Here is a 115343-nt window from a genome sequence, read left to right as displayed (position 1 = left end):
CCTTATCCTGCTCTTCGTTCCGCTCCTCATGCTCTCGGCGTGCGCAGACGAAAAGCCGACACCGCCCCCGGATGCAAGGATGGTCGACGAGGCGCCTCCGGTTGATGCGGAGACGCTCGCATGGCGGGCGTCGCGTGACACCTCGGACATTGTGTGGACCATCGAAGGGCTGTCCGGTCCCGAATCCGTGCGGTACGATCCGGATCAGGACGTCTTCTTCATCTCGAACTTCAACGGCGCCGGGGATGCTCGCGACGGCAACGGGTTCATCTCCCGGGTTGCGCCCGACGGGCAGATCCTCGCGCTTCGCTTCATGACCGGGACCGAACGCTATCCCCTCCACGCACCGCGCGGCATGTTCTTGCTCGGAGACACCCTCTTCGTCGCAGACGCCGACGGGGTGCACGGTTTCCATCGCCTCACCGGAAAGCACCTCGTCTTCATCGACTTCACTGAGTTCGAACCGGGCTTCCTGAACGACCTCGCCGCCGGGCCGGACGGCTCGCTCTACGTCACCGATACGGGCGCGTCCAGGATTTATCGCATCCGGAACCGACGGGTGAGGGTCGTGGAGGAAGACATGCTCCTGGGGCCGCCGAACGGCATCGCGTGGGATCCGGCGCACGAACGGATGCTCCTCGCGCCGTGGGGCGGCGGGCAGACGCTCCGGGCCTGGCGTCCCGAGGACCGATCGATCGCAATCTATGCCATGTCCCCCGGCGGCTATTTCGACGGCGTCGAACTGGTCGGGGGGCGCATCCTCGTCTCGAGTCAGGCGGATTCGAGTCTCTACGTCATCGAGAACGGGCACGGGCGCGTCTTCGTCAAAACCGCCGGACGTCCCGCCGATATCGGCGTCGACACGAAGCGCATGCGCGTGGCCGTGCCGTACGTGGCGCTCGACCGTGTGGACGTGTGGCAACTTCCCGAAGTCGGCGGCGCGCGGAATTAGCGCTTCGGCTTGTTCCGAAGACGCGGCGTCTGTATTCTTGGGTCGTCACCGAACCGTGGCGGGAGGGCGCCGGGTTGGATCCGTGTACGTTTCACTTCGCTTCTCAGGATTATGAAAGCCGCCTGCTTGCTCGCCGCCTTCCTCCTTTGCTCCTCTACGTTCACCCGGGCGCAAGAGGCGCCGCCGCCTCCACGACTCGAAGCGCTCAAGGCCGAGGTCCGTTCTTCGGTGGCCGCGCAAAGCCGGCAGACGGCGCAGATGGTGGACATGATGTTCAGCTTCGCCGAACTGGGGTTTCAGGAATACGAGACGTCCCGGTATCTCACCGGCATCCTCAGAGAGAACGGGTTCACGGTGGAAGAAGGCGTCTCGGGGATGCCCACGGCGTGGGTTGCGCGGTGGGGCTCGGGGCGGCCCGTCATCGCGCTCGGGAGCGACCTCGACTGTATCCCGAAGGCCTCGCAGAAGCCCGGTGTGGCCTATCACGATCCCATCGTTCCGGGCGCGCCGGGACATGGCGAAGGTCACAATTCCGGGCAGGCGGTCAATGTGACGGCGGCGCTCGCCGTCAAGGAGATCATGGAACGGGAGGGGCTCTCCGGAACGCTCATGCTGTGGCCCGGCGTGGCCGAAGAACAACTGGGCAGCAAAGCCTACTTCGTCCGTGACGGCGTCTTCGAGGATGTGGATCTGGTCATCTTTACCCACGTCAGCAGCAACCTGAGCGTCTCGTGGGGGCAGGCGAACGGCAGCGGTCTGGTCTCCGTGGAGTATGCGTTCGAAGGGGAGGCGGCCCATGGCGCGGGCGCGCCGTGGCGCGGGCGAAGCGCCCTCGACGCGGTCGAACTGATGGACGTGGGGTGGAACTTCCGGCGGGAGCACCTCCGCCCCGACCAGCGCTCGCACTACGTGATCAACGACGGGGGCGATCAGCCGAACGTGGTCCCGTCGCGGGCTTCCGTGTGGTATTATTTCCGAGAACTCGACTACGACCACATCCGGCGGATGTACGAGATCGGCACGCGCATCGCCGAGGGCGCGGCGCTCATGACCGACACCGAGATGTCCCACCGGATCCTCGGCTCGGCCTGGCCCCGGCACTTCAACAAGGTGATCGCCGAAACGATGTACGAGAATATCCGCTCGGTGGGGCTCCCGGAATGGAGTGAGGCCGATCAGACGCTCGCGCGGGCGGTGCAGCGGCAGGTCGGCGCCGAGGAGAAGGGGCTCGCGACGGAGACGGCCGACCTCGGCACACCGCCCGAACGCCCCCGCAGCGGCGGCTCCGACGACATCGGAGACGTGTCCTGGACCGTCCCGACGGTGACGATGCGCTTCCCCTCGAACATCCCCGGACTGCCGGGGCATCACTGGGCGAATGCGGTGGCCATGGCGACTCCCATCGCGCACAAGGGCGCCACCGCAGGCGCGCAGGCCGTCGCCATGACGGCGCTCGATTTCATCATGCGCCCGGAGCTCGTGGAGGCGGCGTGGCAGTACTTCAACGAGGTGCAATCAAAGGACACGAAGTATACGCCGTTCATCTCGGCGGAAGATGCTCCCGCCACGCATCTCAACCGGGAGATCATGGAAACGTACCGCCCGCTCCTCAAACCCTTTTATTTCGACCCCGCCCGGTACGATTCGTACCTCGAACAACTCGGCATCACGTATCCGACGCTTCCGCCCGAGGAAGCTGCCCCGGACGGCGACCGATAATCTCGCCAAGCGGGGAGATCCGTCGCGTCCGGGCGAGTCCTTGCGCCGGATGCGAGGACGGACGCTTTCGCGCCTCATCGCCTCGCCCGCGGCCTTTCTTCACCGGTTCTTTCACGGATCCATGCGCCCTGCTTTCACGCGTCTTTCCCCCTAACCAACCTGTCTCATGCAACCGCTCCGTTCGCTCCTCATTGCCTCGTTCATCCTCACCTTCGGCCTCTTTGCTTCCGGCATTCGGAATCCCGTCTTTGCACAGGAGACCCCTGCGGATTCCACCGAAACAGCCGCAAAAGACAAGGATCTCCCACTCGTTCCGGAGCGAAAGCTTGAATACACGGCCACCGAGGGCTCGTGGCTTTCGCTCGACGTCAGCCCCGACGGGAAGACCATCGTTTTCGACTTCCTCGGCGATCTGTATACGATGCCCGTCACCGGCGGCGAGGCGGTCCCGCTCACCGAGGGGATGGCCTTCGACAGTCAGCCCCGCTTCAGCCCGGACGGGACGCGCGTGCTCTTCATCTCCGACCGGAGCGGAAGCGACAACCTCTGGCTCATCGACGTGGCCACGAAGGAGGCGAAAGCTTTCACGAAAGGAAAGGCGAACCGGTACGAGTCGCCGACATGGACGCCGGACGGGAAGTACGTCATCGCCGCGCGGGGGGAGGGCCGCTTCGGCGTGGTGAAACTGTGGATGGCCCACATCGACGGGGGCTCCGGCGCACAACTCATCAAGGAGCCGAAGAACCTCCGGACGACCGGTCCGGCCGTCAGCCCCGACGGGCGGTATGTGTGGCACGCCCGGCGCACCGGCACGTGGCAGTACAACGCCATCTTCCCCCAGTATCAGCTGGCCATCTATGATCGTGAGACCGGAAAGACGTACACGCGCTCGTCCCGGTACGGCTCGGCGTTCCGTCCGACGCTCTCGCCCGACGGGAAATGGCTCGTCTATGGCACGCGGTACGAGGATCAGACGGGGTTGCGGCTTCGGGACCTCGCCACGGGAGAGGAGCGATGGCTCGCCTACCCCGTTCAGCGCGACGATCAGGAGTCCGTCGCTTCGCGCGACGTGTTGCCCGGCATGGCCTTCACACCCGACGCGCAGGCGGTCGTGGCCTCGTACGGGGGCAAGATCTGGCGCATCCCCCTCGACGGGAGCGCGGCCGTCGAGATCCCGTTCACCATCGAGGTGAAGCGCGACCTCGGGCCGAAGCTCGCCTTCGAGTATCCCATCGAGGACACACCCGCGTTCACGGTCCGGCAGATCCGCGATGCCGTCCCCTCGCCCGACGGGACAAAGCTGGCCTTCACGGCCCTCGACCGGCTGTACGTGATGGATTACCCGGACGGGACGCCTCGTCGAGTGACGACGATGGAATGGACCGAGGCCGAGCCGACGTGGTCGCCCGACGGCGCATGGATCGCGTGGGTGACGTGGTCGGGGACGGAAGGGCACGTCTATAAGACCCGCTCCGACGGGAGGGGGGCTCCGGTCCGCCTGACCGACACGGGGGCGATTTATCAGCAGCCCGCGTGGTCGCCCGACGGCAGGCGCATCGTCGCCGTGCGGGGGCCCGCGCGCGTGTATCAGGCCTCCACCGGGCCGTTGGCCTCCGGGGCTTCGAGCGATCTGGTGTGGGTCGGCGCCGAAGGCGGGTCGGTCACGTTCATCGCGCCGACCGAAGGCCGGAGCCTGCCCCACTTCACGAAAGACCCGGAGCGCATCTATCTCTTCCACGGGCAAAAAGGCCTCGTCTCCATCCGATGGGACGGCACGGACGAGAAAGAGCACGTCAAGGTCGTGGGCAACAAACGGCCCGGCGCCGAGCAACCCAACCGCGCTTCGGCCATCCTCATGGCCCCCGTCGGGGATCAGGCCCTCGCGATGGTGAACAACGACCTTTACCTCGTGACCGTCCCCTACGTGGGCGGCGAGACGCCGACGATCTCCGTGGCAAACCCGGAGAACGCCGCCTTCCCCGCGAAAAAGCTCACCGACATCGGCGGGCAGTTCCCGGTGTGGCGCGCGGATGGGCGGCAGGCGCACTGGTCCATCGGAAACGCGCACTTCGTATACGACCTCGACGAGGCGAAGGCCTTTGCCGACAGCCTCGAAGCGGCGAAGAAAGCCGAAGCGGAAGCGGAAACCGAAGGTCCGGAGGACGAGGGCACAAAAGAGGAAAAAGAGGAGGCGGAAGACAAAGAGAAAGAAAAGTACCACCCGGACGAGCGACGCATCCGCATCGAGGCGGCGCGGGACATCCCCGAAGGCGTGATGGCGCTCCGGGGCGCGCGCGTGATCACGATGAACGGCGATGAGGTGATTGAGAACGGCGACGTGCTCGTGCGAAACAACCGCATCGTCGCCGTCGGGGCGCGCGGCGCGGTGGAGATCCCGGCCGACGCTCACGTGATGGATGTGACGGGGAAGACGATCACGCCCGGCTTCGTGGACACCCATGCGCACATGTGGCCCGCCTGGGGCATCCACAAGCCGCAGGTCTGGATGTACCTCGCTAACCTCGCCTATGGCGTCACCACCACGCGGGACCCGCAGACTTCGAGCACCGACGTGCTTACGTACGGCGACCTCGTCGAGGCCGGGCGCATGGTCGGCCCGCGCATCTATTCTACCGGCCCCGGTGTCTTCGGCGACTACGTTGAGGATCCCATTCGAGACCTTGACCATGCCCGAGACATTCTCAAACGGTACAGCGATTATTACGACACGAAAACCATCAAAATGTATATGGCGGGCAACCGCCGGCAGCGGCAATGGATCATCATGGCGGCCAGAGAACAGGGACTCATGCCTACCACCGAAGGCGGCCTTGATCTGAAGTACAACCTCACGATGATGATCGACGGCTACCCCGGTCAGGAGCATTCTTTCCCGATCTATCCGCTCTATGAAGACGTGATCCGGCTCACGGCGGAGACCGGCATCACGTATACGCCGACGCTCATCGTGTCCTACGGCGGGCCTTTCGGTGAGAACTACTTCTTCACCCGGGAGAACCCTCACGACGACGCCAGGCTACGCCGCTTCACCCCCCACGAGGAGATCGACCGGAAGACGCGGCGGCGCGGTCAGGGCGTGGACCCGGGGCCGGGCGGGTGGTTTCGCCCGGAGGAGTTCGTTTTTCCCGAACACGCCTCCGTGCTCAAGAAGATCATCGAGCGCGGTGGGCGCGCGGGCGTGGGCAGCCACGGGCAACTGCAGGGGCTCGGGTATCACTGGGAGATGTGGATGATCGCCTCGGGCGGGCTTTCGCCGCATGACGTGCTCCGCATCGCGACGATCCATGGGGCGGAAGGGCTCGGCCTGGCCTCGGACCTCGGCTCGCTCGAACCGGGCAAGCTCGCCGACCTGGTGATCCTCGACGCCAACCCGCTCGAGGACATTCGGAATACGAACACGGTTCGGTACGTCATGAAGAACGGACGGCTCTATGACGGCGAGACCCTCGACGAACGCTGGCCGGAGACGCGCCCCTCGGTGCTGCCGCATCAGGACGACCCGCCGCCGGGTCTGAACGCCGGTATCCGGGAATGAGGCGTATGCTCACGCGGGGTCGGGCTGTTCCTTCGCGCCGACGAACGGCGCGCGGGCCTCGGCCTGCGCCTGCGCCTCGAGGTCGAGTACGTTTTTTGTCTCTTCGAAGAGTTCCCGAGAGCGCTCGCGCGAGCACGCGATGCACAGCACCCCGAGCTTGCCGTATTGCGAGAGCGCGCCGATGAGGTGGAAGAACACCCCCTGCTGGGTGGCCGCGTTGTAGTGGAGGTTGTGATCGACCGCGATGTCGATGAGATCCTCGGGCGTGAGCCCCCGGTAATCCGGCGCACACAGGTTGTCCGACGCCTGATAATAGCAGGGCTGCCCCGTCGGAGAGTAGTACATTCCCGTCTCGGTGTCGTAGTGACCGTCGGTGAGAAACTCGAGCATGAGGTACGGGTGCGTGGTTCCGCCTTTCCGTATGTTGATCTCGATGGCGTAGTGATCCCACGCGCCGTCGGAGCGGGGGACGGAGACGAAGTCGACGCCGTATCGACCGAGCACTCCATGGGCGCGAAGCACCTCTCCGACGCGCCGCCCGGCTTCCTGTACGTCGAGGCGATAGGCGTCGTCGGCGGGGAACGAGCAGCCGAGGAAGATCTGCCCCGTGGGCCCTCCGAGGACCTGATCGTGTGTGGAAACGCAACGCACCTGTGCCAGCGGGTTGATGCGACCCTGCATGGACGGGGAACGCTTTTCTTTTCCCTCGATGAATTCCTCGACGATCCCGCCCATCTCGGTAAACTTCTCGATGTACGTCGCCCACGTCTCTCCCCTGGCTTCGAAGCGAAGGCGTGAGGGCAATGCGTTCCGGATCCATTCGTTCAGGCGATGACCCCGGGGTGCGCCGTCATATCGAAAGACGGCATTGCCTTCGCCCGAGGCTCCTTCTTCGAGCTTGACGACGGCGCGCCGGAGTTCGGGCTTGCGCTCCCGTAGCGCGGTGAGCGCATACGCGAGATCGTCAGGCCCCCGCAGGTTTTCGAAACCGTCGGGAAGGAGGATGCCGGCTTCCTTGAACACCTCGCGACTGCCCGATTTCGTGCCGAAATACGAGAGCGACGGGTCGCTGGCATAGAGCGGGATGCCCAGACGCACGGCCAGCGTCCGCTCATAGTCCGTGGCGTTGAAGCAGGTCATGTGCGCCGATGTCGGGTAGGAGATGGCCGAGCGGATGCGGCGGAGCAGACGCGGACGCTCGAGGATTTTCCGTGAGAGCGGACGGATGGAGGTGTCGTAGCACGTGAAGAGGTGGAGCCGCTTCCGCGCGTGGCTGACCGGGATGCCGGGCAAGAGGTGGAGGAAGTAGTCGATGGTGGCCGGGGCGATCGGCTCGCTCGTGACGTAGATGACCTCGGTGCGGGGCAGGCGCAAAAGCATGAGGAGGCAGAGCATCCGCTCCTCATAGTGCGAAACCCCCTCGATCTTCTCGAGCACGACCTCATCCATGCTCAGACTCGGAATGACCACCACGGTCCTTGGCGCGATCGGGTTCGGAAAGATCTCCTCATACATCGTGCGCAACTGCGCCTGCAACCGCGCAAACCGGGACAATTCCTCCGGCGACCCGGGAAACGGCGCCTCGAGGCTCAGTCGATACGGTTCAGCGGCCTTGAGTTCGCGAAGGCTCTGGATGTGAAGCCTGGATTCCATTGCGCTCGGGAGGCTATGCGTTCCACAACGACGAGGGGAAGACACGGTCGCCCGTCACTGCGACAGTTGTCCGGTGGGATCGGCCCGCCACGACTGCAGGACCTTCATGTAGTTGGCCCGCTCGAAGGCCGCCGACTCCGGAACGTGCATCTGGCTCATGCTGCCGCGCATCTGCTCGACCGACTCGTACTCGTGCTCTTCCATCCAGAAGCGCAACGCTTCGAGGATGTCCTTGATGCGTCCGATGCCGTTCTTGAGAAGCTCGGAGGCCATCATGGTGACGTTCGCGCCCGCCATGAGGCCTTTGAGCACGTCTTCATACGTGTGCACCCCACTCGTGATCGCGTAATCGAGAGGAACCTTGCCGTACAGAATGGCGACCCACCGCAGGGGCAGGCGCATCTCAAAGGGCGTACTCAAGACGAGGTGCGGGACGACTTCGAGCTTCTCGAGGTCGAAGTCGGGCTGATAGAAGCGGTTGAAGAGGACAAGGCCGTCCGCACCCGCGTGATGCAAGAGAAGCGCCATGTTCGCCATCGAACTGAAATACGGCCCCAGTTTGACCGCGACGGGAATGTCGACGCTCCGCTTCACGTCTTTCACCACTTCGGTGTACATGTGTTCGACGGCGCGGCCCGTCATGCTCGGGTCGGTGGGGATGTAGTAGATGTTCAGTTCGATGGCGTCCGCCCCCGCCCGCTCGATCTCCTCCGCGAAAGCCGTCCATCCCCCGGACGAGACCCCGTTCAGACTGCCGATCACCGGGATGTCGACGGCCTCTTTGGCCTGCCGGATGAGGTTCAGGTATTCGTCGGGGCCGACCCGGAAGTCGTCCACCTCGGGGAAAAAGTTGAGCGCCTCCGAAAAGCTCTCGATGCCGTAGCTCAGGTAGTGGTCGAGCTGCCGGCTCTCGTGCGTGAGCTGCTCCTCGAAGAGGGAGGGCAACACGACCGCCGCCGCGCCGACGTCTTCCATCCAACGGATGTTGTGGATCTTTTCGGTCAGGGGAGAAGCCGAAGGCACCACCGGGTTCTTGAGCTTCATCCCGAGGTAGGTCGTGGTCAGGTCCATGGCGCGTTCCGTGCTTGGGTTGGACGTCTTCGTGGAGGTTCTTGCGCGCGGGTCAGGATTGCTCCGGCGGGTCTTCTTCGTGCGGGAGCACGGCAGGTTTGACGCCGGCAGGTTTGACGCCGGCAGGTTTGACGCCGCCCGGAGGGGCAGGGCGGGGAGGGAAGCCGGGAGGAGGCGCGCCGGGCTTCGGCTTCTGCTCCTCTCCGTCGAGGCGGGAGAGCTCCTCGTACTTGTGCCAGTGCTTGCGGACGTACTCCTGTGCTTCCTTAAGGAATTTCTCGGCGGCTTCAGGGTTGGTCTGCCGCAGCACCCGGTATCGGTTCTCGTTGTAGATATACTCCTTCAATGGGATCGAGGGCGCTTTCGAGTCGAGTTGCAGCGGAGGCAGACCCTGCTCGGAACGCCTCGGGTCGAAGCGGTAGAGCGGCCAGTAGCCCGACTGCGAGGCCCGTTTCTGCTGGTCGAGGCCCTTCGACATATCGATGCCGTGCGCGATGCAGTGGCTGTAGGCGATGATGAGCGAGGGGCCGTCGTACGACTCGGCTTCGAGGAAGGCCTTGATGGTGTGATTGTCGTTCGCGCCCATCGCCACCTGCGCCACATAAACATACCCGTAGCTCATCGCCAGCATGCCGAGGTCCTTCTTCGGCGTGGGTTTGCCTCCGGCGGCGAACTTGGCCACCGCGCCGAGACCGGTCGCTTTCGAAGCCTGGCCGCCGGTGTTCGAATACACCTCGGTGTCGAGCACGAGCACATTCACGTTTCGCCCGCTCGCCAGCACGTGGTCGAGGCCGCCGAAGCCGATGTCGTAGGCCCATCCGTCGCCGCCGACGATCCATACGTTCTTGCGGACGAGCACGTCGGCGAGGCCGAGGAGGTCGCGCGCGGCCGGTTCGTGGTTGCCCTCGAGCCGGGCCTTGAGTTCGGTCACACGCTCGCGCTGCGCGGCGATGCCGGCTTCATCCGATTGATCGGCGTGGAGCAGAGCGTCGGCAAGCTCCGGTCCGATGACGTCGCGGAGGCGGGTGAGGAGCTCCTTCGCATACTCGAGCTGTTTGTCGAGCGCGAGCCGCATGCCGAGGCCGAACTCGGCGTTGTCCTCGAAGAGGGAGTTGCTCCATGCGGGGCCGCGCCCTTCGCGGTTCACCGACCACGGCGTGGTGGGAAGGTTCCCCCCATAGATCGAGGAACACCCGGTGGCGTTGGCGATCAGGGCGCGGTCGCCGAAGAGCTGACTCAGGAGGCGGAGGTAAGGCGTCTCACCGCAGCCGGCGCACGCCCCGGAGAACTCGAAGAGGGGCTCTAGCAACTGCACGTCCTTCACCTTTTGAAACTTCAGCCCCGGCGCGCCGTCGCCCCCGCCGAACCGGGAGACCTCGGGCAGGTCGAGGAAGAAGTCCCAGTTTTTGCGTTCCTGTTCGCGGATCGGGAGCTGAGGCGCCATGTTGAGCGCTTTTCGCCCCACGCGGCTCTTGTCCTTGGCCGGGCAGACCTCCACACACAACTTGCACCCCGTGCAGTCTTCCACGGACACCTGAAGCGTGTATTTCTGTCCCTTGAGCTCCCGCCACGACGCATCCCGGAATTTGAACACCTCGGGTGCGTCGGCGAGCAGGTCTTCGGGCACGACCTTCGCGCGAATGACGGCGTGCGGGCACACCATCACACATTTGCCGCACTCGATGCACAGGTCGGGTTCCCACACCGGCACTTCGAGCGCGAGGTTGCGTTTCTCCCATCGTGTGGTGCCGCTCGGGTACGTGCCGTCGGCCGGGAGCATGCTCACCGGAAGGTCGTCTCCGTGCCCGGCGATCATGGCCGCCGTTACGTTGCGGACGAACTCGGGCGCGTCCTCCGGGACGACGGGCGGCCGGTCGAACGTGCTCGTCACCGCAGCGGGCACGTTCATCTCGTGGAGGTGCAGCAGCGCGGCGTCGACGGCGGCGTAGTTCATCCGGACGATCACCTCGCCGCGCTTCCCGTACGTCTTTCGGATGGCCTCTTTGATCTTTTCGATGGCCTCTTCTTTCGGGAGCACCCCGCTGAGCGCGAAAAAGCACGTCTGCATGATCGTGTTGATCCGCACGCCGAGGTTGTTCTCCCGCGCCACCGAATACGCGTCGATCACGTAAAACTTGAGCTTCTTGTCGATGATTTGCTTTTGCACCGAGCGCGGGAGATGATCCCAGACTTCTTCCGGGGGATAGGGGCTGTTGAGCAGAAACGTCGCGCCTTCCTCGGCCATTTCGAGCGTGTCGTACCGTTCGAGGAAGCCGAACTGATGCACGGCGACGAAGTTGGCTTTTCGGATGAGGTACGTGCTGTGGATGGGCTTCGGGCCGAAGCGAAGATGCGAGATCGTGCGCGCGCCTGCCTTTTTCGAGTCATAGACGAAATAGCCCTGCGCCCAGAGGTCCGTTTCCTCACCGATGATCTTGATCGTGTTCTTGTTCGCGCCCACGGTGCCGTCGGAGCCGAGCCCCCAGAAGACGGCGCGGGTCACGTCGCCGGATTCGAGGTCGAACGAGGGGTCGAAGTCGATGCTCGTGTTTGTGACGTCGTCGCGGATGCCGAGCGTGAAGTGGTTCTTCGGACGCTCGGTCTTCATCTCGTCGAAGAGGCCTTTCACCATGGCGGGAGTGAATTCTTTCGAGGAGAGTCCGTAGCGCCCGCCGATGATTTTCGGAAAAACCCGGAAGGGGGCGTCTCCGGCGGCCATGCCTTCGGCCACAGCCGTCACGACGTCCTGATACAGGGGCTCACCCGCCGCGCCCGGCTCCTTCGTGCGGTCGAGGGTGGCGATCACGCGCACGGTCTCGGGCAGGGCCTGGAGGAAGTGCCGCATCGAGAAGGGGCGGAACAGACGCACCTTCAGCACCCCGACCTTCTCGCCCTTCGCCGCGAGGTGTTCGACGGTTTCCTGCGCCGCCTCCGCGCCCGAGCCCATGAGCACGATCACCCGTTCCGCATCCGGGGCGCCCACATAGTCGAAGAGCCGATACCGGCGCCCGGTGAGGTGGGCGAAGCGGTCCATCGTTTGCTCGACGATGTCGGGGGTGGCGAGGTAGTAGGGGTTGACCGTCTCTCGGGCCTGGAAATAGACGTCCGGATTCTGGGCCGTTCCGCGGATGAAGGGCCGGTCCGGGCTGAGGGCGCGGCCCCGGTGGTCGCGCACGCGCTCGTCGTCGAGCATGGCGCGGATCTCTTCGTCGGAGAGCGGCACGATCTTCTGGATCTCGTGCGAAGTCCGGAAGCCGTCCATGACATGGAGGAAGGGCACGCGCGAGGCGAGTGTGGCGGTCTGCGCGATGAGGGCGAAGTCCATGACCTCCTGCACCGAGTTGGCGAAGAGCATGCCCCATCCCGCCGCGCGCGCGGCCATCACGTCCGAGTGGTCGCCGAAGATGGAAAGCGCCTGCGCGGCCAGAGACCGCGCGGCGATGTGGAAGACGGTGCTGGTCAACTCCCCGGCGATCTTGTACATGTTCGGGATCATCAGGAGCAGGCCCTGGCTCGCCGTGAACGTGGTGGTGATCGATCCGGCCTGGAGCGCTCCGTGGACGGCGCCGGCCGCGCCGCCTTCAGCCTGCATCTCGACGACGCGCGGCGTCGTGCCCCAGATGTTCTTCTTCCCCTGCGCGCTCCACAGGTCGGCGAGTTCGCCCATCGGAGAGGCGGGGGTGATGGGATAAATGGCGATGACCTCGTTCGTGCGAAAGGCCACATGGGCGGCGGCTTCGTTGCCGTCCATCGTCGCGTGACGCTGTGTCATGGGCTTTCCTCTCGTTAAAAGCGTGCGTCCAGAGCTTCGATGTGTGGGGCGGGGCCCCTGCTCGACCGGTCGTGCGGCGCGCGAGCGGTTCCAAGAAATGCGCTCTCTCTTCTCTACAACAGGGGTAGATTCCTAAATCGTTTGTAGGTCAATGACCCTCAACCGTGTGGGGGATCCCCTTACGTTCGTCGAAGGGAAATCGGTTGACCGGCTGCGATGATGCATTGCGTCAGGGATGAGGCCGATAAATGACGCGATGCATTATGAAAATAATGCGAATGAGTGCAATATCAAGAAAGGTTTGAAACAAAATGACGCGATGTGTCATAACCTGGAGCAGCACACCAGAAAGAGTGATCGTCATGAAACGGATCATCAAGCGGTATGAGAACCGCAAGCTCTACGACACCGGCGACAAGGCGTACGTCTCGCTCGCCGACATTGCGGCGCACGTGCGCCGGGGCGAGACGGTGCAGGTCCTCGACAAAAAAACGGGTGATGATCTGACGGCGCAGACGTTGATTCAGATCATCCTCGAAGAAGGCAAACAGGGCAGGAGCCTCATTCCGACGGACCTGCTCCATGACCTGCTCCGCCGGAGCGAGAGTATGCTCGATGCGGGTGTCGAACAGATTCGCCATGGCGTGGACGACCTGTTGCAGGCTTCGATGGACCGGCTGAACCAGTTTTTTGCGAAGCCGCGCGCCTCGGAGTTGGAGCAGCTTCGTGCCCAGCTCGGCCATCTGGAGCGGATGCTGGGCCGCATCCTCGAACAGAAGGACACGCATCCGACGGATGCAGATAAAACGTCAACCACATAAAATTCAGGGAGGATACCATGAGCAAGCAGAAAGAAACCTTCAGCCTGAGCAATCTGCCGGGCGAACTGATCGGACGGGGACGCGACCTCTGGCTGGCCGGCCTCGGCGCGGTCGCCACGGTGGAGCAAGAAGGCGCCGAACTGATCGAGACGCTCGAAAAACAGGGCGATAAGATCCTGAGCGATCTCCAGAAAGAAGCGAACCGGCTCTTTAAGGACCTCGTCAAGCGGGGGGAGCAGACGGAGAAGCAAGGCCGGAAGCGCCTCACGAACGTCGTTGGCGAGGTGGAAGAGCGGCAGAAAGAGGTGACCGGCAAGCTCGAAGCGCTCGTCTCGGAGACCGTCGAAACGGCGCTCGGACGCCTCGACATTCCCACCCGGCGCGAGGTGCAGACCCTCACGAAGAAGGTGGACGCGCTCATGAAGCAGGTCGATGCGCTCACGGCGCTGATGCAGGGCCGGGGCGAAACCGAAACGGAGATCGCGTGGACGGTCTATCTCGTGAAAGCGCTCGACGAAGGCTGGGCCGTGCTCAAGGAAGGCGAGGAGCAACCGCTGAGCGTGCATGAGACCAAGGTCGATGCCGTGGATGCGGCGCGTGAGCTGGCGAAGGCGAACGAGCCGAGCAAGCTCGTGATCTACCGGAAGGACGGCTCCGTGCAGGATACGAACACCTACGGCGGCTGATCGCGCCGAGCGCCGCATTCCCTCGCGGCGTCAGGTCTCTGGAAATAAATACTTGTGGAGGTGTGAAGATGGCAAAAGCAAAAAAAGAACCCGTAGCCGCGAAGAAGCTCCCCGACGAACTCGTCGAGCGCGGGCGTGAAGTCTGGCTGGCCGGTCTCGGCGCGCTGGACATGGTCGAAGAGAAGGGCAGCCACTTTTTCCGGACGCTCGTCGAGCGGGGGAAAGAGATGGAGACGAAGGGTAAGAAACAGCTGACCCGGGTCGTCGATGACGTGGAAGCGCGTCAGAAGGCGGTGACGGGGCAGGTCGGGGAAAACCTCTCGAAGCTTGGCAGTGCGTTCTCCGGGCTGGACGAGAAGGTGTCCGGCCTTGTCGAGAAGGCCCTGACGCGTCTGGATCTGCCGACGCGGAAAGAGATGCGCGACCTTTCGAGGAAAGTGAACACGCTCTCGCGCAAGGTGGAAGAGCTGGCCTCTTTGCTTGAAAAAGAGGAAGCCTCTGCCTGAGGCGTCGGCGAGTGAGCCCTGCGGCGGGAGGAGGCGTTACCGGTAAAACCGGGGGGCCTCCTCCCGTGTCCGCTTTCGGGCACGCCCGTGCGGGGGAATGTTTTTTGCCTTAGTTTCGGAAGCGCTTTCTTCGGGACGTGCGTGCCGGGGATACGCAGCGAATCACCTTAACCCGAAACGAACAGCGATGGAGCAGGGAACGGACAAGCGGATGGGCCTGGCCTGTGCAGGCGGCGTCGTCGAAGGCGCCATCTACGAGATCGGCGCGCTCTGTGCGCTCGAAGAAGCCATCGAGGGCCTCGATTTCACGAAAATGGACGTCTACGTCGGCGTGAGTTCGGGCTCGATCATCACGGCCTGTCTGGCCAACAACGTCAGCGCGCGCACGCTCAGCCGGGCCATCATCTCGGAAGCCGACCCCGAACTGAACATTCGGCCGGAGATGTTCTTCGAACCGGCTCTCGGGGAGTACGGTCGCCGACTCGCCCGGCTCCCGAAGACCCTCTGGCGAGCGCTCAACCGCTACCTCACCAATCCACGCGACCTCTCGCTCTTCAGCATTTTTGCCAGCCTGGGACCCATCATTCCCGCCGGCTTTTTCGATAACCGGCACATCCGGGGCTATCTCGCGCGCGCCTTTTCGATGGGCGGTCGCACGGACGATTTTCGCGACCTCCGCGCCGAACTTCGCGTGATCGCCGTGGATCTCGACTCCGCCGACATCGTCTGTTTCGGCGACGAAGCGCATGGCGACGTGCCTATCTCGAAGGCCGTTCAGGCAAGCACCGCGCTGCCCGGCCTCTACAGCCCCGTCCGGATCGATGACACGTATTATATCGACGGGGTTGCGCGCCGCACGGTGCACGCGAGCACCGCGCTCGAAGCCGGCGTCAAACTGCTCTTCTGCATCAACCCCATCGTGCCGGTGAACATTCATCTCAACGAAGAAGAACTGGCGGAAAAGGTGGGATTCTCGGAAGATCACCTCGTCGACCACGGGCTCGCGACCGTGCTCTCGCAGACCTTCCGGACGCTCGTCTTTTCGCGAATGCGGGCCGGGTTCCGCGTCTATGAGCACCGCTATCCGGACGCCGAGGTGATCCTCGTCGAGCCCAAGTTCGACGACTACGATATGTTCTTCTCGAACCTCTTCAGTTTCTCCAACCGGCAGGCCGTGTGCGAGCATGCGTATGAGCGCACGCGGGCCTTTTTGCTCGAAAACGCGGAGGAACTCGCGCCCCGGCTCGAACGACACGGGCTGCGGCTGCGCAGGAACGTGCTCGAAGACGCCTCCCGGCGGCTTTATGCCGAACCTCCGGCAGCCCTGATGGCCGGCAGCCCCACCCTCCGCGAGGCCGACCGGGTGCTCACGCGCCTGGACGAGGTGCTGGAACGGCTCCGCGCTCGCGCCGCCTGATTGGTGTCAGGCTTCCGGGTCCGGCTCGTCGCCGGCACGGAGGATTTCCCGGGCGATGTGGAAGGATGCCTTCGAGGCGAGTGAGGCAATGCGCAGGGCATTTTGTGCCGTCTCCCCGGCGAGGTCCGTGAGGGGGGAATGGAGGCGCTTCACGGAAGAGCCACCGGAGCCGGGCCCGTCCGATCCAGCCGGTGTGTGGGAGGGGGCAGGCTCGTCGGAGGGCGCGGGAGGGGGGCTCGTCTCCGGGGAGGGCGCATCTTTCGGCGCGTCGGAAGGCTCGGGAAAATGCGCCTCGAGCCGTTCCTCGATCTGAGTGCGCAGCCATCGCTCGGAGACCGGAAGCAGTGGACTGCGCACCACCTCCACCCGGACGGCGTCGTCGTCCACCTCGATCGCGCCTCGCACGCCCCGCCCGCGAAACGCCAGCCGGTCGCCTTCCCAGTGGTATTTCGCTTTGATCAGGGGCGCAATCTCTTCTACCACCTCCGCGACTTGTTCGCGGGCGGCTTCCCTGTCGAGATGGTGTGGGCGTTCGAGATGGATCGCCATGGTTGCGGGCCTCAGGGTTGGGTGGTCCGGGAGGGTCCGGGGAGGGGATGCGTTTCGAGGGACCATAGATAACTCCCTTCCCGTTCGAGGCGTTCCTTTTTCGAGAGGCCCCGGTAGCCACAGGGCGGTTTTCGGAGGCGGCGAAGCAGGGCTATCGGAAGCCATCCGAGCGGGAGATAGAACGCAAGGATGTCGAGGTCGCGGACGAAGGCGTGAAGCCGGTTCCGGGCCGGTGCACGCTTCCGGTCACGCTCGTGCTGGAGGAACGTGAACGGCCATCCGAGCGGCGTCGCGCGAAAGATGCGGCCTCGAATGGAACGCATGGCGCGAACGAAGCTCTTCGGATCGTACGGCTTCTTCCCGTACCGGGCCACGGCGGCGTCGAGATTGCGCTGGGCCCGGCTGCGGATCTCCTCGGCGATGCGGCGAAAGGCTTCTCGCGAGGGGGTGTCCGGGTCTTCGCCGGCCTCCCGGAGCAACTCCCGCACGTCGATCGGGTCGCCGATGCATACGAATATCCGCGCCGGGAAGGCGAGGTAGAAGATGAACGGGAAGAGCAAGGCGAGGAAGACGATAGGCACGGGGAAAAAGGGAAGGCCGAAGAGCCGGGCGACGAGCCTGTTGAGTGCGGGGAAGGTGATGCTCGTCGGGTTGATCCACTCGGCATTGACGATGCTCACCGGGAAAATCGGAGCGTGATGCCTTGCCGCGAGGACGGTGAAGCTCGAATGGAAATGCTGGAGCCGATATCGCCGGAGAAACCCCTTGCCGATGCCGGCGACGCCCTCGGGATAATAGATGACTTTCTTTTTGCCTTCGAGGAGCCGGTCGAAGTTGGCGAAGGTCATGTCCACACCTCCCATGCGCCGCCACCAGTTGTCGAGGCCGTACGGGCGCATCCACCACACGGCGGTCAACTTCGGCGTATAGACGGAGCGGAACTTGGCCGCTTTCGTGTAGCCCTGATGCCGCCAGAGGAGCGCGTCGAGCACCATCGCGTCGTGGGGGAAGGCGTTGCCGCTGTGATTCGGAGCGACGATGATCGGCCCTTCTTTCGGAAGCTTTTCCGCACCGATGAGCTCCGCCCGAAAATATTTGAACACGAAATCGTCGAGGAAAGCGTCGCGCAGGCTTTCGAGGTACGGCCAGTCGATCGGATCGGAGGGTTCGCGATAGCCGTCGCGTTCGGGCAAGTGCGGGTCGGGGGCGTCCGGACCGGGCGGGTCGCAGGGGGAGAACTGCGTTTCGAGGTCGACCACGTCCTCGTGCAGGTCGAGGTGAAGGGGGGGAGCCGGTTTTTTTTCCATGGCGGAGTGGATGGACGGGATGGGGGAGCGCCCGGGCATCACCGCCGGGCGACCGGATCGAAGCACGCGCTCATTTCCCGAAAAAAATCAAAATCAGGGCGAGCGCGAACAGGCCGGACCAGAGGAACCACGGGCCGCCGAGCACCGAAGCCATCACCCCGGCGATGATGCACGCGCCGGCGAGGATGCTTCCCCGAAGCCCGGCGAGCGGGTCTCTCTCCGGGGTTCCGTCGAGGCGCTGTTCCGCATGCCGGAAGCTCGCCGAGAGGAGTTGCGGCAACTGCACGGCAAGATCGATCATCTCCGGCGAGCTACGGATGAGCGCCTGTGCGAGCGCTCGCGGGCCGAACTGCTCACGAAAGATGTGGGAGACGTGTTTCCGGGAGGCCTCGGCCACGTCGAGGTTCGGGTCGAGCAGCCGCCCGACGCCTTCGAACGTCACGAGCGCTTTCACCATGAGCGTCATCTCCACGGGGAAATACACCCGGTACTTCACGCCGAAGTTGATCGATTCGAGGATCATCTGAGCGATGCTGAAATCACCGGAGGTGCTGTGGATGATGAACCGCCGGGACATATCCGCCACGGCGCGCCGGAAGCCCTGCGGGTCGCCGCCGGGACCGACACGCGCCATCTCGGCGAGGTGCCGCGTGGCCGTGCTCACGTCTCCGGTGACGAGGGCGTGGAAATAGTAGAGCATCCGCCGCCGCGTAGCCTCTTCGAAGCGCCCCACCATGCCGAGGTCGATGAAACCGAGGCGGATGGGGCTGCCGGGGAGGATCATCAGGTTGCCCGCGTGGAGGTCGGCGTGGAAGAAGCCGTCTTTGTAGAGCATTCGGATGATGGCCAGCGAGCCGAGGTCGATAATGCGTGCGCGTTCCTCGTTCGAGAGTGCGAAGGTGGGCGGAGAACCGGGCTTGAAGCCTTCGAGGAACGACATCGTGAGCACGTCCTCCGTGCTCAGGCTCCGGTAGACCTCGGGGAAGACGATGTCCGGAGTCTCGTGGAAGTTGGCGGCAAACATCTCGGCGTGGTCCGCCTCGTACGTGAAGTCGATCTCTTTGATGGTGTATGCGGCAAATTCCTCGACGATCTGGCGGATCTGATACCTCGGGAAGATCCACTGGAGAAAGCGCCCGACGAGCCGGAGGAGCGTCAGGTCGGATCGGATCATTTCGCGGATGCCGGGCTTGATCACCTTGATGACCACCTTCTCGCCGGTGCGGAGGCGCGCCCGATGCACCTGCGCGATGGATGCCGAGCCGAGCGGGTCCTCCGACACCTCGGCATAGAGCGTTTCGAGCGGGCGCTGGAGGCTTTCCTCGATGATCCCGCGCACCTGTTCGAAGGGAACGCTCGGGAGCCGATCGAACAGGTTCTGGAGTTCGTCCGTGATCGGGCGCGGGAGCAGGTCCTCGCGGATGGCCATGATCTGCCCGAACTTGACGAAGGTGGGGCCGAGCATTTCGAGCCGTCGCCGAAGCTGTTTCGGGAACGGCAAGTCGACGACGTCGCGGCGGACGAAGGGGCGGAGGAGGAAGGCGCTCACCCTCGGCAGGAGGGACCGGAGCCCCCGCCTCCGATGGGGCGGCAGCGCGCGCACGTACGCGACGTTCGCGCCGATGAGCAGCCCGAAGGTGTGGCGGTACACCTGAAAGAAGCGGCGCACGACTCCCCGGTACGGCGCGAGGGGATTGAACGTGAACGCGCGCGGGGCGCCGGTCCGGCGTTCGGGCGCGCTCGCCGCTCCGTTCCTGCCGGGCTGAGACCGCTCGTCGGCCTCCGACGCTTCCGAAGCCCCGGCGGACGCATCGGCTACGGGAGGAGCGGGCGTATGGGAGAGCGGACGCTCCGGCATGGGCGTGGACCTCGGGGACGAACGCGAATCGGGCATCGGGGAAAGGAGTCTCGGGCGAGCGCTAATATACGCCTTCCGCGCGTTAGCGTTTTCCGCGACCGTGAAAGGCATGCCGGCAGGCGCTTGACTGGCGGGAGGGCGGACGCTACTTTTCCTCCTCCCCGAAACGAACCCATACGCCCTCATGCCTGCTCCGCCCCGATTCTGGACGCCCGCCTTCATCGAGCGCTTCGTCGATGCGATGAATCATGACCGCGCCTTTCAAAAAATCGTCAGCGATTTTTCGGACACCATCGTTTTTCGATGCCTCGACGACCCCGACGGGAAAGACATCGCCGCCGCGTATACGTTCGACGAAGGATACGTGAGCGTGAAGATCGACCTCGGCGACGCGCCTGCCCCGGAGATCCGCGACGCGCCCTTCGACCGGGACACGATGTTCGCACGCGCCACCGCGCCCTATCACGTGTGGGTGAAGCTCGACAAAGGGGAGATGACGGCCCTCGGCGCGCTCTCTTCGCCCGACTATAAGATCGAAGGACCCCGGCTGAAGATCATGCTCAGGATGAATATTTTCAACGCCATGAGTGAGATCTCGGCCTCGATCGAGAAGACGTATTGAGCGTGGGCGGATACGGAAGGTCCACGCCGGTCGTGGCGGGCGCCAGGGCGCTCGTTGCCTCCAACCCTCTGCGGGGTTGTGGTCACGACCCCACTTCGTCGAAGCGGGCGGTCAGGGCGTCGAACTCTTCGTGGAAAGCGGCCGTGAGCAGGTTCGGGTCGGGAACGACGCGGGTGTCCGTGGCGAAGCCGAGGAGCACCTCGCCGTTGTAGCTCAGGATGCTTACGCCGAGGGCCACCGAGCCGGCGCGGGGGACCCAGAACATAATGTGCGTGAGCGGTGAACCGGCAAAGTAGAGCTGGTTGCGGGGGCCGGGCACGTTCGTCATCACCGCGGAGCCCATCTTGCTGAAGAGCTTGATGACCAGCTTTTCGATCTCTTTCGGCGCCATGCCGATGCCGTGGAGCACCCCGAGCGCCACGACCGCCTCCATCGATCCCTTGATTGCCTCCATGCGCCGGTGCACTTCCCGGAGTCGTTCCAGCGGATCCTCGAGGAACACCGGGAGCGTCAGGAAGACGAGGCCGAACTTGTTTCCGAGCGTGATCGGTTCGTCGAGCGGGCGAAGGTTGACCGGTACGATAGCGCGGATCTCCACGTCGTCTACGGGCTGAGCGTGGGCTTCGAGGTAGCGGCGAAGCGCGCCCGCCACGGCGGTCAGGAGCACGTCGTTGATGGTGCCTCCCATCTTCTTGCCGATGTGTTTGACGACCGGAAGCGGGATGGGCTGCGACCATGCGGCGCGCTTGCGTACGCCCAGTTCTCCCTTCAAGATCGTGTCGGAATCCGATCCCTGCAGCAGAAGTTTCGCGACGACGGAGGCGAGGTCGAGGCCCTGACGCGCGCGCGTCAGGAGGTGGGAAGGACGGAAGACCAGGTTCATGCCTTCGTGGAGCACGGCCTCCGTGGCTCTGAGCGTCGTGCGGAAGAGTTTCTCGGCGGGTTTGAGCAATTTCGTGACCGGTCCCGGATGCTCGTCTTCTCTCCGGGGGCTCCGCCTCCGGCCCTTGCGCGACTCGTCGGTCATCTCGAGGAGCACCCGGACGAGGGCCATCCCGTCGGCGATGCAATGGTGGATGCGCGTGATGACGGCGCATCCCTCCCCGTAATTCTCGACGAGGTGCATGTCCCACAGCGGCTTCGAAAAATCGAGCGACTGTCCCATCAGGTCGCTGACGTATTCCTGAAGGGCGCGCTGATCGCCGGGGGCCGGGAGGGCGACGCGGTGCACGTGGTTTTCGATGTCGAAGTAAGGGTCGTCTTCCCAGTACGGCGTGCCCGACCGGTCGCGGACGCACTGACGGAAGCGGTCGAAGCGGAGGAAACGCTCTTCGAGGGTCGTCTTGAATCGCTCGTAGGGGATCGGCTCGGCAAACATCATGACGCCGGTGATCATCATGAGGTTCGTCGGATGATCCATCCGCAGCCAGGCGGTGTCGATATTCGAGAGCGGCTCCTTTTTCGACATGGGTCTTGCGTTTTTCGGTCAGACGCGTGCGCGTGCGGCTTCTTGGTACAGAGCCTCGATGGTTTCGCGATGGTTTTCGAGGATGACCCGGCGCTTGAGCTTGAGCGTCGGTGTGATCTCGCCCGAGTCGATGGTGAAGGGCCGGTCGAGCACGGCAAACTTCTTCACCTGCTCCCACGGCGGCAGTTCCCGGTTGACGCGCTCGACTTCCTTCCGGATCAGGTCGTGGATGAACTCCTCGGTCGCCTCTTCCCCGTATTGCCTCCGGATGGCCTCATAGTCGGGCACGATGAGGGCCGAGCAAAACTTCCGATCGTTCCCGATGACCATCGCCTGTTCGATAAACGTCCGGGACCCGAGGCGCATCTCCACGTTCTGCGGGGCAACGTATTTGCCCGTGGAGAGCTTCATGAGCGCTTTCTTCCGGTCGGTGATATAGAGGAAGCCGTCCTCGTCGAAGCGTCCGATGTCGCCCGTGCGGAACCATCCGTCTTCAGTGAAAACCTCACGGGTGGCCTCGGGGAGCTTGAAGTAGCCCTTCATCACGTTGGGGCCGCGCACGAGGATCTCGCCGTCTTCGTCGAGCCGCACCTCGACGCCGGCGATCGGCTTTCCGACGGAGCCGGCGCGGAGATCGTTCGGATCGTATACGGCGATGACGGGCGAGGTCTCCGTCAGCCCGTAGCCCTGCCCGCACACGATGCCGATGGCGTTCATGAAGTTCATGATCTCGGGTGCGAGGGCCGCGCCTCCGCTCGTGATCGCGACGAGACGGCCGCCGAAGATCATCCGGAGGCGCGAGTAGACGGCGCGGTCGGCCAGGCGAAAGGCCCAGGATTGGCGGCGTTCGGCGCCTTCGCGCACATCGTACGCATCGGCGAGGCGGACGGCCCACCGCATGAGCGCGCCGGTGAGCCCTTTGGCGGACGCCGCGCGCTCGTGTATGCCCGAGTACACCTTTTCGAGCAGGCGCGGCACGGTCGTGAAGTGCACGGGCTTGACGGTTTTGCAGTCGTCAAGGATCTCCCGGTGGTTCTCGATGAACCAGATCGGGTAGCCGATGTAGAGATACAGGTACGAGACCATGCGCTCGAACGAGTGCGAGAGCGGGAGGTACGAGAGCACGTTCGCCCCGCGCAGCCCTTCGATGTCGAAGGGGGCGCGCTCGATGCTCGCGAGCACGTTCGAGGCGAAGTTCCGGTGTGTGAGCATGACCCCTTTGGGGACGCCGGTGGTGCCCGAGGTGTACACGAACGAGGCGAGGTCGTCCGGCGTGACGGCGGCGCGGAGGTTCTCGAAGCGCTCCGGCTCGCGGGCGTCGAGGGCCGCGCCGCGCTCGAGGACGGCCTCGAAGGCGAGCATCTCCGGGTGGAAGACGCCCCGGATGCCGATGGTGTGGAGGAGCGACGTCACCTCGTCGAGATGCGGAGCGATCCCCGAGAAGAGCGCTTCCGTCGAGACGATGTAGATGCGGGCTTCGGCGTTCTCGAGGATGTACCGGATCTGGTCGGGCGGCTGCGTCGTGTAGATCGGAACGTTGACCGCGCCGAGCGAGAGGATGGCCTGATCTGCGATGATCCACTCGGCGCTGTTCTCCGAATGGATCGCCACGCGATCGCCTTTCCGGATGCCGAGGTCATACAGGCCGAGGGCGAACCGGCGCACGTTTTCCCTGAAGGCTTCCGTGGCAGTCGTGCGCCATTCCCCTTCGCGTTTGGTGGCCAGGGAGACGCCGGTCGTGTTCTTTTGCAGACCCGCATCCACGAGGTCGAGCACCGTCTTGTCGCCGAACATTTTTCGTTCTCGAGGTTGGTTCATACAAACAACACAATGGAAAACGCTTCGGCGGTGGCGGGGCAAAGCGCACGGGGGAGGTCAGCGGTTGCGCCCGTAGGCCTCGTGGCTGGAGACCCAGTCGAGCGCCGAGATGGCTGCGCCGAGGGAGACTTCGCCTGCGAGCGCCACCCCGGCTACGATCTCGGCAAACTTCCGGACCTTGCCCTTGCCGTAGCAGTCCATGAGCTCGAGGCATTCCCGTTGCGTCGGCAGGCCCGTGCCGCCGCCGTACGTGGCGACGATGAGGGAGGGGATCGTGAGCGAGATGTAGAGGTCGCCCTCCGGCGTCATCTCGGTGTACATGATGCCCGCCGAGGACTCCGCCACGTTCGCCACGTCCTGCCCGGTGGCGATGAAGATGGCGGTGATGGCGTTCGGGGAATGCGCGCCGTTGTTGTTCGCCCCCGAGAGGAACGCCCCGATGGTCGAGACGTGGTTGTGGTAAAACAGGCTCTCCGGCTCCACGCGCATGTGCTGAATGAGCACTTCCCGCTTGAGCACCGCCTCGGCCGTGACGCGCTTGCCGCGCGTGCGCATGATGTTGATCTGTGAGCCTTTCTTGTCCGTGGCGAAGTTGGACTCGAGGTAGAACTTGACGATGCCGGGATACCGGTCGAGGATCCAGCTGCAGGCGGCGAACGTGGCGCGCCCGACCATGTTTTGTCCCGCCGCATCGCCCGTCGAGTAGTTGAATCGGAGAAAGACGAAGCGGTTCGAGAGGTACGTGTCGATGTACTGCAACTTGGCGACGCTCGACGTGGCTTCGGCCTCCTCGCGGATCTTGTCGATGTTCTCCTGCACCCACGCGGCGAAGTCGCGGCCTTCTCGGGCGTTGTCGAAAATGAAGACCGGCGCGCGTTGCATGGCGTCCCCGACGACCGTCGTGCGCACGCCGCCGCTCAGGTTGAGCACCTTGATGCCCCGGTTGTACGAGGCGACCAGCGTGCCCTCGGTCGTCGCCATCGGGACGATGAATTCGCCCTGCGCGTGCTCGCCGTTGAGGACGATCGGTCCTGCGATACCGAGTGGGACCTGCGCCACGCCGACGAAGTTCTCGATGTTGCCCTTCGTGACGTGCGGGTCGAAGGAATAGTGGTTGATGTGCTGAAGGCGATGCCCGCTGAACGATTCGATGAATGCCTGCCGTTTCCGGATGATCTCGTCCGAATAGTCGTCGCGTTCGTCGCGGGGGATCTTCGGGCGCTTGTTCGTTTCCCGGGCGATGGAGTCCTCCACCTTCAGCGTCATTTTTCCGAAGGGCTTGCTCGTGAAGGTCAGCTCCAAAGAATGCTTCCCGAGCTCGAGCGGGGGAATCTCGGCCACCACCCGGACGATCTTTCGAAGCGGGAAGGGGACGGGCGTCTTCTTCGAGATCTGCCCGGGGTCGAGCGTCGTGCCGTCGTCGAGTTCGAGGTGGACGCGGTCGAGCGGGACCTCTTTGCCGTCGATGCGAAGCCCGAGCACACCGGTCAGTTGCGCGTCACTCAGACGGTTCTTGAGAGCGAAAACGACGCCGTGATCAGTGTTTTCGAGGCTGGATACGGTGTATAATTGTTTGAGAAGCAGGCTCGGTATCAGCATGTCGGTCGGAGGAATCGCGAGGTTAGTGGGCGGGGGTGCGCGAAAATAAGTACGTCGCATCACTTATGCGGAGACCTTTCGAGAATACTTCTTTTTCATGATAAATGCTCACGTTCCACGCGGTCATCCTTCCGACCGGAACCCGGGGGCGGAGTCGAAGAATCTATGCTGTCCGAAAGGCGCGCCGGCGGGTATCGAGCGTCGGGGATGCATCACCGTCCGGCGGCAACCCGTCCGGCAACTGTACCGTGGGGCCCTCGACGAAGCGTAGGCTTGCCCTTCGGTTTGCGTCAATGGCCACGAGGGCATGGTTCGGCAGGGCGTTCTCACCCAAACCCCCGAACAATCCGCCCTCGGGCATCGCGTGCAGAGACGCGCGTCCGAGCGACCTCAGGACTCTTCTTCGGGCACGAAGCGGGCGTGGAGCCAGCCTTCTTCGATGCGTGAGCCGGCGAGGCGGTAATACGAGAGGAACTTCGGCAAGAGATAGTTTCTTCGCTGATTGCCTACCTGCACGACCAGTTGATCGCCGAACCGCCGGGTGGCGACGTCCTTTTCTTCGAGAAAGGGGAGGCGAATTTCCAGAAGATAGGCGCCGTCCTCGGAGGTCATCCTGAAGGTTGGTTCCTCATAGAAAATCGCGGCGGGGTCGCGGTCGCCGTAGAGCGTGGCGCCGATGCGTTCGAGCAGTTCGAAGCCGAAGACCTCCTGTCGGAGATGCGGCACGCGAAACACCGGCAAGGGTGAGAAGCTGCCTTCGATCTCTTCGAGGTACGCGCGCTGGGCTTCGAGGTACTTTTCCCACCCGCCGTCCTGCCCGGCTTCTTCGGGGAGGATCCGGTTGACGATAACGGCGTCGACGCCGTAGCCGTACAACTGGAGGTAGGTGTAGGCGCGCCGCGCTTCACGGATCACCATCTTCTCGGGGTTCATCACCAGGCGCACGGAGCTGATGTTCTGGTCGCTCAGCACCTCATGCATGACCTTCAGCCGCTCGAAGAGTGCCCGGAGTTCCTCGTAGCCTTTGTCGAGCGGGATGCCGGTGGTTTTTCGCACGGCAAAGCCGACGGTATGAAAGGCGAGTTTCTGGAACGGGAAGGCGCGGGTGAGCCACCACTCGGTCGCCTGCGGCAGGGTGAGGAACGTGAGCGTCTCGCCGGTGGGCGCGCTGTCGACGATGATCAGGTCGTAGTCGCCGCTGTGGTAGAAGAGGTCGAGCCAGAGCATGGCGGAGGCCTCGCCCATGCCGGGGAGGGCGGCCATCTCTTCGGCGGCGATCTCATTGATGCCCTGCCACTTGAAGACGAGAAGCATCAGCTCGCGCATATTGCCCCAGTACTTTTTCATCGAATAGTACATGTCCACCTCCTGTGCGTAGAGGCGGGGCCGTATCCGCTTCGGCTCGGGGCCGAGCGCATGGTCGAAGGCGTCGGCGAGGCTGTGCGCGGGGTCGGTGGAGAGGATGAGCGTCTTGTACCCTTTCTCCGCGGCGAGCACCGCCGTGGCGGCGGCGCACGTGGTCTTGCCGACGCCGCCCTTACCGGTGAAGAGCAGGATGCGGGTAGATCGGGACTGGTCGGGCATGGGAGGGAGGCGCGGGTGGGATGAGGGACGAAGGCTTAAGGAATTACGAATAGAGCCGTAACATAAGTTAGGCGTGCGGGTCTAATCCATCATCATTTCGACAACGGAGACGGGAATGCCCCTTCCAACCTGGTTGCACCTCGATCGAGAAGAGATCGCCAACAGCCTGACGCACGGCGTCGGAGCCCTTTTGAGCCTGACGGGTCTCGTCGTGCTCGTGGCGCTTGCCGTTCACTATGGCGACGCGCTGCACATCCTCAGCGCCGTCCTCTTCGGCGGATCGCTCGTATTTTTGTACACGGCCTCGACGCTCTATCACGGCATCCGTATTCCGCGCATCAAGCAATTTTTTCGTCTGCTCGATCATGTCGGCATCTATCTCTTGATCGCGGGCTCGTATACGCCCTTTACCCTCGTCACGCTCCACGGCGGGCTGGGATGGACGCTCTTCGGCCTGGTCTGGGCTATGGCGCTCTCGGGCATCGCGTACAAGATTTTCTCGCGCCGTCGATACCCGTGGTTCTCGACGGTTTATTACCTGCTCATGGGCTGGCTCGCGGTCTTTTTTCTCAAACCCATCGCGGCATCGCTTCCGGCGACGGGCCTTCATCTGCTTATCGCCGGGGGGCTGTCGTATACCGTCGGGGTGATCTTCTACGCCTGGAACCGTCTCCCGTACAATCATGCCGTCTGGCACCTCTTCGTTCTAGCCGGAAGCGCGTTTCACTTCCTCTCCGTGGCGCTCTACGTGTTGCCGCAATGAGCGACGGCCCGCGCTCGCGCGCCGGCAGCCTTCCCTTCAAGAGACGCCTGTAAGTCACTCCCTTACAACAGAATACGTGGGTTCGCCGTCAAATATGGCGTGAGGATCGATCATCTTGGGAGCAGTGGTCCAAACAAGATGATCTGGAGGTGTCCCCATGTTTAATCGAGAATATCCCGAGGTCCTCGTCGTCGGGGCGGGGCCGGTGGGACAGATGGCGGCGCTCACGCTGGCCCGCCGCGGCATCCGCGTCTCGATCGTGGATCGGGAGTGGCGAACCGGCGCGCACAGCTATGCCCTCGCGCTTCATCCGCGTTCCCTCGAACTGCTCGATCGTCTCGGTCTGCTTCCCCGCGTTCTGGAGCAGGCGTACCGGGTGCGCGCGGTAGGGCTCTATGAAGGCGGCGAACGCCGGGGCAAACTGCAAATCTCCGAACTCAGAGACGATTTTTCCTTTATCGCCGTCATGCGGCAGGATGCGCTGGAGAACCTCTTCGAGCAAGCCCTGAATGAGCTGGGCGTGAACGTGCGATGGAACCATCAGGTGGTCACGCTCACGCCGGAGGAAAAAAAGGTCGCGGCAACGATCGATCATCTCGAAAAGTCGTCTTTCGGGTATGCCATCGACCATACGGAGTGGATCGTGCTGAAATCCCGGACCCTTGACGTGCCGTTCGTCATCGGGGCCGACGGGCATCAGTCACTCGTTCGGAGGACGCTCGGCATTGACTTTCCGGAGGTGGCCGAACCGGAGTATTTCGCCGTCTTCGAGTTCAAGTCGGACGCCGACCTCGGCGATGAGATGCGGCTCGTGCTCGATCCGGAAACGATGAGCGTGCTCTGGCCGCTCCCGGACGGACATTGTCGGTGGAGCTTTCAGCTCAAGGAGTGGAAGGAGCCGCTCCCGCCGCGTGAGAAAGACCGGGTGGAAGTGCAGATCGGTGCGGCGCGCTATCCCGTGCTCTCGGAGGACCGGCTCCGGTCGTTCCTTCGCGAGCGGGCCCCCTGGTTCGACGGCAGCATCGACGAGATCCGGTGGCGCATGGTCGTGCGTTTCGATCGGCGGCTGGCCGGGGCCTTTGGAAAAGACAGGATGTGGCTGGCCGGGGATGCGGCGCACATGACCGGGCCCGTCGGCATTCAGAGCATGAACGTGGGCCTGCGCGAGGCGTGGGAGCTCGGAAATTCGCTCGCGGACGTCCTCGAAGGCAAGGCGTCGTCCGAGAAGCTGGCGGAATACGACGAAGGGCGGCTCGCCGAGTGGCGGTTCCTGCTCGGCCTCGAAGGAGGGCTCGAACCGGGACCGAGCGCCGAGGCCTGGATCCGTCCGTATGCGGGGCGGCTCCTCTCGGCACTCCCGGCATCGGGCGCGGACCTTGCCGCGCTGGCCCGGCAGGTGGGGCTCGAGGTCCGGTCCGGCGTGGCGGTTCCCTGACCTGCCCCGGGGAGACGCAAACGCCTCGCCTGTGAGCGCGCGGGTTCGTACCTTCCGGCGGGCATGATCCGGATAGCCCCGTCCGGATGCGCCCGGCCCCGAAGCACCAACCGGAGCGCGCATGGCCTCCTCGAATCACGGCCTCGACGAAGGCACGGCGACGATGCCTGCCGACCTCGAAGCATGGCGGCGGCGGATACCGATCCTTCGCTCGCACATCCCGCTGAATCATTGCTCGCAGGCCCCGCAGACCGAACGCTCGCGTGCGGCGGCGGAAAACTATCTCGAATCGTGGCGTCGCGACGGGATGGACTGGGATCGGTGGATGGCGGAAGTGGAACGCGCGCGGGCCGCCTTCGCCCGTCTCATCCACGCCGATCCGGATGAGGTCGCCGTCACCACGTCCGTCTCGGCGGCCACGGCGAGCCTGGCGAGCGCGCTCGACTTCACCGGCCCGCGGCGGAAGGTCGTCGTCACGGAGGCGGAGTTCCCGACCGTGGGGCACGTGTGGCTGGCGCATCGGAAGTACGGCGCGGAGGTCGCGTGGACACCGGTGCGCGAAGGAGCGGTGAGGCTCGAAGATTACGACGCCGTGCTCGACGACCGCACGCTCCTCGTCTCGGCCACGCACGCCTATTATCGGAACGGCTTCAAACAGGACCTTGCCGCCCTCGCCGAGCGGGCCCACGCCCACGGCGCGCTTCTGTATGTGGATGCCTATCAGTCGCTCGGCGTGTGCCCCATCGACGTGAAGGCGCTCGGCGTCGACGCGCTCGCGTGCGGGGCGCTCAAGTTTCTCATGGGCACGGCGGGCATCGCCTTCCTCTACGTCCGTCGCGGGCTCCTCGAACGCCTCCAACCGGCGGTGACGGGCTGGTTCGGGCGCGCCGACCCCTTCGCTTTCCGCGTGAACGCACTCGACTGGGCGGAGACGGCCCGGCGGTTCGACACCGGCACGCCTCCCGTGATCAATGCCTATATCGCGCGCGCCGGGATCGAGACGATCCTCGACGTGGGGCCGGAGCGCATCGAGGCGTGGACGCGCGGGCTCGGGCGGCGGCTCGTCGAGGGCGGGCGGGCAAGGGGGCTGACCCTCGACGGACCGACGGACCCCCGGCAGAAAACGCCGACCACGGCGTTCGTGTGTGGCGCGGCGTCGCACGAGGTGGAGGCCCGCCTCCGGGCGCGGGGCATCCTGGCCTCGGCGCGCGGCTCGGTCATCCGCCTCGCCCCGCATTTTTACAACACCTCGGAGGAGATCGACGCCGCCCTCGACGCCCTCGCCGAGATCCTCACGACGCTTTCCTCACCGCCCGGCGCATGACCCGTTTGCGCGCGCCGGAAAAGAACGCCGCTTTGGAGCCTGCACGTCACCATGCCGCCCCGGAGGGCCGGGAGACCTTCTCGTCCCGTTTCGGACTGCTCATGACCATGATCGGCGTGGCCATTGGTCTGGGCAACGTGTGGCGCTTCCCGTACATGGTCGGTCGGTACGGCGGCGCGCCGTTCGTCCTCTTCTACGTGCTCGTCATCGTGCTCGTGGGCATCCCGGCCCTCATGGCCGAGTGGACGCTCGGGCGCGCGACGCGGCGGGGACCGGTGGGCGCGTTCGAGAAGGCGGGGCTCCCGTTCGGGCGCGCCGTGGGGTGGTTCTTCTTCTTCGTCGTCACGGCGGCGACGGCGTACTATACGAACGCCCTCGGATGGGTGCTTTTCTATGCCGCCGGCGAGGCGGCGGCCCTCTTCGGGGCGGGCCTCGACGCCCCGGCGATCCTCCCGCCGGATGCGGGGTTCGATCTCCGCTCCTTTCTCCTTCAGACGGCGTGCACCGGCGTGGTCCTTCTCGCGTGCGCGTTCGTGCTCGTGCGCGGGCTTCGCACGGGCATCGAGAAGGCAAGCAAATTCATCGTCCCCGCGCTCCTCGGCATCCTCGTCGTGCTCATCATCCGGTCGGTCACGCTGCCGGGCGCGGAGGCGGGCGTGGCGTGGTACCTCGGTGCGTTCGAACCGGAGGCGCTCACCGGCGCGGTGATGCTCGCCGCCCTCGGGCAAGCCATCTTCACCCTCTCGCTCGGCGGGACGTACATGGTCGTCTACGGCTCGTACCTCAACAGGAGCGATCACCTGCCCTTCAACGCGGCGTGGACTGCCGGGGGCGACCTCGCGGCGGGCCTCATGGCGGGGCTGGCCATCATGCCCGCCGTCTTCGCCTTCGGCCTCGAACCATCCGGCGGGCCGGGGCTGCTCTTCTTCACCCTCCCGAAAATCTTCGCTCAGATCCCCGCCGGCGGCTTCTTCGGGCTGCTCTTCTTCGCCGGGCTCTTCGGCGCGGCCTTTCTCTCCGACGTCGCCGCCTTCGAGGTGCTCGTGGCCGGGCTGACGGACAACACGCGCCTCGGACGTGCGAAGGCGGTGTGGCTCATGGCGGGCGTCGTCTTCCTCTTCGCCCTGCCGGCGATGGTCAATATGAAGGTGTTCGTCCTGTGGGATCTGACCTTCGGATCGGGGATGCAGACGCTGGGGGCGTTGCTCTCGGTCGTGACCGTGGCGTGGGTGATGCGCCGCGCCGACGCGCTCCGGGAACTGACGGCGGGCGGCCGCACGCCCTTGCACACGGCGCTCTATTTCTGGCTCCGCTTCATCGTGCCGGTGATGGTCACGCTCGTCGGCGTGTGGTGGCTGATGACGGAGGTGCTCGGCGTTGCAGGTGGGGGATGAGGGGGCTACGGCGCAAAGAGGAGGTCGAAGTGCACCACGACGTCCCGCCCCACGTGATAGCCGAGCGTGCGGATCGACGGCGGCTTGATGTCAAAGTCGGGCATCGAAAGGGCATACGTTCCGGTGAGATGAAGCCCGCCGTCCTCGGTGCGTTCGCCCGTGAGCGTCATCTCGATGGGGCGCGAGACGCCCGCGAGAGTGAGCGTGCCCGTCGTGCGAAGCCGGAAAGGCGTTCCCTCCTCGACGACCTCGGCGCGCTCGAGCGTGTAGGTGATCTCCGGGTGTTCCTTCACCTTGAGCGCCTCGCGGATGAGCCGGTTCATGATGAACTTGCCCGTCGCCACGTCGCCCGTGATCTCCTCGGCCGCGATCGCGAGGCTCCCGCCCTCGAGTTGCGGAGCCGTCCCGGAATCCTCCCCGACGGTGGCCGACCCCGTCATTGCCCCGGCGTTCGCCCGCCAGGCCTTCTTTTTGTTCGACGTGCCTTCGACCCATAGCCGGCTCTCGGGCTGAAGGGTCAGCGTGCGGACGTCCTGCGCGTGAGCCGGAGTCGTCAGCAGAAGCGCGAGGAGCATGGGGAGGCCGAGTGCGGAAAGAAGCAGCTTCATCGGTCGTTGGGGAGAGGATACCGTGCGTGAAAAGGGCGGAAGGGACGGAGGAAGGTCCCCGGGCGGGGCGTCCCGGTCGGATGGCACAAAGGACGCGAAAAAATCCCGCGCCGTGCCTGACATTTTGATGAATATACACGAACTTCGAAAAACAACCGGCATCGGACGTCCGACGGTCCGGTGCACCTCGCCACCGGGTCTTCTTGAACGCATCTGATCGCACCGGAAACCTCCTCTTCTCCCCGCCTCCCGGTCACATTCCTGCGGGCGTGAAGAAGAAGATCGTCGTCCCCTTTCAGGCGCAAGGCTCGATCGAGAGGCGATACACCGAACGCGCCCGGTCGTGGATCGGCGCGCTTTATCTCTAGCCCCACACAACGCAGACGCATCATGAAAAAAGCGAAGAAACGCCCCCGCGCGGTCAAGGAGTCCCGCCGCGAATTCATCAAGAAGAGCGCCCTCGCGGCCACGGCGGTGATGGCCGGGTGCTCGCCGAAGGTGTCGGAGGTGGTCGAGAAGCCGTCCGCGCCGCCGCCGCCGGGCGTGCTGGGCGCCAACGACCGGATCGTCGTCGGCTTCGTCGGTGTGGGGGGGCAGGGCTTTTATGCGCATCTTCAGAGTGTGATCAACCGGAACGACGACGGCGAGAAACGACACGACTACCAGTACAACGCCATCGGGGCAGCCGCATGCGACCTCTTCTCGAAGCGGCGCGACCGTGCTTTTCAGGCGCTCGACGCCGCCCGCGCCGCCGAGGGACGCACCGGGGAGATCCAGGTCTACGAGGATTACCGCGCGCTTCTCGACCGCCAGGACATCGACGCCATCTTCATCGGAACGGTCGATCACTGGCACGCGCAGGTGGCCATCGATGCGCTCGATTCGGGCAAGCACGTCTATTGCGAGAAGCCGATGACGCGCTATCTCGGCGAGGCGTTCAAGGTCTACGATACGGTCAAACGGACCGGGATGAAGTTTCAGATCGGTTCGCAATATTGCACCGAGGGGAAATGGCACAAAGCCGCCGAACTGATTCGCGACGGCCGGATCGGACGGCTCGTGCTTGCGCAGGACTCCTACATGCGGAACACCCCCGAAGGCGAGTGGAATTATTATGAACTGGAACCGGAACTGGAGCCCGGCAAGACCATCGACTGGAAGAAGTGGCTTGGACCGGTGTCCGAACGCCCCTTCGATCCGCAGTACTATCATCGCTGGCGGAAGTACTACCCGTTCTGTGTGGGCATCCTCGGCGACCTCCTCGCGCACCGCATCCACCCGCTGCTCCTTGCCACCGGCGACCCCGAATTCCCGTACCGCGTCACGTGCCTGGGCAACCGGAAGATCACGCTCGAGACGCTCGGTCCCGACGACCGCGACGTGAACGACAACACGCAGGTGCTCGCCGAATTCCCGAGCGGCATGGGCATGATGGTCATCGGATGCACGGTCAATGAGCAGGGGCTCCCGCAGATGATCCGGGGCAACGAGGCGACGCTGTACTTCTCCGGAAACACGCTCGAACTGCGTCCCGAGCGCCCGTACGCCGACCTCATCGACCCCGAGCGCTTCGAGAACATCGAGCCGGGGGTGGAGGTGCCGGCCCATATCGCCAACTTCTTCGACGCCATCCGGAACGACAAAACGCCCAACGGCAACATCGACGTGGCGATTCGGGCACAGACGATCATCTCGCTCGCGGAGATGTCCGACCGGCTCGGGCAGATGATGTACTTTGACTGGAAGACCCGGAAAATCACGAACGGGAGCGGGCAGGAGTTCACCCCGATCACGTACGGCACGCTTGATCCCTCCTGACGCGCGCCGCGACGGAGACGCCCGGGACGTGACGCTTCGCCTGGCGCTCGACGCGATGGCGACGCGCTTCGAACTCGTGCTTCGGGGCGACGACGCCGTGCGTCTGCGCGCCGCCGGGGAGGAAGCGCTCGCCGAGATCCGAAGGCTGGAGGCGCAACTCAGCTTTTACCGGCCCGAGAGTGAGATCAGCCGCATCAACGCGCGGGCGGCGGCGAGTCCGGTGCGCGTCGAGCCACGGCTCTTTCGCCTGCTCGAACGCGCCGCCCGGCTGCACGCGCTCACCGAAGGCGCGTTCGATCCGACCGTGGCGCCGCTCATGCGGTGCTGGGGCTTCACCGGCGAGGGGGGCCGCGTGCCCGACGCGGAGGCGCTCGCCGAGGCCCGGCGGCGGACCGGCATGCAGCACGTGCGCCTCGACCCCGAGGCGTACACCGTCACTTTCACACGACCCGGCATGAGCCTCGACCTCGGCGGCATCGGGAAAGGATATGCCATCGACGAGGCGGCGCTGTTGCTGAAAGAGGCGGGCGTGGCGCATGCGCTCGTGCACGGGGGGACGAGTACGGCGTTTGCCTTCGGACGGCCGCGCGCGCACGAGGCGTGGAAGGTGGGCATCCCCGCTCCCGGCGACGACGCGGGCGACGCGCTCCTGGCCGTCACCCCGCTCCGGGAAGAGGCGCTCTCCGTCTCCGCGGTGTGGGGCAAAACGTTTGAGGCGGAAGGGGAGGCGTTCGGGCACGTGCTCGACCCGCGCTCGGGCCGTCCGGTCGTGGGCGCGCTCCTGGCAGCCGTCGCAACGGCCGCCGCCACCGACGCCGACGCCCTCTCCACGGCGCTCCTCGTCCTCGGACCGCCCGCCGTGGACCGCCTCTGCCGCGCCATAGAAGGGCTTCGCGCGCTCGTCGTCTCACCGTCGCCGAAAGGCTTCGACGTGACGCGCTCGGGCTTCTGAGCATGAATCCACCGATCCCATCGAGGTCGGAACCTGATGAGAAACGTCCATGAAAAGAAAGCATATGAGTCGCGACGAACGGAAGTTGACCCGCCGGAATTTCCTCAAAAAAAGCTCGATGGCGACGTTGTTCGGCGTCACGGGCGGCGTCGAGATCGTGGCGGAGCAGCCGGCTCGGCGCGGCTCGGAGCGGCGGGCCGACGCGATGAACGTGGGCCTCATCGGCTTCGGGGCCTGGGGGCGTGAGATCGCCGCGACGCTCGCGCGCATCCCCGAGGTGCGGCTCGCCGCCGTGTGCGACGTGTACGACGTCATGCTCCGCCGCGCCGAACGCTCGGCTCCGGAGGCCGCGCGGGTGACGGACTATCGCGCCGTGCTCGACGATCCGGACATCCACGCCGTGGTGGTGGCCACCCCCACGCACACCCACCGCGCCATCGCCGGAGCGGCCCTCGATGCGGGCAAGCACGTCTATTGCGAAGCCCCGATGGCCGCCTCGCTCGACGACGCCCGCGCCCTCGCGCGCGCCGCCCGAGACGCGCCCGACCTCATCTTCCACGTCGGTCAACAGTTCCGCGCCGATCCCCAGTACCTCTCCGTCTCGAAGTTCATCCGTGGCGGGGCGCTCGGCAAGGCCGTCATGGCGCGCGCGCAGTGGCACACCAAACAGAGCTGGCGGCGCACCTCGCCGAACCGCGCGCGCGAACAGGCGCTGAACTGGCGACTCGACCCCGAAGTGTCCCTCGGACTCGTCGGGGAAGCCGGCATTCATCAGATCGACACCGCCCTGTGGTTCCTCGGCGGTCGCCCGACCGCCGCCACCGGCTTCGGACAGCTCATGCTCTGGGACGACGGGCGCGCCGTGCCGGACACCGTGCAAAGCCTGCTCGCCTTTCCCAACGGCGTGCACATGATCTTCGACGCCACCCTCGCAAGCTCGTTCGACGGACGGCACGACCTCTTCTACGGAAGCGAGAGCACGATCATGATGCGGGAGAGCAAGGCGTGGATGTTCAAAGAGGTCGACGCCCCGATGCTCGGCTGGGAGGTGTACGCGCGAAGGGACAAGTTCTATAAAGAGGAAGGCATCGCGCTGCTGGCCAACGCCACCAAGCTCGACGCGCAGGACCTCGGCCCGACCGACCCCATCCCCGGCGCGGAGACGCCGCTCTTTCACGCGCTCAAGGAATTCGTGGACAACTTCTTCTTCGGCCCCTTCGAGCCGAGCGCGGGCTATCGCGAAGGCTTCGACGCGGCGGTCACGGTCATCCGTGCGAACGAGGCGATCATGGCGAATACGAAGCTCGACCTCGACCCCGCCCTGTTCGAGCTCGGATGAACGGACGGTCGCGGGGGAACAAGGGACCCCGCCGGTCCTTTCATGGCTGATTCACCCAACGGGCCGCGCCTCCCTCCATGATCCGCACAGAGAACCTCAAAAAAGTCTTTCCATCGAAAAAGGAAGGCCCTGTCGTCGCGCTCGAAAACCTGAACCTCCACTGCGCCGACGGGACCGTGTACGCGCTTCTCGGGCCGAACGGTGCAGGCAAGACCACGGCCCTCCGCATCCTCGCCACCCTGATGGACCCCACCTCCGGCGAGGCGTACGTCAACGAGCTTTCGGTGCGGGCGGACAAGCGGGCCATCCGAAGACTCCTCGGGGTGGTCTCGTACGAGATGGGCGTCTACGAGCGCATGACGCCCCGCGAGATCGGCTTCTATTTCGGACGCCTCAACGACCTCGACGACCGCGACATCGCGCGCAACCTCGAATACATCTTCCTGCTCCTTCGCATGGAAGACTTCGTGGACAAGCGCACCGAGACGTTCTCGACCGGCATGAAGCAAAAGACGGTCATCATGCGGGCGCTCGTCACCAACCCCGAGATCCTCCTTTTCGATGAGCCGACGGCCGGGCTCGACCTGATCACGGCCAAGAGCGTTATGGATTACATTCGCCTGCTCAAACAGGAAGGGAAGACGATCCTCTTCTCCACGCATATTCTCTGGGAAGCCGAAAAGCTCGCCGACACGGTCGGGATCATCCACCGGGGACGGCTCATCGCCGAGGGCAGCCTCGACGAGCTCCGTGCGCAGACCGGACACACCGACATCGAGGACGTCTTTTTCTCGCTCATCGAACAGGTCGAAGCCCCCTAGCCGCACGGCCGACACGACCTCACAACCCTTCCCGTCATGAAGAACAAGGCCTGGCTCGTCTTCCGAAAGGAGATAACGACGATGGTTCGAGATCGTCGCCTCACGATCAGTGTGGTCGTCATCTCGCTCTTCGTGATGCCGCTTTTGATGGGTTTCATCGGAAACATCGACCGCCTCACCGGCGCTCCGGATCGGCCCGTGGCGGTGATCGTTCAGACCGACGACGAGGTGATCCTCGATGCGCTCGCGGCGATGCCGCAGGTGCTGATCCTCCGGACCGGGCCGCGTTTCGAGATGGTGGACGGGCCTTCTCTTCGCGTGGTGAAGGAAGGCGCGCTCTATCGCATCTACGGCGACGGCACGAATGCGCAGGTGTGGCGGACCGTCGCCGAGTTGAAAGCGCACATCGAGGCCGAACGGGACCGACGCGTGGCGCAGGCGCTCGCCGCCCGGGGCATCTCCCGAAGCGATCTTCGGCCCTTCGAGGTGCAGGTGGTCGACACCGCCGGACCCGACCGCCGCGCCGGGATCCTGCTGAGCGTGCTCATCCCGTACCTCGCCATCATCCTGCTCGTGAGCAATGCCAACCGGGCCATGTACGTGGCCGTCGGAGAGAAGGAAAAGAACACGCTCGCGACGTTGCTCGTCTCGAACGTGCCGCGTCGGGACATCGTGGTCGGTAAGATCCTGGCCATCATGGTTTTCTCCGTCGTCTCCTCCCTTTTGCTGGTCGTCGGGATGATCTTGTTCGCCAATTTCGGGTTCTCGCTCGAAGGACTCCCGGACGGCATCAATTATTCCCTGACCTTCACGCAGGTGGCGCAGCTCATCGTCAACCTCTCCGCGTTGGCCTTCCTGATCGCGGCGATCATCATGTTGCTCGGCACCTACGCCCGGAGCGCGCGCGAAGCGGGCATCTATACGACGCCCCTCCTTTTCATCGCCATCTTCCTGGCCGTCTTCTCGTTTTCGAGCACGGATTTCGGCCCTGCGGCCTACGCGGTTCCGATCCTCGGCAATGCCCTCGCGATGCGGGATACGTTCCTGGGCAACCTCGTTCCGGGACGGCTTCTCCTGGCGGTCGGGGGCAACCTCCTCGTCTTCCTCGTGCTCGTCGCCGCAACCGTTCGGATGTATCATCGAGAGCGCATTCTGTTTCGGGAATAGCCTGCATCTATCCGGCGTTTTCCCGTACAAGGCGGGGATCGGCGCGCCGTGAAAAGTTTCCGTCGCGCGGGCGTAAAGCCGCCGTCCCACCCTCCTCATGCAGAGACCCTATGTGGAAAAAAGTCGCTCCCCTTATCCTGTTTATGACGTTCCTGCCGATCCGCGAGAGTTTCGCCCAACCGGCCCCTGAAATCGAAGGCGTCTGGGAAGGCAAGTTGAACGTCGGGCAGACGACGCTCCGGCTCGTGTTTCATTTCGAGAAGGGGGCCGAGGGCTATTCCGGATCGCTCGACAGCCCCGATCAGGGAGCCTTCGGCGTGCCGCTCGGTTCGGTCGTGCTGGAGGGCAACCGGGTGGAAGCGACCGTGCCCTCCTTACAGGGCGTTTATTCCGGGACGTTGCGCGCGGACGGATCGGGCATCGCGGGGACGTGGCGGCAGGGCGCTCTGGAACTGCCGCTGCTGCTCGCGCGCAGCTCGGGCGAAGCGCCGCCCTCGCCTCCGGCTCCGACCCCGGACATCGACGTGTCGGGCGACTGGCTGGGCACGCTCTCCGTGGGCGGCCTCGAGCTCCGGCTCGTTTTTCACCTCGCGAAGGACGACGGCGGCTACTCCGGCACGATGGACAGCCCCGATCAGGGCGCGCAGGGGATCCCGCTCGGGAGGATCGAAGGGGAGGGGCTGAAGCTGCGCATCGAAGTTCCGGCGGTGGCGGGCGTGTATGAAGGCGTCATCGACGCAGGCGGGCAACGCATCGAAGGGTCGTGGTCGCAGGGCGGACGCTCGTTTGCGCTCACGCTCGTGTCCGTGCCGGAAGGTGAAGCGATCGAAAAGCCGAAACGGCCGCAGGAGCCCGAACGGCCGCTCCCGTACCGGGAAGAGGAGGTGCGTTTTCGAAACGAGGACGCCGGGATCACGCTTGCGGGCACGCTCACCCTGCCGGAGGGCGAAGGGCCGTTCCCGGCGGCGGTGCTCATCTCCGGCTCGGGTCCACAGAACCGCGATGAAGCCCTCCTTGGACACCGCCCCTTCCTCGTCCTCTCCGACTACCTGACCCGCCACGGCATCGCCGTGCTTCGCTTCGATGACCGGGGGGTGGGAGGCTCGGAAGGCGACTTCGCAAGCGCCACGAGCGCCGATTTCGCCACCGACGTGGCTGCCGCGCTCGATTTCCTCGAAGCCCGTGAAGACCTCGACGCAGGAGCCATCGGGCTGATCGGGCACAGTGAGGGCGGACTCATCGCGCCGATGGTCGCCGCCGAACGCCCGGACGTGGCGTTCATCGTCCTCATGGCAGGACCCGGCCTCACGGGAGAAAAGATCCTCGAGCTTCAATCGGCGCTCATCAACCGGGCCGAAGGGGCCGACGAGGACGTGGTCGCATGGAACGCCCGCGTTCAGAAGATCATCTTCGACATCGTGAAAACCACACCCGACGACACGGAAGCAAAGGCCCGGATACGGAAAGTGTTGACCGAGGAAATCAGTCGTCTGAGCGAGGCGGAGAAGGAAAAATTCAAGGTCGGAGCGCTCGATCTCGACGGTGAGCTCGGACAGGTGCTCTCCCCGTGGTTCCGCTTCTTCCTCGTGCATGATCCCGCGCCGGTGCTTCGGAAGGTGGCCTGCCCGGTGCTCGCGATCAACGGCGAGAAAGACCTTCAGGTGCCGCCGAAAGAAAACCTCTCGGCCATCGAGGACGCGTTGAAAGCAGGCGGGAACACCAGGTACGAGATCGTCGAGATGCCCGGACTCAATCACCTCTTCCAGCCGGCCGAGACCGGCGCGCCGTCGGAATATGCGAAGATCGAAGTGACCCTTGCGCCGGAAGCGCTGGACCTCATCACGCGTTGGGTCCTCGCTCAGACGGGGCGGTAGAGGGATCGTTCGGGCCCGTTTGCGGGGATGGAAAGCGCCTCACAGCCACTCCGGTTCGGGGACGGTTCTTGCGTCCTCGACGTTGCCTGTATTGCGCGTCCCGGCGGGCTCGAAAAGCATCACGAGGGCTTCCGCCTCGGCGACGGGCCGATGCTCGACGCCGCGCGGGACGATGAGGAATTCGCCCGCTTCGAGGTCCACGACGCCGTCCCGAAACTCTATCTTGAGTCGACCTTCGACGACGAGAAAAAGTTCATCTTCGTGGGCATGGAGATGCCAGACGAACGGTCCCTGGAGGCGCGCGAGTTTGACGTGTTGGCCGTTGAGTTCACCCACGATCTTCGGCGACCAGGGTTCGGTGAACCGGCTGAATTTCTCGGCGAGGTTGACTTTCTTCACGGGGGTGGCGGTCTGGATTGCGAGGGAAGGGCAGCGGGCGCATCGGCGACGGTGATGAAGACGGGGCGGCTGCGCAACGCGCGGCCCTCCGGCGTCACGGCGCGGAGCGCGAGGCGGTGTCGTCCGGGACGAAGCGGCCACGAGGCCGTCCGGTAATCCTCCGAGAGGCGCACCCCGTCGATCCACCATGCGACGTCGAGAAGGTTCGCTTCGGCGGAGCCCAGGAGACGGATACGCTGAAAATTTTTGCGGAGCACGGGGTCGATCTGAAAGACCATTCCACTTTCGGGATACTGAATGACGAGTCGATCCGAGTATCGGGGCGGGGCGGATGCCGAGGGGAGGCGGGCGCGGGTGACGGTCGGTGGAAAGGGGAGCCGGTTTTCGCGCATCCACGGGTGGAAAAGGGGAGGATAGACGGTGTACAGCTTCGTCTCGACGGCTTCGGGGGGTGTTTCGGCGTCCGCGAGCAGCCCCGAACGCCGGTCGATGACGACGAAGCGGTGGACGTCGCACGTGTCCGCCGGAGCGGTCTCGGCGAGGAAAAGCTCTCTCCTGCGCGCCGGGCACGCGCGGGCGGGGCGCTTCCCGCTGTGGGGACAGACCTCGACCTCGACGAGGCCGGGTGGTCGCTCGAAATCGCCGCCGGGACCGAGCGCGAGGAAGATCGACTTGAGGAGCGCCCCCGCCCCGGTGACGCCGCTGACCCATCGCATCGGCGCGCCGTCGAAGTTGCCCGCCCACACGGCGACGGTGTGGCGCGGTGTGTAGCCGACCGCCCAGTTGTCCCGGTAGTCTTTCGAGGTGCCGGTCTTGACGGCGCACGGGAACGGCAATTCGAGCGGTCCCCCGCGACCGAAGGCGGGCGCGCGCGCCGCGGGATCGCTGAGGATGTCCGTGATGAGATAGAGGACGCGCGGGTCGAGGGAAAGGCGGGTGGGCGGCGGGGACGGCGGGCGGAGCGTGTCCCCGGTGGCCGTGCGCCGCCATGCGAGGAAGCGGAGCGCCGGGAGCGAGCCGCCGCGCGCGAGGGCGGCGTACGCGCGGGCCAGGTCGAGCAGGCGCACTTCACCGTTGCCCAGCGTCAGTCCGACGCCGTAGTGCTCGGGCGGCCGGTCGAGGGTGGAGAAGCCGACCTCGTGAAGCACCGCGAGCACCTTCGGCGGTCCCATCTCGCGGGCGAGGCGCACGGCGGGGACGTTATAACTGCACGCGAGCGCCTGTCGGAGCGGCACGGGGCCATGGTATGTTTCGTCGTAGTTCTCCGGGGTGAACGCGCCTCCCGCTTCGAGCACGGGCGTCTCGACGTCGGGGAGGATGGAGGCGGGCGTGTACCGGCCCGTGGCCAGCGCGGCGGCATACGTGAAGGGTTTGAGCGCACTCCCCGGCTGCCGGAGCATCCGCGCGCCGTCGTTCTGACCTCCGGCGGCGGCATCCCAGAAGTCCACACTGCCCACGTAGGCGAGCACGGCGCCGGTGCGGTTGTCGAGCACCACCGCGGCCGCGTTCCCGACGCCGAGCGCGCCGAGCCGCTGAAGATGTCCCCGCGCCAGGGCCTCGACGGTGCGTTGAAGGGTGGGGTCGAGCGTGGTGCGAAGTTCGGCGATCCGGCCGGCGTCGGCACGTTCCTCTCGGAGGAGAGCCCGCACGAGGTGGGGGGCGGCAAAAGATCGGCGAGGTGCGACGAGGGCGAGCGGTGTGGCTTCGAGGCGCTCACGCTCCGCCGGCGTGAGCGCGCCCGCCGCCTCCATCGCCGCGAGCACCCGCCTCTGCCGCGCTCGGGCGCGCTCCGGATGTCGGAACGGGTTGTGCCGGCTCGGACTCTGCGGCAGGCCGATGAGATACGTGGCTTCCGCCGCCGTGAGGTCGCGGGCGGGCTTGCCGAAATACAGGCGCGCCGCCGCCTCGATGCCGTGTGTGCGGTTGCCGAAGGGAACCCGGTTGAGCCAGAGCGTGAGGATCTCCTCTTTGGACAGGTACCGTTCGAGGCGGAGGGCCAGGTGCATCTCCGCGAGCTTGTCCCACCACCCGCGTTCGCGCCGGTCGCGGAGGGCGCGCGCGGCCTGCATGGTCAGCGTCGAGGCGCCGCTGACGATCCGTCCGTGGCGGAGGTTGCTCCACGTCGCCCGCACGAGCGCCGCCGGGTCGATGCCGAGATGCCGGTAAAAATGGCGGTCCTCCGTCGCGACGAGGGCGCGCACGGCCATGGGGCTGACGGCGTCGAGCGTGACGGGCAAGCCGCTTCCATTCGGGCGATACTCACGGAGCAGGCCGCCGTCACGGTCCGTCACACGGAGACTGACGATGCCTCCGTCCCGGACGGCGACGCCCGGCGGCCAGACGAGCGAAACGGCGAACACCATCGCCGCGGCAAGCAGCACGCGCCGACGCCGGATGAAACGGGCGAAACGAGTGGGCATGGTCAAAAGCGTTTATCCATTCAAACGATACTACGAAAAAACGTTCTGTGCACCGATCCCGGACGGAAAAAGGGGGCGGGCATGCCGGCGATCCCGGGCCCATATGGACCCATGTCTCAAATTCGAGCGATCGGTGCAGGCTCTTTCGGAAAGGTGTATGCTTAACAGACGTTTTCGCCGGAAAAGGAGGCTTTTAGGGTTGGGCCGCATTTTTGCCGCCGGAGCGTACGTGCGGCTCATCCTCGGCCGCATCCTTCGGCCCGGCGCTCGTTCCGGGAAGACATCCCTCCAATCATCAAGGATCGAAAGATGCCCTTCATACTCGAAATGCTCACCCAACGGATCGGCGGCGCGCAACTTCAGGAGATCAGCCGGACCATCGGTGCGGAGCCGTCGCAGACGCGGCAGGCCATCGGTGCGGCGCTCCCGGTGCTCCTCGGCGGTCTCGCGAAGAATGCCGCCTCGACCCCCGACGCCGCCCGTTCCCTCGCTTCGGCGCTCGAATCCGACCATGACGGCAGCGTCCTCGACAACCTCGGCGACGTGCTTGGTCTGCTCGGCGGCGGCGGGCTCGGCGCCATGCTCGGCGGGCTTGCGGGACAGGTGACGGGCGGCGGCGCTTCGGTTCCGGTCAACCCGCGTGCGCTCAACGGCGAGGGCATCCTCCGGCACGTGCTCGGCGAGCGGCGCACCGTCGTCGAGCAGGGCGTGAGCCGGGCCGGCGGTCTGGACGTGAGCCAGGTCAGCCGACTTCTGCCTCTGCTCGCCCCGCTCGTCATGGGCGCGCTCGGCAAGATCAAACGTGAGAAAAACCTCGACCCCGAAGGTCTCGCCTCCGTGCTCGGTCAGGAGCGCGCCTCCCTCGAAACCCGGGCGCCCGAGCTTGGCGGCGTCCTCGGTCTCCTCGATGCGGACGACGACGGCGACGTGAAGGACGACCTCCTCAAGCTTGGAGGCGGCATGCTCGGCTCACTCTTCGGCGGGAAAGGCTGACGGCGGCCCGCCTCAGGCTACCTTCCGTCGCGCGGCTTCGGGCCGCAGGCAGGCGACGGCGTTCTTGAGAAAGAGGGGCAGCACCGTATCGTGCGTGATCGTGAGTTCGTTCGGCTCACGGAGATGATGCAGGATGCGCTCGTATTTCTCCTTCCCGTGATGCTCGATGACGAAAGCGCGGCGCTCCGGCTTGAGGAAGTGCTTGAGCATCCCCTCCGGATCGGCCTCGGGGTGGAACTGCGTGCCGAGGATCTCCGGCGAGAGACGGATGGCCATGAGTGCGCGTTCGAGATCGACGTGCGGGCGGATCTTTTCGAGCGCGAGGATCTCCGCGCCGAGCGTGCGGAGCCGTTCGTGATTCGGCTGCACCACCTGCCAGTGCCGGAAGTCGGCGGCGTAGAACGGTTCCGGCAGCTTCGAGAAGATCGGATCGCGTTCGCCGGCCTCGGTCTTGTGCACCGGCAGAATGCCGAACGAGGGCGTGCGGCGTTTTTTTACGACGGCGCACTCGAAAAAACGACACATCAGTTGAAACGAGTGGCAGATGAAGAAGACATGCTTCCGCAGGTGTGCCTCGTGCGAACGGTTGTGCCGCCATACGGCGTCGAGCCATTCGAAATAACGCTTTTCCCACGGCTTGCCCTGCCCGTCGAACGGACTGCCGGGGCCGCCCGAGGAAAGGTACACGTCAAAGTCGAGCGAGGGGGTTTCGCTGCGGTACCGCGTCTCGAAGCGCTCGTACGTGACCGGCACGCCGAAGTACCGTCGGTCGCTGCGTTCGAGCAGCTCGCGGATGGCGCGGATGCCTTCGTTCGGCTCGTTGTTGTACAGGTCGATGATCGCGACCCGGAGCGGGGAGGCGTTGGTCGTTGTCAAGGGTTGCATGGTTGAGGCGGTGGCGCGGCGTTCACACGTACCGCAGGATGAACAGTGGGAGCGTGCCTCCGCCCGCCGTCACGTTGGCGAGGTTGGAGGCGGAAATACGGGTCAGGCAGCCGCCCACGTCGGGACCGTTGATGTACGGGTCGAGGTCGATCACGGCGGGCACGAGGTCCCACGAGCCGTCCATCTGCATGAGGAACGGCTCGCGATAGATGTCAACGACCTCTTGCACCACGTATCCGTCCCGGAGCCCGGCCTCGAGGGCCGCGTCCCACTCCGACTGTGAGACGGTGAAACCGAGCGTGACGCCCTTGCCGCCGTACTCGTCGTTCGGCTTGATGATGAAGTACTTGCGGTTGTTTCGGGTGAACTCGAGCAGGTCGATCTGAAGCCCTCGGAAGCTGGTTTTCTGCTCTTTGATCAGGCGCGTCCACGGGATGTGCCGTTCGATGACCGTGCGCTGTTCCGGCGGGAGCACGTGCGCGAATTGCGGATCGGTGAGGACCGAAAAGATCGCCTTCTTGTGCACCATCTTCGAACGAAACGTATTGAGGTAACACGTCTTCTGGGCCAGGTACCCTTCGAGGAACGCCCCGCATTCGTCCTTCATCTCGTAGAACTCGTTGGCGAGCAGGCGGCGGTAGAGGATGTCGATCCTTCGCCCGTTCGCATAGATCCACCCGTCCCGACATTCGAGCGCGCGCGGATCGACGACCTCGCAGGCATAGCCGAGACGTTCGAGGTACGCCTTGATCAGGGTAAACTCGTGGATCGTCGGCACGTCGAGGTGATCGACGATGGCGAACGAGGGCATCTCCTCTTTGCCGTCAAACTGTTCGTGGTAGATCTGCACGAGCGCCGCCATCGTGTGTTCGAGCGGGGAGACGGCCCGGACGGGAAACTTCTGCTCGAAAGCCTTGAAGATGGGAAGCTCGCGGTAAATCCGGTTCATCTCGTGGATGTACGCGAGACCGGCGGGCACTTCGGCATTGATCTCGACGAACTTGAACGAGTCCGGCGTGAGGAACGAATCCATACGGGCCGTGGCGGCCAGACGGATCACGTTGGTGGGCACCGAGGCCAGCTCGATCTCCCATTCCTCCATACCGAGGGTGTTCCGGAGAAGGTCGTAGTCGTTGAAAAAGACGGAAGCGACCTTGAGGACGGCCTGACGGATGAGGTAGACCGTATCCTGCACCGCGGTGTACATCGACTCGGTGAGGAACGTCGGGCGAAGACTGTTCGCCAGGGGCCGATCTCCGAAGAGGACGTGGTTCTCGGTTTGCTTCTGCCGCAGGAGGGCCATCTGATCGTCCGCGGCAGGGAGGTCGTGCGAGATCAGGCCGTGGTAATAATCGATGGCGGGTTGCAGTTGCTTGCGCATGGAGCCTCGGGCTTATCGGACGGCGGGTTCGAGGACGCCGTTGGCAGTGAACTGTCGGGGACGTCGCTCTTCGGTGGCCTTCTCGGCGAGGAAAGCCGCCGTCTTCGTCACGATCCACTCGAAGTTTTCCCGGCCGACGGAGTAGTAGTCGGCGTCCGGGGCGGGGTTCATGAAGTCGATGGCGTAGGGCACGCCGTCCCGCACGGCGAACTCGACCGTGTTCAGGTCGTAGCCGAGCGCCCGGCAGATGGCGAGCACGTCCCGCTCGATCCTGGCGATGAGTTCCGGGTCGAAGGGGCCTTCGGGCACGTCGTAATAGCGGCGATGGGGTTCGGCGTCGGGGTTGTACGGCATGATGTGCACGTCGCGTTGGCCCACGCCATAGCACCGGAAGTAGGCCTCGAACGCGATGCCTTCCTGGAGCATCATGCAATCGTCGCCCGAGGTGTTATAGGCGGCAAAGAGCTCGTCCGGGTTGTTCACCTTCGTTACGCCTCGCCAGCCGCCGCCATCATGCGGTTTGAGGAAAGCGGGGAAGCCGACGTAGGCGAAGACCGCCTCCCAGTCGATGGGATACTTCAGGTTGCGGAACGAGTTCGCCTCGGTGTTCGGCGGATGCGTGTGGTGCGGGAGGATGACCGTCCTGGGCACAGCGACGCCCGCTTCCTGTGCGATGACGTTGTCGATGAACTTGTCGTCGGCGCTCCACCAGAAGGGGTTGTTCACCACATAGGTCCCCTTGAGAGCGGCCCACTTGAGGTAGGACCGATAGAACGGAACCTCATGCGATATGCGGTCGAGGATGACGTCGTAGCCCGGATCGTCGTCCATGCGCACGGCGTCGAGCGTGACGAATTCCGCCGTCACGTTCCGGTCGGCGTACTCGCGATTGATGAAAGGGATGAGGGCGTCGGGGAAGGTGGTCTCCATGCCCCGGAGCACGCCTATTTTTCGGGGTCGGTCGTTCGATGGGGTGGTCATAGGGGTCTATCTCGAGAAGGGTCGGTTGACGGTGGAGGGCGGCGGATCCGCTCGGTATGCGCAAGGGGGCGTTCGCCGCGTGTGGAATATCGGGCGTGCTTCAATGCGGGAAGGTACACAGACGTTGCCGCTCAGGGAATGAAAAGGGCCGTATTTCCAATATTTTCGCAGAACCATTTTCTTCGGGTCGGAAACGCGAGGACGCGCCGGCAGGTGGTCATTGTGGACGGAATCGTCTATTTTCGCTCGGGACGATGAGCGTATGGACGATTCGAGGTTCACCGTGGGCAAAGACCGGTTGCATTTCGACTACAAAAAGTATCGCGTGCGGGAGGGCGTTAAGTTTCGTCTGAAGGATCTACGCCCCGACGACACGCAGGGCATCACCGATAAGGCGGCCGCCCGGGCCGCCCTCGAAAAGAACCGGGAGAAAATCGCCGCGCTTCAGGAACGCTTGTACGCCGAGAACCGGCAGGCGCTCCTGATCGTGCTTCAGGCAATGGACACCGGCGGGAAGGACAGCACCATCCGAAGCGTCATGACGGGCATCAACCCGCAGGGATGCCGCATCTATGGGTTCAAAAAGCCGACGCCGCCCGAACTGAGCCGCGACTTTCTGTGGCGCGTGCATCAGCGTGTGCCCCCGATGGGCCACATCGGCATCTTCAACCGCTCACACTACGAGGACGTGCTCATCGTGCGCGTGCACGGATGGGCGCCGAAAAAGTTGATCGAGAAACGATACGAGCACATCAACGCCTTCGAGCGCCTCCTTCACGACCACGGCACGCGCGTGATCAAGATTTATCTCCACATCTCGAAGGAATACCAGCTCGCCCGTTTCCGGCGGAGGCTCGAGCGCCCGGACAAATGGTGGAAGTTCAACCCCGCCGACCTCGAAGAACGAAAATACTGGGACGAGTACATGCGCGCCTATGAGATCGCCATGAGGCGGTGCTCGAAGAAGCACGCGCCGTGGTACGTGGTGCCCGCCGAGAAACGATGGTTCCGGAACCTCGTCGTCAGCCGGCTGCTCCTCGATACGCTCGAAGCGATGGACCCGCAGTATCCAAAGCCCGACTTCGATCCGAGCGCGTTTCTCCCGGAACGACTCGAGTAGTCCCGTTCACGCGTCGGACCACACGGCGAGCACGTTGCCGTTCGGATCGGTGAAGTGGAAGCGACGGCCGCCGGGGAAGGTGAAGATGTCCACGACGATGTCCCCGCCCGCAGCTTTGACGGCGGTGCGCATGGCTTCGAGGTCGGCCGCATAGAGGATGACGAGCGGCCCGCCCGGCGCGACGGCCTCGGCGGCGTGGAATCCGCCGGAGAGCCGCCCGTCGTCGAAAGCCGTGTACGTCGGACCCCAGTCCTGGAACGACCATCCGAAGACGGTGTGGTAGAAGCGTTTCGTGGCTTCGAGGTCCGTGGCGGGAAACTCGATGTAGTCGATGCGGCGCTCGCTTTCGGTGCGGCTCATGAGGCTGAGGAAGAAGAGGAAAGGAGAGGGGGACGGAGAAAGAATACGCACCTCCGATGACAAACGCGCGAGGCCGTGGACGGATCAGGAAGGTCCTCGGCCTTTCGAAGCCCAAAGTTCATCATTTTTATGCGGGGAGACGGTGCGCGTGAGGGTGGAAAATCATGCCGACGGGTAGTATTCTCAGAGGCGACGCCCACCACCGCGGAAGTGCCCACGATTCTTCTCACGAGACAGACGAAAGCAGCATGGCAGATCACGTTCAGGCTCCCGAAGAGATATACGAGGCATCGGCGGAGTTCAAGGCTCGCGCCTATGTGTCCTCGAAAGAGGCCTACGAAGCGATGTACCGGCGGTCGGTGGAGGATCCCGAAGGTTTCTGGCGCGAGCACGCTGCGCGCCTCGACTGGTTCGAGCCTTTTCACACGGTCAAAGACACCTCGTTCGCGCCCGAAGACGTGCACGTCCGGTGGTTCGAAGGCGGCAAGCTGAACGTTGCCTACAACTGTCTCGACCGTCACCTCGAAACGCGCGGCGATCAGACGGCGCTCATCTTCGAGCCGGACGAACCGGACGAGCCCTCGCGCCCCATCACGTATCGCGAGTTGCACGCCGAGGTATGCCGGTTCGCGAACGTGCTCAAGGCGCACGGCGTCAGGAAAGGCGACCGCGTGACGATTTATCTCCCGATGATTCCCGAGGTGGCGGCGGCCATGCTGGCCTGCGCCCGGATCGGCGCGGTCCACTCCGTCGTGTTCGCCGGCTTCTCGCCCGACTCGCTCGCCGACCGCATCCTCGACGGCGATTCCAGGATCGTGCTGACGGCCGATGAAGGGCGGCGCGCGGGCAAACGCATCCCCCTGAAAAAGAACGTGGATCAGGCGCTCGGACGCTGCCCGGAGGTCGAGACGGTGATCGTGGTGCGGCACACCGGCGGAGCGATCGAATGGACCGAAGGACGCGACGTGTGGTACCACGAGGCGCGCGAGGCGGCGTCCGACAGCTGTCCGTATGAAGTGATGGACGCCGAGGACCCGCTCTTTATCCTCTATACCTCCGGCTCCACCGGCAAGCCCAAAGGGCTGCTCCACACCACCGGCGGCTACCTCGTCTATGCGAGCATGACGCACCAGTACGTCTTCGATTACCACGACGGCGACGTGTTCTGGTGCACGGCGGACGTCGGGTGGATCACCGGGCATTCGTACATCGTCTACGGTCCGCTCGCCAACGGCGCCACGCAGGTCTTCTTCGAAGGCGTCCCGACGTACCCCGACGCCTCCCGCTTCTGGCAGGTCGTCGACAAGCACCAGGTCAACCAGTTCTATACGGCTCCGACGGCTATTCGGGCCCTCATGCGGCAGGGCGACGACTACGTCAAGCGCACCGACCGCTCGTCGCTCCGGTTGCTCGGCACCGTCGGCGAGCCGATCAACCCCGAGGCGTGGCGGTGGTATTACGAGGTCGTCGGGGAGCGCCGGTGCCCCATCGTCGACACGTGGTGGCAGACCGAAACGGGCGGCATCCTGATCACGCCGTTGCCCGGGGCCATCCCCATGAAACCCGGAAGCGCCACGTTGCCGTTCTTCGGCGTCCGGCCCGCCGTCGTCAACGAGAAAGGCGAAGTCCTCGAAGGCGAGGCCGAGGGTATGCTCGTCATGTTGGACGCCTGGCCCGGGCTGGCCCGCACCGTCTACGGCAACCACGAACGGTACGTGCAGACGTACTTCTCCATGTTCGAAGGCATGTACTTCACCGGGGACGGCTGCCGCCGAGACGCCGACGGATACTACTGGATCACCGGACGCGTCGACGACGTGATCAACGTCTCCGGGCACCGGATGGGGACGGCGGAGATCGAGTCGGCCCTCGTGGCGCACAAAGCCGTGGCCGAGGCGGCGGTCGTCGGCGTTCCGCATCCCATCAAGGGACAGGGCATCTATTGCTACGTCACACTCAATGCGGGTGTCGAGCCGAGCGAGGCGCTCAAGCAAGAACTCATCCGGCACGTTCGGGAGACCATCGGCCCCATCGCGAAACCGGACTTCATCCAGTTCGCCCCCGCGCTTCCCAAGACGCGGAGCGGCAAGATCATGCGGCGCATCCTTCGGAAAATCGCCGCCAACGATTTTGAGAACCTCGGCGACACGTCCACACTCGCTGATCCGGCCGTGGTCGAAGATCTGATCGCCAACCGGCAGAACCGGTAACCGCGCTTAAAGTTGAGGCGAATTCCCGTATAAGTTCCGGATAATTCCGGAACGCTGCGCCAACCGAAAATCGCTCGCGTCTGGAACGAGATCGTCGGGGGCTGTACCTTGCGTGCTTTCCGGCGGGACGGGATCCGTTCCCGGAAGCGCTTCGACGCGTTCGTCGGCGTCTTCTGCGTCCGGCCCATGAACAGCGATCATTGGTTCTATTCATAGAGGAGAGCACATGGACACATTCAGTCTGCACAAACAGGAGATCCACGTAGAGGAAGTGTTTCGGAACACGGCCCCGGCGCGGCTCTACGAAGAAGCCATCCTCCACGACAAAGACTCGGCCATCTCCAACCTCGGCGCGCTGATGGTGTACTCGGGCGAGAAGACCGGACGGAGTCCCCTCGACAAGCGCATCGTGCGCAACCCCGAGTCGGAGGGCGACATCTGGTGGGGGAAGATCAACATCCCACTCGACGAGCACACCTTTCTGATCAACCGCGAGCGCGCCATTGATTATCTGAACACGCGCGATCGGATTTACGTGATGGACGGTTTCGCGGGGTGGGATCCGAAGCATCGGATCAAGGTGCGGGTCATCTGCACGCGCCCCTACCACGCGCTCTTCATGCACAACATGCTCATCCGCCCGACGGCGGAGGAGTTGAAGCACTTCGGCGACCCGGATTACGTGATCTACAATGCGGGTGAGTTCCCCGCCAACAGCCACACGTCCCACATGACCTCGAAAACGAGCGTGGACCTGTGTTTCGAGGACCGCGAGTTCGTAATCCTGGGTACGGAATATGCCGGCGAGATGAAGAAAGGCATCTTCACGGTGATGCACTACATCATGCCGAAGACGGGTGTGCTCTCGATGCACTGCTCGGCCAATGAAGGCGACGCAGGCGACGTCTCGCTCTTCTTCGGACTCTCCGGCACGGGCAAGACCACCCTCTCCGCCGACCCCCGCCGCCACCTCATCGGCGACGACGAGCATTGCTGGACCGACGACGGCGTGTTCAACATCGAAGGCGGGTGTTATGCCAAGGCCATCGGGCTCTCGAAGGATAAGGAGCCGGAGATCTGGAACGCCCTTCGCTTCGGCACCGTCCTCGAGAACGTGGTCTATGATCCGGAGACGCGCGCGGTCGACTTCGACGACGACTCGATCACGGAAAACACGCGCGCCTCGTACCCCATCGAGTACATCGAGAACGCGAAAGTCCCGTGCATGGGCGGGCATCCGGAGAACATCATTTTTCTGACGTACGACGCCTTCGGGGTGCTCCCGCCGGTCAGCCGCCTTTCCCCCGCGCAGGCGATGTATCACTTCATCAGCGGCTATACGGCGAAGGTGGCCGGCACCGAGGTGGGCGTGACCGAGCCTCAGGCGACCTTCTCGGCCTGTTTCGGCGCGGCATTCCTCGTGTGGCATCCGAACAAGTACGCGCAGATGCTTGCCGAGAAGATGCGCCGCCACGGAACGCACGCCTGGCTCGTCAACACGGGGCTCACGGGCGGACCCTACGGCGTCGGATCGCGCATGAAACTGGCCTATACGCGGGCGATCATCGACGCCATCCACGACGGCACGCTCCGCGAGGCGCCTACGGTGACGGACCCCGTCTTCGGGCTGGAGATCCCGACGGCGTGCCCGAACGTACCTTCCGAGGTGCTTATCCCTCGAAACACATGGTCGAACGTGGAAGCGTACGACCGTATGGCGCGGAAGCTCGCCAAGCTGTTTATCAAGAATTTCGAGCAGTACCGGGACGACGCATCGGACGAGGTGACGGAAGCCGGTCCGCGCCTGGAAACGGTGTGACGCCTCCGGCGAACGGTCTTTTTTGAGCGCGTCTCCGTACCCGGGCGGAGGCGCGCTCATGCGTTTCGGGAAGCCAGCAGCAGGGCGCCTTCGACGGGAGAGCGGCGCGGAGCTTCGGAGCGCCAGCCGGGCAGTCGTTCGAGCAGCGCCGTGCGGAGCCGCTCACGATAGAAGGCGTTCCGGGTCATTCCACCGATGAGCGCGAAGCGGGGCTCGAGATTTCCGGCGCGACGCGCGAGCCGGCCGGCCTGCCGGGCAAGGGCCCGCGTCTCGGCGTCGACGATGGCGGCGGCAACGGCGTCTCCGGTGGCGGCGGCTTCGAGCACCGGCGGCGCGGCTTCGGCCGGAGACCAGCCTTCGGCATAGACGCGCCGGATGAGCGCCTCGGGTGTGCGGAGGTCGTAGGCTTCGGCGAAAAGCTGCCTGAGGCGCGTCTCGGGGCCGCCGTCGAAAGCCGCCGCCAGGGCGCGCAGCCCGGCGCGCCCGACGGCATACCCGCTGCCGTCGTCGCCAAGGATAAGGCCCCAGCCGCCTGCCCGCACACACGCGCCTCGTCGATCCCGGGCAAGCACCATCGAGCCGGTGCCCGCGATGACGATGGCGCCGCTCGCGCCCTCGAAGGCGCCTTCGAGGGCGATGCGGGCGTCGGAGACGATCACGAGCCGGGAGGGGGGATCGGCGAGGAGGGCGCGCAGCCTTTCGGTCAGGGCTTGCCGGTCCGTCTCACGTCCCGCCCCGGCCACGCCCGCGCACACGGTGTACACGCGCTCCCCTGAAAACCGGCGGCGCGCCTCATCGATCAGGTCCGCGAGCGTCCGGGCGGTTGCCTCCGGACCGAGACGCTGAAGGTTGGCCGGAGGCCCCGCGAACGAGAACGTGTCGCCGCTTTCGTTCCGCACGAGAACGTCGGTTTTCGTGCCGCCGGCGTCGAGGCCGATGAAGAGGGCGGGAGGGGGCATGTCAGGCGTCTGGAGGAAGGAGCACGGTGACGTGTTCGGGCGTGCCGGCTCGAATCGGAAGCGAAGGCGGACGCCCGCCGTCGATAAGATAGCGACGGAGAAAACGCCCGGGCGCGAGGTCGAGGCGGCGCACCCGGAGGGTCGTGTCGGTGGCGAGGGAGGCGCGGGCCTCCCATGCGGCGGAACCCGCGAGGCCCGGTAGGATGGGCGAAGGACCCCAGACCAGGGTGGAGGGATGGCCGGAGCCCGGCATGCGGATCGGTGCGAAACTGGGGGGCGCTTCGGGGAAATCCTGCGATTGGCCCGACCACGGGGTGAAATACCGCTCGTCGGGCTGAAGGGCTTCCCAGCGCCACCGGCTGAGATCGGAGCCGTATCGGGCGGCGAGTTCACCGATCGCGCGTGTGAAGAGGTCGAGACGAAGGCGTTTTTCCGTGAGGTCGGGGGGCGGGTCGTCGGGGCGGGGGAGGCGCCCGGTCGCTTCGCGATACAGCCGCATCCATGTGTCGAAGATCGAGGCGCCGATGCTCGTGCGATCGTACGTGAAGTTCCAGTTTCTGAGATACGTCAGCCCTTCGCCGAGCAGGTCCGGTAGCGGGGTGCTTTCGGTGAGGGTTGCGGTCATGACCGGGGCGAGCCTGGCGGCCCACGCGCTGTAGACGTCGTTGCGCTCGTCGGCATCCCGTGAGCGGTCGTGGGCAAGGCGCTCGGCGAGGAAAGCGGTCCAGCGGGTGTGGCCGATGAGGACGCCCCCGCCGACGCTATGGCGCATGCCTGGAGTGCCGAGGATGCGCACCGCTCCGTCGGCGTCGAGGATGAGGCCGGTCCCCGAGAGGAGGTGAAACGCCGGTCGTTCCCCGCGCAGGAGGGCGCGCCAGGCGCCGAAGTCGGAATGCGGGGCGAAGCCGTTCCATCGGAGCGTCGCCGTTGCGTCGCCGGAGGATAGGTAGAGCGAGGAGGCGTCGCGACGGATGGAGAGGAGGGATTCCGTTCCGTCGCGACGGTGCAGGCGTTCGTACCGGAGAGGCGGCGCGAGCGTGTCGGGCGGGTGTACGCGAAGACGGGTCTCGCTCCGCAGAAGGATCGCCCAGGCACGGTCGCCGGAGCGTCCGGCGGGGAAGAAGGGTGTCCCGAGCAGGACGCCTCCGGCGATCGGGGCTTCCCCGGAGATGTGGAGCGAGACGTCCATGAAAAGCGGTCGGGCCGTGGCTCCGTAGACGTGTCTTTGCATAAGATAGGGGCCGGCGTCGTCGCGCCCGGTCCACGCCGCGCTGTACTCGAAGCCGTAAAGGCGGAGCCGCTTGCGGAGCGCCCGGTTCTCGCGCAGCAACGCGCGCACGCCGGGATCGGTGCGGGCAAGGCTGTCCGGCGGCTCCGTCGCCAGCCAGGCGAGAAGCCGTTCGATGGCAAGCGCGTGCCAGGGCTCCCAGGGCTCGGGCGTGAGGTCGAGGAGGACGAGGCGGTCGGCATGGCGGGCGGCGTCGGTGGCGAACGCAGCATTCATCCCGCGCGCGTACGCGGCGAGGAGCGCCCGTTCGGTGGGCGAAAGGGTCTCGTACGTCGCGCGCGCGAGAGACGCGAGCCCGAGGCGTCGGGTGAGGCTGTCGGCGGAGAGGGCGGGGCGGTCGAACCACTCGCCGAGCCGTCCGAGCGCCGCCTGCCGAAGAAAGACCACGGTCCACGGGCGGTGAACGCCTTGCGCGAAAGCCAGCGCGGCGTAGGCGTCCGCCTCGTTCGCCGCCTCGATGGAGGTCACCCCTTCGGCCTGCCAGCCGATGCGTGCGGGGGCCCCGAGTCCCGCCACGGCGACTTCATGGGGGGGAGTCTTGTTGATCCCATAGGCGAGGCGCCACACGAGCGCGGCGCCGCCGAGGATCATGAGCGCGAGGGTCAGGATGGTCAGGATGCGGGACACGGGCGCGGGGGGGGAGAGGGTCATGCGGGCCGCCGGACTTTCCGATCATCGAGCCAGGCCGTGAAGGCTTCGAGCGGGCGGGCGTTGAGGCACTGATCGGCGGTGAGAAAGCCCTTGCGCCCCGTCGCCACGCCCCATCGGACGAGGTCGAGCTGTTCGGTCGCGTGTGCGTCCGGGTTGATCGAGATGAGCACGCCGCGCTCGGTGGCGAAGCGTATCCACCGCCAGTCGAGGTCGAGCCGGTAGGGGTTGGCGTTCAGTTCGATGGCGACGCCGTGTTCGGCGCACGCCTCGATCACGGCTTGGTGGTCGATGGGATAGCCCTCGCGGGCGAGCAGGAGCCGTCCCGTCGGATGGCCGAGGATGGTCGTGAAGGGGTTTTCGACGGCCCGGATCAGCCGCGCCGTCGCCTCCGCCTCGGTCATGTTGAATCCCGAGTGGATGCTCGCCACGACGAGGTCGAACGAGGCAAGGATCTCGTCGGGATAATCGAGGGAGCCGTCGGCGAGGATGTCGCTCTCGATGCCGGCGAAGATGCGGAACGGAGCGCCGCCGTCCTCGGCATACCGGGCATTGAGCCGGGCGATCTCCTCGTGCTGCCGACGCACGCGCGGGATCGGCATGCCGTGGGCGACGGTGAGCGAACGACTATGGTCGCAGATGCCGAAGTAGGAGAGCCCGCGCGCCCGTGCCGCCTCGGCCATCTCCTGGAGCGAGTGTGCGCCGTCGCTGTACGTCGAGTGGTTGTGGAGTGAGCCTTCGAGGTCTTCGACGGTGACGAGGTCCGGGAGCGCTCCGGACGCCGCCAGGTCGATCTCGTCGGCGCCCTCCCGCAGTTCGGGCGGGATGAAAGAGAGGCCGAAATGTTCGAAAAGGGCGGTTTCCGTGAGGAACGGCGGCGGTTCCCCGAAGCGTTTGACGAACGCCCTGCGGTGGGCCTCCGAACCCGTGTGTCGCCAGCATTCCGTGCCGAAGCGCTCCGCCCCGACGAGGTGGAGGCGCAACGTGAAGCCGTCGGGCAGTGTCCCCGAAAAGGTCGTCGCGCCGTCCCGCTCCGTATCCCGCACGGCGTCGAGGTGGGCTTCGAGGACGCGGCGAACGGTCGCTGCGTCGCCGGCGGCGGTCATCTCCGCCGCGCCTACCGTTTCGAGGGCGCGGCGCATCTCGCCCGCATACGATACCTCGCCGACGGCCGCTTCGGCGCGGAGCGCCTCGAAAAGGGGCGTCGTCTGAGCGAAGGCATCGGCGAGACGACGGCGGGAGCTGTACTGCCGGAGGAGCCCGATTTGTTCGAGGATGCTTTGCTCCGTCCGCTTTCCGAACCCGCCGAGTTCGGAGAGTTGTCCGGTCTGCGCCGCATGCTCGAGATCTTCGAGGGAGGTGACGCCCAGGGCCTGCCAGAGCCGCCGCACTTTTTTGGGACCGAGCCCCTTCACCCGGAGGACGTCGAGCAGGCCCGTCGGAATGGCATTGAGCAGTTCGTCCCGGAGTTCGAAGGAACCGCGCGCGACGATCTCCCGGATCTGCGCCTCGAGTCCGGCGCCGATGCCCGGCACGTCGGTCAGGCCTCCGCTGACGAGCCGCTCGGCCACCGGCGTCTCCATGCGCTCGATCGTGCGGGCTGCGTGGGCATAGGCGCGCGCGCGAAAAGAATTGCCGCCCGTCAACTCGATGAGCATGGCGGTCTCCTTGAGGACGCGAGCGATGGCCTTGTTGGTCATGGTCTCGAAGTGGGGAAGCGGATGAGATCGGGGGCGTAGCGTTTCGGTCCGGCAAAGGTACATAGAAAAGAGGAGGGGCGGAAGACGGAACGGTCTTTGTCGCCTTAGATTCATCGACGCCTCGCGCGGTCCCGCCCGTCGGAATGCGTCGGGAAGGGATCGTGGGGGGATCAATGGAACGACACGTCCCGTACGAAGTCATTTGACGGGAAAGGGGAGCGAGGAGGTTCGGTTGCGCCTTCTCATCCCGGGCGTCCCGCAGCGGACGCGCAATCTTTATCATCGACTCAAGACGACACTATGCGGCAGAGAAAACTGGTGACGATGGGGGCGCTGCTCCTGATGGTGGGCATCCTTCTGGGCGTACAAATCGGTTCCGTCGTCTTCCGTGACGACACGGCGCGTTCGCTCAAAAAGCTGGAAGACGCTTTCGTTCTCATCAACCAGCGATACGTCGAGCAAGTCGATTCGGCGGAGCTGTCCGAGCGAGCCATCGAGGGGATGATCGAAGCGCTCGACCCGCATACGGTGTACATCAATGCCGAACGGATGCAGCGGGTCAATGAGGACTTCGACGCCTCTTTCGAAGGCATTGGTATCGGATATGAACTCATCCCGGGACCCGAAGGGCAGGACACGCTGACCGTGCTCAACGTCATTCCGGGGGGGCCGAGCGAGGAAGTGGGTCTGCTCTCGGGCGACCGCATCATTGCCGTCGACGGCGAGAGCGCCATCGGGTACACGCATGAGGACGTGCGCCGCAACCTCAAGGGGCCGCGCGGCACCACCGTCACCGTCACCGTGAAACGACCGGGGTATCCGGACGAGCTCGAGATGACCATCACGCGGGACAAGATCCCCCTCTACACCGTGCTCTCGGCGTACATGCTCGATGCGCACACCGGCTTCATCAAGCTCGACCGCTTCGCCCGAACCACGTATGCCGAGTTCATGCGCGCCATGCGCGACCTGAAGGCCCGGGGCATGGAACGCCTCGTGCTCGACTTGAGGGGCAACGCCGGCGGATACATGGAAATGGCGATCCGGATCAGCGATGAGTTTCTCCCCGAAGGCAAGCTCATCGTCTCTCAGAAAGGACGCATGGCCGGAACGGATGAATCCTATTTTGCCCGCTCGGGAGGTCTTTTCGAAGAGCAGCCCGTCATCGTGCTCGTCGACGAACATTCCGCCTCCGCGAGCGAGATCGTCGCCGGAGCGCTTCAGGATCACGACCGCGCCCTCATCGTCGGACGCCGGACGTTCGGAAAAGGCCTCGTGCAGAAGCAATACCTCCTCAATGACGGCAGCGCCCTACGCCTGACCATCGCGCGGTACTATACCCCGTCCGGGCGGTTGATCCAGACTCCGTATGAGGGGGGCGACCGCGAGGATTACTACCGCACAAAGGTGGCACAGTGGGAGGAAGACGCCTCGCATGATGCGGCAGAACTGCTCGAAGGCCTGCCGGATTCGCTCAAGTTCACCACGGACACGGGCCGCGTCGTGTATGCCGGAGGCGGCATCTTACCCGACTTCATCGTGCGGGACGACAAGACCTCACCGTTCCTCCAGACCATCCTGGGGCTCGGCATCGAGAACGATTTCGTGCGTTACTGGCTCGACCGGAACACGGAAACGGTGCATCCGAAATGGGACGGGAAACGGGAGGCTTTCCTGACAGACTTCGAGGTCACCGACGCCATGCTCGATGCCTTCTTTGACTTCGCCGAGAAAAGAGGCGTCGTGATCGTGCCGGAGAAGCCGGCGGAAGGGGACGACGATGCCGATGTGAAATATTTCACGCGGGAGGAAGTCGCTGCCGACGACGTCATGTTGCGGACGATTCTCAAAGGGCGCATCGCCACGCGTCTCTACGACCGGAGCGCCTGGTACCCCGTGATCAACCAGGTGGATCGCACGCTCGGAGAAGCGATGCAGTTGTGGCAAACGGCGGAGCGGTTGACGTATCATGACTCGTCTACCGAGTGAACTTCCGCAACCTTTTGCGCTGCGGACACGGCGTGCGGGGGCTCCCCTCGCACGCCTTTCTTTATGCCCTTTCCGGAGACGCAGAAGGCTCCTGCGAGACGCACAAGAGCCGAACCGTCGGCATGCCTGCAGGGCTGAGGGGGAGAGATTTTCGGGAGATGGAGCAACTTTCGGGGTGGGCATGTGTCCCCCCTCTGAACAAAATCTTCCCGGGGAAAGCGCGGCGCACTGCATTGACAATCCCGCGAAGATTGGATATTATGAAACTTCGGCGCCGGCGGTAGGAATGCGTTTGAAGGCATTCAATATCGCGTTCAGGGATAGGTGTTGCACACGTGCCACCGGGGACCCCACCAACCATCCCGGACTCGTCTACCGTACCCACTCAAACTTTACGTTATCTGGAGGGACTTAATCCATGAGCCTTTACAGTGTGCTTCTCATGCTGCCTCAGGAGGCAGGCAACGAGGGTCTTGTCAACGTTTTGGTGCAGCGGTTCAATGAGGGGGGCGACTTCATGTGGCCCGTGCTCATCGTGCTGATCGTCGGTCTGGCGATTGCTTTCGAGCGCATCATCACGCTTAACCGGGCCGACATCAACACGCGCAAGTTCATCGTCAAGGTCAAGCAGGCGCTTGAAGAGGGAGGCATTTCCGCCGCCGAAGAGGTGTGTGCGAACACGCGTGGACCGGTAGCTTCGGTTTTTCAGGCCGGTCTCCTTCGCCATGATGAAGGCATCGAGGCTGTCGAGAAAGCCGTGGTCGCCTACGGGTCGATCGAGATGAGCTTCCTCGAACGAGGGCTGGTCTGGCTTTCGCTCTTCATCGCCCTGGCTCCGATGTTCGGTTTCCTCGGGACGGTTGTCGGCATGGTCGCGGCCTTCGACGCCATCGAGAAGGCGGGCGACATCTCGCCAAGCCTCGTGGCCAACGGTATCAAGATCGCTCTTCTGACGACGGTTTTCGGTCTGATCACCGCCATCATCCTCCAATTCTTCTATAACTACATCGTATCGAAGATCGACCGCATCGTCGTGGATATGGAAGAAGCCTCCATCGAGCTGATCGACTCGCTCGTGCTGTTGCAGGCCGGTCGTCCGGTTTCCGAATCGGCGGGGGGATGATTCGGAAAGTCTCATCGCTGCACTCTGAGGTGGCGGAAAGCGGCGTTCGCCCGGCGGCGCACGTCACGTCCTTTCGACCTTCAAACCGTGGTTTTCAATGGAAGCTATCGTTCCTTATGCGATATGGGGTTCGCTGATCCTGACCGGGCTCAGCATCATCGCCATCGTCCTCTTTGGCATGCGCAGTCTGGCGTACGGGAAAGTGAATCCCCTATCGATCGGCACGCTGGTGGTGCCGGCACTCGTCTTGATCGCATTCCGCCTCGTCCTCGATGACTGGGCTCACGCCGCCATCTGGACGTTCCTGGTCATGCTGGTGCTCTCGCTCCTGGCTCTGCTCCTCTCGAGCGCCCGAGGCATGCTCGGTCTTTAGGCTCGGCCGAGCTTTTCTTTCATCATCGCTCACTTGATCCCATGGCCGGATTACTCAACAAGAAAAAGGGACGTCAGGGGGCCGAAATCCCAACGGCCTCGATGGCGGACATCGCGTTCCTCTTGCTCATCTTCTTCCTCGTGACGACGACCATCGACGTCGATACCGGCATCGGGATGGTGTTGCCGCCGAAGTTGGAGGAAGACGTGAAGCCGCCTCCGGTGAAAGAGCGCAACATGCTCAAGATCCTGGTGAACGAGCAGGGGCAGGTGCTTGTCGAAGACAAACCCGCCTCGGTAAGCATCATCCGCGAGGAAGTCAAGAAGCACGTCCTGAACAACGGCGTGGACCCGAATTATTCGGAGAGCCCGAAAAAGGCGGTCGTCTCCATCAAAACGGCCCGGGGTACGCCCTACAATGCGTACATCGACGTGCTCGACGAGGTCTGGATGGCCTATTTCGAACTGTGGGATTCGGAAGCTCGGAAGCTGGGGTATCCGGATTACAAGGCCTACCTCGAAGCCATCGGCGACGGGCCGAACGAGATCCGCGAGAAGATCAAAGCGCAGATCTCCATCGCCGAGCCGGACAAGGCCTGACCCGCGGGCGAAGCGCGCCGTTTCCGCCGTTCGCTCTCATCGATAAGAACCTGACATCAACATGTCGCAGCACTTTAAAAAGAAAAGCAAAACCTCTCAGGAGATCCCCACGGCGGCCATGCCGGACATCATCTTCATGCTCCTGATCTTCTTCATGGTCAGCACCGTGCTCCGGGAGACGACCGTGCAGGTTCGGACGAAACTGCCGCAGGCGGAAGCGATCTCGAAGATCGAGCAGAAACGCCTGGTCTCGTACATCTGGATCGGTCCGAAGAAGCTCGGCAGTAATCGTCTGGGAGACACCGCCGTGCAGATCGATGACGCCCTCATCGAGGACGTCGGGGTGATCCGCACGATCATGTGGCGAAAACTCAACGAGACGCCGAAGCTGATCGTCTCCCTCCGCGTGGACGAGACCTCGGAGATGGGGATCGTCCTGGACGTTCAACAGGAGTTGCGCGAAGCCGGCACGCTTCGCATCAACTACTCGACCAAACGTTTCGTGTCGCTCTGACGCGGTGTGAACATTTTCGAAAAGAGAAAGCCCCGCCCCGGCGGGGCTTTTTTTTGTGCCCGCCCGGCGCTTAGCTTACCTTGCTACTGCGGCGCGGCGAACGGTCTGCTTTCTCAGCGACCGCGGCGGGGCGGACGGTTCGTCCAGACCGTGCAGCCCTGACAATCGCGCACGCATCCTTCTTCCCCAGGCTAAATTGGAAGCTCAACACATGTCTTATAGAATCACTTTGCTCCCCGGGGACGGCATCGGCCCCGAGGTTATCGATGCCGCGGTACAGGTGCTGGAAGCCACGGGCATCGACTTCGGATGGGATCGCTGTGACAAGGTCGGGACGGCGGCGCTCAAAGAGTACGGAACGCCGCTCCCCGATTATATTCTGGAGGCGATCAAAAGAGACCGGGTGGCCCTGAAAGGCCCGATCACTACGCCGGTGGGGGAGGGTTTCAAAAGCGTCAACGTGCAGCTTCGGCAAAAACTCGACCTGTATGCGAACGTGCGTCCGTGCAAAAGCATCCCCGGGGTCGATACGCCGTTCAAAGACGTCAACCTCGTCATCTTTCGCGAAAACACCGAAGGGCTCTATTCGGGCATCGAGAACTACGATGAGCGGCTGGAGATCGCGGACTCCATCGCCCGCATCTCCCGTACGGGTTCGTATCGCATCATCCACTTCGCCTTCGAGTACGCGCGAAAACACGGCTACCAGAAGGTGACGCTCGTGCACAAGGCAAACATTCTGAAGCTGACCTCCGGAATGTTTCTGAACATCGGGCGCGAAGTGGCCGAGGAGTATCCGGAACTCACGTTCAACGACCGGATCATTGACAACATGTGCATGCAGCTCGTGCAGCGTCCCCAGGAATACGAGTGCATCGTGACGACGAACCTCTTCGGCGACATCCTCAGCGACCTGGCGGCCGGACTCGTCGGCGGGCTGGGCATCGTGCCGGGGGCGAACATCGGAGACGACTATGCGGTCTTCGAGGCCGTCCACGGCAGCGCGCCCGACATCGCCGGACAGAACAAAGCCAATCCCACGGCGGTGATCCGCTCCGGCGTGATGATGCTGCGTCACCTGGAAGAAAACAGGGCGGCGGACGCCATCCGGGATGCGCTCTATGAGACCCTGGCCGAGGGGAAATACCTCACCGCCGACCTGGGCGGTTCTGCCACGACCACCGAGTACACCGCCGTCGTCGCCGACCGGGTGAAGAAGCATCTCGAGGCCTGATCGATAACCGGACTTTGTGATATGATTCTACGTATTCAATCCCTCTTTCTCCTGCTCGGCGCGCTCATCCTGACGGCGCTGGTGACCCTGCTCCGGGGGCTGTGGGAGATGCCTTCGACGGAGGTCTTTCCCGGATATGGCCTGACCGTCAAGGTCCTCGGCGGCCTGGTGGCTGCGCTCGCGCTCGCGGCGATTTTCCTGAATAAGGATCCGCGTTTCCCGAAAAAACTGAAGCCGGGCCTGAAGAGACAGCGAAAGATCGTGGTGGCGGTCCAGGTGCTCGAGGTGCTCTTTCTCATCGTTTTCTTCGGTGGGCTTTATGCATCCGAGGCCCTGCCGCTCCTTTCGGACGTCGGCGGGATCGCTACGCTGCTCATGCCGGTAGTCGCGTACGGGTTCTTCTATCTGGCGCGGCGCGGCATCGACCGGGACATCCGGGAACTGGAGAAGCAGGATCAGTTCCGCCTGCGTGACTGACCGGGCCGGGGTCCCCCTTCGGGCGGGGCGTGCGGCGCTTTCCGAGCCGAGGGCAACGGCATGCGTGCGACCGACGATCATCACGAAGCGCGACCGGCCTTCGTCTATCCCGTCCTCTTCTTCGGCGTCCTCAGCTTTTCGATCAGCGCCATCCTCGTCCGATTCGCGGGCGAGATGCCGGGGCTGGCCGTGGCCGCGTGGCGCACTGCCTTCGCCGTCGTGATGCTCGCGCCCTACGCGTTGCCCCGCATCGGTCCGGAAGTGCGGCGCTTCACCGGACGAGAGAAGCTCCTCATCGCGGGGGCCGGCGTCATGCTCGGCATGCACTTCGTGACGTGGATCGAGTCGCTGTATCATACCTCGGTGGCAAGCGCCTCGGTCATCGTCTCGACGACCCCGCTCTTTCTCGCCGTCTTCGGCTACCTGATTCTCCGCGAACGCCTCTCACGACGGGTCATCGTCTCGATCGTGCTGGCGGTGTCCGGCACGGCGCTCATCGCGTGGGGCGACACGCTGGGGCCGGATCGGGTGGCGGGGGCGCTCTTCGGAAACGGGCTGGCGCTCGCGGCCGTGCTCTTCCAGTGTTTCTACATGCTCATCGGGCGCGTCCTCCGGAGGAAAACGTCCTGGGCGGCATACGTCTTCCCGCTCTATACGTGCGCCGCCCTCACCACGGCAGCCGTCGCGTTGATCCGGGGCGTGCCTCTTTTCGGTTACGACCTCTCGCTCTATGGACTCTGTGCGTTGATGGCGCTCTTCCCCCAACTCCTCGGACACGGCTCGTTCAACTTCGCCCTCCGTTTTTTCAAGGCGGCCTTTCTTGGTTTGCTTGGTCTGACGGAGCCTGTCCTCGCTTCGGTGCTCGCCTATTTCCTGTTCGACGAGATGCCGACGCCCGTCGCCCTCACCGGCATGGCGATCGTTTTGCTTTCGGTCTTCGCCGTGATCCGGTCCCGTCGTCGGACGACGCTTGCCGGACCCTGAGGGAGCCCCCCGCGTCCTTCACCGAAAGAGCCTCGAACCATGTTTGACGCGCTGAAAAACTTCACGCCGCCGACCTCCCGGCTTCGCCTCGCTACACTGGACTACCACACGGCGGGCGAGCCGCTTCGGATCGTCACCGAAGGCTATCCGGATCTGCCCGGCGACGACATGCTCGCGCGCCGCCGGTATGCCGCGGCCCATCTCGATCACCTCCGCACGGCCCTCATGTGGGAGCCGCGCGGGCATCGGGAGATGTACGGCTGTATCCTCACGCCGCCGGTGCAGCCGGATTCGCATTTCGGTGCGCTCTTCATGCACAATCAAGGCTACAGCACGATGTGTGGGCACGCGGTCATCGCCCTCGGGAAGGCGGCCGTGGAAACGGGGCTCGTCGCCTCGGGGGAGCCGATCTCGAGCGTCCGCATCGACACGCCGGCGGGGACGGTGACCGCTTTCGCGCGCGTCTCCGGCGGTCGCGTGACGAGTGTCTTTTTCCACAACGTGCCGTCGTTCGTCGTCGAACTCGACGCCGAGGTGGACGTGCCGGGGCTCGGGCGGATCCGGTACGACCTCGCCTTCGGGGGCGCGTTCTATGCGTACGTGCCCGTCGCGGCGGTGGGGCTCCGGTGCGTGCCCGAAGATCATCAGCGTCTGATCGAGGCGGGCATGGCGATCAAGCGCGCGATCATGACCTCACGGCGCATCCTTCACCCGTTCGACGAGGACCTCGGCTTTCTCTATGGCGTGATCTTTACCGGGCCGCCGGAGAGCGCCGACGCCCACAGCCGAAACGTGTGTGTCTTCGCCGAGGGGCAGGTGGACCGCTCGCCGACGGGCACCGGGGTGAGCGGGCGGGCGGCGCTCGCTTATGCGCGCGGCGAGATGGCCGTCGGCGACGAACGGATCGTCGAGAGCATCCTCGGCACACGGTTCGCCGTACGGATTGCCCGGGTCACCCGCTTCGGGCCTTATCCGGCCGTGATTCCCGAAGTGGAGGGGCGGGCGCATCTCACGGGTCGCCATACGTTCTTTCTCGATCCGGACGACGACCTCGGAGCGGGCTTCTTTTTGGGATGACACCGGGGCCGTCTGCGCCTCGTCCATCGCTTCGAGCGATCTCGCCTTCCCGAACCAGGCGCCGGGTAGCACGCGCTGCGAGTGCCGGAGGCCCAACGCATTCGGACAGGGGCCTCATCCGTCCGGGCTATTTTCCGGGCATCGTGAAGAGATGGTCGTTCATCTTCGGATTCACCACAATGGCCGTGAAAGAGATCTCCTGAAATTTTTCGCCGCGGAGATGCACTTCGAGCGCGTGCGGCATCATGACGCCTTCTACGGGGCGATAGTCCGAGAAATAGACCTCCGTCCTCACAGTTTCACCCGTCTGCGGATCGCTCCCCTGGCCCTCCGATTTGACGACGAGATACGTCTCGGTGTCGAGGGAGAGGAGGACGTCGGGGCCATCGGGGCGCACGAGGCGGAGCTTCCGTGCAGGCTTGCCGCCGACCTCCGATTCCCCGAGATCCTCAATCGTGATCCCTCTGGCCTCATAATTGACCAGCTGACCGTCGATGTCGACCTGATTGAGCATGTTCCGGGTTTGTTCGGGCGTCATCGTCTGGGGATCCGAACCCATCATGGGATTGAGCATCCACCCCGTTTCGCCGTCGTAAGCGGTGATCACCTCCATGTTCATGCTCGGGATCTCCACCTCGGTGCGGACCTTGTCCGGACGCTTCTGATAGATGACGAGCGGCATTTCCATGCCCATCATGCGCACGTCCCCGATGCGTTTGAGCGTCTGGATCGACTGGAGCTTTTCGAGACCGCCGAGGGCCGCCACGTGACGGGCGACGAGATCGGCGGCCACGTTGGGGGCAGGTTCCGGAGCCGTGTTTTGCGCGGTTCGGGAGGACGAACAGCCGCTCAGCGTGAATCCAAGCAAGAGGAGGGGAAGGATGAAGGGAAAACGTTTCATGGCAGAGATGGAATGGTGCAGGAAATCGACTGATGCGAGATACCGGAGCGTCGGGAGGGCGACGCTCCGGACCGGTACGGACGTTCGTTCATGGGGTTGCCCTGCCGGGCTCATTCGCCTGGATCTTTTGTGTTGCCTCGACGCGAGACGGGGCATTCCATGGCGTGCGGAACCGTTCCGGAGGCAGGTCGCTGAAATGCCGGCGACCCCGGAGGAAATAGTCGACGACGATGCTCCCGCGATAGGGTGGGTAAACCGGGGGCTCGTCGGGGTTCGGACGTTGATCCCGGTAGAACGCTCGCATACGGTGGGCGTCCCGATAGGCGCGGAAGATGGCGACGGCCTCGGCGGGGCGTCGGCCGAGCGCGGCGCGAAGTGCGGCGGCGGCGTCGAAGGCTGCGCGAAAGGGGAACGTCCGGAGCCAGGCGGACGGGGGGAGGTTTTTGTAGAGGGTGAGCAGGTTGTTTCGGAAATTGAAATAGACCTTTCGGGGATCCCCCTGAGGGAGCGATCCGCCGCCCATGTGATGCACCACGCTTTTCGGCTCCACGAAGACGCGCCACCCGCGTCGCCAGAGCCTCCAGCACAGATCGATCTCTTCCATGTGCATGAAGAAGCGCTCGTCGAAAAGACCGACGTCGTCGAGAGCCGCGCGGCGGAGGAGCAGGGCGGCGCCGGTGGCCCAGAAGACGTCGCGGGCGTCGTCGTACTGTCCGTGATCTTCCTCCATCGTGAAAAAAATGCGTCCCCGGGTGAAGGGGTAACCGTAGCGATCGAGGTAGCCGCCGGCGCCTCCTGCGTACTCGAAGCGGCGGCGGTCTTCGCACTGAAGGAGCTTCGGTTGCACCGCGCCCACGTCGGGGCTTCGCTCCATCACGTCCACGAGGGGATCGAGCCAGTCCGGCGGAGTCTCCACGTCATTGTTCAGAAACACGACGTATGTGCCCGTGGCATGGGCCACGGCCTCATTGTTGCCCCGGCAGAAGGCCCAGTTTTCCGGGTGGCGCACGATCTTGACCTGAGGGAATGCCCGGCCCACCCACTCGGCGGAACCGTCGGTGGAAGCGTTGTCGGCGAGGATGATCTCCAGGTTGTCGTACCGTGTCGCGGCGACGGAAGGGAGATACCGCTGCAGGAGCGGGAGGGCGTTCCACGAGACGATGATGACGGAGACGCGGGGTTTCATGAAGGCGGGAGCATGACGGGAGCGCGACGGGAGCATGAAGGGCGGAACGGGAGCATCTCCGCGCACCGGGTCAGGGATACAGGCGGGTGGCTTGCCAGTCGTCGCCCTCACGGACGAAGAGGAGGCGGTCGTGCAGGCGGTGCGTTCGTCCCTGCCAGAACTCGATGCGTCGGGGAAAGACGCGAAAACCGCCCCAGAACGGGGGAAGCGGCACGTCCCGACCCTCGAACTCACGCTCGTATGCCTGCATGCGCGCTTCGAGCTCCCGGCGCTCGTCGAGGCGGCGGCTCTGCTTCGACGACCATGCTCCGATCTGGCTTCCGCGCGGACGCGAATGAAAATAGACCTCCGATTCCTCGGGCGAGAGGCGCGTCACCGGTCCCTCGATGCGCACCTGACGCTGGAGCACGGCCCAGTGGAAGAGGAGCGCAGCGTGTGGGTTCGCTTCGAGTTCGAGGCTTTTTCTACTTTCATAGTTCGTATAAAAGACGAACCCGTTCGCGTCGAACGCCTTCAAGAGCACCATGCGGGAGGAGGGGCGGCAGTCCGCGCCGCAGGTAGCGAGCGCCATCGCTTCCGGAAGCAGGATGCCGGAGCGTCGCGCAGCGTCGAACCACGCTCCAAACAGCGCGATGGGGTCCCGGTCGGCAGTCGCATCCGGCAGCCCGTGGACGATCCCCTTGCCAAGGGTGAGAACGGTTCGGATCGCTGAAAAAAGGGACATACGGCTCGATGATGGATTCCGGAGACGCGAACGTGGACGCCAAGGTACGCAATCGCACCGGGCGGACAAAACGCCTCCAATCATGAAGCGGGATTATGGTTCCGGGGGGACTTTTCAAGGGGGGAAGCGTTGAAGGGGCCTCAACCCACCGAGGCCTTTTTTGAACCAAACAACGTCGAGGCATGGCCGGAGATTCTACGGAAAAAGAGGGCCCGAAGCCCGTATCGGAACGGAGCGGAAGCGACGAGAAGAGCAACTTTATCCGCGACATCGTGGCGGAGGATCTCCGAACGGGCCGGGTCGACCGGGTCGTCGTACGTTTCCCGCCCGAGCCGAACGGCTATCTGCACATCGGCCATGCAAAATCCATCGTGCTCAACTTCGGCCTCGCCGGGGAGTTTGACGGCGTCTGCAATCTCCGCTTCGACGACACGAACCCCGAGACGGAAGACGTCGAATACGTCGAAGCGATCAAGCGCGACGTCCGGTGGCTCGGCTATGAATGGGGCGAGCGCGAGTTTTACGCTTCGGACTATTTCGAGCAGCTCTACGACTGGGCCGTCGAACTGATCAAGAAGGGGAAGGCGTACGTCGACGACCTGAGCCTCGAAGAGATCCGGGCGATGCGGGGGACGGTCACCGAGCCGGGGCAGGAGAGTCCGTATCGAAACCGGACGGTGGAGGAGAACCTCGACCTTTTCCGCCGCATGCGCGAAGGGGCCTTCGGCGATGGGGAGAAGGTGCTGCGGGCTAAGATCGACATGGCCTCGCCGAACATGAAGATGCGCGACCCGCTCATGTACCGCATCCGGCACGCCACCCATTATCGCCGGGGCGACGAATGGTGCATCTTCCCCATGTACGACTGGGCCCACGGGCAGTCCGACGCCATCGAAGGCATCACGCATTCCATTTGCACCCTCGAGTTTGTCAACAACCGCGAGTTGTACGACTGGTTTCTCGACACACTCGGCATCGACCCGCGGCCGCGTCAGTACGAGTTCGCCCGGCTGAATCTGACGTACACGGTGATGAGCAAACGAAAGCTCCGGGTGCTCGTGGAGGAGGGGCGCGTCTCCGGGTGGGACGACCCCCGCATGCCTACGATCTCGGGGCTCCGTCGCCGCGGGGTGACCCCTGAAGCAATTCGTGCTTTCTGCGAGCGGATCGGGGTGACGAAGGTGGACAGCCGCGTGGACCTGGCCGTTTTCGAGCACAGCATCCGGGACGACCTCAACTACCGGGCGCCCCGGGTGATGTGCGTATTGCGCCCGTTGAAGGTGGTGATCACGAATTATCCGGAAGACGAAGTCGAGTGGCTCGAAGCCTCGTACTGGCCGCACGACGTCCCGAAAGAGGGCACGCGCAAGGTCCCGTTCTCCCGGGAGCTGTTCATCGAGCGGGACGACTTCATGGAGCATCCGACCCGTCGTTTCCACCGGCTCGCTCCGGGGAAGGAAGTGCGGCTCCGGTACGCTTACATCATCCGATGCGAAGAGGTGGTCCGGGATGAGCAGGGCGAGATCGTCGAACTCCGGTGCACGTACGATCCCGAAACGTTGAGCGGAAGACCACAGGCCAACCGCAGCGTGAAGGGCACGATTCACTGGGTCGATGCCGCGCTGTCCCGCGTCGCTGAGGTGCGTCTGTACGACCGCCTCTTCCACGCCCCGGATCCCGACGCCGGAGAAGAGGATTTCCGGACCCACCTCAACCCCGATTCCGTGGTCGTCGTCCCCGACGCGCGCATCGAGCCGAGCGTCACCGGCGACCCGGCGGGCACGCGGTATCAGTTCGAACGCCAGGGGTATTTCTGGCCGGATCCTCTCGACTCTGCCCCCGACGCGCTGGTCTTCAACCGGATCGTGCCCCTGCGCGACACGTGGGCGAAGATCGCCGCCGCCTCGAAGACGACGAACGGGAAGAAACCCCGCCGGAAGACCGAACCGTCCGAGCGCGCACCGAAGCCTTCATCCGGCTGGCGCGCCGTCGATCCGCTCGAAGGGCTCACGCCCGCACAGCGCGAGCGGTATGCCCGATATCTGTCCGAATACGGCCTTCAGGCTCATGAGGCCGCCCTGCTTGCCGCCGAGGAACGGCTGGCGCGCTTTTTCGAAGAGGCCCTCGAAACACACCACAACCCCCGGGGGGCGGCCAACTGGATCATCCACGAGTTGCTCCGGGCGCGGAAAGAACGCACGCTGGACGAACTGCCCGTAGGACCGAAGGAACTTGCCCGGCTCGTCGCTCTCATCGACCGAGACGTCATCTCCGGACGCATCGCCAAGGAAGTGTTCACGCTCATGATGAGCGAAGGCGGAGATCCGGAAGTGATCGTCGAGCGACACGGGCTCAACCAGATCTCGGACCGGGAGACGCTTGCCGGCTTGGTCAACGAGGTGATGGCGGCGTTCCCCGAAAAGGTGGAGGCGTACCGGAAGGGGAAGCGAGGTTTGATGGGCTTTTTTTTCGGTCAGATCATGAAAAAAACCGGTGGACGTGCGAACCCGGACGTTCTCAAAATAATTCTTTCGGATAAATTAGAAGGCTGAGACCGCCATAAATGATATCACGCGGCTATTTTGGAAGGAAGGAGTCCTTCTGGGGCGAATGACAGTTTGTCCTTTTTGATTCATTAAACTTTACGCAGGCCTGTTACGTCTTCCCCGCTCAATGGGATAACAGAGGACGTTTTACATGGATGATTTCTGACTCGGGTCGGGTGAGCGGGATTTTAAGGATTCTGTTGAATCACTTTGGGATGATTTCTTGTAGAGGAAAGGCAAATAGGTAATAGCGTAAGCTTCTGTGAGTGCTCTGTGTCTCCACATGAAACATTGCAATAGTTGCATGAAATTGACAAGAGAGGACCAGGATATATTATCGAGGCACCCCCTCTTTATAGCAGGGCAGTCAGCAGGCTGGGACCTTGTGAAAGGGGGGGCATCCGTCAAGCCTTTTCCGAAGCATGCCCTGTTTTTTCAACATGGAGATCCCTATCAGGGAGTTTACATCGTTATCTCCGGAATCGTCAAATTATACAGGAATGGTCCTTTCGGACGCCAGATCGTGATGCGCATCGTGCATGCCGGTGAATCTTTTGCGGAAGGACCTCTGGTGAAAAGAGAACCCAACCGCCGATATTTGCTCTCGGCCAGGGCGCTGGAGAATACCCGGGTTCTTTTCTTACCCGTAAAAATCGTTGATGAGTTGGTCGAAGGCCGGCCGGACATATACAAGGCCTTCATGCAATCCATGGGTATTGGAATCGAACGTGTGCTTGATCATTTCGAAGCTATTGGGCTCCTGTCCGTTCCCGGTAGATTGATCTTCTATCTGGTGAATCATGCAATTTGTGATGAGAAAAATAATAAAAAAATCGTGGAGCTTTCCATATCTAAAAAGACCCTTGCAAGTTATCTCGGGACAGTCCCCGAGACTCTTTCCCGAGCCTTTCGGCAATTGCTGAATGAGGGTATGATATCGTATGAAGGATCCAGGATTGTCATCGTAGATCCAGGAAGGATGCGAAAGATTCTGCATGGAGAAGAAAAAATTTAATCAAGCTCCATACTTGACTTTTATCAATGCAAAGGGGCGATTTCTTCCGATAAATTCACAAAAACCATTTCGCAATCTGGAGCCCGGTTGGCCTTTAGGCCGGGTATCCCCCAACCCCGCCCCCCATGTCCACCGACAAAAACCCTTCCCGGGTAGAGGTCGTCGTCGTCATGTTGATCTTCGTCATCCTGGGCTTTCCTCTCGTCGGGTATCTCTGGGAGACGTTGAATCAGTTGATGTCGGCAGAGGTTCAGGGAGATCGTCTGCTGCTCTCGGTGCCTGTTCTGTTGATTTTGCTTGGCCTCTGGAGGGTCCTGGGGAAACGTGTCAGACAGTGGAACCCTTAAGGAAGTGTTTGTGCCGACGTGTTTTTTTGTCGTCTACCCCGCATAATCGTACGTGTGTGAACCATGGAAAACGTTCCAAACCGATCGGCCGAGACATCTGTTGAGCAAGGGGCGGCGGAAGTGTCTGCGCTTGCTCCGGCTACCGGGGTGGATGTCTCGAGGGAGCCGAAGTTTTCGGAGCATGAGGAGCCCGTCGTAACCGGCACACTGTTCCTCACGCTCATTTTTCTGATGATGATCCTCGGTTTCTGGGTCACGGTATACTACATGCTGATCACCCGCTAGTGCTATGAGCAAAGTCCTCGTGTATGAGAAGTCTTTCTTGACGACCGGCGTCATCCTGCTGATCCTTTGTCTCGGCGCGCTCGTATATGCGACCCTCGCTATGGGCATTCACTTGCCGGGCCGGGCCGGGATCCTTGATCCTGCCCTGCTCAATACGACGCCGCCCTTCGATCAACCCGGAGTGCGTCAAACGGGGCCGAATGCCTATGAGGTCGTTGTCCGCGCCTATGCCTTCGGCTATGAGCCGTCGGAGATCCGTGTGCCTGCCGGCGCCGAGATCACTTTTGTCGGCAGTTCGCGCGATGTGATTCACGGATTCAATATCGAAGGCACCCGCATCAACATGATGCTCATCCCCGGTCAGGTCTCGAAAAACGTGTATACGTTCAAAGAGCCGGGTGAGCATCTGCTGATCTGCCATGAGTATTGCGGGGTAGGTCACCATTTCATGCACGGAAAGGTTATCGCTGAATAAAGATCTTGGGTATGACCATGAGCGCAACCACGACGACGGCAGCTGCCACCGTTCTCAACCCTTCCGGATTTCAGCTTCCCGAGCGTCAATTGAGAGCTCTTCGATGGACCATCTACATCGGATACATGGCGCTCACGGCCGGTATCTTTCATGGTCTGGCCCAGGCCCTCTCTTATGCTAACATCGACATCCTCAAATTCTTTCCTTTTCTGAGGAGCTATTATCAGGGGTTGACGGCCCACGGGGTGGCGAATGTGATCGTCTTCACGTTCTCATTCTCCAACGCCTTCCTTCCGCTTCTCGTGGCGCGAGCGTTCGCGCGCAAGCTCAACGAGGGACTGCTCTGGGCATCGCTGGGCTCTCTTGCGCTTGGTAATATTCTGCTGATTTACTCGATTGCCTCCGGGAAAGCGAGTGTGTTGTACACGTCATACGCCCCCCTTCAGGCCCACGTGACGTTCTATCTGGGCGTGGTGCTGGTCGTGGTGAGCACGTGGTTGGCGCTCGCAAACATGCTCGTGGTTTACGTTTCCTGGCGCAAGGAGCATCCCGGTCTACGCATTCCGCTGTTGGCGTTCGTCTGTCTGACGAGCTATCTCATGTGGTTCCTGGCTTCGCTGCCCGACGCCGTCAATCTGTTGGCTTTTCTGATTCCCTGGAGCGTGGGATGGCTCGAAAAGACCGATCCTTTGCTCAATCGCACCCTTTTCTGGTTCACGGGGCACGCCATCGTGTATGCCTGGCTCTTGCCGGCTTACGTCTCGTGGTACCTCCTGATTCCAAAGCAGGTTGGCGGACGAATCATTAGCGATTCCCTCACCCGATTCGTGTTCATTCTCTTTCTCCTGCTCTCCATCCCGACGGGTTTTCATCATCAATACACCGACCCGGGTATTTCGCAGGGGATGAAGTTCGTGCATGCCATCCTCACCTTCGGCGTATTCTTTCCGAGTCTGGCGACGGCCTTTTCGGTGGCGGCTTCGCTGGAGATGGGGGGGCGCAACCATGGAGGTCGCGGACTCCTTGGATGGATCAAGAAATTGCCGTGGTCCAATCCCTCGGTGTTGGCTCAATTGCTTGCCATGATCGCTTTCGTGTTCGGGGGCATCACGGGATTGATCAATGCAAGCTATACCATGAATCAGGTCATTCACAACACGACGTGGATTCCCGGTCACTTTCACATGACCGTCGGCAGCGCCGTTGCCCTGACGCTCGTCGGCGTAGCCTACTGGCTCATCCCCTACCTGACCGGGCGCAAGCTCTGGAACACCCGACTGGCGCTGGTTTCCTCGTGGACGTATTTCGTCGGAGTTCTGATATTTGCCAGGGGAATGGCCGATGCCGGGCTTCATGGAATGCCGCGCCGCATCTACCGGGTACAGGCGGGATATAACAACATCGAATGGGATCTGGGCGGCGTGCTCACGGGAATCGGCGGGAGCTTAATGTTCGTCGGTCTGTTGCTGTTCTTCGTGATTATCGCCATGACGATCTTTTTCGGGAAGAAAGGCGAGGCGCCCCGGGATATCCCGTGGTCGGAGACGCTCACGGCCCCGAAATTGTCGGGCTGGGAGGTGCGTTATGATAACCTGAAGCTCTGGGTCGTCGTGGCGATTGTCCTCATCTTGATCGCCTACGGGCCTTTCTTCCTGGGGATGTATAGCCCCAACTTCGTCTCTCCCGGATTCAAATTCTTTTAGGCGATCCGGATCGGTAGGCGCAACGAGCGCGATCGTGTAGGGCGGCTTGCCGGACGATGATTCCGGATTAACGAGCCTGCTCCGCAAGCAACCGCTCGATCAGATCCACCGTGGAAATGCCTTCCGCTTCCGCGTTGAAGTTCGGCACGATCCGGTGGCGCAAGACCGGGACGGCCATCCGGTTCACGTCGGCGATGAGGGGGGTGAGACGGCCGTCGAGAAGGGCGAGGGCCTTTGCGCCGAGGATCAGGTACTGGGAGGCGCGCGGCCCGGCCCCGTAGCTCAGATAATTGGTCACGAACTCCGGTGCGCCCTCACGCCCCGGGCGGGTTTTCCCCACGAGCGAGACGGCATACTCGATCACGTTGTCGGCCACGGGCGCTTCCCGTACGAATTGCTGGTAGCGCATGAGTTCTTCTCGGGTCATGACGGCCTCGGCGCGCGCGTCCCGGGCGCTCGTGGTGTTGCGGACGATGCGCACCTCGTCGTCGAACGAAGGGTAGTCGAGCCAGAGGTTGAGCATGAAGCGGTCGAGCTGGGCTTCGGGGAGGGGATAGGTGCCCTCCTGTTCGATGGGGTTCTGCGTGGCGAGGACGAAGAACGGCTCTTCGAGCACGAAGGTGTTGCCGGCGGCGGTGACGTGATGCTCCTGCATGGCTTCGAGCAGGGCCGCCTGGGTCTTCGGCGGCGTGCGGTTGATCTCGTCGGCGAGGATCACGTTCGCGAAGATGGGGCCGCGCACGAACTTGAACCCACGACGGCCGGTCGAGGCGTCTTCTTCAATGATCTCCGTGCCGGTGATGTCGCCGGGCATGAGGTCCGGGGTGAACTGGATACGATTGAAGCGAAGGTGGAGCGCATCGGCGAGCGTGCGGATCAACAGCGTTTTGGCCAGACCCGGCACACCCACGAGCAGCGCATGTCCCCGGCAGATCAGGCTGACGAAAACGAGTTCGATGATGTCCTGTTGTCCGACGATGACCTTGCCGATCTCGTCGCGCAGGCGGCGATAGCCGGTTTGAAGGGCCTCGAGTTCCGTGGAAGAGGTTGTCGTCTGCTCAGCTTGCGCCATGCCTGGCCTGGGGTTAAAGGATGAGAAGGGGATGCGGGGAAAAAAACCGGACCGTCAGGATCTCCCCATGAGGTGGGGGCGAATCCGAGTCATTCGGGAGGAAGAGCGCTTTGTTTCGTGTCGCATCGAAGCGCTCAGTTTCGCGCCATGGGGTCGTTCGAAGCCTCGCCCCGGATGTCGATGTAGACCTCTTTGCGGAGCCGGTCGTACCATTCGCCGAGCACGCGATTCTGCTTTTCCCGAAGCGCGTACTGCTGGATCAGCTCATAGTCGGTGTCGATGTTGACGCGATGGGCGGGCGTGTGGCGTTCGAGCTTGACGATGTGGTAGGCGCGGCGTCCGTTGAGCAGCTCCACAGGCGCCGGCTCACTGACCTCGCCTACGTCGAGATTGCTCAGCGTCGCCCGCCAGTCCGGGCCCAGGGCGGCGAGCACCAGGTCGCGTTCGCCGGACTGCGGGTCGAGCACGCGTCCGCCGCGCATTGCGGAGGCTTTCTCCTGTGAATGACGGCGCGCCATCAACTCGAACGGGAGGTCGAGGGTCAGGATGGAGTCCCGCACGGCGGTGAGGAAGGCGATGGCCTCCGTCGGGTCGGATTTGCTCTCGTCGAAAGCGATGAGGATATGGTTGTAATCGATGACGTCTCCGAGGCGTTTGTTGAGCCGGAGAATGTGGAGCCCGAACTGCGTCTCGAAGACCTGAGAGACCTGTCCGACCGGCGCGCGGGAGGCGACGGCGGCGAACTCGGGCACCACTTCTTTGAGGCTCATGCTCTCGTATCGTCCTCCGTTGGCCGCTGAACCGGGATCGTCGGAGAACAGTCGGGCCATCTCTTCGAACGAGGCGCCGCCGACCACGATGGAATCTCGGATCGCGGTAATGATCTCCCGGGCCTCCTCGCGCGCCTCATCGCTCACGTCGGGGAATCGCACGATGTGGGAGAGGCGGACGACTTCGGGGAACATGGGCAAAGAGTCGGTCGGGAAGCGGTTGAACCATTCCTTCACCTCGCTCGGGGTAATCTTGACTTCGCGAAGCTTGCGGTTGCGAAGCTGCTCGGCCAGCATCTGGTCCCGAAACTCTTCCCGGAGGTCGGCCTTGATCTCGATGATGCTTTTGCCGTAAAGTTCTTCGAGGCGTTGCTGGCTCCCGAGCTGCGCGGTCATTTGCTGGATGCGCTGATCGAGGGACTGTTCCACCTGGGCGTCGGTCACCTGTATGGTGGTGTCCCGCTTGGCATGGATCGTCAGGACCTTCTCATTGATCATCTGGTTGAGGGCGTCGTTCCAGAGGTCTTTTGAATAGGACAGCTTTTGTTGCCGAAGGAGCCCGGCCACGAAGCCGTCCACGTCGGAACGAAGGATGATCTGGTCGCCGACGACGGCCACGATCTCATCGAGGACCCTGGTCTCCTGGGCGCGGGAAGGGAGCGCGGCGAGAAGGCTCAGCAGGAGCGCGCAGAGGAGGCCGGAGGCGGAGGGAAAAAACTTCATTTCAGCTGGGATAAGTCAACGCAAGAGGGAAGGACCGGCGCAGCGGCCAATCGAACCCGTAGGAAAAGGAACGCGCGGACGAGCCGCATATTGCGCGAAGGGGAGTAAGACGGCGGCTCGAAGCGCGTGCATGGCGCGCGGGGCGGGGATGGCGTGTGGCCTTACTTGATCTCCAGGTTTTCCCGGGCCAGCGCTTCATTTCTCAGGCGTTGAACCTGACGGGCATACATCTGTTTCCGCGCCTCGATGGTGAGCCGTTGCTTCAACTCGCTTTCGATCCATGCCAGTTCGGGCACGGAGCCGGGCGGCGCCCGGTCGACGAGTTGGAGCACGTGGTATACGCCGTCGTACTCGATGAGGGGAGAGACGTCCCCTTTCGAGAGCCCCCGCAATTCTTCCTGAATCGCGGGTTGCGCCGTGAAAAGGCGGCTCTCGGGAAAGTAGGACCGGGAGAGTCCGAGCACGCCGTCGGGGTCGTCGGCGTACCGGCGCGCGAGGGCGGCCCACGCGGAGTCGGGATCCGGCGTCCGGTCGATCCGGAGCAAGGCGCGACGGACGGCCATCGCTGAGTCGACGTTGGCTGTCGAGAGATAGCGGACGCGAACGAAGGGCTCGCGGAGCCGCAGTTGGTCTCGGTGCTGCTCGAAGTATGCCTGAAGCGCCTCCTTCGAGGGAGGCGTCGCTTCATCCTCAAAGAGCCGGTTCACGTACGCGCTGATGAGCACGGAACGTTCGTTCTCTTCGAGAAGACGTCGCACTTCCGGATCGTTGCGGAGCCTGCGCCGTCGGGCTTCCTGATACAGGAGCTCGTTGTTGACCCACTGCTCGATGATCTGTTGCTGGGCCTCCGTCGAATCCTGAAGGAACGGGAGCGACTCGAGAGCCGCCGAGAGCTCGTCCCGGGTCAGGTAACGGTCCCCCACGCGCGCCACATAGTCCGGCCTCGTCGCTTCCTGCCCGCACCCGGCGAGGAGGAGCGTGACCCACGCAAAGACGAAAGGGAAGAACCAGGCGGAGCGTCTATTGGGTGGAAGAAGCTGAGGAGGCACTGTCGGTCGGTTCATGTTGGAAGGCGCGCGTGAGGCGCTCGGGAAACAGCCGCGCGTGATACCGCTGGTGGAGTCGGGCCAGAAGCCGGTCTTCGAGCACTTTCTGGTAATCGTTGATCACCTCGGCTTGCGCTTCTTCAAAGGATTTGGCCCGGGCCGGCTCCACACCGTCATTCACCATCAAAATGAAGCCCTTCGTGTACGGTACGGCGTTCGTATGCGCGCCCGGCTCCAGGTCGAGGGCCTGGTCGAAGACCGAATTGGTGGGGCCTTCGACGAAGGTCGTGTCCACGCTCAGGTTATGGTCGGGATCAAACAGGACGGACGCCTCGGCTTCGGCGACGGACATTCCGGCGTCGAGCTGCGCGCCCAGGGCGTTCAGCAACGAGTCCGAGGCGCTGTAGAAACTGATGATCCGGGTGCGGTCCGGGAAACGATATTTTTCCGCGTGCGCCTCGTAGTATGAGCGGAGCGCGGCTGAGTCCTGGGCAGCGGCTGTCCAGACGGAATCTTCCATCAAACGGAACAACAACAGGCCGTTGCGGAACTCGTCCATCGTGGCCCGGAAGTCCGGGTCCCGTTCTTCGAGCTTGCTCACTTCGACGTCGACGGCCCGGTCATCGAGGAACGTGTTGATTCCCTGAAGAATCATCTTGCGCGCATCCTGCTGGCGGGGGACCGTGTTCTTTTGCGTGAATGCGATCAGTTCGCCGAGTGTGTACGTCGAGTCGCCAATGGAAGCGAACTTGAGGGCGATGAGGGAGTCGGGAAGGCCGCCCCGCGAGAAGACCATGAAGACGGAGTCGGCCGAAGTGGTGTCGAAGACGCTGTAGACGAGGGTGGTGTCGAGCCAGTCGCCTTCGCGTTCACGGATCTGGGCGGCGAACTTTTTCATGGATTCGGTGGAGCGGGGGAGACGGGCGAGCGCCGCCTTCAGATCCTCCTTCGACGCTTCGAACGAGCGGGGTTCACGGATCTCGACGAGTTTGATGATGTGGTAGCCGAAACGGCTCAGAACGGGCTCCGAAAGGTCGCCGACGTGCTGGAGGGCAAAGGCGGTCGATTTCAGGGGCTCGATGAGGCGGCTGTCGTAGGAGACGAAGCCGATGTCGCCGCCGGCGCGGGCGCTGCCCATGTCCTCGGAGTACTCTTTCGCCACCTCGGCGAAGTCCCGGCCCTCGGCGAGGAGGGCGCGGACGGAGTCCACACGGGCGAGGGCGGCCAGGGTGTCGGCAGCCGTGTTCCCCTTAATGCGGATCATGATGTGGGCGATGCGGATGTCGTTCGGCTTCGCTTTGTGATCGTGGACGTAGACAAGGTGGTACCCGTAGGGAGAACGGAAAATCTCGGAGACCTGACCGACGGGCGTTTTGAAGGCGACGTCTTCGAAGGCCTTGACCATGCGACCGCCGGAGAAATAGCCGAGCCGCCCGCGCGCGCCGAGGCCGTTGCTCTGCGCAGAGGGGTCTTCGGAATGACGATAGGCGAGCGCTCCGAAGTCGACGCCCTGAAGCACCGAGTCGCGGAGGGCGGCGATCCGGCGGTAGGCCTCGAGCGTATCCTCGGGCGAAGCGTTGGGAGCCAGGCGAATCAAGATGTGGCTGGCGTCAACGACCTCCTTCTTCTTCTCGTACAGATCGCGAAGCAACGGATCGGTGACCCGCTGTTCGAGCAGATAGGGCCGGGCCAGCTGATTGCGATACCGGGCAATCTCCGTCTGAAGCGACGAGTCCCGGTCGAGACCGGCATCCTTCGCCGCCTGTACTTTCAGCCGAAAGTCGAGATAGCGCTTGAGAAAATCCTGATATTCCGAGAGGGAGTCATCGGCGGCCGCCGCACGACCGCCCACCGAGCGCGCATATTGCGTCTCGAACTCGTCGAGCGTGACGACGCCGCCGTCGAAGAGCGCGACGACGTCCGAGGGGGGATCGTTCGTCGGAGGTGTCATTTCCCGAGGGCCGCTGCATCCGACGAGCAAAAAGGCGATCAGGCCCGTGAAAGTCAGCAGTATCGAGCGATGGACGTTCCTGTGCGTGCGCATGAATCCTTGTGTGGTTTTGTGGACAGTGGCGGGTCTCTGTGATATATAGATCTGATCCGCAAGCAATAAATCCCGACGATGCAGGGCTGTTGCGTCGGTCGCCTCTTACCGAGATACGCCCGCTTTGATTCTTTGCGAGGCGATGTTTTGGTTCGAAAACTCGAAAAACGGCAACTTTTGCGCTGCGGTCCGGTCCATTAAGAACAGATTGATGACCGGCGCCAGGGAAATCAACGGACAGACGCGATGCAGATGGACGACAAGGTCCTGATCGAAGCCTTTCAGGCGGGAGACGAGTTCGCTTTCGTCTCGCTCTACAACCGATACAAGGGCCCCGTGTACGCCTTTTGTGTCAAAATGCTCCTCGACAAGCCCGTTGCTCAGGACGTGATGCAGGAGACGTTTCTCCGGCTTTATGAGAACCGGGACCGTCTCATGAAGACCTCGTCCTTCAAGGCATGGCTCTTCACCATTGCGCGGAACCAGTGCCTGAACCATCTGCGGCGCACCACGCGTCACGTGCCGCTCGACGAGGCGACGCCGCCCGTGTCCGGCGCCGACACGCCCGGCGCCCGGATGGAGAAGAGCGAACAGGTCGAGATGGTGACGCGCTTTCTGGCGCAACTCAAGCCGGATTACCGGGAAGTGATCATCCTCAGGGAATATCAGAACCTGAGCTATGAAGAGATCGCCGCGGTGACGCGGAGCAGCCTCAGCGCCGTCAAGTCGCGGCTGTTCAAGGCGCGGCGGAAACTGGCCGCGTTCATGGCGCCGGCCGTCCGCGATGAGCGGGCCGCCCTCTCGCGCGGCGCGGCGAACGACTGAACGCGACGCTCCTCAGAAAAGTAAACGTCGAGATAGATCATGGATACTTCAATGTCGGCCCCTACCGGGACGTCTCCGTGCCGGGGCGCCATGGAGGAGACGCTGAACCTGTACCTCGACGGCGAGCTCTCCGTGGAGATGCAGCCGTTCCTCTTCGCGCATCTCTCCGTATGCGCCTCCTGCCGTCGCCGCTTCGATTCGGTGCTCCGGTTCCGGCGCATGAGCCGGCAGGAATACCTCGTGGTGCCGCCTTCGGTGGACGATGCCTTTTTCGAGAAACTTGCCCGGCACAAAACGGTGAGCCTCCGTGTGGACCGGGCCTCCGACCGCCGTCCTCTGTGGAACCTGCGCACGCCCGTCTCGCTTCGCTCAGCGGTCATCGTGGCCCTCGTGCTGTTCCTCATCGGTGTGATGCTGCCCGGCTCCACCACGCCCGATAATCAAACCGGCGCAGCCGTGCGCGGCGAAGAGGAGCGTGTGGAGTTCGTCGACCTCGAAGTGGCCCCGAGTCGGTTCGAAGCTGTCTACGTGTTCTATCCCGGCCTCACCATCGAGGCGAAACAGATCGCGACGGAGGAGCCTTGAGGGGTCGGGTGAGCGACCTCCCCTTGCCCGGGCGCATCTCCTTCGGGGGGTGCGCCTTCGTTCGTCCCGGACCGGGGGCGTGTCGGAAAAAGGGAGCCGGTCGTCGCGCAGGGGCGCCGCATTTTTCATCCCAAATCTGCGTGGAAAGGCGGGGTCGGGGGAAAAGGGGTCGAAGGGGGTTCGTATTATCTCCCTCCCGAATCGGGAACCCCACGAACCATCTCGATGAGTGATCATGGCTGACCAGGACACCGTGCGCGTGCGTTTCGCGCCCAGCCCGACGGGGCTGCTCCACATCGGCGGGCTGCGCACGGCGCTGTATAATTATCTCTTCGCTCGAAAACACGGCGGGCACTTTGTCCTCCGCATCGAGGACACCGACCGGAGCCGGTTCGTGGCGGAAGCCGAGGCCGACATTCTCGAATCGCTCGCATGGGCCGGGCTCGACTACGACGAGGGGCCGGAGAAAGGCGGCCCGCACGCGCCGTATCATCAGTCGGAACGAAAGGAAGTATACGACCGGTATGCCCGGGCGCTCCTCGAGGCCGGACGCGCGTATTACGCCTTCGACACGCCCGAGGAGATCGAGCGTATGCGGAAAGAACGCGCCACGCCCGAGAACCCTTCGCCGAAGTACGACGCCGTGACGCGCGTCCACATGACGAACAGCCTCACGCTTCCCGCCGAGGAGGTCCGGCGGCGCCTCGCGGGGGGAGCGCCGCACGTGGTCCGTCTGAAAGTCGATCCCGGTGAGACGGTGACGTTCCGCGACCTCATCCGGGGGGAAGTCTCCTTCGACACGGGGGAGATCGACGATCAGGTGCTCGTCAAGTCGGACGGCATGCCGACGTATCACCTCGCCAACGTGGTGGACGATCACCTCATGCGCATCACGCACGTCATCCGGGGCGAAGAATGGCTGCCGTCCACGCCGAAGCACGTCCTCATGTATCGCGCGCTCGGGTGGGAGCCGCCGGAGATGGCGCATCTGCCGCTCATCCTCAGCCCCACCGGAGGCAAGCTCTCCAAGCGGAACGCCGACAAGATGGGCATCCCCGTCTCCGTTCGTCAGTATCGGGAGGAAGGCTACGAACCCGAAGCGCTCCTCAACTTCCTCGCTTTCCTCGGATGGAATCCCGGGGACGAGCGCGAAATCTTCCGCCTGCCCGAACTCGTCGAGGCCTTCTCCATCGAGCGGGTAGGGTCGAGCGGCGTGCAATTCAACCTCGACAAGCTCCGGTGGTACAATGAGCAGTACCTCCGGATGATGACTCCGGATGAGCTCGTCGAGAGGGTGCGGCCGTATCTCGAAAAAGAGGGCATCACGACGGACGAGGCCTACCTTCGGCGCGTCGTCGGGCTCATGCGGGAACGCATCTCTTTCGCGAAGGACCTCGCAACGGCAGCCCGGTATTTCTTCGAAGATCCGACCGAGTACGATCCGAAGGGCGTGAAGAAGCGGTGGAAGGCGGATGCGGCGGAACTCGTCGCGGCGTATGCGGACCGGCTCGAAGCGCTCGAGACGTTCGATGAGGCCTCCGTCGAGGCGGCCCTTCGCGCGCTGGCCGAGGAGAAGGGCGTCGGCGCGGGGCGCATCATTCACCCGGTGCGGCTTGCGCTCAGCGGCGTCACCTTCGGCCCGAGTCTCTTTGCGATGATGGAGACGCTCGGCAAGGAGACGTGCCTCCGTCGCCTGCGACGCGCCGTCGAGGCGCTCGGCGCGGCGGCGTGACGGCGCGTGCGCGCTCACGGTCCGAGCGCGGCAAAGGTGTCCACGCGATCGGGGTGGCGCAGGTGTTCGACGGCCACACCGACGGCCTCGCGGACGGCGGGCGCATCCGGGGGGAGCCCCTCATATAGCGCGCCGCCCTGAAACGGACCGGTCGTGCGGACGAGGAGCTCACAGCCGAAATGGACGGCGCACCCGCGCAACTCGTCGGCGTCGATGAGGACGGCGCGAGCCGGACCGAGGGCGTGGCGATAGGCCCCCAGGAACGCGCGAAGAAGCGTGCGGGCAGGCGCGGCATCGGGCGCGCGGTGGGCGTGCATCCACAGGTGCGCAGCGAGGTGGGCCACGTCCTGAAGCGGCCGTCCGTAATGGACGAACTCCCAGTCGATCAGCCGCAAACCCGCCGGCGTGACGAGGACCGAAGCGGGCCAGAGGTCGCCCATGAGCAGGCACCGGCCGGGGGCGAGGAGGGCTTCGCCGAGGGCGACGGCGGTCGCGCCGAGGGCCGCTGCGTCCGGCACGCCGCCTCGCGCGCACATCGCTTCGATGCCGCGGTATTGAACGGCGAGCCGTGTCTCCTGTATGGCGCGGTTCCGGAAGCCGGCGGCGAGGCGTTCGTCGCCGGCACTGACGCGGTGCAGGCTCCCGATGAAGGCGCCGAGAGTGCGACCGGCTTCGCGAGCGTCACCCGGCGTGCGGGGGAGGGCGCGGAGCCATGCGCCAAGGTCGGGCGCCTCACCCAGGTCTTCCATCAGGAGCGCGTGGGCGTCCGGGTCGAAGGCGAGCAGACGGGGCGGGCGAACGGCTTCGCGGGCAAGCGCGGTGAGCGAGCCGCCGTCGGCAAACGCTTCGAGCGCGCGGGCTTCGAAGGCGAGGCGCGAAGGGTCGAGGGGGATCTCCGGCGCGCGGGCGATGAATGGCGGGGCGTGCTTGACCACGACCGACCCCTCGCGCCCTTCCACGCGCCACACGTAGTTGAGGTTGCCGCCGTGGAGCGGGCGCGCGCCCGTCGGCGCAAAGCCGGGAAGCTGCCGCGCCACAAACGCCCGCACGGCCTCAGGCGTTCGCATGGCCGACCTCCGCATAGACGGCGAGCAGCCGCTGCGCCGCGACGAACGGGCTGGTCCGCCCCTCGACCACGGCCGTTTCGAGCGGGCCGAGGGCTTCCATGACCTTCGGATGGGAGAAGAAGTCGGCGCGGAGCCGGTGTTCGATGGTCTGCATCATCCAGTGGCGCGCCTGCTCCCGCCGGTGCTTCTCGAAGAAGCCGGTCTCGGTCGCATGGGCGCGATAGGCCTCGATGGTCTCCCAGAGCGTGTCGAGGCCCGCGCCGGTGCGCGCCGAACACGTCAACGCGGGGGGACGCCATCCGGAGCGTGGCGGGGGAAACATCCGGAGGGCGCTTCGAAGTTGCGCCTGCGCCGTCTCGGCGCGCGCGAGGTTGTCGCCGTCGGCTTTCGTCACGGCCACGGCATCGGCCATCTCGATGATGCCGCGTTTGATGCCCTGAAGCTCGTCGCCTGCGCCGGCCAGGACGAGCAGAAGGAAGAAATCGACCATCGAATGCACGGTCGTCTCCGACTGTCCCACGCCCACGGTCTCGACGAAGACGACGTCGTAACCGGCGGCTTCGCACAGGATGATCGTCTCTCGTGTGCGGCGGGCGACGCCGCCGAGCGAGCCGGCGCTCGGGCTCGGGCGGATGAAGGCGTTCGGGTCGGCGGCGAGGCGGCTCATGCGCGTCTTGTCGCCGAGGATGCTGCCTTTCGTGCGGGTACTGCTCGGGTCGATGGCGAGCACGGCGACCCGGTGTTCGCGCGCGGTCAGCCGACGGCCGAGCGCTTCGATGAGCGTGCTCTTGCCCACGCCCGGGGCGCCCGTGATGCCCACGCGGATGCTCCGGCCCGAAAACGGGAGGCACCGCTCGATGATCTCCTGCGCCCGTCGCTGATGGTCTTCGCGCGTGCTCTCGATGAGCGTGATCGCGCGACCGAGCGCCACGCGGTCGCCCGCGCGGATGCCCGTCACGAACGCCTCGACCGAAAGCGCGCGCCGACGGCTCTTCTTCTCGAGCTCAGGGTTGATCGAGGGCATCTCCTCCACGCCGGGGCGAACCCGAAGCGCATCGTCTTTCGGTTGCTTTCCCTCGTCTCTGGGCAAAACGTTCCTTCGTGAAAAATGATGGGGGTCAGGATGCGTCGGGAGCTTCGTGTTCGGAGCGCAGGCGGGCGATGAGCACGTCGAGGATCTCTTGCGCCGCTTTCGAGACGACGGTTCCGGGACCGAAGATGCCCGAGGCGCCCGCCGCATAGAGCGCCTCGTAGTCCTGGACCGGGATGACGCCGCCCACGACGACCATGATGTCGTCGCGCCCGAGCGTGTGGAGCGCCTCGATGACCTGCGGCACGAGGGTCTTGTGCGCGCCGGCGAGGCTGGAGATGCCGAGGATGTGCACGTCGTTCTCGACGGCCTGTCGCGCGGCTTCTTCCGGCGTCTGAAAGAGCGGCCCGATATCCACGTCGAAGCCGAGATCGGCAAAGCTCGTGGCGATGACCTTCGCGCCCCGGTCGTGGCCGTCCTGTCCGAGCTTGGCGACGAGGATGCGCGGGCGGCGGCCTTCGAGTTCGGCAAAGGTGTCGGCGAGGCGACGGGCGCGCACGAAGTCCTCGTCCTGGCCCGCCTCGGCGGCATAGACGCCCGAGACGGATCGGATGTCGGCTTCGTATCGACCAAAGACTTTTTCCATGGCGAATGAGATTTCTCCGAGGGTGGCCCTCACGCGGGCGGCGTCCACGCTGAAGGCGAGGAGGTTGCCTTCGCCGGTGGCGGCGCACCGGGTGAGCGCGTCGAGGGCCTTCTCCACGGCGCGGGCGTCGCGCTCGGCCTTGATTCTATGCAGACGGGCGATCTGTTGCTCCCGCACCGCCGCGTGGTCCACTTCGAGGATGTCGAGGGGCGCCTCATGTTCGAGACGGTGTCGGTTCACCCCCACGATGACCTCTTTGCCGGTGTCGATGCGCGCCTGCCGCCGGGCGGCGGCCTCCTCGATGCGGAGCTTCGGCAACCCGGCCTCGATGGCCTTTGTCATGCCGCCTCGCGCCTCCACCTCCTCGATGAGCATCCACGCCCGACGCGTCAGATGATGCGTCAGGTATTCCACGTAATACGATCCGCCCCACGGGTCGATGACGCGCGTGAGGTCGGTTTCCTGCTGAAGATAGATCTGGGTGTTTCGGGCGATGCGGGCAGAGAAGTCGGTCGGCAGGGCGATGGCTTCGTCGAGGGCGTTCGTGTGAAGGGACTGCGTGTGTCCAAGCGCGGCGGCGAGCGCCTCGATGCACGTCCGGGTCACGTTATTGAACGGGTCCTGTTCGGTGAGACTCCACCCGGAGGTCTGACAGTGCGTCCGAAGCGTCATCGACTTCGGGTTCTTTGGGGCGAAGGCTTTCACGATCTTCGCCCACAGCATCCGCGCCGCCCGCAGTTTGGCGATCTCCATGAAATGGTTCATCCCGATGCCGAAGAAGAACGAGATGCGCGGAGCGAAGGCGTCGATTTCGAGTCCTGCCTTCAGCCCCGTTCGGAGATATTCGAGGCCGTCGGCGAGGGTGTACGCGAGCTCGATGTCCGCCGAGCCGCCCGCCTCCTGAATGTGGTACCCGCTCACGGAGATCGAATTGAAACGCGGCATCCGCTGCGACGTGAAGGCGAAGATGTCGCCGACGATGCGCATGGACGGCTCCGGCGGGTAGATGTACGTGTTCCGGACCATGAACTCCTTGAGGATGTCGTTCTGAATGGTCCCGGTCAACTGTTCGGGGCGCACCCCCTGTTCTTCGGCGGCGATGAGGAAGAAGGCGAGCACGGGGAGCACGGCTCCGTTCATGGTCATCGAGACGGACATGCGGTCGAGCGGGATGCCGTCGAAGAGGATTTTCATGTCCTCGACCGTGTCAATGGCGACGCCGGCCTTCCCCACGTCCCCGACCACGCGCGGGTGGTCGGAGTCATATCCGCGATGGGTGGGCAGGTCGAAGGCGACGGAGAGGCCCTTCTGTCCGGCGGCGAGGTTTCGGCGGTAGAAGGCGTTCGAGGCTTCAGCCGTGGAGAACCCCGCGTATTGACGGATGGTCCACGGACGGACCGTATACATCGAGGCGTACGGACCCCTCAGAAAGGGCGGAAGTCCGGCGGCGTACGCGAGGTGTTCCATGCCCTCGAGGTCCGCCTCGGTGAACACGCGTCGCACCGGGATGCCCTCGGCCGTCATCCATGAAGGGGCGTCCGTGGGGGCGTCCGATGCGGCGTCGGGGCGATAGTCAATCTTCGAGAAGTCTGGGCGCATGATTCGGCAGCGTGGAGCGCGGTCGGTTCAGCTTTCGTCTCCCTCGGAACGGATGCCGAGGCGGGTCTGAAAAGCTTCGAGGATCGTGAGGACGTCGGCGCCTGCGTAGATGAACCCGTCGATGCTTTCGGCGAGGGGTTCCGGGACCGCGTCGGGGCGCGTCGCCACGACGAGGAGCGGGCGCGCATCTCCGGCTTCGAGACTTCGCCGGAGGGACGGAACGATGACGGGGTAGTCGGCGTCCGGCGCGCAGACGACGACGATCTCGTCGCCGCTCGCGAGGGCCGCCGCCGCGCCTTCTTCCGGCGTCTCGAACCCCAGGTTCTCATGGACGACGAACCCCGCGCACCCGAAGAAATTGCGGGCGAAGGCGGCGCGGGCGCTTCGCACGGCGGGAGCGCCGAGGGGCAGGAGGAAGACGGCAGGCGTGCGGCCGCTCGCGCGGGCAAAACGCTCGGTGCGAAGGCGGAGACGCTCGAACGGCTCCGAGTCGCGAAGAGGTACGAGCGCGGGGGCGGTGCGCGGAGGCTCGGTCCCGCGCTCGGCCAGGAGATCGGCGAGGACGGCGCCCCGGTTAAGCGCGCCCATCAGGGCTTCGAGCGATGCTTCGGCGATGGCGATCCCCCGAGCCTCCGTGAGCGCCGCACCTTCGGGGAGGGCTTCGACGGCTTCGAGCTTGCGCTCGTCGAGGTCGGGATAAACGCTCGTTCCGACGAAGGGCCGCCGCCGCGTGGCCACCGCGCGCGCACGCTTCTGCCGCGTCTCAGCGATGCGCGCAGCCACGAAGCCATCGGTCATCGCAGGGATCATCCCGCCCCGCGCTTCGACTTCCCGGAAAAGTCCCCACGCCGCCCGCGCGAGGCTGTCCGTGAGTGTTTCGAGATAATACGAGCCTGCCGCCGGATCGACGACACGATCGAGGTAGGCTTCGTGTTTGAGGATGAGGCCCGCGTTTCGAGCCATGCGGTGCGAGAAGGCGTCCGGCCGGCCGAGCGCGGCGTCGTGCGGGGGAAGGCCGAGCGTGTCGCACCCGCCGATGAGCGCCGCCGCCGCCTCGGTCGTGTTCCGAAGCATGTTCACATACGGGTCGTACACGGTGAGGTGCCGGCGGGACCCTTCGGCGTGAATGAAGGCGCGACCCGCCTCCCTGGCCTCAGGCGCATAGGCCTCGACGAGCCGGGCGAAGAGCATCCGGAGCGCGCGAAACTGCGCGATGCTCATGAAGTAGCTCACCCCGACCGGTATGATGAAGTGCATCCTCCGCGCGATCTCGGGGACGGAGAGCCCCCGGTCGGTGAGTTCGGCGAGGCAGGCGCTCGCGCTTGCCAGGGTGAAGGCGAGCGTCTGCGTGGTCGAGGCTCCGGCGTCGTGGTACACGGAGGCGTCGCAGGCGAGGAGACGAAGGGCGGGCGCGAGCGACCGTGCCTCTTCGAGCGCGCGCGCGGTGGCGTCGAAGGCCGCGCCGGGGGCGAGGCGGCCCGTCCGGGCGAAAGCGCCGAGGGGATCATGCGCGACGGAGCCGCGCAGCCGGTCGAGCGCGACGCCGCGCGAGCGGGCCGTGCGGAGCCACAGGGCGAGAAGGGGGAGGGAGGCGCGCCCGGCCATGAAATGAAGCGGGACCTCGTCGAGCGGAAGACCTTCGGTGAGCCGCGCGAAGTCGTCGAGCGATTGCACGGGGACGCCCTGCACGCGCCCGCCCCGGACGTCGAGGCGGAAGCCGAGCGCATCGGCGCCCATCGCGAGGGCTCGCCGCGCCAGCCGGTTCGCCTCGTCCACGTCCGCCACGGCCAGGTCCGTACGGATCGAAGCGGGCGCGCCGTCCGGTTGCGGGCCGCGCATGAAAGGGAACGCGCCCGGAAGGGCGTGCCGCGCGCCGAGGTCGGGAAGGTCCTCCGCCGTATAGAAGGGCGCGACATCGAAGCCCTCCAACGTGTGCCAGACGAGGCTTTCGAGAGGCTTCCCCTTGAGATCGACCCGAATCTTTTCCTCCCATGCCGTACGCTTCACGGGCGGAAACTCGGAAAAGAGCGGCGTGCCGGTCGGTTGCTCGGGAGTCATGGGCTAATCGAAAGGCGTGGAAAGTGGGTTGGAGCGAGAGCCGCTCGGCGGCAAGATACGATGCCGTGCGCGGATGATGGCGCGCCCAAGGTCAAAACGATACGAAAACATGAGCGCTCACCCGTGCGAGGCGCGATACCGCTCGACGAGCCCGAAGACGGCGACGCCGTAGGCGACCGCAACGTTCAGCGACTGCTTCACGCCGTACTGAGGGATTTCGAGGGCAAAGTCGGCCTTCTCGACAAGCTCGTCCCGGACCCCGTGCACCTCGTTTCCGACGATCAGGCACAGCGGAAAATCCGATTCCTGAACCTTCGAAACGGGGGTAGGGGTGTCGGTGATTTCGAGGACGGCAAGGGTGTACCCGCGCATCCGGAGCGCCTCCACGGCTTCGAGCGGGTCGGGGACATGGGTCCACGGGACGGTGTCCTGGGCGCCGAGCGCGGTTTTGTGCAGCCCCGGATGCTCCGGTGTCCCGGTGATGCCGCCAAGGTACAGATGCTCGATGCGCGCCGCATCCGAGGTGCGAAAGATGGAGCCGACGTTGTACAGCGAGCGCACGTCATCGAGCACGACGGCGATGGGATGGCGGGGAAGCGCGGCCAGCGCGCGGGGATCCGGCCTGGGAATCTCGGCGTGTTTGAGTTTTCGCATAGATCGGGGTGTGTGGAGAAAACTTCGCGGCGCTTTTCGTAGCTTACCGGCCGCTCGGAAACGATAGCATGAAGTATTCCCCGACACGATGAACGTTTCCATCGGCGACCAGACCCCCTTTATCCCGAAGCTCGAGGATCCCAATACCGGACAAAAATCCCATGATGCGTTCGACCTGTTTTACCCGTTTTACCCGTTTTCTCGGCCCGATAGTGTTTGCGGGCCTCCTGGTGCTGCCGGGTTGCCGGACGCTGCGCGAAGTGGCATCCCTTCGAAAAGTCAACTTCGACCTCGATCGCGTTTCAGACGTCCGGCTCGCCGGGATCGACGTCTCCCGCATACGCTCGTACGAAGACCTCGGCGTGATGGACGTGGCCCGACTGACGGCCGCCGTCGCCACGAAAAAGCTCCCGCTCGATCTCGTCGTGCACGTGCGTGCCGAAAATCCGGCCGAAAATGGCGTCACTGCCCGTCTCGCCCGTCTCGAATGGACGCTTCTCCTTGACGATCAAGAGACCGTCAGCGGCGTTTATGAGAATCCGGTGGCGCTGACGCCGGGTGGGGCAACGGATCTCCCGGTCGCCGTCAGCCTCGATCTTGTCCGGTTCATCGATAAGAGCGCCCGCGACCTCGTGGAACTGGCGCTGGCCGTTTCGGGACAGGGAGGATCGCCCAAACGCATCCGTCTGAGGGCGACGCCGACCGTCGAGACGCCGCTCGGACCGATACGGTATCCGAATCCCATCACGATCGTCAGCCGGGAGGTCGGGTCCTGAGCGCCTGCCTTTGCCCGGATGCGCAAGCGCCTCCATGCGCAATTCATGAGCCGTCCCGGACGTTTTATTGCGGTACAGGTGTGGAATCGTTAATTTGATTTTCTGAACAAAGCTGAAGCACACTTGATCATCGCAATCGACGGTCCCAGTGGATCGGGGAAAAGCACGACGGCGCGAAAGCTGGCGCAGCGGCTCGGGTATCTTTATCTCGATACCGGGGCGATGTATCGCGCCATCGCGCTCGCGTTTCTCCGGTCCGGTATGGAGCCCACCCCGGACAACGCGCGCAAGCTTCTGGCCCATATGCGGCTGGACGTTGCCCACGAGGACGGCGGCATGCGTATCCTGCTCGACGGCGAGGACGTCTCCGACCTCATCCGTACGCCCGAGGTGAGCGCCATGGCGAGTCGCGTCAGTGCGCTCGAGCCGGTGCGCAGCAAAATGGTGACCGCTCAGCGCCGGATCGCACGCGAGTTCGTCGCCAAAGGGGGCGGCGTCGTGGTGGAGGGGCGGGACATCGGTACGGTGGTCTTCCCCGACGCCGAGGTGAAAGTCTTCATGGTGGCGGATCCGCTCGAACGGGCTCGCCGCCGACAGGCGGAACTGAAGGCGCGCGGGCGCACGGTCGATCAGGAGCGCGTGCTCGCCGAACTCGAACAGCGGGACCGGCAGGATGCGGAACGGGCGCTGGCCCCTCTTCGCAAAGCCGAAGACGCCATCGAGCTCGACACCACGAACCTGACGCCGGATGAGCAAGTTGCATTTATTTTTAAAAAGGTTAGGGAACGGATACAGGCATCTAAGGTTTAGGAAACCTTGCTAATCGCGGCTTACACCGGGAGGCACATGCTTCCACACGGGTGAAGCCATTTTTTTCACGCGGAGCAATCCGCATAAACCGGTCCGGCAATCGGGACGAGGAGCGGCTGCCGGGTACATTCACTAAATGGAGGAAGGGCGGTGTCGTTACTCCTCATCTCGCAGGTCGAGACTCAGCGACAAAGCCCGGAGAAACACACATGGCTGAAGACCAGCAAAAAAACGAAACAGCAATTCAGTCTGAAGCAGAAGCTACGTCAGAGAAGGAGACCGAAGTGGTAGTCGAGACGACTGTCGCACAGCCCGAGGCTGCTCCGGAGACCGAAGCGACGGCGGAAGCAGCGCCCGAAGCCGAAGCGACGGCGGAAGCAGCGCCCGAAGCCGAAGCGACGGCGGAAGCAGCGCCCGAAGCCGAAGCGACGGCGGAAGCAGCGCCCGAAGCCGAAGTGACGGCGGAAGCAGCGCCCGAAGCCGAAGCGGCGGCGGAAGCAGCGCCCGAAGCCGAAGTGACGGAGGGAGCCGCCTTCGAAGAGAACGCGTTCGAAGGCTATACCGGAGAGATCACCGGCAAGGTGATCAAGCTGGAGGATCTCCAACATATAGAGGAAGAAGCCGAGCAGGAACCTCACTACGAGGAACTGATGAAGCTCGTCGAGCAGACCCTGACCAACGTTTCCGAGCACGAAATCGTCAAGGGGCGCGTGGTCAGCATCGGCGAGAAAGACGTCGTCATCGACATTGGCTTCAAAAGCGACGGCATCGTCTCGAAGAATGAGTTCGACGAAGAGCTCACGCCCGGCGACGAAGTAGAGGTTTACCTCGAACGGATCGAGGATTACCAGGGGCAGCTCGTCCTTTCGAAAACGAAAGCCGACACCGTCAAGCGCTGGCGTCGGATCGAGGAGGCTTACGAGAACGAGGAGGTGCTCGAAGGAACCATCATTCGCCGGATCAAGGGCGGCATGATCGTCGAACTGCTCGGCGGTATGGAAGCCTTCCTGCCGGGTTCGCAGATCGATGTTCGCCCTGTGCGTGACTTCGACGCGTACCTCGACAAGCGGATGGAGTTCAAGATCGTCAAGCTCAACCCCGCGAACGAGAACATCGTCGTCTCCCACAAAGCCCTCATCGAGAAGGATCTCGAAGCGCAACGCCAGAAGATCCTCTCCACGATGGAGCCGGGACAAATTCTCGAAGGGACGGTCAAGAATATCACCGACTTCGGGGTCTTCATCGATCTCGGCGGCGTGGACGGTCTCTTGCACATCACGGACCTCTCGTGGGGCCGCGTCTCGCATCCGTCCGAACTGGTCAGCCTCGACGAGAAACTCAACGTCGTGGTGCTTGACTACGACAAGGAGCGCCAGCGGATCTCGCTCGGCCTGAAGCAGCTCCAGCCGCATCCGTGGGAGAACATCAATGAGAAATACACGGCCGGCGACGTGGTTGAGGGCAAGGTGGTCTCGATCACGGACTACGGCGCCTTCGTTGAGCTCGAGAAGGGCATCGAAGGTCTCGTCCACATCTCGGAAATGAGCTGGACCGAGCACATCAAGCACCCGAGCCAGATGGTCTCCCTGGGGCAGATCGTCAAGGTCAAGATCCTCAATATCGACTTCGAGGGCAAGAAGATTTCCCTCGGCATGAAGCAGCTCGAACCCGATCCGTGGGAAAACATCGCCGACCGGTATCCGCCGGGAACGGTGCTTCGCGGAAAGGTTCGGAACATCACGAACTTCGGCGTCTTCGTCGAGATCGAGCCGGGTATCGACGGGCTCGTCCACATCAGCGACCTGTCGTGGACGAAGAAGATCCGTCATCCCAGCGAGATGGTGAAGAAGGGGCAGGAGATGGACGTGGTGGTGCTGAACATCGATCCGAAGGAGCGCCGCATCTCGCTGGGCCACAAGCAGGTCGAGACCAACCCCTGGAACCAGTTTGCGAACGTCTACGCCGAAGGTTCCGAGACGGAAGGCACGATCACCCGTGTGGAGGACCGGGGCGTGGGCGTCGAACTCCCGATGGGTGTCGAAGGCTTCATCCCGATCAGCGAGTTGAAAAACCGCGTGAACCATCGCGAGCATTACAACATCGGCGACGAGTTGACGGGGCTCACGGTCATCCGGTTCAATGCCGGGCAGAAGGAGATCATCCTTAGCGAGGTGGCCGCCGAACGCGCCAAAGAACGCGCCGAACGCGAGCGTGAGCATCGCGAGCGCCGCCAGGAACGCGTCCGCGAGCGCAAAGAAGTCGATCGCTTCAAGAAATCGGCGACGGGTCCGACGACCCTCGGCGAACTCAGCGGTCTGGCCGATTTGAAGGCCAAGCTCGAGAAAGCGGAAGCTGAGGCTGCCCAGGCTCCCGAGGTTGAGGCTGAGCCGGAAGCTCAGGCGGAGAAAAAGTCTAAAGCCAAAGCCAAAGCCAAAGCGAAGGCTGAGCCGGAAGCCAAGGCTGAGCCGGAAGCGAAGGCCGAGCCGGAAGCCAAGGCTGAGCCGGAAGCCAAGGCTGAGCCGGAAGCGAAGGCCGAGCCGGAAGCGACGGCCGAGCCGGAAGCCAAGGCTGAGCCGGAAGCGAAGGCCGAGCCGGAAGCGAAGGCCGAGCCGGAAGCGAAGGCCGAGCCGGAAGCGGAGGTTGCAGCGAAGATCGAAGCAGAAGTCGAAGCGGCGGACGGTGAAGCGGCTGAGGCGGAAGCGGAAGAGAAGAGCTGACCGGGTTTTCGGTCACAAACATGAAGAGAGCGGGCGACGGTTCTAAAGAGCCGTCGCCCGCTTTTTTTATTCACCAAAAAAGGAGCCGCCCGACGAAGCCGGACGGCTCACACCCACAGAGATCGTCTGATGTGTTGACGAAGAGGAGTGACGGCAAGATAGAACGCGGGGCAGCGTCTGAGATTAACGAATCATCAAGATCCTGCCGGGTCAAACGGCATTCGGAAGTGCGGTCAGCGTAGACAGGATGCGGCCGGCAGGGTCGGGATGCGTGTCCGGGACGAACGCTTGCCCCGTGACGGCCTCAAACAGTTCGACGTACCGTCGGGCCACCTCGACCCGGAAGGCGTCGGGGAGGTCGGGGAGACGCTGACCTGCTTTCCCCTGAAAGCCGTGCGCCATGAGCCACTCGCGGACGAATTCCTTCGAAAGCTGGCGTTGCGGTTCATCCCGGGCCAGGCGCTCTTCGTACGTGTCGGCGTAAAAGTACCGGGATGAGTCGGGTGTGTGCACCTCGTCGATGACGACGTATGATCCCTCGGGCGTGCGTCCGAACTCGTACTTCGTGTCGACGAGGATGAGGCCGCGCCGGGCCGCCATCTCCGTGCCCCGAGCGAAGAGCGCAAACGCCATGGCCGCGAGGTGGTCGAACGTAGCCGCGTCGAGGATGCTGCGTTCAAGGATCTCCGCGCGGCTGATGTCGAGATCGTGACCGGCGGCGGCTTTGGTCGTGGGGGTGAGTATCGGGGCGGGGAGGCGGCTGTTGCGCCGCAGCCCCTCCGGCAACGGCACACCGCAGAGCGTTCGCCTCCCGGCCGCATATTCCCGCCATGCGTGGCCCGCAAGGTATCCGCGGACGACGAACTCGACGGGCACGGGCTCGCACCGCACGGCGATCGTCACATTCGGGTCCGGGACGGCGAGGACGTGGTTCGGGGCAACGTCCGCCGTGCGTTCGAAGAAGTAGGCCGCCAGTTGGTTGAGCACCTGACCCTTGAACGGGATCGTTTGCCGGAGCACGTGATCGAAGGCCGAGATGCGGTCGGTGGTGATGAGTATGAGGCGGTTGCCCGAACGGTACGTATCGCGCACCTTGCCCCGGTATTTTTCGCCGAGCTCGGGGAAGTCGGTGGCCCGAAGGGTGTGCTCGAGTTGTTTCAGGAAAAGGTCTTCGCGCATGGGAGGGGAGCTTGTGCCGGAGGAGGAGGGGCGGTTCAGTCACTGCGTCGGCTCGAGCGGCGCACGCGAAGCTTCGGCGTAACCAGTTCCGCGAGGGGCGGATCGGCGAGCGCGCCGGACATCCGTTGGAGGAGCTGGTCTGCGGCGCGCTGTCCGATGGTCTGCATGTCCTGATCCATACTCGTCAGGCCGATGAACTGGCTGGTCTTGATGTCGTCGTAACCCACGATGGCGATGTCGTCCGGCACTTGTCTGCCATTGTCGATGGCGGCTTTCCAGGCGCCGATGGCCTGCACGTCGCTGCTGGCAAAGACGGCGGTGACGGGAGGCGCGAGGCTGAGGAGAGCCTCCATCGCTTCGTATCCGGCTTCTTCGCTGAACCCGGCGTGCTTCATCGTGTGTCCGCTCGAGAGGAGCGCTTCGTCGTAAGGGATGCCGGCGGCTTCGAGCGCCTCGCGATAGCCCTGCACGCGGCGGTTCTGGAGCGGGCTGCCCGTGTTCGTCTTGATCATGCCGATGCGCCGGTGCCCCAGCTCGATGAGGTGCTCGACGGCCTGCCGCGCCCCCGCGACGTCGTCCCAGTAGAAGCTGTCGAACTCGTCCCGGCGAGACCCGATCAACACGACGGGCGCGTGGAGCGCGTGCAGCTCCTGCGCAATCTCGTCGTTGACGTCCACGCCCGCGAGCAAAAGCCCGTCCACCGCGCCGCGTTTGAGGAAGTTCATCAACGACTGATGCCGCTTCTTCGAGCCGAGGTCGCAAAGGAGCAGATCCACGTCCTGATCCCGCAGCCGCGACCGGATGCCCTTCATCAACTCGATGTGAAAGGGCGTCGTGAACGTGGGGAGGGCCACGGCGAGGAGATGGGTCGCCTGTTGCGCAAGGTTTTTCGCCGTGCGGTCCGGCCGAAACTTCAGCGTCTCGATGGCCTTGAGCACGCGCGCGCGCGTCTGGTCGGACACGTCTTCCGAGTTGTTCAGCACCCGCGAAACCGTCGAGATGGCGACGCCCGCATGCTCGGCGACGTCGTAGATGGTGACCTTGTTCTTTTGTTGGGGCATAACTTCTAACGACAGAGTGAACTCGGGTTCAGGCGGACGTCTTTCCTGCGCCGTAATGTATAATCCTACGTTCCGGCGGTTGCCTAAAAATAGGAAGGATTTTGCGGAGATTCATTATTTTTCAAAATGATAACATGAGAAGGGGCTAATTTTCCTTATTCCTCGAGTGCCGGAGTGTTACCGGGCGGGGGCTTCCACGTCTTTGATAAGATGACGGGCGCCTTCGAACATCCGCACAGCGCGCTCGGATTCGGGGAATCTTGAGAAACAAAGCCTGCCTCAATCCTTTATGCGAAAGGGAGCGTCGTTTTGATCCACCGAACCGGCTTTATTATGGAGACGAAGATCATCGAGGATGAACAAGAGGAAGCGGCCACTCCCGGGCGGGTGAGGCTGCCCATCGAGGGGATGACGTGTGCGGCGTGCGCGACGCGGATCGAACGGAAGCTCTCCAAACTCACCGGCGTGGAGGGCGCGAGCGTCAATTATGCGACGGAGGAGGCGTACGTTTCGCTCGGACCCGAACGCCCGCCGCTCAAGGAGATCGTCGACACCGTCATCCGGACGGGCTACGGCGTGCGGACGGCCGTGGCGGAGACCATCCTCGACGATCCGGAGAAGCTTCCGGCGCTCAAGGCCGAACTTGAACGGCTCAACGGCATCCTCAGCATTGACACGGCGGGCGAAGGGCCGGTCGCCGTGCGTGTGCGATACATCCCCGGCGTCACCGACCTGAGCCTCGTCGAACAAGCCTTCTCCCGGTATGCGGGCGTCTCTGCGGCGCAAGCGGTTGTGGAGGAGGACGCCGTCGAACGCCTCGAAGCGGAGCAGGAGGCACGCTATCGGGACATGCGGCGACGCTTCATCGGGGCGGCCCTCCTGACCCTCCCCGTGTTCGTCCTCTCCATGTCGGGGGGAGCGCTCGACTTCCCCGGCGTCGAGTGGGTGCAATTGATCCTGACGACGCCGGTCGTCTTCTGGGCCGGTGGGGTCTTCTTTTCCCGCGCGTGGAATGCGCTCCGGCACGGCGCTGCGGACATGAACACGCTCGTGGCGCTCGGCGTCGCATCGGCGTACGGGTACAGCCTCGTCGCTGTCTTCTTCCCCGAGCTTTTCCGGTCTGCCGGACAGGAGCCTGCGGTCTACTTCGAGGCGGCGGCGGTCATCGTCACGCTGATCCTTCTCGGTCGACTCCTCGAAGAGCGCGCCAAGAGCCGCACGGGCGCGGCCATCCGGAGCCTCGTGCAGCTGCAGCCGGAGACGGCCCGCGTCCTCCGGGACGGACGTGAAGTGGTGATTCCGATCACCGAGATCCGGCTCGGCGATCGCGTGGTGGTGCGCCCGGGCGAGCACATCCCCGTGGACGGGCAGATCCTCGAAGGCGCCTCGGCGGTCGATGAGAGCATGATCACCGGCGAGCCGATGCCGGTCGAGAAGCAGGCAGGCGACGAGGTCATCGCGGGGACGATCAATACGACGGGGGCGTTCGTCTGCGAGGTGACGCGTCTCGGAAAGGACACGATGCTTCAGCAGATCGTCCGTCTCGTGCAACAGGCGCAGGGGAGCAAGCCGCCGATTCAGCGCCTGGCGGACCAAGTGGCGGCCATCTTTGTGCCGGCGGTGCTCGTCATCGCGCTCGGTGTGTTCGCGATATGGTACGTTGCGGGGCCGGAGCCGCGCCTCACGCACGGACTGCTTCGCTTCGTGACGGTGCTCATCATCGCGTGTCCCTGCGCGCTCGGGCTCGCCACGCCGACGGCCATCGTCGTCGCCACCGGACGGGCCGCGGCGCTCGGCATCCTCATCCGCGACGGCGCGGCCATCGAGACCGCCGGCGCCGTCGATCACGTCGTCCTCGACAAGACCGGAACCATCACCGAGGGGCGCCCCGAGCTTTCGGACGTGCTCCCCTTCGGCGACGTCGCGACGGACGAACTCCTGCGTGTGGCGGCTTCCGCCGAGGCGCTCTCCGAACACCCCATCGCACGCGCCATCGTGGCGGCGGCGGAAGCGCGCGGCGTAGCCATCGCGCCCGTGGAAGCGTTCACCTCGGCCACCGGGCTCGGCATCGAAGTGCGTCAGAACGGGGCGGAGATTCTCGTGGGGAATGAAGCTTTTCTGCGGAAGCACGGCCTCCGCGTCGAGAAGCGCGAGGCCGTCGAGGCGCTGTATGCGGACGGGAAAACGGTGGTGTTCGTGGCGCGCGCGGGGCAGGTGCTCGGCGTGCTCGCCGTCGCCGACGTCGTCCGGCCCACCTCGCGCGAGGCGGTCGAGGCTTTCAAGGCGCTCGGTGTCGTGCCGGTGATGGTGACGGGCGATGCGCCGCCCGCGGCGCCCCCGGTGGCCCGCAGGGGCGGGATCGAACAGGTGCGGGCCGGAGTGCTCCCGAAAGACAAAGCGGCCATCGTCGCCGAACTTCAGGCGGGCGGGCATCGGGTGGCCATGGTGGGCGACGGCATCAACGACGCCCCGGCGTTGGCGCAGGCGGACGTGGGCATCTCCATCGGGGGCGGCACGGACATCGCCATCGAGGCGAGCGACGTCACGCTCATGCGCGGCGACCTCATGGCGGCGGTCGAGGCCTTTCGGCTCTCCCGGCGCACCATGCGCACGATCCGGCAGAACCTTTTCTTCGCCTTCATCTATAACGTGATTCTCATTCCGGTGGCCGCGGGCGCGCTCTATCCGACGCTCGGCCTGCTGCTCAGCCCGATGATTGCCTCCGGCGCGATGGCGATGTCGAGCGTCTCGGTGGTGACGAACAGCCTCCGGCTCCGGAGTTTCGGACGAGAGAAGCACAAATAACCGTTATTGCAATGAAAGAAACCCTGAAAATCAGCGGCATGAGCTGTCATCACTGTGTGCGCGCGGTCGAAGAAGCGCTCAGCGGCGTCGACGGCGTCGAAGTGACGCGTGTGGTGATCGGTGAAGCAGACGTCTCATACGACCCCGAGAAGGTCGATCGCGCGCAACTCGTAGAGGCCGTCGCCGAAGAGGGGTACACCGTCGAGGGATGATCGGGAGGCTTCAGCGCTCGCGCCTGGAAACGGGGGCCGGGCCGGCTTTCCGGGCGAGTTGCAGGCTCCGGTGGAGGATCTCTTTGCTGAGCGCCCAGTAGCTCTCGGCGATGCGGGGGTCGTGGGCGTATTCGAAGATCGACTGCGCCTGCTCCGGCGCTTCGGCAGCCTCGATGTGAAAAGGGATCTCCGAAAGCATCACCCGGTCCCGGAAATGTTTGCGGAGGTACGTCACGCGCTCGAACGTGGACGGGTCCCGGTAATCGACCATCGAGAGGACAATGCCGAGGAGCGGCGGGAACGGGTGCTCGGGATCCTGCAGGCGTTGCAAGGTGCGAAAGAGGTTCCCCATGCCCTCGATGGCCAGGTGATGGGGCAGGAGCGGAATGACGTACGCATCCGAGGCCAGCAGCGCGTTGTGCGAGAAGATCGTGAACGTAGGCGCGCAGTCGATGAAGATGAAGCCGTACGTCTGGCGCAACGGCGCAAGGGCTTCCCGGAGGCGCAGCGGAGCGCCGGGGAGGTTGGCGAGTCGCTTCATCCCCTGGATCATCTCGATCCCGCCGGAGAGCAGGTCGAGTCCCGGCACTGCGGTCGTGCGGACGGCCGCTCGCACGTCGCCACCGTCGCAGAGCACCCTCACGAGTGAGGCGGCGTCTTCGGAGGCGGCGTCTTCGGAGGCGGGTTGGAGCGAGAGCGAGGCCGAACCCTGGCTGTCGAGGTCGATGAGGAGCACGCGCGTCCGCAGGGAGAGGGCGGCGGCAAGGTTGACGGCGAGGGTCGTCTTACCCACACCGCCCTTGTTGTTGATGAGCGATAAGACCGTCGGTGGCGGAAGGGTCGGGCGGGCCGGGATCGGGGCGGGATCGGCGGCGCCTTTCGCATACCGATAACGAGGCGCGGGACGTTCCCGTCCGAGGAGGTTCTTGAACTGGAAGAATCGCTTCATGCGGCGCGGGCTCACGTTAATTCGGTGCCGCCCTCTATCTACGGAAAATTCCTGAAAAATAGGAGTCCGACACGCAAACGCACCCCGTTCGCCGTCACGGCGCTCGCGCTCCCCACGTTTTTTTGCGCAGCCCTCGCATCGGTGAGACGCGTTTCATCTCCGAAACAGGCGTCGAAAGCAAGTCATCCCCGCAATACGCTTCGAGACCGAGTCCTCTCCGCCCCCCGGCTCTCCGCCTGTGCGGAACAGACCGGGCGGGGGGAGCCGGAGAGGGCGGCCCTGTGAAGATCAGGCGGGTGGGGCTTCGGAGCCTGCGCGGAGGGCTTCGAGCATCTCTTCCACGCTCGTGAACTTGACGCGGGGCCGGCCCACGGCCTTGCCGCGCTCGATCTCCAGGGCGTCGAGGCGTTTCCAATCCTCGAACGTGACGAAGTCGGGCTGATGCGTGCGAACGAGCCGTTCGGCGGCCTCGGCGGTTGGCTCCTCCGGTTCCCAATGGCGTCCGGCGTTCACGTCTTCGAGCAGCTTTTCGACCGTCTCGACGGCGTCCGCCTTGTTCGTTCCGATGACGCCGGTGGGGCCTCGCTTGATCCATCCTGCCGCATAAAGGCCCGTCACGGGCGTGTGCGTCTCCGGGTCGATGACGCGGCCCTCCTCGTTCAGGATGACGCCCCACCGGTCATGGAACGGGACGCCGGGCAGGGCCACGCCCCGGTACCCTACGGAGCGGAAAAGCAGCTCCACGGGCAACTCCTCGAAAACGCCGGTGGGCCGGGGACGGAGCCGTCCGTCGTCAGCCTTGTACAACTCGTTTCGCACGAGCTTGACCCCCGAGACGTGCCCGGTATCGTCTCCGTGCACTTCGACCGGGGAGACCAGAAAACGGATCGTGAGGAGCCGGGATTTCCCGGTGCGGGGACGGTGCGCCCACTCCTGAATGAGGGCGACCTTCTTGAGTTTGTCGCGCGCGCCGTCGGCTTCGAGTTCTGCTTTGCTGAGCGGGTCGAGTTCGGCTTCTTCCGGCGGCACGTACACGTCGGCGTCGGACATCTCGCCGAGCTCTTTCGCCTCGGGAAAGGTGAACGCCGCCTGAGCGGGACCCCGTCGCCCGAGCATGAAGACCTCCTTGACGCGGCTCTTGCGGAGGGCATCGAGCGCATAGTCGGCGATGTCGGTCTTTTCGAGTTCCTCCGGCGTGCGGCACAGGATGCGCGCCACGTCGACGGCTACGTTGCCCACACCCACGATGGCTACGCGCTCTCGGGTAAGGTCGAACGTCAGGTCGCGGTACTCGGGATGGCCGTTGTACCAGGCCACGAACTCCGTGGCGGAATGGCTGCCGTCGAGGTCCTCTCCGGGGATGTTGAGATGACGGTCCACCTGTGCGCCGGTCGTGAAGATGACGGCGTGATAGTGCTTCCGGAGGTCGTCGAGCAAGAGATCCTTTCCGAACTCCACGTTCCCGAAGAAGCGGAAGCCGGGCCGTTTCGCGGTCTTCTCATAGATCCGCGTGACGTTCTTGATCTTTGGATGATCGGGAGCGACGCCGTAGCGGACAAGCCCAAAGGGGGTCGGGAGCTTGTCGAAGAGGTCCACCTCGACGGTCAGGTCGGGCTGTTTGAGAAGGTGTTCGGCGGCGTAAAAGCCTGCCGGGCCCGCGCCGATGATGGCCACGCGCAGGGGATGGGAAGGGGTGCCTACTGCGCTCATGCGATTCGTGCGTCTGGTGAGAAAGGGCCGGAGCCTCCCCGCGATTCGGGAAAAGACGCCCCAAAGGTATCAAAGCCCGTCGCCGACGGCAAGTGGGGGAACCTTGATTCGGAGCGTCAGGGCTTGTCCGATCCTTCGTGCCGGAGAAAGAGCGCTCGTTTCCTCCCCGCCTCTGGGTAAGGATTCAGAAACCCGGACGCTGCTTGTGGGTATTCTCGGGTGTTCCGGCCTCTCTAGGCGCCCTTCCAACGCATCGCCGCCGCCCTTGCCCTTCGATACGACCCACCCGGTGGATCATCCTCTTTCCCGATAGCCAACCGAAACGATCCTCGTTTTGCGGCGAACTATGGCTGTGCGTTGCGTCGTTCTCTTGCTTCTGCTCTACGTTTGCGCCTGTTCCGGCGGCGCATTCGGACAGACTCCCGGCGGCGGCTTTCGCGATGACGGCCTCCGGCGCGACACGCTCGCCGCACAGCCTACCTCCCCATACGTGATCGCGCCGTTCGTCTTGCCCGGCTCGGTGACGGTGCGTCTCGACGGACGCACGCTCGCGCCCGACGAATATCGATTGGACCATCGCACGGGAGAACTCTGGCTCCTCGCTCCCGTGTCCGGTCCCGAGAGCCGGCTCGTCGTCACATACCGGACGCTCCCGTTCGCGTTCAAGGACGTGTATCGCCGCCGGAGCATCACGCGTCTCGACCGCGTCGACTCGACGGGCGCGGTGGCCGTCGTGCGGGAAGAGCGGCAGCCGGTCGGCGGTGCGGATCCGTTCGCCGGGCTTCGGCTGCAAAGGAGCGGCTCCATCACGCGCGGCATCCTCGCCGGAAACAATCGGGATGCGACGGTCGAGTCGGGACTGCGCCTCCAGCTTGCGGGCGAGATCGTGGAGGGCGTCACCGTTCAGGCCGTGCTCTCGGACAAAAACACGCCCATCCTTCCCGAGGGCACCACACAACGGCTGAACGAGTTCGACAAGGTCTTCATCGAGGTCCAGGCGCGAGCGGGCAAGGCGCAACTCGGCGACTTCGACCTTGCCTTCCGCGGGAGCGAGTTTGCCCGGCTCTCCCGGAAGCTTCAGGGCGTGAGTGTGAGCGGCACGCTGCCGGCCTTCACGCGAGCCTTTGGCGGCGGTTCGGTCACGGCGGCGGGCGCGACGGCGCGCGGCATCTTCCGCTCGCAAGACGTCACGCCCATCGACGGCATTCAGGGGCCGTACCGGCTCGAAGGCCAGAACGGCGAGCGCTTCATCATCGTCGTGCCCGGCTCGGAGATCGTCTACCTCGACGGGCGGAGGCTTACCCGCGGCGAGACGAACGACTACACCATCGACTATGCCACGGGCGAAGTGACGTTTTCCCCGCGCAACCTCATCACGTCCGACCGCCGGATCACGATCGAGTTTCAGTACACGACGAATCAGTTCACCCGGACGCTCGTCGGTTCGAACGTGGATCTCTCGTTGTGGCCCGGGCGCGAGGGGGCGGCCCGCGCCCATCTCGGCGCGACGTTCATCCGGGAGGCAGACAGCCGACAGTTCGAGGAGGAGTTCGGCTTCACGAGTGAGGATTCGATGCGCGTGGCCCGCTCCGGAGACGGTCCGGCGACGAGCACCGGAGCCGAGCGCGTGGTCTTCGATCCGGAGGCGACGTTCGTGCAGTACGTGCGAGAGGCGCGCACCGGCCCGGACGGCTCCGTCGACACCGTCTTCGTCGCGCTCGAGAGCGCACCGCCGGATACGGTGGCGGTGTACCGCGTGCGCTTCACGCGGGTGGGCGTGGGGAACGGGCGCTACGTCCGCGTCGGGCGATCGGTCAACGGCATCCTGTACGAATACCGGGGGCCGGGACTCGGCGAATACGAACCGGTGCGCCTGCTTCCGAAGCCCAAACAGCAACGCCTCTTTGACCTTCGCGGGGGCTTCGAACCGATCCGGGGCGTCGAGGTGTACGGCGAATGGGCAAACTCGCTCAACGATCTCAACCGCCTCTCGAACCTCGACGCCGAGGACGACGTCGACGATGCCTACCTGGCGGGCGTACGTCTCCAACCGACGCCGCTTATTTTCGGCGACCATGACCTCGGAAAGATTTCGGCTTCGTTCCGTCGCCGCGTCACCGGGGCCTTCTTCGTCTCCTTCGACCGCACGCGCCCCGTCGAGTTCGGGCGGAAGTGGAACCTCCTCACGCGTACGGTCGACGCCACCGGGGGCGCGCGCGACAGCGGCGACGAGCGGGTGGACGAAGGCGAGATCCGATACGATCCGACGCCGCAGTCTTCGTTTCGGGGCGCGTGGGGCCGCATCACCCTCGGCGACACGTTCACCGGTGTGCGTCGGGCTTTCACGCTCCGTTCGGAGGAGCGCCGCCTGCCCCACGCCGACGCAACGGTCGAGTACATCGACAGCCGGGACGCGCGGGTGGGAGAGGGTGGGACATGGCTCCGCACCCGGGGGAACGTGCGGAAACCGCTCCTGGGCGGGCGGCTCGTGCCGCGCTTCGAGGTCGAACAGGAGCGGCGCGAACAGGCGACGCTCGGCACGGACAGCCTCACGGCCTCATCGTTCGCCTTCGTCGAACTTCGCCCCGGGATTGCGTGGACGACCGAACGAACGGAGATCGGCGTCGAACTCGAGCGGCGCACCGAACAACTCTGGGCCGGCGGCGCCCTCCGCGATGCCGCCGCCGCCACGACGCTTCAGACAAACCTGAATTATCGCCCGAGCGCTTCCTTCAGCACGAACGCCAACCTCGGTTTTCGGGTGCGCCGGTTCAAGGAGTTTTTTCGCGTGAACCAGAAGCGGGAGAACAGCGAGTCGGTGGTGCTTCGGTGGAACATGGATGCGCGGCCCTTCGGTCGCGCCGTGCGTGTCAACTGGCTCTATGACGCGCAGACCGAGCGCACCCCCATCCTTCAGGAGATCTACGTTCGGACCGGGCCGGAACTCGGACAGTTCGTGTGGGAGGATGACAACGGCAACGGAGTCATCGAGGTGGACGAGTTCATCCCGGAACGCGTGCCCGACGAAGGCACGTACGTTCGCACGTTCATCCCCTCCGATTCGCTGACCTCGGTCATCAGCGTACAGGCGAGGGTGCGGCTCGAACTCGACCCCGCGCGCTTTTTCGGGAAAGACGCCGAAGGGTGGCGGAAATGGCTCTCACAGGTCTCCACCCGAACCGTCTTCGAGGTCCAGGAGAAGAGCCGAGAGCCGGAGCTCAGACAGATCTATCTGCTCAACCTGCGGCGTTTTCGGGACCCGTTGAACACGCTGAACGGGCGGTTGCGGATCGGGCAGGACGTCTATCTCTTCCGGAACGTCACGCGGTACGGTCTGGACGTCTCGTTCACGCAGGTGCGCGGGCTGACGGAGCTCTCGGCCGGAGAGGAGACGCGGTTCCTCAACGTCTGGCGGGTGGAGGGCCGCTACCGCCCGGCGACGCGGTGGAGTTTCCGTTTGACGACATCCCGGGAACGCAACCGGGTGGTGAGCGAGGCGTTCGCCTCACGGCGATACGACATCACGCGGGTGACCGTGGAGCCGAAAATTTCTTTTCAGCCGTCCCGGTCGATGCGCCTTTCCGCCGGCTTTGCGCTCGCACGTAACGACGACGCCCTCGGCGATCGACGCGCCGGCGTTCTCCGCATCCCCGTCGAGGGTCGGTATAATTTCGTGCAACGATTCCAGATCACCACGCGCTTCGAGGCCGCCCGCGTCACCCTCGACGGCGCGGCGAGCGGGCTGGCGCAGTTCGAACTCACCGATGGCCGCGGCCCCGGCACGTCGTTCCTGTGGGGCGTCAACGGCCAATATGCCCTCAACCGCTTTCTCCGCGCCTCGTTTTCCTACGACGGCCGCGCGCCTTCCGGGGCGCCCGTGCTCCACACGGTGCGGATGCAGCTGAGCGCGGTTTTTTAAGCCGGGCGTTCGAGGGTCACTTCACCCGTCGCCACACTTCGATGTACCGGTGATCGCCGAGACCGCCCGAATGATACCACAGCGAATCGCCTTCGAGTCGGCATTCAAACACGAAGTCGAGCCCCACGTTGGCCGGGATGGCGCTGTAATCAACCATCTCGGTATAGATGCCGTCGTGGAGCGTATACCGGCCGCCCTGCGCGTGGATGAAATTATCCGCCGACTGCCGGATGAACATCCAGTGTGTATCGTTGATGACCTTCAGCGTGGGCGCAACCTGATAGTTGGGATCGCTCTCGAAGCCGCCGGTGAGCGCCTCCGACTGATCGTCGATGGACACCAGTTCCCATGAGCCGACGAGGCTCGGGCACGGGTCCACGGGATCGAGCATGGAAGCGTCCTCGACCGGTTCGTCGGTGGTCTCGGCATTGCCTTCGGAGGAAGCGCCGCCGCAGGCGCCGACCGTGAGAATGATGAGAAGGACCAGGGTGGGAAGCAGAAAATGTCGCATGGCAAGCCCTCCTTTACGATGGAACGTACGGACCCCCCGCCCGAAGCATGGGCGGTCCCGTCGATCTATCTCAAGCCGCCCGGGTAGGCCGGGCGGCGTTGTTTTCGTGAAGGAGCGCGGCGACCATCGTTACTTCTCGACTCCGAAATCGGTGATCGTCACGTCGAGATTATGGTTGACGCGGAAGCCCACGACGCCGTCGGTGTTGAGCATCGGCGCGCGGTCGAAGGCGGCCACTTCGGCGCCGTTGACGAGGAAACGCACGCGGTTGGGCTCCGAGCGGACGGCGAGCGTGTTCGAGGCTTTGCCTGCGTCATCGGCTTTGTGAACGGCCTCGTGCGCGGTCCATGCGGTGAGTGTGTGGGTCTCGCTTCCCGCGCGGTGCTTGATGAGGTATTCTCCGGTCTGTCGGACGAGGAAATAGAGATAGTCCTGCCCATCCTGGTCGAGATTCTTACCTCCCACGATGAGACCGTACGCTTCGGGGTGCCGGGGCGCTTTGTTCTGCGTGAAGGTTGCGTGCGCGGTGTATGCGCCGGAAGCCGTCATCTCCGGCTTGTAAAAAATGGCAGCCGGACCGAGGACGACGTGATATCCGTGCTCCATCTTCATGAACCGGACATCGTCCATCGACGACCCGCGATCCGTGCGCACGTGCCATCCTTCGGGGATCGCACCGCCCCCCTCAACGGCCTCGTCGGGATCATCGCCGTGCATGTGTTCTTGCGCCGCCACCGGCGCTGCGAGAACGAGGAAGAAGAGAAGCGTACAGAAGGGCAATCGCATGGTCATGGGTCGTTCGGGGATGGTTGATGGTGGAGTGGGGGAGCCGGGAACCGGAGAGACACCCGTGCGCCGGCATATACGTATCCAACGATACGGCTCTTCATAGGTTTTCCACAAGAGACCGTTTTCCGCAGATAAGCGCCGGGGCGCTGACGAAATCGAGACGATGGGGTCGGTATGCGCGGGATCGGCCGAAGGCGCCGCCGTGGAGGTGATCGGACGCGGTCAAGCGGACCGGACGCGCCTTCGGCCGGTCGCCGGGGTCAGTCAGCGAGGGTCTCGAAGAGATGGAAGGCGTGTCCGAGGTCCACGTTGCCGCCGCTGATAAGGACGCCGACGCGCTTTCCCGGAGCGGAGACGATGCCTTCGAGGAGGGCTGTGGCCGCGAGCGCCCCCGTCGGCTCCACGACGACCTTCAGACGTTCCCACAGGAAAAACATGGAGCGGAGCAGCGCTTCGTCGGAGACCGTCACCATGTCGTCGACGAGGCGGAGGACGAGCGGAAAGGTGATCTTTCCGAGGTACGGCGTGCGCGCGCCGTCGGCGATCGTGTCGGGGTTGTGGACGGTTTGCAGGACGCCCGTACGGAAAGAGCGTGTGGCGTCGTCCGCGTTCTCCGGCTCTACGCCGATGACGCGGCAGCCGGGCGAGAGGGCGCGGGCGGCGAGGGCGCTGCCCGAGAGCAGTCCGCCGCCGCCGCAACAGACGAGCAGGACGTCGAGCGGACCGACGTCTTCGAAGAGTTCTTTCGCCGCCGTCCCTTGCCCGGCCACCACGTGCGGGTGATCGTAAGGGGGAATGATCGTCAGGCCGCGTTCGTCGGCGATCTCCCGGGCCAACTCCTCGCGCGAGCATTCCGCCGGGTCATATGTGATGATTTCCGCGCCGTAGCCTCTCGTAGCCGCCAGCTTCACCGCCGGTGCGTCGCGGGGCATGATGATGGTGGCGGGAATGCCGAGGAGTCGCCCGGCCAGCGCCACGGCCTGGGCGTGGTTGCCCGAGGAATAGGTCAGCACCCCGCGCCGCCGACTCGCTTCGGGCAGGCGCGAGAGGGCGTTATAGGCCCCGCGAAACTTGAAGGCCCCGGTGCGCTGAAGGTTTTCGGCTTTGAAAAAGACCGTCGCGTTCGTGCGGGCATGCACCGTGCGCGAGGTGAGCGCAGGGGTGCGATGGGCTATGCCCGCGAGCCGGTCCGCTGCCGCACACACGTCGGCGTACGTTACGGGCAAGCCCTCGGAGGGAAGAGAAGGCACGGCGATAGGCTCCTTCGTGATCGGTTACGCTTCGGAGGCCGCTCCGTCGCCGCTCGACTGCTCTTCGGCATGGGTTTCGGTCTCGGCAGGCAGCTCAACGGCTTCGGTCGCCTCGCGTTCGATCACCACGTCGATATCCGTGACGAGGGCTGCAATCGCTCCGATGGCCGCAAGAACCGGGCTGATAAACAGGGCGGCTGCCGCGCCACCGACGCCGACCGAAAGGGGAAACTCCATGAGCACGCGCTCATCTTTCTTGAGGATGACCCGGCGGGCGTTTCCTTCCTCGAGGATGTCGCGCACCCGATCCACGAGTTGTTTGCCCTCAACCCTAATGCGCTCGATGATGACCGGCGGCTTCTCTTTCTGAGTCATGGCAGAATCATATTTTTGGTGTAAAAGGATGAACTATGGCTGTGCGGTGGCGAAGCATTCCAAGGTACTGATCCCATCGTCGGAAATCATGCGGAAAACGCAGATCTGGCGAGGTGGGATCCGTTCCAGATGCGTCGATGATCCATGACGCCGCACGTGGTCTCCCGTTCCGTTTCCGCAGGGACGAAGAGAATGTTTCATCGGGCGCCGCAGTGGTAAGGAAAGGAGCGAGGCGAGCCGATAACGTGGATGGGGGAGAGTCACCGACATCCTTGCCGTTTCCGTATTCCGGCACAGGGGTTGTCGCAGGGAGAGAGGTGCGGTTCAAAACCACTCGAAAAGCATCCGAACAGGGCTTAAGAACACCGATAGCCTTGCCGATACCGGCAATGAATTCCGGGAGAGGGAAAAATTGGGTCTGGAATTGGGAAATGCATGCTTAAGTCTTTTCGGGCGAAGGCCGATAAGAGCTAGGGAGTTCCGGTGAAGCCAAGCAAAGGATCCGGATAAAGCACCTTATTGAAAAGAACCGTACGTCAAACTAACACAACCTAGGAGGCTCAGTCATGGGTCAACAACAACTTCTTCTTCTTGTTCTCGGCATCGTCATCGTGGGTCTCGCGGTCGTCGTCGGTATTCAGGCTTTCAGTGAAAACCAGAAGAAAGCCAACTCGGACGCGCTCGTAAACGACGCGATCCGCATTGCCAGTGATGCCCAGGCCTGGAAGCTCAAGCCGGCGGCCTTCGGCGGCGGCGCGGATGCATCGGGCTGGACCGGCTTCACGCTCGAGCAGGTCGGTTACACGACTTCGGGCGGCGTCTACACGAACCTCAATGGCCAGTTCCAGATCACCTCGGCGGACGCCTCCGGTGTCATCATTCAGGCGAACAGCCTCACCGACAGTGGGAACGACAACCAGGTCGTCGTCACCGTTACGGGCACGACCCCGGATGACATCACGACTGTTGTCACGACGGTGGATGATGCCGGTTCGTCGTCGTAAGGCACGGCTCGCATTGTTCTAAAGACAAGAAGCATGGCGGCATCCTTGCTATGGGCGGGCTCTGCCCCAGCAAGGATGCCGCCTTCTTTTTGTCTGTGAGTGAACCAGGGACCATCGTTTTTCAAACTTCAGTTCGGTAGTCCGATATGGGGCAGCAGCAACTCCTTCTCTTGGTGATCGGCATCATAATAGTGGCTATTGCAGTGATGGCAGGGCTCTACGCTGTGCAGACGAAGTTCAAACAAAGCATCGCAGACAACCTTGTGGATCGGAATTTATCCATAGCTACCGACGCCGTCTTCTGGAAAACGAAACGGGATCCGTTCAATGGAGGGAACGCGGAATATTCCGGATTAGAGACCGACGGCATGCAGACTCTTTTCCTCGGAGAGGAAACCAAACAGGGAAAATTTAAGATCACGCTGGCTACGGCAAACCGCCTGGAGATCACGGCGGTGTCTCTGCGCTATCCGGAGATCGGCGTGCGGACCTACGTCACCGATTATTCCATCGATTCGACGGTGATTTCCTACGACAGCACCATCACGTTCTAGCGATCGCTCTCACCTTTCCACCCCACCCCATTACCCACCTCGCCCAAACCCGAAAAAGTCATGGCAGGCGTCAGGGAGTTCAAGTTCATCGGCACCGGGCAAAACGGCCAACCCGTTCAGGGAACCGTCTTCGCGCAGTCTCGGAGGGCCGCGCAAAAAAAGATTACGACGCTGGCGGAGAAGCACAATTTCCGGCTTCAGGAGGTCAAGCAGCGCCAGATTTACCTGTACAAGGTCAAGCATCCCAACGGAAAGGTCGTTTCGGGAGAGCAGAAGGCATTTTCTCCCGAGGAGATCGAGACGGCGCTTCAGAAGATGGGTCTCGAAGTGCTCAAGGTTCAGCGCAAATTGTTGAATGTTCAGCGCAAACCACCTCGCCAGGACATGATCATGTTCGTGCGCCTGGCGGCCAACTTGCTCAAGGAAAAGCTGCCCTTCGACGAAGTGCTCAACCTGCTCGTCAACGATGTGTCCTCGCGCAGCCTGCGGCAGGTGATCCGAGACCTCAACGCAGACCTCAAGGGAGGGATGGAAGCCCAGCAGGCTTTCATGAAGCACCAGCACATGCTCGGCAAGTTTACCGCGTACATGCTCGGCATTGCCTCCCGCAGCGGCAACATGTCTGAGATCTATGAGGCGACGGCGCGTTTTCTCGAACGACAGAACGAGTTCAACAAAAGCGTCCGGAGCGCCATGGTGACGCCGGTCATCACCCTTATGGTGCTCATGGCCGCCTTCGTCTGGTACGTCTGGTATATCTTTCCACAGACCGCAGGACTGTTCGAAGGCTTCGGCATCGAATTGCCTCCGCTGACTTCGAAAACGCTGGCCTTCTCCAAGTGGCTCGATAATAACTACATCTGGCTCTCGTTCCTCATTTTTACCTCCATCGGCTCGTTCATCGCCTTTATTCGAACACCCAAAGGGAAGTTCATCATGCATCGGACCATGATCCGAATTCCGGGGATCGGGAGTCTTTTGCACAAGCTCAACATCGAGATTTTCTGCCGGGTGTTCGGTGTGCTCTATTCCGGCAGCGGCGACAACATCAGCGTGATCAAGATTGCGGCCGAGGCCTGCGGAAATACGTACATGGAGCATCGGATCAAAACGGTCACCGTGCCAATGATGGTGGCGCAGGGCGCCGAACTAGTGCGGTCCATGGAGGCCAGCGGGGTGTTTACCCAGATGGCGCTGGCGCGTTTTAGAAGTGGTTCCGAAACGGGAAACGTGCGCAACAGCGCCATCCAGATGGCGGACTATTACGAGAAGGAGACGACGTTGAAGCTGAAGTCCTCCGTAGAGACGATCCAGACGGCGGTGGCCATCATCATCACGATCGCCATCATGTTCCTGACGATCATCTCTTCCGAGATCGCGCTCATTCAGCCGTCGAGCACAGACATCATGAATAAATAGGCCCCGCATCCTTCCATATTGTCTCCCCCCGAAATCATGGCCCGTGGACGTAAGATGCCCAGCAAAAACAAAGCGGGAGTAGCCGCTCCGGACTCCTCTGAACGAGGAGGGTCCAGGGTTCGCCGAGAACAGCCTTCCGGCATCGTTTTCGGGGCGGATCGCCCCGCGGAGCCGGGACTGGGATCGAACCTCGACGAGGAGATGCTGGGAGATATCTGGGATGAGTTGCTCGATGAGTTGACTACGCTGGGGGTCGGGGAGGAGGTGGAGGACGCTCCGGATCTATCAGTGGAAGTCCTCGAAACGCTGGAGTCCGAGGCTCCTGGCGACGACCGTTCGAGCACCACAGGGACCTTCAAGGTCGAAGAGAATCATCCGGCAGTCGCCGGGAGCGCCGGGAATGCGTCTCCCGAAGCGGGAAACGCGTCGGAGGAACGGCCCCGCACGCCCGATACAGAGGTCATCGACGACGAACTCGTTCGAGAACTCGTGCGGAAGGGGCTCGTCCGCAGGTCCCGGGTGCAGACAGCCCTCCGGATGCAACCCGAAGGGATGCCGCTCTGGCGGATGCTCGTGGCGCAGTCGGACGTCGACATGGAGGCGATCTTCGAAGAGGTCGCGCGCTCGGAGGGCTTCAAGTGCGCCGAGGTTGATCCGTCGAGACCGTCGCCGGAGCTGATCGAAGAACTGTCGTCTCACCTCCCGGAGGGAGCGTTGACCGAGATGTTCCAACTCGGTCTGATGCCCTATGATCAGAAAAGGGACGGATCTGTCGGGGCTCCGAGCTTCATCTTCGTCACGCACGACCCCACGCGCGAAGCCATCCGGTCCTTCGTGGACCGTCTGGACCTGAACATCGAGTTGTATTATGCGCCGTCGCCTTTCGTGGCCGAGCGCATCGAGACGCTGAGGGGAGACGGGGAAGGCATCGACGCAGCGGCCCCCGCATCTTTTGGTGACGATTTCCCTGAAATGGGTGACGATTTCCCCGAAATGGGCGACCCCAGTCCCCAGCCCTTGTCGGGCGCCGACGAAGCGCTTGCTCCGGAGGAGCATCGAGGGCTCGAAGGCGCAGGGCATATCCCCGGGGAAGAGGAGGCTGAGCCGAAATCGAAGCTTCACGTCTCCGGTGCGACGACGTCCGAGGGCTCCGTTCAAGAGGGCGTCGGGGCGGCGCCAACGATGGATGACTCCGACGCACCGGTCGCGCCGAGCCCGGATGCGTCGGACGACGCCGGAGAAGGGGCGGGCGTCGGTCCGAGACCCCGTCCGACAGAGGGAAGGGGGGAGGACGTCAGAGAAGATCCTTTCGTGCTGAACCCCGAAGCGAAAGCCACCAAATCGAAGGATCGCGTGGTGACGTCCCTCATGTGGAAGCGGCAGGTGTCGCCGAAGCAGGTGGCCGAAGCCGTGCTGCGTCAGAAGGAGAGCGGCGGCAAGGAATTGCTCTGGCGGCTGCTGGCCAAAGTACCCGGCGTGGATGCGGAGCGGGTCTATGAGGAGGCGGCCCGCGTCTATGCCTTTCCGACGGCAGAGGTGAACGAGAGCCGCCCCGACCCCGAGTTCGTCATGCTCATCATGGAGACGGTGGCGGAGACGCATCGGGACGACCTCCTGAACCTGCGTCTGCTCCCGTTCGAATATGACATCGACCCACAGACGGGCGCTGCCCGGCTGATCTTCATCACGCACGACCCGGCGCGTCCGGAAGTGCATCGCATCCTTCAGGATCTAAACCTCGGCCGGTTCGAGCTCCAGTATGCGCCCGAGTCGATCATCGAGACGCTCATCGAGAAGATTTTCCCTCGTAAAAATGAGTATCTCGAGCGTATCTCGGACGACCCGATGGCGTTCGACCTCGGGACGAGCTACGACCAGCAGCAGAACGAACTCATCGACGAGGACGCGCTCGAGGCCGAGATCAGCCGCTCGTCGCTCATCAACCTGTTCGAGGCGACGCTCGTCGAAGCGGTGCGCCAGGGGGTCTCGGACATTCACATCTTCCCGAATCCGAATCGCCAGATCGAGATCCATTTCCGGGTCGACGGCCGACTCAAGCGGTGGTACACCGAAGAGAAAGTGCACCCGGAGTCGTTCCTCGCCGTGGTCAAGGACAACTCGGTCAACGTGGACCGCTTCGAGCGGGACAAGGCGCAAGACGGCTTCATCCAGCGCTGGGTCGACGGGGCGCTCATCCGCTTCCGCGTCTCGGTCTTGCCCATCGCCTCGGCCGCGCAGGAGATCCGCGCCGAGAGCATCGTCATCCGCGTGCTCGACGACCGGA

General features: G+C 64.0%; 91 protein-coding genes (1 of these 91 running past the window's edge). 51 read left to right on the top strand and 40 right to left on the bottom strand.

Annotated features, from left to right (window positions below; translation table 11 throughout):
- The 3 genes from AC1HIY_RS05355 to AC1HIY_RS05345 form a co-directional block, all read left to right on the top strand.
- Positions 1 to 952 carry the 3' portion of an SMP-30/gluconolactonase/LRE family protein gene (locus AC1HIY_RS05355; protein ID WP_479575683.1) on the top strand. The gene continues 23 nt to the left of window position 1, outside the view, so the window shows 952 of its 975 coding nt (coding positions 24–975); the start codon falls outside the window, past its left edge; the stop codon is at positions 950 to 952.
- Between the two features lie 111 nt (positions 953 to 1063).
- Positions 1064 to 2671, top strand: a complete 1608-nt coding sequence (locus tag AC1HIY_RS05350) for an amidohydrolase (protein WP_479575682.1) — start codon at positions 1064 to 1066, stop codon at positions 2669 to 2671.
- Between the two features lie 166 nt (positions 2672 to 2837).
- Positions 2838 to 6227: an amidohydrolase family protein gene (locus AC1HIY_RS05345; RefSeq protein ID WP_479575681.1), complete on the top strand. Its 3390-nt coding sequence runs from the start codon at positions 2838 to 2840 to the stop codon at positions 6225 to 6227.
- A 9-nt stretch (positions 6228 to 6236) separates the two neighbouring features.
- Here the strand turns inward: AC1HIY_RS05345 and AC1HIY_RS05340 are convergent, their stop codons facing one another.
- From AC1HIY_RS05340 to nifJ, 3 genes are read right to left on the bottom strand one after another with little or no spacing between them, the layout of a single operon-like run.
- On the bottom strand, positions 6237 to 7880 hold the full coding sequence (locus AC1HIY_RS05340; RefSeq protein ID WP_479575680.1) for a peptide ligase PGM1-related protein: 1644 nt from the start codon (positions 7878 to 7880) through the stop codon (positions 6237 to 6239).
- Positions 7881 to 7934: 54 nt separating this feature from the next.
- Entirely contained in the window at positions 7935 to 8951 is a 1017-nt protein-coding gene (locus AC1HIY_RS05335) for a dihydroorotate dehydrogenase-like protein (RefSeq protein WP_479575679.1), read from the bottom strand.
- A gap of 52 nt (positions 8952 to 9003) precedes the next feature.
- Entirely contained in the window at positions 9004 to 12723 is a 3720-nt protein-coding gene (nifJ, locus tag AC1HIY_RS05330; RefSeq protein ID WP_479575678.1) for a pyruvate:ferredoxin (flavodoxin) oxidoreductase, read from the bottom strand.
- A 362-nt stretch (positions 12724 to 13085) separates the two neighbouring features.
- Between nifJ and AC1HIY_RS05325 the strand changes: the two genes are divergently transcribed.
- The 4 genes from AC1HIY_RS05325 (at position 13086) to AC1HIY_RS05310 (ending at position 16153) form a co-directional block, all read left to right on the top strand.
- The gene (locus AC1HIY_RS05325; RefSeq protein ID WP_479575677.1) at positions 13086 to 13544 is read left to right on the top strand and encodes a polyhydroxyalkanoate synthesis regulator DNA-binding domain-containing protein; all 459 of its coding nucleotides are present in this window, start codon (positions 13086 to 13088) and stop codon (positions 13542 to 13544) included.
- A 17-nt stretch (positions 13545 to 13561) separates the two neighbouring features.
- The gene (locus tag AC1HIY_RS05320) at positions 13562 to 14230 is read left to right on the top strand and encodes a phasin family protein (protein WP_479575676.1); all 669 of its coding nucleotides are present in this window, start codon (positions 13562 to 13564) and stop codon (positions 14228 to 14230) included.
- 68 nt (positions 14231 to 14298) lie between these two features.
- Positions 14299 to 14736, top strand: coding sequence for a phasin family protein (locus AC1HIY_RS05315; protein WP_479575675.1), 438 nt, complete (start codon positions 14299 to 14301; stop codon positions 14734 to 14736).
- A 187-nt stretch (positions 14737 to 14923) separates the two neighbouring features.
- Complete coding sequence (locus tag AC1HIY_RS05310; protein ID WP_479575674.1) at positions 14924 to 16153, top strand: patatin-like phospholipase family protein; 1230 nt, start codon at positions 14924 to 14926, stop codon at positions 16151 to 16153.
- A gap of 6 nt (positions 16154 to 16159) precedes the next feature.
- On the opposite strand, the gene AC1HIY_RS05305 is transcribed toward AC1HIY_RS05310, so the two are convergent.
- The 3 genes from AC1HIY_RS05305 to AC1HIY_RS05295 form a co-directional block, all read right to left on the bottom strand.
- A complete protein-coding gene (locus AC1HIY_RS05305) occupies positions 16160 to 16702 on the bottom strand; it encodes a polyhydroxyalkanoic acid system family protein (protein ID WP_479575673.1) in 543 nt (180 codons plus the stop codon).
- 11 nt (positions 16703 to 16713) lie between these two features.
- Entirely contained in the window at positions 16714 to 18009 is a 1296-nt protein-coding gene (locus AC1HIY_RS05300; RefSeq protein ID WP_479575672.1) for a 1-acyl-sn-glycerol-3-phosphate acyltransferase, read from the bottom strand.
- A 70-nt stretch (positions 18010 to 18079) separates the two neighbouring features.
- Positions 18080 to 19867: an ABC1 kinase family protein gene (locus AC1HIY_RS05295; RefSeq protein ID WP_479575671.1), complete on the bottom strand. Its 1788-nt coding sequence runs from the start codon at positions 19865 to 19867 to the stop codon at positions 18080 to 18082.
- A 184-nt stretch (positions 19868 to 20051) separates the two neighbouring features.
- Between AC1HIY_RS05295 and AC1HIY_RS05290 the strand changes: the two genes are divergently transcribed.
- A complete protein-coding gene (locus AC1HIY_RS05290) occupies positions 20052 to 20489 on the top strand; it encodes a hypothetical protein (RefSeq protein WP_479575670.1) in 438 nt (145 codons plus the stop codon).
- Between the two features lie 82 nt (positions 20490 to 20571).
- Here the strand turns inward: AC1HIY_RS05290 and AC1HIY_RS05285 are convergent, their stop codons facing one another.
- The 4 genes from AC1HIY_RS05285 to AC1HIY_RS05270 all read right to left on the bottom strand — a co-directional run bounded on the left by AC1HIY_RS05285 (position 20572) and on the right by AC1HIY_RS05270 (position 26958).
- Entirely contained in the window at positions 20572 to 21957 is a 1386-nt protein-coding gene (locus tag AC1HIY_RS05285) for a WS/DGAT/MGAT family O-acyltransferase (RefSeq protein WP_479575669.1), read from the bottom strand.
- A gap of 18 nt (positions 21958 to 21975) precedes the next feature.
- The gene (locus AC1HIY_RS05280; protein ID WP_479575668.1) at positions 21976 to 23775 is read right to left on the bottom strand and encodes an AMP-dependent synthetase/ligase; all 1800 of its coding nucleotides are present in this window, start codon (positions 23773 to 23775) and stop codon (positions 21976 to 21978) included.
- Between the two features lie 57 nt (positions 23776 to 23832).
- Positions 23833 to 25374 carry a hydroxymethylglutaryl-CoA reductase gene (locus AC1HIY_RS05275; protein ID WP_479575667.1) on the bottom strand — a complete coding sequence of 514 codons (1542 nt, stop codon included), beginning with the start codon at positions 25372 to 25374 and terminating at the stop codon, positions 23833 to 23835.
- Between the two features lie 390 nt (positions 25375 to 25764).
- Positions 25765 to 26958: an ArsA family ATPase gene (locus tag AC1HIY_RS05270; protein ID WP_479575666.1), complete on the bottom strand. Its 1194-nt coding sequence runs from the start codon at positions 26956 to 26958 to the stop codon at positions 25765 to 25767.
- A gap of 115 nt (positions 26959 to 27073) precedes the next feature.
- Between AC1HIY_RS05270 and trhA the strand changes: the two genes are divergently transcribed.
- The 4 genes from trhA to AC1HIY_RS05250 all read left to right on the top strand — a co-directional run bounded on the left by trhA (position 27074) and on the right by AC1HIY_RS05250 (position 31874).
- A complete protein-coding gene (gene trhA, locus AC1HIY_RS05265; protein WP_479575665.1) occupies positions 27074 to 27721 on the top strand; it encodes a PAQR family membrane homeostasis protein TrhA in 648 nt (215 codons plus the stop codon).
- 157 nt (positions 27722 to 27878) lie between these two features.
- Positions 27879 to 29156 carry an FAD-dependent oxidoreductase gene (locus tag AC1HIY_RS05260; RefSeq protein ID WP_479575664.1) on the top strand — a complete coding sequence of 426 codons (1278 nt, stop codon included), beginning with the start codon at positions 27879 to 27881 and terminating at the stop codon, positions 29154 to 29156.
- Positions 29157 to 29277: 121 nt separating this feature from the next.
- Entirely contained in the window at positions 29278 to 30480 is a 1203-nt protein-coding gene (locus tag AC1HIY_RS05255) for an aminotransferase class V-fold PLP-dependent enzyme (RefSeq protein WP_479575663.1), read from the top strand.
- A 32-nt stretch (positions 30481 to 30512) separates the two neighbouring features.
- Positions 30513 to 31874, top strand: coding sequence for a sodium-dependent transporter (locus tag AC1HIY_RS05250; RefSeq protein ID WP_479575662.1), 1362 nt, complete (start codon positions 30513 to 30515; stop codon positions 31872 to 31874).
- A gap of 5 nt (positions 31875 to 31879) precedes the next feature.
- Here AC1HIY_RS05250 and AC1HIY_RS05245 read toward each other — a convergent pair whose 3' ends face one another.
- The gene (locus AC1HIY_RS05245; RefSeq protein ID WP_479575661.1) at positions 31880 to 32482 is read right to left on the bottom strand and encodes a YceI family protein; all 603 of its coding nucleotides are present in this window, start codon (positions 32480 to 32482) and stop codon (positions 31880 to 31882) included.
- Between the two features lie 203 nt (positions 32483 to 32685).
- On the opposite strand from AC1HIY_RS05245, the gene AC1HIY_RS05240 reads away from it, so the two are divergent.
- The 7 genes from AC1HIY_RS05240 (at position 32686) to AC1HIY_RS05210 (ending at position 40453) form a co-directional block, all read left to right on the top strand.
- On the top strand, positions 32686 to 32850 hold the full coding sequence (locus AC1HIY_RS05240) for a hypothetical protein (RefSeq protein ID WP_479575660.1): 165 nt from the start codon (positions 32686 to 32688) through the stop codon (positions 32848 to 32850).
- A 22-nt stretch (positions 32851 to 32872) separates the two neighbouring features.
- On the top strand, positions 32873 to 34300 hold the full coding sequence (locus AC1HIY_RS05235) for a Gfo/Idh/MocA family protein (RefSeq protein WP_479575659.1): 1428 nt from the start codon (positions 32873 to 32875) through the stop codon (positions 34298 to 34300).
- Complete coding sequence (locus tag AC1HIY_RS05230; RefSeq protein WP_479575658.1) at positions 34287 to 35252, top strand: FAD:protein FMN transferase; 966 nt, start codon at positions 34287 to 34289, stop codon at positions 35250 to 35252. Before AC1HIY_RS05235 ends, AC1HIY_RS05230 begins: the two co-directional genes overlap by 14 nt.
- A gap of 49 nt (positions 35253 to 35301) precedes the next feature.
- A complete protein-coding gene (locus AC1HIY_RS05225) occupies positions 35302 to 36591 on the top strand; it encodes a Gfo/Idh/MocA family protein (RefSeq protein WP_479575657.1) in 1290 nt (429 codons plus the stop codon).
- 77 nt (positions 36592 to 36668) lie between these two features.
- Entirely contained in the window at positions 36669 to 37412 is a 744-nt protein-coding gene (locus AC1HIY_RS05220) for an ABC transporter ATP-binding protein (RefSeq protein WP_479575656.1), read from the top strand.
- Between the two features lie 36 nt (positions 37413 to 37448).
- Positions 37449 to 38579 (top strand): ABC transporter permease, encoded by a 1131-nt coding sequence (locus tag AC1HIY_RS05215; RefSeq protein ID WP_479575655.1) that lies wholly within the window; start codon positions 37449 to 37451, stop codon positions 38577 to 38579.
- A 110-nt stretch (positions 38580 to 38689) separates the two neighbouring features.
- On the top strand, positions 38690 to 40453 hold the full coding sequence (locus AC1HIY_RS05210; RefSeq protein ID WP_479575654.1) for an alpha/beta hydrolase family protein: 1764 nt from the start codon (positions 38690 to 38692) through the stop codon (positions 40451 to 40453).
- 39 nt (positions 40454 to 40492) lie between these two features.
- Here AC1HIY_RS05210 and AC1HIY_RS05205 read toward each other — a convergent pair whose 3' ends face one another.
- Both AC1HIY_RS05205 and pbpC read right to left on the bottom strand, forming a co-directional pair.
- Positions 40493 to 40852, bottom strand: coding sequence for a cupin domain-containing protein (locus AC1HIY_RS05205; RefSeq protein ID WP_479575653.1), 360 nt, complete (start codon positions 40850 to 40852; stop codon positions 40493 to 40495).
- Entirely contained in the window at positions 40849 to 43272 is a 2424-nt protein-coding gene (gene pbpC / locus AC1HIY_RS05200; protein ID WP_479575652.1) for a penicillin-binding protein 1C, read from the bottom strand. The genes AC1HIY_RS05205 and pbpC overlap by 4 nt, the downstream gene beginning before the upstream one ends.
- Before the next feature lie 309 nt (positions 43273 to 43581).
- On the opposite strand from pbpC, the gene AC1HIY_RS05195 reads away from it, so the two are divergent.
- Positions 43582 to 44265: a DUF937 domain-containing protein gene (locus tag AC1HIY_RS05195; protein ID WP_479575651.1), complete on the top strand. Its 684-nt coding sequence runs from the start codon at positions 43582 to 43584 to the stop codon at positions 44263 to 44265.
- Positions 44266 to 44277: 12 nt separating this feature from the next.
- Here the strand turns inward: AC1HIY_RS05195 and AC1HIY_RS05190 are convergent, their stop codons facing one another.
- Genes AC1HIY_RS05190 through AC1HIY_RS05180 form a run of 3 tightly spaced genes read right to left on the bottom strand, consistent with a single transcriptional unit; the run spans position 44278 to position 47512 of the window.
- The gene (locus tag AC1HIY_RS05190) at positions 44278 to 45150 is read right to left on the bottom strand and encodes a type 1 glutamine amidotransferase (RefSeq protein WP_479575650.1); all 873 of its coding nucleotides are present in this window, start codon (positions 45148 to 45150) and stop codon (positions 44278 to 44280) included.
- A gap of 22 nt (positions 45151 to 45172) precedes the next feature.
- Positions 45173 to 46531: a hypothetical protein gene (locus AC1HIY_RS05185; RefSeq protein ID WP_479575649.1), complete on the bottom strand. Its 1359-nt coding sequence runs from the start codon at positions 46529 to 46531 to the stop codon at positions 45173 to 45175.
- A gap of 12 nt (positions 46532 to 46543) precedes the next feature.
- Positions 46544 to 47512 (bottom strand): ATP-grasp domain-containing protein, encoded by a 969-nt coding sequence (locus tag AC1HIY_RS05180; RefSeq protein ID WP_479575648.1) that lies wholly within the window; start codon positions 47510 to 47512, stop codon positions 46544 to 46546.
- Between the two features lie 262 nt (positions 47513 to 47774).
- Here AC1HIY_RS05180 and AC1HIY_RS05175 point away from each other — a divergent pair, with 262 nt between their 5' ends.
- Complete coding sequence (locus tag AC1HIY_RS05175; protein ID WP_479575647.1) at positions 47775 to 48632, top strand: polyphosphate kinase 2 family protein; 858 nt, start codon at positions 47775 to 47777, stop codon at positions 48630 to 48632.
- Between the two features lie 6 nt (positions 48633 to 48638).
- Here AC1HIY_RS05175 and AC1HIY_RS05170 read toward each other — a convergent pair whose 3' ends face one another.
- Complete coding sequence (locus AC1HIY_RS05170) at positions 48639 to 48992, bottom strand: VOC family protein (protein WP_479575646.1); 354 nt, start codon at positions 48990 to 48992, stop codon at positions 48639 to 48641.
- A gap of 248 nt (positions 48993 to 49240) precedes the next feature.
- Between AC1HIY_RS05170 and acs the strand changes: the two genes are divergently transcribed.
- Positions 49241 to 51202: an acetate--CoA ligase gene (acs, locus tag AC1HIY_RS05165; protein WP_479575645.1), complete on the top strand. Its 1962-nt coding sequence runs from the start codon at positions 49241 to 49243 to the stop codon at positions 51200 to 51202.
- 226 nt (positions 51203 to 51428) lie between these two features.
- A complete protein-coding gene (pckA, locus tag AC1HIY_RS05160) occupies positions 51429 to 53021 on the top strand; it encodes a phosphoenolpyruvate carboxykinase (ATP) (protein WP_479575644.1) in 1593 nt (530 codons plus the stop codon).
- 56 nt (positions 53022 to 53077) lie between these two features.
- Here pckA and AC1HIY_RS05155 read toward each other — a convergent pair whose 3' ends face one another.
- The 3 genes from AC1HIY_RS05155 to polX are packed head-to-tail and all read right to left on the bottom strand — an operon-like array spanning position 53078 to position 57616.
- Positions 53078 to 53980, bottom strand: a complete 903-nt coding sequence (locus tag AC1HIY_RS05155) for a BadF/BadG/BcrA/BcrD ATPase family protein (RefSeq protein WP_479575643.1) — start codon at positions 53978 to 53980, stop codon at positions 53078 to 53080.
- 1 nt (position 53981) lies between these two features.
- Positions 53982 to 55919 carry a penicillin acylase family protein gene (locus AC1HIY_RS05150; protein ID WP_479575642.1) on the bottom strand — a complete coding sequence of 646 codons (1938 nt, stop codon included), beginning with the start codon at positions 55917 to 55919 and terminating at the stop codon, positions 53982 to 53984.
- Entirely contained in the window at positions 55916 to 57616 is a 1701-nt protein-coding gene (gene polX, locus AC1HIY_RS05145; RefSeq protein WP_479575641.1) for a DNA polymerase/3'-5' exonuclease PolX, read from the bottom strand. The genes AC1HIY_RS05150 and polX overlap by 4 nt, the downstream gene beginning before the upstream one ends.
- A 300-nt stretch (positions 57617 to 57916) precedes the next feature.
- Between polX and AC1HIY_RS05140 the strand changes: the two genes are divergently transcribed.
- The 9 genes from AC1HIY_RS05140 to AC1HIY_RS05100 all read left to right on the top strand — a co-directional run bounded on the left by AC1HIY_RS05140 (position 57917) and on the right by AC1HIY_RS05100 (position 65986).
- A complete protein-coding gene (locus tag AC1HIY_RS05140) occupies positions 57917 to 59605 on the top strand; it encodes a S41 family peptidase (RefSeq protein ID WP_479575640.1) in 1689 nt (562 codons plus the stop codon).
- 418 nt (positions 59606 to 60023) lie between these two features.
- A complete protein-coding gene (locus AC1HIY_RS05135) occupies positions 60024 to 60728 on the top strand; it encodes a MotA/TolQ/ExbB proton channel family protein (RefSeq protein WP_479575639.1) in 705 nt (234 codons plus the stop codon).
- Between the two features lie 97 nt (positions 60729 to 60825).
- Positions 60826 to 61101, top strand: coding sequence for a hypothetical protein (locus AC1HIY_RS05130; protein ID WP_479575638.1), 276 nt, complete (start codon positions 60826 to 60828; stop codon positions 61099 to 61101).
- Between the two features lie 41 nt (positions 61102 to 61142).
- Positions 61143 to 61700: an ExbD/TolR family protein gene (locus tag AC1HIY_RS05125; RefSeq protein WP_479575637.1), complete on the top strand. Its 558-nt coding sequence runs from the start codon at positions 61143 to 61145 to the stop codon at positions 61698 to 61700.
- 61 nt (positions 61701 to 61761) lie between these two features.
- Positions 61762 to 62214 (top strand): ExbD/TolR family protein, encoded by a 453-nt coding sequence (locus AC1HIY_RS05120; protein WP_479575636.1) that lies wholly within the window; start codon positions 61762 to 61764, stop codon positions 62212 to 62214.
- Between the two features lie 211 nt (positions 62215 to 62425).
- The gene (locus tag AC1HIY_RS05115; protein ID WP_479575635.1) at positions 62426 to 63448 is read left to right on the top strand and encodes an isocitrate/isopropylmalate dehydrogenase family protein; all 1023 of its coding nucleotides are present in this window, start codon (positions 62426 to 62428) and stop codon (positions 63446 to 63448) included.
- Between the two features lie 21 nt (positions 63449 to 63469).
- On the top strand, positions 63470 to 63925 hold the full coding sequence (locus AC1HIY_RS05110) for a DUF4293 family protein (RefSeq protein ID WP_479575634.1): 456 nt from the start codon (positions 63470 to 63472) through the stop codon (positions 63923 to 63925).
- Positions 63926 to 63985: 60 nt separating this feature from the next.
- Positions 63986 to 64909 (top strand): DMT family transporter, encoded by a 924-nt coding sequence (locus AC1HIY_RS05105; protein WP_479575633.1) that lies wholly within the window; start codon positions 63986 to 63988, stop codon positions 64907 to 64909.
- 39 nt (positions 64910 to 64948) lie between these two features.
- On the top strand, positions 64949 to 65986 hold the full coding sequence (locus tag AC1HIY_RS05100; RefSeq protein WP_479575632.1) for a proline racemase family protein: 1038 nt from the start codon (positions 64949 to 64951) through the stop codon (positions 65984 to 65986).
- A 127-nt stretch (positions 65987 to 66113) separates the two neighbouring features.
- Here AC1HIY_RS05100 and AC1HIY_RS05095 read toward each other — a convergent pair whose 3' ends face one another.
- The 3 genes from AC1HIY_RS05095 to pdxH all read right to left on the bottom strand — a co-directional run bounded on the left by AC1HIY_RS05095 (position 66114) and on the right by pdxH (position 68797).
- The gene (locus AC1HIY_RS05095; protein WP_479575631.1) at positions 66114 to 66887 is read right to left on the bottom strand and encodes a LolA-like protein; all 774 of its coding nucleotides are present in this window, start codon (positions 66885 to 66887) and stop codon (positions 66114 to 66116) included.
- A gap of 88 nt (positions 66888 to 66975) precedes the next feature.
- Positions 66976 to 68073 carry a glycosyltransferase family 2 protein gene (locus tag AC1HIY_RS05090; RefSeq protein WP_479575630.1) on the bottom strand — a complete coding sequence of 366 codons (1098 nt, stop codon included), beginning with the start codon at positions 68071 to 68073 and terminating at the stop codon, positions 66976 to 66978.
- A gap of 70 nt (positions 68074 to 68143) precedes the next feature.
- Positions 68144 to 68797, bottom strand: a complete 654-nt coding sequence (gene pdxH / locus AC1HIY_RS05085; RefSeq protein WP_479575629.1) for a pyridoxamine 5'-phosphate oxidase — start codon at positions 68795 to 68797, stop codon at positions 68144 to 68146.
- A gap of 182 nt (positions 68798 to 68979) precedes the next feature.
- Here pdxH and AC1HIY_RS05080 point away from each other — a divergent pair, with 182 nt between their 5' ends.
- The 6 genes from AC1HIY_RS05080 (at position 68980) to AC1HIY_RS05055 (ending at position 75168) form a co-directional block, all read left to right on the top strand.
- Positions 68980 to 71349, top strand: a complete 2370-nt coding sequence (locus AC1HIY_RS05080; RefSeq protein ID WP_479575628.1) for a glutamine--tRNA ligase/YqeY domain fusion protein — start codon at positions 68980 to 68982, stop codon at positions 71347 to 71349.
- A 298-nt stretch (positions 71350 to 71647) separates the two neighbouring features.
- Entirely contained in the window at positions 71648 to 72358 is a 711-nt protein-coding gene (locus AC1HIY_RS05075; RefSeq protein WP_479575627.1) for a Crp/Fnr family transcriptional regulator, read from the top strand.
- A gap of 125 nt (positions 72359 to 72483) precedes the next feature.
- The gene (locus AC1HIY_RS05070; RefSeq protein WP_479575626.1) at positions 72484 to 72705 is read left to right on the top strand and encodes a hypothetical protein; all 222 of its coding nucleotides are present in this window, start codon (positions 72484 to 72486) and stop codon (positions 72703 to 72705) included.
- Between the two features lie 63 nt (positions 72706 to 72768).
- Entirely contained in the window at positions 72769 to 72990 is a 222-nt protein-coding gene (locus AC1HIY_RS05065; protein ID WP_479575625.1) for a cytochrome c oxidase subunit 2A, read from the top strand.
- Between the two features lie 4 nt (positions 72991 to 72994).
- On the top strand, positions 72995 to 73465 hold the full coding sequence (locus tag AC1HIY_RS05060; RefSeq protein WP_479575624.1) for a cytochrome c oxidase subunit II: 471 nt from the start codon (positions 72995 to 72997) through the stop codon (positions 73463 to 73465).
- A gap of 17 nt (positions 73466 to 73482) precedes the next feature.
- Positions 73483 to 75168 (top strand): cbb3-type cytochrome c oxidase subunit I, encoded by a 1686-nt coding sequence (locus AC1HIY_RS05055; RefSeq protein ID WP_479575623.1) that lies wholly within the window; start codon positions 73483 to 73485, stop codon positions 75166 to 75168.
- Between the two features lie 67 nt (positions 75169 to 75235).
- Here AC1HIY_RS05055 and AC1HIY_RS05050 read toward each other — a convergent pair whose 3' ends face one another.
- The 4 genes from AC1HIY_RS05050 to AC1HIY_RS05035 all read right to left on the bottom strand — a co-directional run bounded on the left by AC1HIY_RS05050 (position 75236) and on the right by AC1HIY_RS05035 (position 80823).
- On the bottom strand, positions 75236 to 76240 hold the full coding sequence (locus AC1HIY_RS05050) for an AAA family ATPase (protein ID WP_479575622.1): 1005 nt from the start codon (positions 76238 to 76240) through the stop codon (positions 75236 to 75238).
- Positions 76241 to 76374: 134 nt separating this feature from the next.
- A complete protein-coding gene (locus AC1HIY_RS05045; protein WP_479575621.1) occupies positions 76375 to 77733 on the bottom strand; it encodes a peptidylprolyl isomerase in 1359 nt (452 codons plus the stop codon).
- 161 nt (positions 77734 to 77894) lie between these two features.
- Complete coding sequence (locus tag AC1HIY_RS05040) at positions 77895 to 78782, bottom strand: peptidylprolyl isomerase (RefSeq protein WP_479575620.1); 888 nt, start codon at positions 78780 to 78782, stop codon at positions 77895 to 77897.
- The gene (locus tag AC1HIY_RS05035; protein ID WP_479575619.1) at positions 78754 to 80823 is read right to left on the bottom strand and encodes a peptidylprolyl isomerase; all 2070 of its coding nucleotides are present in this window, start codon (positions 80821 to 80823) and stop codon (positions 78754 to 78756) included. The genes AC1HIY_RS05040 and AC1HIY_RS05035 overlap by 29 nt, the downstream gene beginning before the upstream one ends.
- Before the next feature lie 246 nt (positions 80824 to 81069).
- Between AC1HIY_RS05035 and AC1HIY_RS05030 the strand changes: the two genes are divergently transcribed.
- The 3 genes from AC1HIY_RS05030 (at position 81070) to gltX (ending at position 83965) form a co-directional block, all read left to right on the top strand.
- Positions 81070 to 81648 carry an RNA polymerase sigma factor gene (locus AC1HIY_RS05030; RefSeq protein ID WP_479575618.1) on the top strand — a complete coding sequence of 193 codons (579 nt, stop codon included), beginning with the start codon at positions 81070 to 81072 and terminating at the stop codon, positions 81646 to 81648.
- A gap of 39 nt (positions 81649 to 81687) precedes the next feature.
- Complete coding sequence (locus tag AC1HIY_RS05025; RefSeq protein WP_479575617.1) at positions 81688 to 82233, top strand: anti-sigma factor family protein; 546 nt, start codon at positions 81688 to 81690, stop codon at positions 82231 to 82233.
- 235 nt (positions 82234 to 82468) lie between these two features.
- On the top strand, positions 82469 to 83965 hold the full coding sequence (gltX, locus tag AC1HIY_RS05020; RefSeq protein WP_479575616.1) for a glutamate--tRNA ligase: 1497 nt from the start codon (positions 82469 to 82471) through the stop codon (positions 83963 to 83965).
- A gap of 14 nt (positions 83966 to 83979) precedes the next feature.
- Here gltX and AC1HIY_RS05015 read toward each other — a convergent pair whose 3' ends face one another.
- The 5 genes from AC1HIY_RS05015 to AC1HIY_RS04995 form a co-directional block, all read right to left on the bottom strand.
- The gene (locus AC1HIY_RS05015) at positions 83980 to 85032 is read right to left on the bottom strand and encodes a phosphotransferase (RefSeq protein WP_479575615.1); all 1053 of its coding nucleotides are present in this window, start codon (positions 85030 to 85032) and stop codon (positions 83980 to 83982) included.
- Positions 85019 to 86056 carry a methylmalonyl Co-A mutase-associated GTPase MeaB gene (gene meaB, locus AC1HIY_RS05010; RefSeq protein ID WP_479575827.1) on the bottom strand — a complete coding sequence of 346 codons (1038 nt, stop codon included), beginning with the start codon at positions 86054 to 86056 and terminating at the stop codon, positions 85019 to 85021. Before meaB ends, AC1HIY_RS05015 begins: the two co-directional genes overlap by 14 nt.
- Positions 86057 to 86150: 94 nt before the next feature.
- Positions 86151 to 88307: a methylmalonyl-CoA mutase gene (gene scpA, locus AC1HIY_RS05005; RefSeq protein ID WP_479575614.1), complete on the bottom strand. Its 2157-nt coding sequence runs from the start codon at positions 88305 to 88307 to the stop codon at positions 86151 to 86153.
- A 27-nt stretch (positions 88308 to 88334) separates the two neighbouring features.
- Positions 88335 to 90365 carry a methylmalonyl-CoA mutase family protein gene (locus tag AC1HIY_RS05000; protein WP_479575613.1) on the bottom strand — a complete coding sequence of 677 codons (2031 nt, stop codon included), beginning with the start codon at positions 90363 to 90365 and terminating at the stop codon, positions 88335 to 88337.
- 117 nt (positions 90366 to 90482) lie between these two features.
- Positions 90483 to 91019, bottom strand: a complete 537-nt coding sequence (locus AC1HIY_RS04995; protein WP_479575612.1) for an RNA methyltransferase — start codon at positions 91017 to 91019, stop codon at positions 90483 to 90485.
- Between the two features lie 161 nt (positions 91020 to 91180).
- Here AC1HIY_RS04995 and AC1HIY_RS04990 point away from each other — a divergent pair, with 161 nt between their 5' ends.
- The 3 genes from AC1HIY_RS04990 to rpsA all read left to right on the top strand — a co-directional run bounded on the left by AC1HIY_RS04990 (position 91181) and on the right by rpsA (position 95322).
- Entirely contained in the window at positions 91181 to 91795 is a 615-nt protein-coding gene (locus AC1HIY_RS04990; protein ID WP_479575611.1) for a hypothetical protein, read from the top strand.
- 123 nt (positions 91796 to 91918) lie between these two features.
- A complete protein-coding gene (gene cmk / locus AC1HIY_RS04985) occupies positions 91919 to 92605 on the top strand; it encodes a (d)CMP kinase (RefSeq protein ID WP_479575610.1) in 687 nt (228 codons plus the stop codon).
- 284 nt (positions 92606 to 92889) lie between these two features.
- On the top strand, positions 92890 to 95322 hold the full coding sequence (gene rpsA / locus AC1HIY_RS04980) for a 30S ribosomal protein S1 (protein ID WP_479575609.1): 2433 nt from the start codon (positions 92890 to 92892) through the stop codon (positions 95320 to 95322).
- A gap of 210 nt (positions 95323 to 95532) precedes the next feature.
- Here the strand turns inward: rpsA and AC1HIY_RS04975 are convergent, their stop codons facing one another.
- Together AC1HIY_RS04975 and AC1HIY_RS04970 are read right to left on the bottom strand one after the other, a co-directional pair.
- Positions 95533 to 96501 carry a phosphoribosylaminoimidazolesuccinocarboxamide synthase gene (locus tag AC1HIY_RS04975; RefSeq protein WP_479575608.1) on the bottom strand — a complete coding sequence of 323 codons (969 nt, stop codon included), beginning with the start codon at positions 96499 to 96501 and terminating at the stop codon, positions 95533 to 95535.
- 35 nt (positions 96502 to 96536) lie between these two features.
- Positions 96537 to 97562 (bottom strand): LacI family DNA-binding transcriptional regulator, encoded by a 1026-nt coding sequence (locus AC1HIY_RS04970; RefSeq protein WP_479575607.1) that lies wholly within the window; start codon positions 97560 to 97562, stop codon positions 96537 to 96539.
- A gap of 333 nt (positions 97563 to 97895) precedes the next feature.
- On the opposite strand from AC1HIY_RS04970, the gene AC1HIY_RS04965 reads away from it, so the two are divergent.
- Together AC1HIY_RS04965 and AC1HIY_RS04960 are read left to right on the top strand one after the other, a co-directional pair.
- The gene (locus AC1HIY_RS04965; protein WP_479575606.1) at positions 97896 to 100367 is read left to right on the top strand and encodes a heavy metal translocating P-type ATPase; all 2472 of its coding nucleotides are present in this window, start codon (positions 97896 to 97898) and stop codon (positions 100365 to 100367) included.
- Positions 100368 to 100378: 11 nt separating this feature from the next.
- The gene (locus tag AC1HIY_RS04960) at positions 100379 to 100579 is read left to right on the top strand and encodes a heavy-metal-associated domain-containing protein (RefSeq protein WP_479575605.1); all 201 of its coding nucleotides are present in this window, start codon (positions 100379 to 100381) and stop codon (positions 100577 to 100579) included.
- Between the two features lie 10 nt (positions 100580 to 100589).
- Here the strand turns inward: AC1HIY_RS04960 and AC1HIY_RS04955 are convergent, their stop codons facing one another.
- Both AC1HIY_RS04955 and AC1HIY_RS04950 read right to left on the bottom strand, forming a co-directional pair.
- Positions 100590 to 101528: a ParA family protein gene (locus tag AC1HIY_RS04955; RefSeq protein ID WP_479575604.1), complete on the bottom strand. Its 939-nt coding sequence runs from the start codon at positions 101526 to 101528 to the stop codon at positions 100590 to 100592.
- A gap of 288 nt (positions 101529 to 101816) precedes the next feature.
- A complete protein-coding gene (locus tag AC1HIY_RS04950) occupies positions 101817 to 103238 on the bottom strand; it encodes an FAD-dependent oxidoreductase (RefSeq protein WP_479575603.1) in 1422 nt (473 codons plus the stop codon).
- Positions 103239 to 103584: 346 nt separating this feature from the next.
- Here AC1HIY_RS04950 and AC1HIY_RS04945 point away from each other — a divergent pair, with 346 nt between their 5' ends.
- Positions 103585 to 107157, top strand: a complete 3573-nt coding sequence (locus AC1HIY_RS04945) for a hypothetical protein (protein ID WP_479575602.1) — start codon at positions 103585 to 103587, stop codon at positions 107155 to 107157.
- A 16-nt stretch (positions 107158 to 107173) separates the two neighbouring features.
- Here AC1HIY_RS04945 and AC1HIY_RS04940 read toward each other — a convergent pair whose 3' ends face one another.
- The 4 genes from AC1HIY_RS04940 to AC1HIY_RS04925 all read right to left on the bottom strand — a co-directional run bounded on the left by AC1HIY_RS04940 (position 107174) and on the right by AC1HIY_RS04925 (position 110082).
- Complete coding sequence (locus AC1HIY_RS04940; protein ID WP_479575601.1) at positions 107174 to 107668, bottom strand: hypothetical protein; 495 nt, start codon at positions 107666 to 107668, stop codon at positions 107174 to 107176.
- Positions 107669 to 107797: 129 nt separating this feature from the next.
- Positions 107798 to 108460 carry a hypothetical protein gene (locus AC1HIY_RS04935; protein WP_479575600.1) on the bottom strand — a complete coding sequence of 221 codons (663 nt, stop codon included), beginning with the start codon at positions 108458 to 108460 and terminating at the stop codon, positions 107798 to 107800.
- A gap of 257 nt (positions 108461 to 108717) precedes the next feature.
- The gene (locus tag AC1HIY_RS04930) at positions 108718 to 109707 is read right to left on the bottom strand and encodes a threo-3-hydroxy-L-aspartate ammonia-lyase (RefSeq protein ID WP_479575599.1); all 990 of its coding nucleotides are present in this window, start codon (positions 109705 to 109707) and stop codon (positions 108718 to 108720) included.
- Between the two features lie 24 nt (positions 109708 to 109731).
- On the bottom strand, positions 109732 to 110082 hold the full coding sequence (locus AC1HIY_RS04925; RefSeq protein ID WP_479575598.1) for a DUF4342 domain-containing protein: 351 nt from the start codon (positions 110080 to 110082) through the stop codon (positions 109732 to 109734).
- 566 nt (positions 110083 to 110648) lie between these two features.
- On the opposite strand from AC1HIY_RS04925, the gene AC1HIY_RS04920 reads away from it, so the two are divergent.
- From AC1HIY_RS04920 to AC1HIY_RS04905, 4 genes are all read left to right on the top strand, one after another.
- Positions 110649 to 111086 carry a hypothetical protein gene (locus tag AC1HIY_RS04920; RefSeq protein WP_479575597.1) on the top strand — a complete coding sequence of 146 codons (438 nt, stop codon included), beginning with the start codon at positions 110649 to 110651 and terminating at the stop codon, positions 111084 to 111086.
- Between the two features lie 146 nt (positions 111087 to 111232).
- On the top strand, positions 111233 to 111640 hold the full coding sequence (locus AC1HIY_RS04915) for a hypothetical protein (RefSeq protein ID WP_479575596.1): 408 nt from the start codon (positions 111233 to 111235) through the stop codon (positions 111638 to 111640).
- Between the two features lie 60 nt (positions 111641 to 111700).
- Positions 111701 to 113059, top strand: coding sequence for a type II secretion system F family protein (locus tag AC1HIY_RS04910; RefSeq protein WP_479575595.1), 1359 nt, complete (start codon positions 111701 to 111703; stop codon positions 113057 to 113059).
- Between the two features lie 201 nt (positions 113060 to 113260).
- Positions 113261 to 115343: ATPase, T2SS/T4P/T4SS family (locus tag AC1HIY_RS04905; RefSeq protein WP_479575594.1), on the top strand; the 2083-nt coding region annotated here is incomplete at its 3' end.

This window comes from Rhodocaloribacter sp., from assembly GCF_056451265.1.
Note: the sequence above shows the minus strand (reverse complement) of the source record. Positions and strands in the feature narration are given on the sequence as shown.

Excerpts from the sequence above, each read along its gene's own strand:
- AC1HIY_RS05045 (WP_479575621.1), bottom strand. The coding sequence starts at position 77,733 with ATGAAGTTTTTTCCCTCCGCCTCCGGCCTCCTCTGCGCGCTCCTGCTG.
- AC1HIY_RS05125 (WP_479575637.1), top strand. The coding sequence starts at position 61,143 with ATGGCCGGATTACTCAACAAGAAAAAGGGACGTCAGGGGGCCGAAATC.
- nifJ (WP_479575678.1), bottom strand. The coding sequence starts at position 12,723 with ATGACACAGCGTCACGCGACGATGGACGGCAACGAAGCCGCCGCCCAT.
- polX (WP_479575641.1), bottom strand. The coding sequence starts at position 57,616 with ATGACCAACAAGGCCATCGCTCGCGTCCTCAAGGAGACCGCCATGCTC.
- AC1HIY_RS04940 (WP_479575601.1), bottom strand. The coding sequence starts at position 107,668 with ATGCGACATTTTCTGCTTCCCACCCTGGTCCTTCTCATCATTCTCACG.
- trhA (WP_479575665.1), top strand. The coding sequence starts at position 27,074 with ATGCCCCTTCCAACCTGGTTGCACCTCGATCGAGAAGAGATCGCCAAC.
- AC1HIY_RS05210 (WP_479575654.1), top strand. The coding sequence starts at position 38,690 with ATGTGGAAAAAAGTCGCTCCCCTTATCCTGTTTATGACGTTCCTGCCG.
- AC1HIY_RS05075 (WP_479575627.1), top strand. The coding sequence starts at position 71,648 with ATGAAATTGACAAGAGAGGACCAGGATATATTATCGAGGCACCCCCTC.
- AC1HIY_RS05315 (WP_479575675.1), top strand. The coding sequence starts at position 14,299 with ATGGCAAAAGCAAAAAAAGAACCCGTAGCCGCGAAGAAGCTCCCCGAC.
- AC1HIY_RS05065 (WP_479575625.1), top strand. The coding sequence starts at position 72,769 with ATGGAAAACGTTCCAAACCGATCGGCCGAGACATCTGTTGAGCAAGGG.
- AC1HIY_RS05320 (WP_479575676.1), top strand. The coding sequence starts at position 13,562 with ATGAGCAAGCAGAAAGAAACCTTCAGCCTGAGCAATCTGCCGGGCGAA.
- scpA (WP_479575614.1), bottom strand. The coding sequence starts at position 88,307 with ATGCGCCCAGACTTCTCGAAGATTGACTATCGCCCCGACGCCGCATCG.
- AC1HIY_RS05150 (WP_479575642.1), bottom strand. The coding sequence starts at position 55,919 with ATGACCCTCTCCCCCCCCGCGCCCGTGTCCCGCATCCTGACCATCCTG.
- AC1HIY_RS05310 (WP_479575674.1), top strand. The coding sequence starts at position 14,924 with ATGGAGCAGGGAACGGACAAGCGGATGGGCCTGGCCTGTGCAGGCGGC.
- AC1HIY_RS05135 (WP_479575639.1), top strand. The coding sequence starts at position 60,024 with ATGAGCCTTTACAGTGTGCTTCTCATGCTGCCTCAGGAGGCAGGCAAC.
- AC1HIY_RS05000 (WP_479575613.1), bottom strand. The coding sequence starts at position 90,365 with ATGACTCCCGAGCAACCGACCGGCACGCCGCTCTTTTCCGAGTTTCCG.
- AC1HIY_RS05015 (WP_479575615.1), bottom strand. The coding sequence starts at position 85,032 with ATGCGAACGCCTGAGGCCGTGCGGGCGTTTGTGGCGCGGCAGCTTCCC.
- AC1HIY_RS05180 (WP_479575648.1), bottom strand. The coding sequence starts at position 47,512 with ATGACCACCCCATCGAACGACCGACCCCGAAAAATAGGCGTGCTCCGG.
- AC1HIY_RS05105 (WP_479575633.1), top strand. The coding sequence starts at position 63,986 with ATGCGTGCGACCGACGATCATCACGAAGCGCGACCGGCCTTCGTCTAT.
- AC1HIY_RS05305 (WP_479575673.1), bottom strand. The coding sequence starts at position 16,702 with ATGGCGATCCATCTCGAACGCCCACACCATCTCGACAGGGAAGCCGCC.
- AC1HIY_RS05295 (WP_479575671.1), bottom strand. The coding sequence starts at position 19,867 with ATGCCGGAGCGTCCGCTCTCCCATACGCCCGCTCCTCCCGTAGCCGAT.
- AC1HIY_RS05070 (WP_479575626.1), top strand. The coding sequence starts at position 72,484 with ATGTCCACCGACAAAAACCCTTCCCGGGTAGAGGTCGTCGTCGTCATG.
- AC1HIY_RS04975 (WP_479575608.1), bottom strand. The coding sequence starts at position 96,501 with ATGCGCGAAGACCTTTTCCTGAAACAACTCGAGCACACCCTTCGGGCC.
- gltX (WP_479575616.1), top strand. The coding sequence starts at position 82,469 with ATGGCTGACCAGGACACCGTGCGCGTGCGTTTCGCGCCCAGCCCGACG.
- AC1HIY_RS04915 (WP_479575596.1), top strand. The coding sequence starts at position 111,233 with ATGGGGCAGCAGCAACTCCTTCTCTTGGTGATCGGCATCATAATAGTG.
- AC1HIY_RS05285 (WP_479575669.1), bottom strand. The coding sequence starts at position 21,957 with ATGTCGAAAAAGGAGCCGCTCTCGAATATCGACACCGCCTGGCTGCGG.
- pdxH (WP_479575629.1), bottom strand. The coding sequence starts at position 68,797 with ATGTCCCTTTTTTCAGCGATCCGAACCGTTCTCACCCTTGGCAAGGGG.
- pckA (WP_479575644.1), top strand. The coding sequence starts at position 51,429 with ATGGACACATTCAGTCTGCACAAACAGGAGATCCACGTAGAGGAAGTG.
- AC1HIY_RS05155 (WP_479575643.1), bottom strand. The coding sequence starts at position 53,980 with ATGCCCCCTCCCGCCCTCTTCATCGGCCTCGACGCCGGCGGCACGAAA.
- AC1HIY_RS05235 (WP_479575659.1), top strand. The coding sequence starts at position 32,873 with ATGAAAAAAGCGAAGAAACGCCCCCGCGCGGTCAAGGAGTCCCGCCGC.
- AC1HIY_RS05055 (WP_479575623.1), top strand. The coding sequence starts at position 73,483 with ATGAGCGCAACCACGACGACGGCAGCTGCCACCGTTCTCAACCCTTCC.
- AC1HIY_RS05345 (WP_479575681.1), top strand. The coding sequence starts at position 2,838 with ATGCAACCGCTCCGTTCGCTCCTCATTGCCTCGTTCATCCTCACCTTC.
- AC1HIY_RS05185 (WP_479575649.1), bottom strand. The coding sequence starts at position 46,531 with ATGCGCAAGCAACTGCAACCCGCCATCGATTATTACCACGGCCTGATC.
- AC1HIY_RS05280 (WP_479575668.1), bottom strand. The coding sequence starts at position 23,775 with ATGAACCAACCTCGAGAACGAAAAATGTTCGGCGACAAGACGGTGCTC.
- AC1HIY_RS05270 (WP_479575666.1), bottom strand. The coding sequence starts at position 26,958 with ATGCCCGACCAGTCCCGATCTACCCGCATCCTGCTCTTCACCGGTAAG.
- AC1HIY_RS05275 (WP_479575667.1), bottom strand. The coding sequence starts at position 25,374 with ATGCTGATACCGAGCCTGCTTCTCAAACAATTATACACCGTATCCAGC.
- AC1HIY_RS04910 (WP_479575595.1), top strand. The coding sequence starts at position 111,701 with ATGGCAGGCGTCAGGGAGTTCAAGTTCATCGGCACCGGGCAAAACGGC.
- AC1HIY_RS05195 (WP_479575651.1), top strand. The coding sequence starts at position 43,582 with ATGCCCTTCATACTCGAAATGCTCACCCAACGGATCGGCGGCGCGCAA.
- AC1HIY_RS04925 (WP_479575598.1), bottom strand. The coding sequence starts at position 110,082 with ATGACTCAGAAAGAGAAGCCGCCGGTCATCATCGAGCGCATTAGGGTT.
- AC1HIY_RS04990 (WP_479575611.1), top strand. The coding sequence starts at position 91,181 with ATGATGCGTTCGACCTGTTTTACCCGTTTTACCCGTTTTCTCGGCCCG.
- meaB (WP_479575827.1), bottom strand. The coding sequence starts at position 86,056 with ATGCCCTCGATCAACCCTGAGCTCGAGAAGAAGAGCCGTCGGCGCGCG.
- AC1HIY_RS05300 (WP_479575672.1), bottom strand. The coding sequence starts at position 18,009 with ATGGAAAAAAAACCGGCTCCCCCCCTTCACCTCGACCTGCACGAGGAC.
- AC1HIY_RS05035 (WP_479575619.1), bottom strand. The coding sequence starts at position 80,823 with ATGCGCACGCACAGGAACGTCCATCGCTCGATACTGCTGACTTTCACG.
- AC1HIY_RS05170 (WP_479575646.1), bottom strand. The coding sequence starts at position 48,992 with ATGAGCCGCACCGAAAGCGAGCGCCGCATCGACTACATCGAGTTTCCC.
- AC1HIY_RS04970 (WP_479575607.1), bottom strand. The coding sequence starts at position 97,562 with ATGCCCCAACAAAAGAACAAGGTCACCATCTACGACGTCGCCGAGCAT.
- AC1HIY_RS04935 (WP_479575600.1), bottom strand. The coding sequence starts at position 108,460 with ATGACCATGCGATTGCCCTTCTGTACGCTTCTCTTCTTCCTCGTTCTC.
- acs (WP_479575645.1), top strand. The coding sequence starts at position 49,241 with ATGGCAGATCACGTTCAGGCTCCCGAAGAGATATACGAGGCATCGGCG.
- AC1HIY_RS05110 (WP_479575634.1), top strand. The coding sequence starts at position 63,470 with ATGATTCTACGTATTCAATCCCTCTTTCTCCTGCTCGGCGCGCTCATC.
- AC1HIY_RS05120 (WP_479575636.1), top strand. The coding sequence starts at position 61,762 with ATGTCGCAGCACTTTAAAAAGAAAAGCAAAACCTCTCAGGAGATCCCC.
- AC1HIY_RS04960 (WP_479575605.1), top strand. The coding sequence starts at position 100,379 with ATGAAAGAAACCCTGAAAATCAGCGGCATGAGCTGTCATCACTGTGTG.
- AC1HIY_RS05245 (WP_479575661.1), bottom strand. The coding sequence starts at position 32,482 with ATGAAGCTGCTTCTTTCCGCACTCGGCCTCCCCATGCTCCTCGCGCTT.
- pbpC (WP_479575652.1), bottom strand. The coding sequence starts at position 43,272 with ATGCCCACTCGTTTCGCCCGTTTCATCCGGCGTCGGCGCGTGCTGCTT.
- AC1HIY_RS05350 (WP_479575682.1), top strand. The coding sequence starts at position 1,064 with ATGAAAGCCGCCTGCTTGCTCGCCGCCTTCCTCCTTTGCTCCTCTACG.
- AC1HIY_RS04965 (WP_479575606.1), top strand. The coding sequence starts at position 97,896 with ATGGAGACGAAGATCATCGAGGATGAACAAGAGGAAGCGGCCACTCCC.
- AC1HIY_RS05255 (WP_479575663.1), top strand. The coding sequence starts at position 29,278 with ATGGCCTCCTCGAATCACGGCCTCGACGAAGGCACGGCGACGATGCCT.
- AC1HIY_RS04920 (WP_479575597.1), top strand. The coding sequence starts at position 110,649 with ATGGGTCAACAACAACTTCTTCTTCTTGTTCTCGGCATCGTCATCGTG.
- AC1HIY_RS05095 (WP_479575631.1), bottom strand. The coding sequence starts at position 66,887 with ATGAAACGTTTTCCCTTCATCCTTCCCCTCCTCTTGCTTGGATTCACG.
- AC1HIY_RS05140 (WP_479575640.1), top strand. The coding sequence starts at position 57,917 with ATGCGGCAGAGAAAACTGGTGACGATGGGGGCGCTGCTCCTGATGGTG.
- AC1HIY_RS04950 (WP_479575603.1), bottom strand. The coding sequence starts at position 103,238 with ATGAGCGCAGTAGGCACCCCTTCCCATCCCCTGCGCGTGGCCATCATC.
- AC1HIY_RS05215 (WP_479575655.1), top strand. The coding sequence starts at position 37,449 with ATGAAGAACAAGGCCTGGCTCGTCTTCCGAAAGGAGATAACGACGATG.
- AC1HIY_RS05025 (WP_479575617.1), top strand. The coding sequence starts at position 81,688 with ATGGATACTTCAATGTCGGCCCCTACCGGGACGTCTCCGTGCCGGGGC.
- AC1HIY_RS05130 (WP_479575638.1), top strand. The coding sequence starts at position 60,826 with ATGGAAGCTATCGTTCCTTATGCGATATGGGGTTCGCTGATCCTGACC.
- AC1HIY_RS05115 (WP_479575635.1), top strand. The coding sequence starts at position 62,426 with ATGTCTTATAGAATCACTTTGCTCCCCGGGGACGGCATCGGCCCCGAG.
- AC1HIY_RS05190 (WP_479575650.1), bottom strand. The coding sequence starts at position 45,150 with ATGCAACCCTTGACAACGACCAACGCCTCCCCGCTCCGGGTCGCGATC.
- AC1HIY_RS04945 (WP_479575602.1), top strand. The coding sequence starts at position 103,585 with ATGGCTGTGCGTTGCGTCGTTCTCTTGCTTCTGCTCTACGTTTGCGCC.
- AC1HIY_RS05260 (WP_479575664.1), top strand. The coding sequence starts at position 27,879 with ATGTTTAATCGAGAATATCCCGAGGTCCTCGTCGTCGGGGCGGGGCCG.
- AC1HIY_RS05030 (WP_479575618.1), top strand. The coding sequence starts at position 81,070 with ATGCAGATGGACGACAAGGTCCTGATCGAAGCCTTTCAGGCGGGAGAC.
- AC1HIY_RS05050 (WP_479575622.1), bottom strand. The coding sequence starts at position 76,240 with ATGGCGCAAGCTGAGCAGACGACAACCTCTTCCACGGAACTCGAGGCC.
- AC1HIY_RS04955 (WP_479575604.1), bottom strand. The coding sequence starts at position 101,528 with ATGAAGCGATTCTTCCAGTTCAAGAACCTCCTCGGACGGGAACGTCCC.
- AC1HIY_RS05290 (WP_479575670.1), top strand. The coding sequence starts at position 20,052 with ATGCCTGCTCCGCCCCGATTCTGGACGCCCGCCTTCATCGAGCGCTTC.
- AC1HIY_RS05100 (WP_479575632.1), top strand. The coding sequence starts at position 64,949 with ATGTTTGACGCGCTGAAAAACTTCACGCCGCCGACCTCCCGGCTTCGC.
- AC1HIY_RS05220 (WP_479575656.1), top strand. The coding sequence starts at position 36,669 with ATGATCCGCACAGAGAACCTCAAAAAAGTCTTTCCATCGAAAAAGGAA.
- AC1HIY_RS05060 (WP_479575624.1), top strand. The coding sequence starts at position 72,995 with ATGAGCAAAGTCCTCGTGTATGAGAAGTCTTTCTTGACGACCGGCGTC.
- AC1HIY_RS05080 (WP_479575628.1), top strand. The coding sequence starts at position 68,980 with ATGGCCGGAGATTCTACGGAAAAAGAGGGCCCGAAGCCCGTATCGGAA.
- AC1HIY_RS05175 (WP_479575647.1), top strand. The coding sequence starts at position 47,775 with ATGGACGATTCGAGGTTCACCGTGGGCAAAGACCGGTTGCATTTCGAC.
- AC1HIY_RS05335 (WP_479575679.1), bottom strand. The coding sequence starts at position 8,951 with ATGGACCTGACCACGACCTACCTCGGGATGAAGCTCAAGAACCCGGTG.
- AC1HIY_RS05340 (WP_479575680.1), bottom strand. The coding sequence starts at position 7,880 with ATGGAATCCAGGCTTCACATCCAGAGCCTTCGCGAACTCAAGGCCGCT.
- AC1HIY_RS05090 (WP_479575630.1), bottom strand. The coding sequence starts at position 68,073 with ATGAAACCCCGCGTCTCCGTCATCATCGTCTCGTGGAACGCCCTCCCG.
- AC1HIY_RS04995 (WP_479575612.1), bottom strand. The coding sequence starts at position 91,019 with ATGCGAAAACTCAAACACGCCGAGATTCCCAGGCCGGATCCCCGCGCG.
- AC1HIY_RS05325 (WP_479575677.1), top strand. The coding sequence starts at position 13,086 with ATGAAACGGATCATCAAGCGGTATGAGAACCGCAAGCTCTACGACACC.
- AC1HIY_RS05225 (WP_479575657.1), top strand. The coding sequence starts at position 35,302 with ATGAAAAGAAAGCATATGAGTCGCGACGAACGGAAGTTGACCCGCCGG.